This is a genomic window from Hymenobacter sp. B1770, assembly GCF_049896385.1.
In the GTDB taxonomy this organism is placed as follows: Bacteria; Bacteroidota; Bacteroidia; order Cytophagales; family Hymenobacteraceae; genus Hymenobacter.
On sequence record NZ_JAFCUF010000007.1, the window covers coordinates 114,219 to 227,153 of the forward strand.

At 58.4% G+C, this 112,935-nt stretch carries 100 protein-coding genes and 1 pseudogene (1 of these 101 cut by a window edge); 50 read left to right on the forward strand and 51 right to left on the reverse strand.

Annotation, left to right across the window (positions count from 1 at the left end; translation table 11 throughout):
• Positions 1 to 182: 182 nt before the first annotated feature.
• Positions 183 to 659: a hypothetical protein gene (locus ACP7AJ_RS15060; RefSeq protein ID WP_426061036.1), complete on the reverse strand. Its 477-nt coding sequence runs from the start codon at positions 657 to 659 to the stop codon at positions 183 to 185.
• A gap of 105 nt (positions 660 to 764) precedes the next feature.
• Between ACP7AJ_RS15060 and ACP7AJ_RS15065 the strand changes: the two genes are divergently transcribed.
• Positions 765 to 1,151 (forward strand): hypothetical protein, encoded by a 387-nt coding sequence (locus ACP7AJ_RS15065; protein ID WP_426061037.1) that lies wholly within the window; start codon positions 765 to 767, stop codon positions 1,149 to 1,151.
• 127 nt (positions 1,152 to 1,278) lie between these two features.
• On the opposite strand, the gene ACP7AJ_RS15070 is transcribed toward ACP7AJ_RS15065, so the two are convergent.
• The 5 genes from ACP7AJ_RS15070 to ACP7AJ_RS15090 all read right to left on the reverse strand — a co-directional run bounded on the left by ACP7AJ_RS15070 (position 1,279) and on the right by ACP7AJ_RS15090 (position 5,660).
• Positions 1,279 to 1,632, reverse strand: coding sequence for a hypothetical protein (locus tag ACP7AJ_RS15070; RefSeq protein WP_426061038.1), 354 nt, complete (start codon positions 1,630 to 1,632; stop codon positions 1,279 to 1,281).
• A gap of 75 nt (positions 1,633 to 1,707) precedes the next feature.
• Positions 1,708 to 2,709, reverse strand: a complete 1,002-nt coding sequence (gene uvsE / locus ACP7AJ_RS15075) for a UV DNA damage repair endonuclease UvsE (protein ID WP_426061039.1) — start codon at positions 2,707 to 2,709, stop codon at positions 1,708 to 1,710.
• A gap of 141 nt (positions 2,710 to 2,850) precedes the next feature.
• Positions 2,851 to 3,519 (reverse strand): carboxypeptidase-like regulatory domain-containing protein, encoded by a 669-nt coding sequence (locus ACP7AJ_RS15080; protein WP_426061040.1) that lies wholly within the window; start codon positions 3,517 to 3,519, stop codon positions 2,851 to 2,853.
• 136 nt (positions 3,520 to 3,655) lie between these two features.
• A complete protein-coding gene (locus tag ACP7AJ_RS15085) occupies positions 3,656 to 4,294 on the reverse strand; it encodes a hypothetical protein (RefSeq protein ID WP_426061041.1) in 639 nt (212 codons plus the stop codon).
• Positions 4,295 to 4,421: 127 nt separating this feature from the next.
• A complete protein-coding gene (locus ACP7AJ_RS15090; protein ID WP_426061042.1) occupies positions 4,422 to 5,660 on the reverse strand; it encodes a metallophosphoesterase in 1,239 nt (412 codons plus the stop codon).
• Between the two features lie 125 nt (positions 5,661 to 5,785).
• Between ACP7AJ_RS15090 and radC the strand changes: the two genes are divergently transcribed.
• Entirely contained in the window at positions 5,786 to 6,574 is a 789-nt protein-coding gene (radC, locus tag ACP7AJ_RS15095; RefSeq protein WP_426061043.1) for a RadC family protein, read from the forward strand.
• A gap of 207 nt (positions 6,575 to 6,781) precedes the next feature.
• Here radC and ACP7AJ_RS15100 read toward each other — a convergent pair whose 3' ends face one another.
• The 8 genes from ACP7AJ_RS15100 to ACP7AJ_RS15135 all read right to left on the reverse strand — a co-directional run bounded on the left by ACP7AJ_RS15100 (position 6,782) and on the right by ACP7AJ_RS15135 (position 22,013).
• Positions 6,782 to 7,186 (reverse strand): hypothetical protein, encoded by a 405-nt coding sequence (locus ACP7AJ_RS15100; RefSeq protein ID WP_426061044.1) that lies wholly within the window; start codon positions 7,184 to 7,186, stop codon positions 6,782 to 6,784.
• 735 nt (positions 7,187 to 7,921) lie between these two features.
• On the reverse strand, positions 7,922 to 10,960 hold the full coding sequence (locus ACP7AJ_RS15105; protein ID WP_426061045.1) for a PAS domain S-box protein: 3,039 nt from the start codon (positions 10,958 to 10,960) through the stop codon (positions 7,922 to 7,924).
• A gap of 450 nt (positions 10,961 to 11,410) precedes the next feature.
• Positions 11,411 to 14,533: an efflux RND transporter permease subunit gene (locus ACP7AJ_RS15110; protein ID WP_426061046.1), complete on the reverse strand. Its 3,123-nt coding sequence runs from the start codon at positions 14,531 to 14,533 to the stop codon at positions 11,411 to 11,413.
• 210 nt (positions 14,534 to 14,743) lie between these two features.
• Complete coding sequence (locus tag ACP7AJ_RS15115) at positions 14,744 to 15,874, reverse strand: efflux RND transporter periplasmic adaptor subunit (protein ID WP_426061047.1); 1,131 nt, start codon at positions 15,872 to 15,874, stop codon at positions 14,744 to 14,746.
• A 56-nt stretch (positions 15,875 to 15,930) separates the two neighbouring features.
• Positions 15,931 to 17,247: a TolC family protein gene (locus ACP7AJ_RS15120; protein WP_426061048.1), complete on the reverse strand. Its 1,317-nt coding sequence runs from the start codon at positions 17,245 to 17,247 to the stop codon at positions 15,931 to 15,933.
• Between the two features lie 81 nt (positions 17,248 to 17,328).
• The gene (locus ACP7AJ_RS15125) at positions 17,329 to 18,732 is read right to left on the reverse strand and encodes an ATP-binding protein (protein WP_426061049.1); all 1,404 of its coding nucleotides are present in this window, start codon (positions 18,730 to 18,732) and stop codon (positions 17,329 to 17,331) included.
• Positions 18,729 to 19,409 carry a response regulator transcription factor gene (locus ACP7AJ_RS15130; protein WP_426061050.1) on the reverse strand — a complete coding sequence of 227 codons (681 nt, stop codon included), beginning with the start codon at positions 19,407 to 19,409 and terminating at the stop codon, positions 18,729 to 18,731. Before ACP7AJ_RS15130 ends, ACP7AJ_RS15125 begins: the two co-directional genes overlap by 4 nt.
• Positions 19,410 to 19,550: 141 nt before the next feature.
• Entirely contained in the window at positions 19,551 to 22,013 is a 2,463-nt protein-coding gene (locus tag ACP7AJ_RS15135) for a M1 family aminopeptidase (RefSeq protein WP_426061051.1), read from the reverse strand.
• Positions 22,014 to 22,056: 43 nt separating this feature from the next.
• On the opposite strand from ACP7AJ_RS15135, the gene ACP7AJ_RS15140 reads away from it, so the two are divergent.
• The 10 genes from ACP7AJ_RS15140 (at position 22,057) to ACP7AJ_RS15185 (ending at position 35,311) form a co-directional block, all read left to right on the forward strand.
• Entirely contained in the window at positions 22,057 to 22,719 is a 663-nt protein-coding gene (locus ACP7AJ_RS15140) for a DUF1684 domain-containing protein (protein ID WP_426061052.1), read from the forward strand.
• A gap of 242 nt (positions 22,720 to 22,961) precedes the next feature.
• Positions 22,962 to 25,397 carry a phenylalanine--tRNA ligase subunit beta gene (gene pheT, locus ACP7AJ_RS15145; RefSeq protein WP_426061053.1) on the forward strand — a complete coding sequence of 812 codons (2,436 nt, stop codon included), beginning with the start codon at positions 22,962 to 22,964 and terminating at the stop codon, positions 25,395 to 25,397.
• 301 nt (positions 25,398 to 25,698) lie between these two features.
• Positions 25,699 to 28,692 (forward strand): M16 family metallopeptidase, encoded by a 2,994-nt coding sequence (locus tag ACP7AJ_RS15150; protein WP_426061054.1) that lies wholly within the window; start codon positions 25,699 to 25,701, stop codon positions 28,690 to 28,692.
• Positions 28,693 to 28,877: 185 nt separating this feature from the next.
• Entirely contained in the window at positions 28,878 to 29,174 is a 297-nt protein-coding gene (locus ACP7AJ_RS15155) for a hypothetical protein (RefSeq protein ID WP_227784420.1), read from the forward strand.
• Positions 29,175 to 29,212: 38 nt separating this feature from the next.
• A complete protein-coding gene (locus ACP7AJ_RS15160) occupies positions 29,213 to 29,506 on the forward strand; it encodes a cell division protein ZapA (protein WP_092675370.1) in 294 nt (97 codons plus the stop codon).
• Positions 29,507 to 29,637: 131 nt separating this feature from the next.
• A complete protein-coding gene (gene rny / locus ACP7AJ_RS15165) occupies positions 29,638 to 31,326 on the forward strand; it encodes a ribonuclease Y (protein WP_426061055.1) in 1,689 nt (562 codons plus the stop codon).
• A gap of 129 nt (positions 31,327 to 31,455) precedes the next feature.
• A complete protein-coding gene (locus ACP7AJ_RS15170) occupies positions 31,456 to 32,193 on the forward strand; it encodes a hypothetical protein (RefSeq protein WP_426061056.1) in 738 nt (245 codons plus the stop codon).
• Between the two features lie 79 nt (positions 32,194 to 32,272).
• Positions 32,273 to 33,247 (forward strand): N-acetylmuramoyl-L-alanine amidase, encoded by a 975-nt coding sequence (locus ACP7AJ_RS15175; RefSeq protein ID WP_426061057.1) that lies wholly within the window; start codon positions 32,273 to 32,275, stop codon positions 33,245 to 33,247.
• Between the two features lie 135 nt (positions 33,248 to 33,382).
• Positions 33,383 to 34,624 carry a pyridoxal phosphate-dependent aminotransferase gene (locus ACP7AJ_RS15180; protein ID WP_426061058.1) on the forward strand — a complete coding sequence of 414 codons (1,242 nt, stop codon included), beginning with the start codon at positions 33,383 to 33,385 and terminating at the stop codon, positions 34,622 to 34,624.
• Between the two features lie 12 nt (positions 34,625 to 34,636).
• Positions 34,637 to 35,311: a cytochrome b/b6 domain-containing protein gene (locus ACP7AJ_RS15185; RefSeq protein WP_426061059.1), complete on the forward strand. Its 675-nt coding sequence runs from the start codon at positions 34,637 to 34,639 to the stop codon at positions 35,309 to 35,311.
• Positions 35,312 to 35,550: 239 nt separating this feature from the next.
• On the opposite strand, the gene ACP7AJ_RS15190 is transcribed toward ACP7AJ_RS15185, so the two are convergent.
• Together ACP7AJ_RS15190 and ACP7AJ_RS15195 are read right to left on the reverse strand one after the other, a co-directional pair.
• Positions 35,551 to 37,905 carry a M1 family metallopeptidase gene (locus ACP7AJ_RS15190; RefSeq protein WP_426061060.1) on the reverse strand — a complete coding sequence of 785 codons (2,355 nt, stop codon included), beginning with the start codon at positions 37,903 to 37,905 and terminating at the stop codon, positions 35,551 to 35,553.
• 171 nt (positions 37,906 to 38,076) lie between these two features.
• Complete coding sequence (locus ACP7AJ_RS15195) at positions 38,077 to 38,673, reverse strand: HupE/UreJ family protein (RefSeq protein ID WP_426061061.1); 597 nt, start codon at positions 38,671 to 38,673, stop codon at positions 38,077 to 38,079.
• A gap of 218 nt (positions 38,674 to 38,891) precedes the next feature.
• On the opposite strand from ACP7AJ_RS15195, the gene ACP7AJ_RS15200 reads away from it, so the two are divergent.
• From ACP7AJ_RS15200 to ACP7AJ_RS15225, 6 genes are all read left to right on the forward strand, one after another.
• The gene (locus ACP7AJ_RS15200; protein ID WP_426061062.1) at positions 38,892 to 39,368 is read left to right on the forward strand and encodes a hypothetical protein; all 477 of its coding nucleotides are present in this window, start codon (positions 38,892 to 38,894) and stop codon (positions 39,366 to 39,368) included.
• Positions 39,369 to 39,532: 164 nt separating this feature from the next.
• Positions 39,533 to 40,102 carry a hypothetical protein gene (locus tag ACP7AJ_RS15205; RefSeq protein WP_426061063.1) on the forward strand — a complete coding sequence of 190 codons (570 nt, stop codon included), beginning with the start codon at positions 39,533 to 39,535 and terminating at the stop codon, positions 40,100 to 40,102.
• A 24-nt stretch (positions 40,103 to 40,126) separates the two neighbouring features.
• Positions 40,127 to 40,597: a hypothetical protein gene (locus tag ACP7AJ_RS15210; protein WP_426061064.1), complete on the forward strand. Its 471-nt coding sequence runs from the start codon at positions 40,127 to 40,129 to the stop codon at positions 40,595 to 40,597.
• Between the two features lie 339 nt (positions 40,598 to 40,936).
• Positions 40,937 to 41,395: a hypothetical protein gene (locus tag ACP7AJ_RS15215; RefSeq protein ID WP_426061065.1), complete on the forward strand. Its 459-nt coding sequence runs from the start codon at positions 40,937 to 40,939 to the stop codon at positions 41,393 to 41,395.
• Positions 41,396 to 41,644: 249 nt separating this feature from the next.
• Positions 41,645 to 42,124: a hypothetical protein gene (locus ACP7AJ_RS15220; RefSeq protein WP_426061066.1), complete on the forward strand. Its 480-nt coding sequence runs from the start codon at positions 41,645 to 41,647 to the stop codon at positions 42,122 to 42,124.
• 403 nt (positions 42,125 to 42,527) lie between these two features.
• Positions 42,528 to 42,830: a hypothetical protein gene (locus ACP7AJ_RS15225; RefSeq protein ID WP_426061067.1), complete on the forward strand. Its 303-nt coding sequence runs from the start codon at positions 42,528 to 42,530 to the stop codon at positions 42,828 to 42,830.
• 79 nt (positions 42,831 to 42,909) lie between these two features.
• On the opposite strand, the gene ACP7AJ_RS15230 is transcribed toward ACP7AJ_RS15225, so the two are convergent.
• The 4 genes from ACP7AJ_RS15230 to clpB form a co-directional block, all read right to left on the reverse strand.
• Complete coding sequence (locus ACP7AJ_RS15230) at positions 42,910 to 43,251, reverse strand: DUF5615 family PIN-like protein (RefSeq protein ID WP_426061068.1); 342 nt, start codon at positions 43,249 to 43,251, stop codon at positions 42,910 to 42,912.
• A 4-nt stretch (positions 43,252 to 43,255) separates the two neighbouring features.
• Positions 43,256 to 43,486: a DUF433 domain-containing protein gene (locus ACP7AJ_RS15235; RefSeq protein ID WP_426061069.1), complete on the reverse strand. Its 231-nt coding sequence runs from the start codon at positions 43,484 to 43,486 to the stop codon at positions 43,256 to 43,258.
• 134 nt (positions 43,487 to 43,620) lie between these two features.
• On the reverse strand, positions 43,621 to 44,505 hold the full coding sequence (locus ACP7AJ_RS15240) for a tetratricopeptide repeat protein (protein WP_426061070.1): 885 nt from the start codon (positions 44,503 to 44,505) through the stop codon (positions 43,621 to 43,623).
• Between the two features lie 95 nt (positions 44,506 to 44,600).
• Positions 44,601 to 47,210, reverse strand: coding sequence for an ATP-dependent chaperone ClpB (gene clpB / locus ACP7AJ_RS15245; protein WP_426061071.1), 2,610 nt, complete (start codon positions 47,208 to 47,210; stop codon positions 44,601 to 44,603).
• Positions 47,211 to 47,434: 224 nt separating this feature from the next.
• Between clpB and ACP7AJ_RS15250 the strand changes: the two genes are divergently transcribed.
• Complete coding sequence (locus tag ACP7AJ_RS15250; RefSeq protein ID WP_426061072.1) at positions 47,435 to 48,160, forward strand: hypothetical protein; 726 nt, start codon at positions 47,435 to 47,437, stop codon at positions 48,158 to 48,160.
• 736 nt (positions 48,161 to 48,896) lie between these two features.
• On the opposite strand, the gene ACP7AJ_RS15255 is transcribed toward ACP7AJ_RS15250, so the two are convergent.
• The 14 genes from ACP7AJ_RS15255 to ACP7AJ_RS15320 form a co-directional block, all read right to left on the reverse strand.
• On the reverse strand, positions 48,897 to 49,616 hold the full coding sequence (locus ACP7AJ_RS15255) for a DoxX family protein (protein WP_426061073.1): 720 nt from the start codon (positions 49,614 to 49,616) through the stop codon (positions 48,897 to 48,899).
• 328 nt (positions 49,617 to 49,944) lie between these two features.
• Positions 49,945 to 50,211, reverse strand: a complete 267-nt coding sequence (locus tag ACP7AJ_RS15260; protein ID WP_426061074.1) for a hypothetical protein — start codon at positions 50,209 to 50,211, stop codon at positions 49,945 to 49,947.
• Between the two features lie 432 nt (positions 50,212 to 50,643).
• On the reverse strand, positions 50,644 to 51,477 hold the full coding sequence (locus ACP7AJ_RS15265) for a hypothetical protein (RefSeq protein ID WP_426061075.1): 834 nt from the start codon (positions 51,475 to 51,477) through the stop codon (positions 50,644 to 50,646).
• A 717-nt stretch (positions 51,478 to 52,194) separates the two neighbouring features.
• Positions 52,195 to 52,920: an NADPH-dependent F420 reductase gene (locus ACP7AJ_RS15270; protein WP_426061076.1), complete on the reverse strand. Its 726-nt coding sequence runs from the start codon at positions 52,918 to 52,920 to the stop codon at positions 52,195 to 52,197.
• A 495-nt stretch (positions 52,921 to 53,415) separates the two neighbouring features.
• Positions 53,416 to 53,880, reverse strand: a complete 465-nt coding sequence (locus ACP7AJ_RS15275) for a RidA family protein (RefSeq protein ID WP_426061077.1) — start codon at positions 53,878 to 53,880, stop codon at positions 53,416 to 53,418.
• A 216-nt stretch (positions 53,881 to 54,096) separates the two neighbouring features.
• The gene (locus ACP7AJ_RS15280; RefSeq protein WP_426061078.1) at positions 54,097 to 54,909 is read right to left on the reverse strand and encodes a hypothetical protein; all 813 of its coding nucleotides are present in this window, start codon (positions 54,907 to 54,909) and stop codon (positions 54,097 to 54,099) included.
• A gap of 139 nt (positions 54,910 to 55,048) precedes the next feature.
• Positions 55,049 to 55,531 (reverse strand): DUF2268 domain-containing putative Zn-dependent protease, encoded by a 483-nt coding sequence (locus tag ACP7AJ_RS15285; RefSeq protein WP_426061079.1) that lies wholly within the window; start codon positions 55,529 to 55,531, stop codon positions 55,049 to 55,051.
• Entirely contained in the window at positions 55,528 to 56,079 is a 552-nt protein-coding gene (locus ACP7AJ_RS15290) for a hypothetical protein (protein ID WP_426061080.1), read from the reverse strand. Before ACP7AJ_RS15290 ends, ACP7AJ_RS15285 begins: the two co-directional genes overlap by 4 nt.
• Before the next feature lie 673 nt (positions 56,080 to 56,752).
• Positions 56,753 to 57,313, reverse strand: a complete 561-nt coding sequence (locus ACP7AJ_RS15295) for a hypothetical protein (RefSeq protein WP_426061081.1) — start codon at positions 57,311 to 57,313, stop codon at positions 56,753 to 56,755.
• 577 nt (positions 57,314 to 57,890) lie between these two features.
• Entirely contained in the window at positions 57,891 to 58,739 is an 849-nt protein-coding gene (locus ACP7AJ_RS15300) for a DUF4142 domain-containing protein (protein ID WP_426061082.1), read from the reverse strand.
• A gap of 360 nt (positions 58,740 to 59,099) precedes the next feature.
• On the reverse strand, positions 59,100 to 59,963 hold the full coding sequence (locus tag ACP7AJ_RS15305; RefSeq protein ID WP_426061083.1) for an SDR family NAD(P)-dependent oxidoreductase: 864 nt from the start codon (positions 59,961 to 59,963) through the stop codon (positions 59,100 to 59,102).
• A 45-nt stretch (positions 59,964 to 60,008) separates the two neighbouring features.
• A complete protein-coding gene (locus ACP7AJ_RS15310; RefSeq protein WP_426061084.1) occupies positions 60,009 to 61,010 on the reverse strand; it encodes a glycoside hydrolase family 43 protein in 1,002 nt (333 codons plus the stop codon).
• 86 nt (positions 61,011 to 61,096) lie between these two features.
• Positions 61,097 to 61,978, reverse strand: coding sequence for a phytanoyl-CoA dioxygenase family protein (locus ACP7AJ_RS15315; RefSeq protein ID WP_426061085.1), 882 nt, complete (start codon positions 61,976 to 61,978; stop codon positions 61,097 to 61,099).
• Between the two features lie 118 nt (positions 61,979 to 62,096).
• A complete protein-coding gene (locus ACP7AJ_RS15320) occupies positions 62,097 to 63,440 on the reverse strand; it encodes a DUF2254 domain-containing protein (RefSeq protein ID WP_426061086.1) in 1,344 nt (447 codons plus the stop codon).
• Between the two features lie 286 nt (positions 63,441 to 63,726).
• Between ACP7AJ_RS15320 and ACP7AJ_RS15325 the strand changes: the two genes are divergently transcribed.
• The 6 genes from ACP7AJ_RS15325 (at position 63,727) to ACP7AJ_RS15350 (ending at position 69,380) form a co-directional block, all read left to right on the forward strand.
• The gene (locus ACP7AJ_RS15325) at positions 63,727 to 64,221 is read left to right on the forward strand and encodes a hypothetical protein (RefSeq protein ID WP_426061087.1); all 495 of its coding nucleotides are present in this window, start codon (positions 63,727 to 63,729) and stop codon (positions 64,219 to 64,221) included.
• Positions 64,222 to 64,432: 211 nt separating this feature from the next.
• The gene (locus tag ACP7AJ_RS15330; protein WP_426061088.1) at positions 64,433 to 64,822 is read left to right on the forward strand and encodes a hypothetical protein; all 390 of its coding nucleotides are present in this window, start codon (positions 64,433 to 64,435) and stop codon (positions 64,820 to 64,822) included.
• Complete coding sequence (locus tag ACP7AJ_RS15335) at positions 64,819 to 65,049, forward strand: hypothetical protein (RefSeq protein ID WP_426061089.1); 231 nt, start codon at positions 64,819 to 64,821, stop codon at positions 65,047 to 65,049. The genes ACP7AJ_RS15330 and ACP7AJ_RS15335 overlap by 4 nt, the downstream gene beginning before the upstream one ends.
• A complete protein-coding gene (locus ACP7AJ_RS15340; RefSeq protein ID WP_426061090.1) occupies positions 65,030 to 65,542 on the forward strand; it encodes a DUF2243 domain-containing protein in 513 nt (170 codons plus the stop codon). Before ACP7AJ_RS15335 ends, ACP7AJ_RS15340 begins: the two co-directional genes overlap by 20 nt.
• A gap of 72 nt (positions 65,543 to 65,614) precedes the next feature.
• Positions 65,615 to 66,532, forward strand: coding sequence for a pirin family protein (locus ACP7AJ_RS15345; RefSeq protein ID WP_426061091.1), 918 nt, complete (start codon positions 65,615 to 65,617; stop codon positions 66,530 to 66,532).
• Between the two features lie 280 nt (positions 66,533 to 66,812).
• A complete protein-coding gene (locus ACP7AJ_RS15350) occupies positions 66,813 to 69,380 on the forward strand; it encodes an alpha-amylase family glycosyl hydrolase (protein WP_426061092.1) in 2,568 nt (855 codons plus the stop codon).
• A gap of 14 nt (positions 69,381 to 69,394) precedes the next feature.
• On the opposite strand, the gene ACP7AJ_RS15355 is transcribed toward ACP7AJ_RS15350, so the two are convergent.
• Complete coding sequence (locus tag ACP7AJ_RS15355) at positions 69,395 to 69,976, reverse strand: class I SAM-dependent methyltransferase (RefSeq protein ID WP_426061093.1); 582 nt, start codon at positions 69,974 to 69,976, stop codon at positions 69,395 to 69,397.
• 345 nt (positions 69,977 to 70,321) lie between these two features.
• Between ACP7AJ_RS15355 and gntA the strand changes: the two genes are divergently transcribed.
• The 3 genes from gntA (at position 70,322) to ACP7AJ_RS15370 (ending at position 72,542) form a co-directional block, all read left to right on the forward strand.
• A complete protein-coding gene (gene gntA, locus ACP7AJ_RS15360; protein ID WP_426061094.1) occupies positions 70,322 to 71,011 on the forward strand; it encodes a guanitoxin biosynthesis heme-dependent pre-guanitoxin N-hydroxylase GntA in 690 nt (229 codons plus the stop codon).
• The gene (locus tag ACP7AJ_RS15365; RefSeq protein ID WP_426061095.1) at positions 70,983 to 71,570 is read left to right on the forward strand and encodes a DUF1989 domain-containing protein; all 588 of its coding nucleotides are present in this window, start codon (positions 70,983 to 70,985) and stop codon (positions 71,568 to 71,570) included. Before gntA ends, ACP7AJ_RS15365 begins: the two co-directional genes overlap by 29 nt.
• Before the next feature lie 201 nt (positions 71,571 to 71,771).
• Positions 71,772 to 72,542: an oxygenase MpaB family protein gene (locus tag ACP7AJ_RS15370; RefSeq protein ID WP_426061096.1), complete on the forward strand. Its 771-nt coding sequence runs from the start codon at positions 71,772 to 71,774 to the stop codon at positions 72,540 to 72,542.
• Positions 72,543 to 72,574: 32 nt separating this feature from the next.
• Here ACP7AJ_RS15370 and ACP7AJ_RS15375 read toward each other — a convergent pair whose 3' ends face one another.
• Complete coding sequence (locus ACP7AJ_RS15375) at positions 72,575 to 73,519, reverse strand: carbonic anhydrase (RefSeq protein ID WP_426061097.1); 945 nt, start codon at positions 73,517 to 73,519, stop codon at positions 72,575 to 72,577.
• Positions 73,520 to 73,795: 276 nt separating this feature from the next.
• Here ACP7AJ_RS15375 and ACP7AJ_RS15380 point away from each other — a divergent pair, with 276 nt between their 5' ends.
• Positions 73,796 to 74,590, forward strand: a complete 795-nt coding sequence (locus ACP7AJ_RS15380; protein ID WP_426061098.1) for an ion transporter — start codon at positions 73,796 to 73,798, stop codon at positions 74,588 to 74,590.
• A gap of 187 nt (positions 74,591 to 74,777) precedes the next feature.
• On the opposite strand, the gene ACP7AJ_RS15385 is transcribed toward ACP7AJ_RS15380, so the two are convergent.
• Complete coding sequence (locus ACP7AJ_RS15385; RefSeq protein WP_426061099.1) at positions 74,778 to 76,901, reverse strand: prolyl oligopeptidase family serine peptidase; 2,124 nt, start codon at positions 76,899 to 76,901, stop codon at positions 74,778 to 74,780.
• A 271-nt stretch (positions 76,902 to 77,172) separates the two neighbouring features.
• Here ACP7AJ_RS15385 and ACP7AJ_RS15390 point away from each other — a divergent pair, with 271 nt between their 5' ends.
• Positions 77,173 to 78,657 carry a hypothetical protein gene (locus ACP7AJ_RS15390; protein WP_426061100.1) on the forward strand — a complete coding sequence of 495 codons (1,485 nt, stop codon included), beginning with the start codon at positions 77,173 to 77,175 and terminating at the stop codon, positions 78,655 to 78,657.
• A gap of 169 nt (positions 78,658 to 78,826) precedes the next feature.
• Here ACP7AJ_RS15390 and ACP7AJ_RS15395 read toward each other — a convergent pair whose 3' ends face one another.
• The gene (locus ACP7AJ_RS15395) at positions 78,827 to 79,228 is read right to left on the reverse strand and encodes an NUDIX hydrolase (protein WP_426061101.1); all 402 of its coding nucleotides are present in this window, start codon (positions 79,226 to 79,228) and stop codon (positions 78,827 to 78,829) included.
• A 149-nt stretch (positions 79,229 to 79,377) separates the two neighbouring features.
• On the opposite strand from ACP7AJ_RS15395, the gene ACP7AJ_RS15400 reads away from it, so the two are divergent.
• On the forward strand, positions 79,378 to 80,826 hold the full coding sequence (locus ACP7AJ_RS15400) for a hypothetical protein (RefSeq protein ID WP_426061102.1): 1,449 nt from the start codon (positions 79,378 to 79,380) through the stop codon (positions 80,824 to 80,826).
• A gap of 3 nt (positions 80,827 to 80,829) precedes the next feature.
• On the opposite strand, the gene ACP7AJ_RS15405 is transcribed toward ACP7AJ_RS15400, so the two are convergent.
• The 4 genes from ACP7AJ_RS15405 to ACP7AJ_RS15420 all read right to left on the reverse strand — a co-directional run bounded on the left by ACP7AJ_RS15405 (position 80,830) and on the right by ACP7AJ_RS15420 (position 87,751).
• Positions 80,830 to 82,176: a PQQ-dependent sugar dehydrogenase gene (locus tag ACP7AJ_RS15405; RefSeq protein ID WP_426061103.1), complete on the reverse strand. Its 1,347-nt coding sequence runs from the start codon at positions 82,174 to 82,176 to the stop codon at positions 80,830 to 80,832.
• A 210-nt stretch (positions 82,177 to 82,386) separates the two neighbouring features.
• Entirely contained in the window at positions 82,387 to 83,676 is a 1,290-nt protein-coding gene (locus ACP7AJ_RS15410) for a T9SS type A sorting domain-containing protein (protein ID WP_426061104.1), read from the reverse strand.
• Positions 83,677 to 83,882: 206 nt separating this feature from the next.
• Positions 83,883 to 85,178: a hypothetical protein gene (locus ACP7AJ_RS15415; RefSeq protein WP_426061105.1), complete on the reverse strand. Its 1,296-nt coding sequence runs from the start codon at positions 85,176 to 85,178 to the stop codon at positions 83,883 to 83,885.
• Between the two features lie 107 nt (positions 85,179 to 85,285).
• A complete protein-coding gene (locus ACP7AJ_RS15420; protein WP_426061106.1) occupies positions 85,286 to 87,751 on the reverse strand; it encodes a prolyl oligopeptidase family serine peptidase in 2,466 nt (821 codons plus the stop codon).
• Positions 87,752 to 88,170: 419 nt separating this feature from the next.
• Here ACP7AJ_RS15420 and ACP7AJ_RS15425 point away from each other — a divergent pair, with 419 nt between their 5' ends.
• From ACP7AJ_RS15425 to ACP7AJ_RS15445, 5 genes are read left to right on the forward strand one after another with little or no spacing between them, the layout of a single operon-like run.
• Positions 88,171 to 88,299 carry a hypothetical protein gene (locus ACP7AJ_RS15425; protein WP_426061107.1) on the forward strand — a complete coding sequence of 43 codons (129 nt, stop codon included), beginning with the start codon at positions 88,171 to 88,173 and terminating at the stop codon, positions 88,297 to 88,299.
• Positions 88,300 to 88,320: 21 nt separating this feature from the next.
• A complete protein-coding gene (locus ACP7AJ_RS15430) occupies positions 88,321 to 88,566 on the forward strand; it encodes a hypothetical protein (protein WP_426061108.1) in 246 nt (81 codons plus the stop codon).
• 12 nt (positions 88,567 to 88,578) lie between these two features.
• Entirely contained in the window at positions 88,579 to 88,761 is a 183-nt protein-coding gene (locus tag ACP7AJ_RS15435; protein WP_426061109.1) for a TolC family protein, read from the forward strand.
• A 59-nt stretch (positions 88,762 to 88,820) separates the two neighbouring features.
• Complete coding sequence (locus tag ACP7AJ_RS15440; RefSeq protein WP_426061110.1) at positions 88,821 to 89,090, forward strand: DUF72 domain-containing protein; 270 nt, start codon at positions 88,821 to 88,823, stop codon at positions 89,088 to 89,090.
• Between the two features lie 32 nt (positions 89,091 to 89,122).
• Positions 89,123 to 89,842: a DUF72 domain-containing protein gene (locus tag ACP7AJ_RS15445; protein ID WP_426061111.1), complete on the forward strand. Its 720-nt coding sequence runs from the start codon at positions 89,123 to 89,125 to the stop codon at positions 89,840 to 89,842.
• 165 nt (positions 89,843 to 90,007) lie between these two features.
• Here the strand turns inward: ACP7AJ_RS15445 and ACP7AJ_RS15450 are convergent, their stop codons facing one another.
• Together ACP7AJ_RS15450 and ACP7AJ_RS15455 are read right to left on the reverse strand one after the other, a co-directional pair.
• On the reverse strand, positions 90,008 to 91,594 hold the full coding sequence (locus ACP7AJ_RS15450) for an OmpA family protein (RefSeq protein ID WP_426061112.1): 1,587 nt from the start codon (positions 91,592 to 91,594) through the stop codon (positions 90,008 to 90,010).
• A gap of 186 nt (positions 91,595 to 91,780) precedes the next feature.
• Positions 91,781 to 92,497: a pirin family protein gene (locus ACP7AJ_RS15455; protein ID WP_426061113.1), complete on the reverse strand. Its 717-nt coding sequence runs from the start codon at positions 92,495 to 92,497 to the stop codon at positions 91,781 to 91,783.
• Positions 92,498 to 92,625: 128 nt separating this feature from the next.
• On the opposite strand from ACP7AJ_RS15455, the gene ACP7AJ_RS15460 reads away from it, so the two are divergent.
• Positions 92,626 to 92,976: a winged helix-turn-helix transcriptional regulator gene (locus ACP7AJ_RS15460; RefSeq protein WP_426061114.1), complete on the forward strand. Its 351-nt coding sequence runs from the start codon at positions 92,626 to 92,628 to the stop codon at positions 92,974 to 92,976.
• A gap of 232 nt (positions 92,977 to 93,208) precedes the next feature.
• Here ACP7AJ_RS15460 and nuoL read toward each other — a convergent pair whose 3' ends face one another.
• Both nuoL and nuoK read right to left on the reverse strand, forming a co-directional pair.
• Entirely contained in the window at positions 93,209 to 95,149 is a 1,941-nt protein-coding gene (nuoL, locus tag ACP7AJ_RS15465) for an NADH-quinone oxidoreductase subunit L (RefSeq protein ID WP_426061115.1), read from the reverse strand.
• A gap of 192 nt (positions 95,150 to 95,341) precedes the next feature.
• Positions 95,342 to 95,674, reverse strand: a complete 333-nt coding sequence (gene nuoK / locus ACP7AJ_RS15470) for an NADH-quinone oxidoreductase subunit NuoK (protein WP_188562078.1) — start codon at positions 95,672 to 95,674, stop codon at positions 95,342 to 95,344.
• A gap of 217 nt (positions 95,675 to 95,891) precedes the next feature.
• Here nuoK and ACP7AJ_RS15475 point away from each other — a divergent pair, with 217 nt between their 5' ends.
• Positions 95,892 to 96,494 carry an RNA polymerase sigma factor gene (locus ACP7AJ_RS15475; protein WP_426061116.1) on the forward strand — a complete coding sequence of 201 codons (603 nt, stop codon included), beginning with the start codon at positions 95,892 to 95,894 and terminating at the stop codon, positions 96,492 to 96,494.
• 91 nt (positions 96,495 to 96,585) lie between these two features.
• On the forward strand, positions 96,586 to 96,966 hold the full coding sequence (locus ACP7AJ_RS15480; protein WP_426061117.1) for a hypothetical protein: 381 nt from the start codon (positions 96,586 to 96,588) through the stop codon (positions 96,964 to 96,966).
• Positions 96,967 to 97,083: 117 nt separating this feature from the next.
• On the opposite strand, the pseudogene ACP7AJ_RS15485 reads toward ACP7AJ_RS15480, so the two are convergent.
• Positions 97,084 to 97,182 (reverse strand): annotated as a pseudogene (locus ACP7AJ_RS15485) (ABC transporter ATP-binding protein); the annotation flags it as partial.
• A gap of 235 nt (positions 97,183 to 97,417) precedes the next feature.
• Here ACP7AJ_RS15485 and ACP7AJ_RS15490 point away from each other — a divergent pair.
• The 3 genes from ACP7AJ_RS15490 to ACP7AJ_RS15500 all read left to right on the forward strand — a co-directional run bounded on the left by ACP7AJ_RS15490 (position 97,418) and on the right by ACP7AJ_RS15500 (position 102,120).
• Entirely contained in the window at positions 97,418 to 98,236 is an 819-nt protein-coding gene (locus tag ACP7AJ_RS15490; protein WP_426061118.1) for a 3'-5' exonuclease, read from the forward strand.
• Positions 98,237 to 98,626: 390 nt separating this feature from the next.
• A complete protein-coding gene (locus tag ACP7AJ_RS15495; protein WP_426061119.1) occupies positions 98,627 to 99,649 on the forward strand; it encodes a T9SS type A sorting domain-containing protein in 1,023 nt (340 codons plus the stop codon).
• 365 nt (positions 99,650 to 100,014) lie between these two features.
• Positions 100,015 to 102,120: a T9SS type A sorting domain-containing protein gene (locus tag ACP7AJ_RS15500; RefSeq protein ID WP_426061120.1), complete on the forward strand. Its 2,106-nt coding sequence runs from the start codon at positions 100,015 to 100,017 to the stop codon at positions 102,118 to 102,120.
• 95 nt (positions 102,121 to 102,215) lie between these two features.
• On the opposite strand, the gene ACP7AJ_RS15505 is transcribed toward ACP7AJ_RS15500, so the two are convergent.
• Positions 102,216 to 103,262 carry an NAD(P)-dependent alcohol dehydrogenase gene (locus tag ACP7AJ_RS15505; RefSeq protein WP_426061121.1) on the reverse strand — a complete coding sequence of 349 codons (1,047 nt, stop codon included), beginning with the start codon at positions 103,260 to 103,262 and terminating at the stop codon, positions 102,216 to 102,218.
• A 171-nt stretch (positions 103,263 to 103,433) separates the two neighbouring features.
• On the opposite strand from ACP7AJ_RS15505, the gene ACP7AJ_RS15510 reads away from it, so the two are divergent.
• On the forward strand, positions 103,434 to 103,739 hold the full coding sequence (locus ACP7AJ_RS15510; protein WP_426061122.1) for a DUF3817 domain-containing protein: 306 nt from the start codon (positions 103,434 to 103,436) through the stop codon (positions 103,737 to 103,739).
• Positions 103,740 to 103,758: 19 nt separating this feature from the next.
• Here ACP7AJ_RS15510 and ACP7AJ_RS15515 read toward each other — a convergent pair whose 3' ends face one another.
• Both ACP7AJ_RS15515 and ACP7AJ_RS15520 read right to left on the reverse strand, forming a co-directional pair.
• On the reverse strand, positions 103,759 to 104,472 hold the full coding sequence (locus ACP7AJ_RS15515; protein ID WP_426061123.1) for a DUF1990 family protein: 714 nt from the start codon (positions 104,470 to 104,472) through the stop codon (positions 103,759 to 103,761).
• Positions 104,450 to 105,031: a DUF1990 family protein gene (locus ACP7AJ_RS15520; RefSeq protein ID WP_426061124.1), complete on the reverse strand. Its 582-nt coding sequence runs from the start codon at positions 105,029 to 105,031 to the stop codon at positions 104,450 to 104,452. Before ACP7AJ_RS15520 ends, ACP7AJ_RS15515 begins: the two co-directional genes overlap by 23 nt.
• 156 nt (positions 105,032 to 105,187) lie before the next feature.
• Here ACP7AJ_RS15520 and nfi point away from each other — a divergent pair, with 156 nt between their 5' ends.
• Complete coding sequence (gene nfi / locus ACP7AJ_RS15525; protein ID WP_426061125.1) at positions 105,188 to 105,877, forward strand: deoxyribonuclease V; 690 nt, start codon at positions 105,188 to 105,190, stop codon at positions 105,875 to 105,877.
• A 112-nt stretch (positions 105,878 to 105,989) separates the two neighbouring features.
• Here the strand turns inward: nfi and ACP7AJ_RS15530 are convergent, their stop codons facing one another.
• Positions 105,990 to 106,895, reverse strand: coding sequence for a glutamate--tRNA ligase family protein (locus ACP7AJ_RS15530; RefSeq protein ID WP_426061126.1), 906 nt, complete (start codon positions 106,893 to 106,895; stop codon positions 105,990 to 105,992).
• Between the two features lie 166 nt (positions 106,896 to 107,061).
• On the opposite strand from ACP7AJ_RS15530, the gene ACP7AJ_RS15535 reads away from it, so the two are divergent.
• The 6 genes from ACP7AJ_RS15535 to ACP7AJ_RS15560 form a co-directional block, all read left to right on the forward strand.
• Positions 107,062 to 107,568 (forward strand): hypothetical protein, encoded by a 507-nt coding sequence (locus ACP7AJ_RS15535; RefSeq protein ID WP_426061127.1) that lies wholly within the window; start codon positions 107,062 to 107,064, stop codon positions 107,566 to 107,568.
• 3 nt (positions 107,569 to 107,571) lie between these two features.
• Positions 107,572 to 108,351: an LVIVD repeat-containing protein gene (locus ACP7AJ_RS15540; RefSeq protein WP_426061128.1), complete on the forward strand. Its 780-nt coding sequence runs from the start codon at positions 107,572 to 107,574 to the stop codon at positions 108,349 to 108,351.
• Between the two features lie 44 nt (positions 108,352 to 108,395).
• The gene (locus tag ACP7AJ_RS15545) at positions 108,396 to 109,040 is read left to right on the forward strand and encodes a hypothetical protein (RefSeq protein WP_426061129.1); all 645 of its coding nucleotides are present in this window, start codon (positions 108,396 to 108,398) and stop codon (positions 109,038 to 109,040) included.
• A gap of 219 nt (positions 109,041 to 109,259) precedes the next feature.
• Positions 109,260 to 110,726, forward strand: a complete 1,467-nt coding sequence (locus ACP7AJ_RS15550; RefSeq protein ID WP_426061130.1) for a complex I subunit 4 family protein — start codon at positions 109,260 to 109,262, stop codon at positions 110,724 to 110,726.
• A gap of 174 nt (positions 110,727 to 110,900) precedes the next feature.
• Positions 110,901 to 112,301: an NADH-quinone oxidoreductase subunit N gene (locus ACP7AJ_RS15555; RefSeq protein WP_426061131.1), complete on the forward strand. Its 1,401-nt coding sequence runs from the start codon at positions 110,901 to 110,903 to the stop codon at positions 112,299 to 112,301.
• 133 nt (positions 112,302 to 112,434) lie between these two features.
• A protein-coding gene (locus ACP7AJ_RS15560) for a M15 family metallopeptidase (protein ID WP_426061132.1) crosses the window boundary here: on the forward strand, positions 112,435 to 112,935 show its 5' portion. The gene runs 168 nt beyond the window's last position; the window shows 501 of its 669 coding nt (coding positions 1-501); it begins with the start codon at positions 112,435 to 112,437; its stop codon lies beyond the right edge, outside the window.

Consider the following 112,935-nt stretch of genomic DNA (forward strand, 5'->3'; position numbering starts at 1 on the left):
ACAATTGAAGTCAGCATCGTACAAGCAGCCGGTGTTGCCGCCTCGCTGGCAGCAAGCACCATCATCCATTCTATATACAGCCCACCCCTTCCTTTCCACATTTCTAACCAGCAGAACATGAAAACGACCAAAATCCTAATCGCCGCATTGTTGACCATGGGCCTGAGCACTGCTGCTTTCGCTCAAACCACTACTTCGGGCACCACCAGCGGTACTACCTCGGGGACGATGGGTACCACCAGCGGCACTACGTCGGGCACCATGGGTACTACCTCGGGTAGCACAAGCGGCACTATGGGCACCACCTCGGGCTCTACCAGCGGCACTATGGGCACCACTTCCGGTACCATGGGCACTACCAGCGGCACTACGGGAACTACCAGCGGTACCATGGGCACCACCTCGGGTACCACCAGCGGCACCACCTCCGGTACGATGGGTACTACTTCGGGCTCGATGGGCACCACTAGCGGCACTACGTCGGGCACGATGGGTACTACCAGCGGCACTACGTCGGGCACCAACAGCCGCTCCAGAAGCTCGGAAACCGGCACTATGCGGAGCAGCGGCAGCAACTCGCGCAGCAGCACCGCCCCCGGTCGCACCAAGACCAAAACGAAGAAGACCAACACCCGCAGCTCTTCGCGCAGCTCTTCCAACAACCAGTAACTTTTTGCGGCTCAGGGCCGTAAGCATTTCTAAGCCGGCTGTTTCTTTTGAAGCAGCCGGCTTTTTGGCTTTACACTTATTTACTACCGATTTTTATGAAAACGCACTTATTACTCGCGGCCCTGTTCCTGACCGCTTCGGCACAAGCCCAAACGGTGCCTTTCGACCCTTCGGCCCCGGTGCGCGGGGGCAGCCAGGGCCAGACGACCATTCCCCCCGTCAACCCGGCCCTCAACCAAAGCACCATTCAGGGCCCTTCCCAAGTGCAGCGCACCGCCACTAACCGCGATGCCCAACCCAGCCGCCAGGCCTCTGACCAGGGCGCTTACACGCCAGCTGCCACGCCGGAGCTGTCGCCCACAGCCCGGCCCGACATCCGCGAGCAACCCATCATCAAGGACAACCGCCCGCGGCAGTCCACCGAGGTAGTGCCAACCCGCTCGCGCCGGAGTAGCAGCAGCAACGGGCAGCAGCGCCCGTAGGGTGGTTTCTGTGGGAGCATTTGATGTTTCGCTTGCGCAGCCCCACCCACTAGAACGCACAGAAAAGCCCTGCCTAATACTTAGGCAGGGCTTTTCTGTATCTGATTAATTCAGAGCTCTTCGAAAACTACCGCTGTCCTTTTTCAGCGTGGGCTAGCAGGTCGCTGCCGTGGCGGCGCAACAAATCGGCCAGTTCGGTGAGGGGCTTTTTGGCATCATCAGATGCCTGCGCACTCGCCTGGGCGACCTGGTTGCCGAGTATGGTGAGGGAGTTGCCGATGTCGGTGGCGCCCAACGCCCCGCTGGTCAGGATGGATTGCAGGTTGCCGAGCTCGCGGCCGATGTCTTGCAGGCCAGGCTCGCCGCTTTGCATGAATTGCTGCTGCCAAGTCTCAACATTGTCGATGGCCGAGCCCAGGGGCAGGCTAGTGAGCCCGTTTCTGAGGGCGCTGACGGTGGCGTGAAGGTGGTCGAAAGGCATAGGAGGGGAAAGGAAATAATGTAGAAGATGATGGAATGAGCCGGGTCATTCAGCCTCGGCAGCTATTCAGGGCGCTTACAGTTCCTCGGGCTTGGCTGATACCTCTTTCTTAGCGCGCTTGGCTTTGGGAGGCACGTTGGGGTCGGGCGGCAGGGTGAGCGGCGGGGTAGGGATGTTAGGCGCGGGGGCGCTCAGGCCCAGCTCGCGCAGAATGGCCACGGCGCGCAGGGCGCTGGCTTCTTTGTTTTTAATTTCCAACATCAGGTCCATGTCCAGGCCGTGCAGGTTGGTGAGGAACTCACGGAAACGCTCGTCCACGAGGTCGTCGGTGTGCTTGCCTTTGCGCTCGCCCAGGGCTTGCGAGCTGTAGTCCATCATGGGCACGCCGTCGCGGGTAGGGTGCCAGGTGCCGGCAGCCAGGCGCAGGGCCTCGGCCATGGGCTCGCCGTGGTTGAGGCATTCGTGGTGGAAATTATCGAAGAGAATGGGCACGCCGGTGAGCTCGTGTAGCTGCAGACAGTCACGCAGCGGAAACAGCCGGTCGTCGTTTTCCACCACCACGCGGGCTTTCACGGCCTCGGGCAGCGTGGCGTGCACGGCCGCAAACCGGCTGATGGCCGTTTCGCGGTCGCCATACAGCCCACCCACGTGAATCTGCAGCTTGGCGGTGCCATCCAAGCCCATCAGGTCCAGCATCGAGCCCTGGTACACCAGCTCTTGAATGCTGCGCCGCACAATGTCCGGGGTGGGCGAGTTCAGCACCACAAACTGGTCGGGGTGAAAGCTGACGCGCAGGTCGTTGGCCTTGATGTAGTCGCCAATGCTTTTGAAGTCAGCCGCGAAATGCGTCTGCCAAGGAAAGGTGTTAATTTCGTGCGAGCCGAAGGGCACAATGCCCGAGCCCATCCGGAAAAAGAGCAGGCCCTGGGCCACGTTCCATTCCAGCATGCGGCGCAGGCAGGTGAGGTTGGCCGTCACGGCGGCCAGCAGCCGCTCCTCTGAGTAAGAGGCCAGCCGGAAGGTATTGGCGGCGCTGCAATCCATCGCCTCATTCACGCAGGGATACCCGATTTTCATACCCTGAGCTTACGCGAAAGAAGTGTTGGCAGTTATTCAAGGGCTGGTTTCTGCAGTTAGGGCGGCTTCTGTGTGGTGTGAAGGCTTATAGTGCAGCCTCACCAAGGCCGGGCGAGGGTGAAGCTCTCCGTATGATGCTACTTACCGTTCGTACCCCCGATTGTCTTTAAAAGCCTTGTTGTATTGCGCTTTGGCCTTTCTAGCCTTCTCAGCTTTTTGTTGGGCCTCAATTTCCGCCATCTTCTTTCGCTGCTTGCCCTCCCGCGAAAACTGCTCATAAATCAAGCTTACGGGGCTGGCAATGGTGGGCACCGGAGCCTTGGGCGCCGTGGAGTCTACGGCGAAGAGAGGCTTGGGCTTGGGGGGGCGCTTGGCCCCACTTACCACCGGCGGAGCGGGCCGCTTAATGTTGCGCAGCGCCCGGTTGATATCTGCCCGGTCGGCGCGGTCACTGGTCACCTGCACTTCGCCCAGGCGCACGCTGTCGCGCACCAGCTGGATGCGTACAATAAGCTGCGAGAGGCCTGTATTACTCAGCATCAGCCGCTGCGGCTTGAAGCCCAGCGCCCGAATAAGCACAGTGTCGGTGGGCAAGGCATCCACGGCAAAATCGCCGCTAGCACCGGTTACCACGCCGCGGCGCGTGCGTTGCACCTGCACCGTGGCACCGGGCATGGGCTGGCGCGTATCAGCGGCCGATACCGTGCCGCTCACCCGCACCTGATGCTGGGCCTGGGCTGTGCCCAACGTGCCCAACCACAGCAATGCCGCAGCCAGCAGCCACCGCCTTTTGCTCCCTTTACCGGTCATTCCTGTATTCAATACGCCTTGACTTATCACTACCGACTAACACAAATCAACAACAAAGTTGTGCACCAGGAAGACAAAAAAAGCCCGCACCGTTGCAGGCGCGGGCTCTAGAGGCTTGGCAGCAAGCCGCCGAACCTTACTTAATCTTGGTTTTTGAGCCGTCTTCGGTCTTCATTTTCAAGGTGCCGTCGTCGCCGTCAACCTTGGTTTTGTTGCCTTGGGCGTCCTTGATTTTGATGTCGCCGTCGGAGCTCATCTTGATTTTCTCGCCCTTGTTGGCCGACATCGAACCCGTGCCGCTCGCGCTGGCGTCCATGTCCGAGCTCATGTCGGCCGAAGACGACATGGCTGGCTCCGCGCGCTCCATTTCGTAGTAAGTGGGGCGGCTAGCTTCGTAGGCCTGGTACTGGCTAGGGCTAGTAAAGATGGTTTTTAGCTCTTCGTCGGTGGCCATGTTGGCCTCGCGCATGGACGAGGCCATGCCGGTGGTGTCGGTGGTGTAGCGGCTTTGCAGGTCGCCCATCTGGCGGTAGCGGTTCACGTACACGGTGCGGATTTTGGTTTTGGTGGCCTCGTCCGTAATTTTCATGTCGGCCACCATTTTGTCGGCAATGCGCTGCGCACGGGCTTCAATCTGGTCTTCCGACATGGAAGATGTTGTGGTCGTGGTCATGCCTTCGCCACCGGCAACGGTGGAGTCGGTGGTTTTTTCCTGCGAACAGGAAGCCAGCGAAAGGGCAGCAGCGCCCGCGAGAATCAAAAGGGAATTTTTCATGGCTTAAGAATTAAAGGGAAACAACCGGTATGGTTGAGTTGTTAAGCGTCCTTTACGGCGAGTTCGTTGCGGATGTTGCTTCAGCTATATATCCCTTGCCTCTTATTTCCCTCGGCCTCTTCTCTGGTTAAGCTCGCCGCAATTCAAAGAGGGTAATTTCCGGCAGGAAGCCTACCCGCCCCGGGTAGCCCAGATAGCCCAGGCCCGTGTTCACGTACAGCTTTTGGCGGCCCTGCTCATACAGACCGGCCCATTGCTTGTACACGTATTGCACGGGGCTCCATTTTAGGCCGGGCAGGTTCACGCCGAACTGCATGCCGTGGGTATGGCCGCTTAGCGTGAGGTCGATGTCGGGGTAATCCAGCACCTGGGCTTCCCAGTGGGAGGGGTCGTGCGAGAGCAGGATTTTGAAGGGCGCGTCGCCGCTGGCGGCGTGGGCCCGGGGCAGGTTGCCGTGCTTGGGAAAGTTGGCGTGACTGCTCCAGTTCTGCACGCCCAGCACGGCTATTTTGTCGGTGCCGCGCGTGATGGTGTGGCTGGTGTCGTTAAGCAGTGTCCAGCCCATGCTGGCGTGGTTGCGCTTGAGGCGTTCGAGGTTTTCGCGCTTGTGGTTGATGCTTTCCCACTGCACATAGTCGCCGTAGTCGTGGTTGCCAAGGCTGGAGAAGATGGGCAGCTCCGACTTAAGCTGCTGCAAGGCCGGAATGTGCGGCTCAACTTCGGTGGCGCGGTTGTTCACCAAGTCGCCAGTCATAAGAATAAGGTCAGCGCCCTGCTTGTTAATCATGGCCACCGCCCGCTGCAGCGGCTCAGTCGAGCTAAAGCTGCCGGTGTGCAAGTCGGAAATCTGCACCACCTTAAAGCCATCGAAGGCCGGCGGCAGGTTGGGAAAGCGCAGTGTGACGCGGCGTACCTGGTAGTCGGTGGCGCCCCTCACCATGCCCCAGAGCAGCGCCACAAACGGAATGGCGCCAATGCCCAGGGCCAGCTTGGCCAGAAACTCGCTGCGCGGAATGGCATCGCCCTCCATGCCTGCGGGCCGGGTAGCCGAGCTCACGGCCCAGCGCGCTAGGCGGGTTAGGTCTTCGAGCAGCAGCGGAACAAAGATGAGCAGCTTGCCGGCCAGCAGCAGCAGCGGCAGGCTCATGAGGTAGCTTTTCATCACCGTGTTGCCGGATTGGCGCGTGTTACCGGCCCAGAAAGCCAGGCCCCATACGCTCAGGGATATGACCCAGTAAGCCGCCGCAATGCCGCGCCGCGCCCCCGGCGACAAATGCTGCGACACGGTGCGCACCGCCTGATACCCATACCATTCGGCCAGCAGAATAGCGGCCAGAAACAACCAAAACACAATTGGATTTCGCATAATCAGAAAAAAAGCGGCCCGTGCCGCCGGTGTTTAACGCCAAAGGAGGCCGGGTGTTTAAACGCGGCCGGCCCGCTTTTGCTTTACATTTAGTTCACATTTCCCCTCTACCAACCCCGTGCCGCATGGAAGCCCCTGACAGCCTGACCGAACCCTTCGCGCTCCCGAATGCCACGTCTCCCCTACCGGGTACGCCCCTACCGGGCACGGCCCCACCCTACGCGCCGCCCGGCGCCCTGGGCATCAAGAGTTGGGCCGAGGAAGACCGGCCCCGCGAAAAGCTGATGGCCAAAGGCCGCGCCGCGCTGTCCGATGCTGAACTCATCGCCATCCTGCTGGGTTCCGGCACCACCAAGCTCACCGCCGTCGATGTGGCCAAGCTTATGCTCCAAGGCGTGGGCAACGACCTAAATGCGTTGGCCAGGGAAAGCGTGAAGCAGCTCTGCCGCCACCCTGGCATCGGCGAGGCCAAGGCCATTACGGTGGTGGCCGCCCTGGAGCTGGGCCGCCGCCGCAAGGAAGCCGACGCCGCCCCACGCACCACCATCACCTGTTCACGCGACATTTACAACCTGATACGTCCCCACCTGATGGACCTACCCCACGAGGAGTTCTGGGTGATTCTTCTCAACCGCGCCAACGTGGTGATGCGCAAAACCGCCATCAGCCGCGGCGGCGTGGCCGGCACCGTTGCCGACCCCAAAATGATTTTCAAAGAAGCCCTGGAGCAGCTGGCCAGCAGCATCATTCTAGTACACAACCACCCCAGCGGCAACCGCAACCCCAGCGCCGCCGATATCCAGCTCACCAAGAAGCTGAAGGAAGCCGGCCAGTTCCTGGACTTGCCGATACTTGACCACCTGATTTATTCCGACCAAGGCTATTACAGCTTCGCGGATGAGGGGATGCTATAGTGAGTGGCAAAACGACCGTGGGTGCAGCAGAATGTGGCCTATCCTTGAATGTGAAAAAGTCTCACAAACCGAATTGAGCCAAAGAGGCTATCCAACGGGCCTTTTACACGTGCTGAGTAGCTCGATAATGTCGTTCATTCCCGCGTTGCCAATTTAATTCTACAACAGCCACGACCCTTTGCGCAAACTCAACTCAATAAGATAAGCCTACCGGCCGCACCCCTGACCAGAATAGGCTTGGTCACTTTTCTGAAACTTATAGCCCACTTTCACCTGCTTCACCACCCATCCACCTTGCTTAACAACGAAGGTTAAGACACGGCGCTCCCCGTATACCTCGTCATCGAGCAGCCCCTCTTCCGTGATTGTGACGGTTCTTGACCCATTCACGTGACGGGTTTGCTGAAAGGTAAAGAGGTCGCCTCCTTCGTCGGATTCAGGTTCGAACAGGTGCTGTATAATTTGGCGCGGCGTCGCGGTCCAGGCTTGCCGTTGGCGCTGACCCCGCTCAATTTTCTGGTTGTACGGCGTGGGGTTTTCGTCGCGAAACCCAGCAGTTTCATCACCGCGCGCACACCCCGTGCCAGCTACTTGGAGAAATAGCAGCATCATGATAAAAGAACGGTTGACGAGCATGGAGTTTATGAGCCCACCTTCACGGCAGCGTATTAGCGTAGTCGACCAAGAAAGCCAAATCCCGGAGGTTGTCGTTGTAGTTCAGCCCGTTTTGCCGGGCGTATGCGCGTAGTGCGGCTGCGTGCCGGGAAAAATGGTGAAGCACGTCCCTGGGTTTGCGCAGCGCAACCGGCGGGCCAATGGATGTAGTCCAACGACGGGTTCAAGGTAAGAATTAAACCGTAGCGCGTTGCGGCGCGGGTGCCCTTGCAACGGCCGCGAGCCCCCATACCACTTGACTCAGCCCCTAAACGTTGCTTTCGCTGTTCGGGCCGTTTCGGTAAACCATCTAATTACGCGCCGCAATCCGTTACCCAGCCTACCCGCCGCATCGGCTGCACGTGCGGCACGCGGGGAAGAAAACATGCCCAGCAAAGGCGCCCGGTGCGCGCACCGCGAAGCTGGGGGCCGCCTACCGTTGGGCCACCGGTGGCGACGCCGCGCAGGCGCAGCACCAGAGACCAAGCACGCGGCCGTGTCCGGTAAAATCACACCGATAAGGGCACGTTAATCCTGCGTCCGAAGGATGCACGAAACCCATCTACAAGGCAGGTTTTCTCTACTTATCTCTAAATAAACCAGTTAATCAAACTAAATCTGGACTGGGGAAGAAGTGTGCAGGGCTGCAGGCGCACAGAGGGGCAGTTCAGGCAAACCAAGGGTTCGCTTTTGTTATCCCACTGGGGTCAGTAACTGCGCCTTAGCTAATTGGGTGTTTTTTGTTAGCAGCACCAGCTTTTCCTCCAGTTCGCGGGCTGCCAGGGCACATACGGTTTCAATTTTCGCGAACAGCGTATGGATGCGGGCTAAGTTTTCATCGCTGGCCCAATCGCCGGTATCCTTCAAAATAAGCATCACGGCCAAGGCCTGAATGGCCTTGGCAATGTCCTCGTATTGCGAGTCCATGCCCATGGTGGCAAAGGTGGGGATGATGGAATGCGTCGCCATTTTCAACGCAATCCAGTTCCGCTCGCCTATGCTAAGTTTCATGGTGTGCACGAGTTGCGGTATTTCCTGCAGGTACAAGCGAATCATTTCGGCCATGCGCGCCTCGCTTTTGGTGATGCGTTTCAGGTAGTCGAAGTTCACGCAGGTGAAAGCTGAGGGCTGCAAGTCTCCGGCCAACGCCCCGGCCTCGAGCGCGCCGCTGCTTGGATTTTTCAGAAACTTGATGATTTTACTGTAGAGCAGCTTGTCGTCGATGGGTTTGGAGATGTAGTCGTTCATGCCCACGGCCTTGCATTTTTCCACGTCCACGGTCGTCACATCGGCTGTCAGGGCAATGATAGGCACCTTCAGGTGGAGCTCGTTACGGATGTACTCCGTGGCCTCAAAGCCGTTCATGACCGGCATCTGTAGGTCCATCAGCACAATGTCGTACGGGGTTGTGCGCAGCATCTCGATGGCGATTTTGCCGTTGCCGGCCACCTCCATTTCAAAGCCGAAGTCCTCGAGCAGCGTTTTCATCAGCAGTTGGTTGAGGGCAATGTCTTCAACTACCAGCACCTTCACGTTTTTGAAACCCGTTTCGAGGTCGATGTGCAGGCCGAGGTCGGCGGCTGCTTTTTCGGTGGTTTTGGGGAAGCTCAAAATGAAGCTAAACGTGGAGCCTTTACCTACTGTGCTGCGCACGTTGACCGTGCCGCCCTGGGGCTCCACCAGATTTTTCACAATGGCCAGGCCCAGGCCCGTGCCCCCGTACAAGCGGCTGGTGCCGCTGGTAGCCTGCTGAAAATTGTCGAATACAGTGTCTAGCTTCGATTCCTCGATGCCGATGCCGGTGTCCGTCACGGCAAACTCCAGGATGACCTTCTCCTTGTCCTGCACCAGCAGGCGCACGCCCACAATGATGCTGCCCTCGCTCGTAAACTTCACGGCGTTGCTCACCAGGTTCAGAATAATCTGGTGCAGCCGCACGGGGTCGCCCATGAGCACCTCCGGAATACGGGTGTCGTAGTCCATCACCAGAGCCAGATTTTTCTCCTGAATTTTGGTTTCGAACAGGTGCACCATGGCCGTCACCGAGGCCGCGAGCTTAAAGGGCACCTGCTCGAAGGTCATCTTGCCGGCGTCTACCTTGGCCAGGTCCAGAATGTCGTTGATGAGCACAATCAGCGTGTCGCCGCTGAGCTTGATGGCCGTCAGGTATTCTTTCTGCTTGTCGCTGAGCTCGGTTTTCAGCACCACCTTCGTGAAACCAATGATGGCGTTCATGGGCGTGCGTATTTCGTGGCTCATGTTACTCAGAAACTGCTGCTTGGCCTTCACCGCGTCTTCGGCTTTGGCCTGGGCTTCTTCGGCCAGCACGGTGGCCAGCTCCGCGGCAATTTTGGCTTCGGTGAGCTCGGTGGCAATGCGCTTCTGGTCGGTTACGTCGCGCGCCACCACCACCACGCCCAGCACTTCGCCCTCGTCGTTTTTGTACACCGAGCCGTTGAACAGCACGTCGGTGAGCTTGCCGTCTTTGTGCCGCAGGGTGAGCGGCGAATCGGCCACGGTGCCCTTGGCAAAGACCTCCTGGTATACCTCGCGCGCCATCTGCGGGTCGGTGAAGTACACGAAGAAGTCGGAGCCGCTCAGCTGCGTGCGGTCCAGGCCGGTGATGTTCACGGTGGCCTGGTTCATGTCCGTGATTTTGCCTTCCGGGCTGATGGTCACCAGCGGGTCGCGGCTGGCTTCAATCAGGCCCCGGGCGTAGTTGGCAATGCGCAGCTCGGCGGCCCGCTTCACCTTCTCGTCGTTCTGAAACGCCAGCTCCTTGTTGGCCAACACCAGCTCGGCGGCCCGCTTCTCTTTCTCGTCGTTCTGAAACGCCAGCTCAATGTTGGCAATGCCAAGCTCGGCAGCTCGCTTTTCCTTTTCGTCGTTCTGGAAAGCCAGCTCGGTGTTGGCAATGCTCAGTTCTTCCGCCCGTTTCTCTTTTTCATTATTCTGAAAGGCCAGTTCTGCGTTGGCCACGCTCAGCTCCTGTGCGCGCTTCTCCTTTTCGTCGTTTTGAAAGGCCAGTTCGGTGTTCGCAATGCTTAGCTCAGCGGCCCGCTTTTCCTTTTCATCGTTTTGAAAGGCCAGCTCGGTATTGGCAACACTCAATTCCTGCGCGCGTTTTTCCTTTTCATCGTTCTGGAAAGCGAGTTCCTTGTTGGCCACGCTCAATTCCTGAGCCCGCTTCTCTTTCTCGTCGTTCTGAAACGCCAACTCTTCGTTGGCCACGCTCAACTCTTGGGCCCGCTTTTCTTTCTCGTCGTTCTGAAAAGCCAGCTCCTCGTTGGCAATGCTGAGCTCATCGGCCCGCTTGGCTTTTTCGTGGTGCTGGAAGGCCAACTCCTTGTTGGCAATGCCCAACTCCGTGGCCCACTTCTTCTCCGCGATTTCCCGGGCCACTATGACCGCGCCCAGCAGCTCGCCTTCGTCGCCCTTATACACCGAGCCGTCGAGTAGCACCTCCGTGAGCGTGCCGTTGGTGTGCCGCAGCGTGAAGGGCACGTTGCTCACGTCCCCGGTGGCCACCACGTCCCGGTATACTTCCCGCACCTGCTCCGGCTCCGTGAAGTAGCAGAAGAAGTCCGAGCCCATTAAGGTCTCGCGGTCGACGCCCGTCATTTTCACGGCCGCCTCATTGGTGTCGATGACGTGGCCTTGCAGACTCACGGTGACCAGCAAGTCCTGACTGGCTTCAATCAGGCGCCGGTATCTCTTTTCACTTTCCTTCATGGGGGCTGCCGTGACGACCGGCAATGCTTCAGATAATTAATAGAATTACTTCGCGAATGGCAACGCCAAGCATGCAGCCTGTCCATCCGCAAAAGACTGACAAAACTTATTTTAATACAAATAAATCAGACCATTGCATTCTATATATGACTGACTTACACGCAAGGTACGCTTTTTATACCCCAAAAAAGTTCTATCAAGAACTTAAACCCAGTTTCCCCACTTTTCGTTAAGGCCGAGTTTATTGCTATTCGGCTGGTTTCCGGCACCGTAGCTGGCTCCAAAATGATTTCAGAGAGCACTGGAGCGGCTGGCCAGAGGCCCCCAGCGTCGTCGATATCTACTCATCAAGAAGCTGAAGGAGGCGGGTCCTAATTTGCCCGTAGTCGACCACCTTATTTAATCCGACTGCTGACTGAGCGGAGCACACGATAAGAAGTAGCCCTGCACTTATGCGACCAGCTTCGCTTGAGCCTCCTGCTTGCGGCGGTAGCCTTGGTGGGTGCGCTCGAAGATGAGCGGGAAAATAAACAGCGTGAGGATGGTCGACGTCACCAAGCCACCAATCACCACAATGGCCAGTGGCTTCTGAGTCTGGGAGCCGATGCCGGTGCTGATGGCCGCTGGGAGCAGGCCGATAGCTGCCATCATGGCCGTCATCAGCACGGGGCGGATGCGGCTGGTGACGCCTTCGTAGATGGCTGCGTCCAAGGGCATCTTTTTCAAGAGGTTTTGCTTGAAAACGGTGATGAGAATCACGCCATCCTGAATACAGATACCAAACAAGGCAATGAAACCGATACCGGCCGAGATGCTGAAGTTAGTGCCCGTGAGCAGCAGGGCCGCAATGCCGCCGGTGATGGCAAAGGGCACGTTTAGCAGCACCAGTCCGGCATCCTTCATGGTGCCGAAGAGGACGAACAGGATAAAGAAAATCAGCAGCAGCGAGATGGGCACTACCTGCGCCAGACGGTCGGTGGCGCGCTGCTGGTTTTCGAAATCACCGGCCCAGGCTGTGGAGTAGCCCTTGGGCAGGGGCACCGCATCTGTCACCTTGCGTTGGGCTTCCTCGATGGTGCTGCCCATGTCGCGGCCCCGTACGGAAAACTTAATGGCGATGAAGCGCTCCGTGTTGTCGCGGAAGATGAGCGAGGGACCGGTGAGGGTGGTGAGGGTGGCAATTTCGCGCAGCGGAATCTTGGCCCCGTTCAGGGTGGGCACCATCAGGCGGGCAATTTCCTCCTCGCCTTTGCGGAACTCGGGCAGGTAGCGCACTCGGATGCTGAAGCGCCGCTCGCCGTCGTAAAACTGCGTGGCTTCCTTGCCGCCGATGGCCATTTCCACCACGGCGTTGGCATCGGCGGGGCTCACGCCGTAGCGGGCCATGCGCCGCTCGCTCAGGTCGATGCGTAGCTCGGGCTGGCCCACGGCGTGCACAATGCCCAGGTCGGCAATACCCTCCACGGTTTGCAGCTGCTTGAATACGGCATCGGCTTTCTGCTCCAGAAAGTTGAGGTCCTCGCCGTACACTTTCACGGCAATGGAGCCCTTCACGCCCGACACGGCCTCCTCCACGTTGTCTTGAATGGGCTGCGAGAAGTTGAAAATTACGCTCGGAAACACGTTCAGCTTCTGCTGCATGCTGTCGATGAGGGCTTGGCGGTACACCGGGTCTTTCATCTCGGGCGTGTGATGGGTATCCACGTGAAATTCCACGTTGTAGAAGCCCGTAGGGTCGGTGCCGTCGTTGGGGCGGCCCGTCTGGCTCATCATCTGCTTTACCTGCTTGAATGAGAGCAGCGACTCGCGCATCTGGTTGCTCATGGCCACCGACTTATCCAGCGAAATGCTCATGGGCAGCGAGGCCCGTACGTAGAGGGAGCCTTCGTCGAGCTGAGGCAAAAATTCAGTACCCAGCAGCTTAAACGCGCCGATGCCCACCACCAGCCACACGCCCGCCACCACCAAGCTCAGGGCCTTGCGGCGGTATATGCGCCGGAAGATGGACAGCGACCCGCGCGTGACGAAGTCCACGAAGTAGTTGTGCTTTTCGCGCACGTTCTTTTTCAGCATGATGCTGGCCAGCACCGGCACAAGCGTGAGCGTGAAGATGAGGGCACCGAGCAGGGCGAAGCCCAGCGTCCAGGCCAGGGGCGAGAACATCTTGCCCTCCACTTTCTCGAAGGAGAAGATGGGCAGCAAGGCCGTGATGATGATGAGCTTGGCCGTGAAGATGGTCTTGCCCATCTCGGTGCCCGTTTTGCGGATGAGGCCGAGCTTGGAGAGCTTGTTGAACTTCTCCATGCCCACCTTGTGGGCTTTGCTGTCGAGGGTCACGAAGAGGCCCTCCACCATCACCACGGCGCCATCCACAATAATACCGAAGTCGATGGCGCCCATGCTCAGCAGATTGGCGCTCATGCCCTTCAGCCGCAGGCAGATGAAGGCAAATAGCAAAGCCAGCGGAATCACCACCGATACAATGACCGTGGTGCGCCAGTCGGCCATGAACAGGAACACAACCACCGTTACCAGGAAAATGCCTTCGAGCAGGTTGTGCAGCACGGTGGTGGTGGCGTGTTCAATGAGCACCTCCCGGTCGTAGAAAAGCTTGATTTTGACGTCGCCGGGCAGGATTTTCTCGTTCAGCTCGGTGATTTTGGCTTTGATGAGGGTAATGACTTCGGAGGGGTTTTCGCCCTTGCGCATCACCACGATGCCTTCCACCACGTCGCTGTTGTGGTCGAGGCCCACCTGGCCCAGGCGGGGCAGGGCCGACTCGTGCACCTCGGCCACGTTGCGCACCAGCAGCGGCGTGCCGTTCACATTCTTAATGATGATGTCGTTGATGTCGTCGAGCTTGGTGAGCAGGCTGATGCCGCGCACCACGTAAGCAGCGCCGTTTTTCTCAATCACATCGCCGCCCACGTTGATGTTGGAGCGCGACACGGCTTCGTACACGTCCAGGGGCGTGATGTCGTAGGCCTCCAGGCGGCGCGGGTTGATGCTCAGCTCGTAGCTTTTCACTTCGCCGCCGAAGCTGTTCACGTCGGCCACGCCGGCCACGGCTTTCAGGCGGCGCTCAATCACCCAGTCCTGCAGGGTTTTGAGCTCGCGCACGTTGCGGGTTTTGCTTTCCAGCGTGTACCGGAAAATCTCGCCCGTGGGGCCATAGGGTGGCTGCACTTCCGGCTCAACGCCGTCGGGCAGGGCGGCGCCCGGCAGCAGGTTGTTGACCTGCACGCGGGCGTAGGCATCGTCCACTTCGTCGTCGAAAATCACCTTCACCACCGACAAACCAAAGAGCGTGGTGGAGCGGATGTTGTTCTTTTTCTGAGCCGGGTTGAGGGCCACCTCAATGGGCAGGGTGATGAACTTCTCAATCTCCTCGGCCGAACGGCCCGGCCACTGCGTGATGATGGTGACCTGCGTGTTGGTCACGTCCGGAAACGCGTCGATGGCGGTGTGCTTGTAGCTATACAGGCCCGCTATTATCACCAGCCCCGTGCAGAAAAACACGAAGTAGCGGTTGCGCAGCGAGAAGCCCAGGATGCCCTGAATGAACTTATGCATTAGTGAAGGGGTGAACAGGAGGCCGGAAAAGGCTGGCAGCCAGCTGCCCTCCCCTATCGGGGAAGGCGCTTGCGAGCCAGAGAATCCGGCAGAGCGGTAGCAATTAGTGCCAGGAGCCAGAAGCTGGGCCGCAATAGAACGCCGCGGGGCTCCCCTGCCAAAAGGAGCATCATCAGCTTCTGGCCCTGGACTTTAAGTTGGTAAATCAGATTATTGATTCAGTGCGTGATATAGCAGCATGGGGTCTTTGCTCACCACCCGCTCGCCGGCCTTCAGGCCCGTGCGGATGTAGGTGATGCCCCCGGCGCTGGCGCCCGGCGTCACGGGGCGGGTTTCGATGTGCTTGCGGTCGTGAAAGACCAGCACGAAGTTTTGGCTGCGCTCAAACACCAGCGCCGACGATGGCACGCTCACCATCACCGAATCGGAAAGGGAGGTCAGCATCACGTTGGCGAACATCTCAGGCTTGAGCTGATTGCCGGGGTTGGGCAGGCGAATGCGAATTTTCATCACCTTGCTTTCCGGGTCGAGGGCGCTGTAAGCGTTGGCCACTTTACCGCGATAGGTCTTACCGGGAAAGGCCAGCGTCGTCACCACGGCGTCCTGGGCGGGCTGCACGCGGGCAATGTCGTCCTCGAACACGTTCCCCACCACCCACACCGACTGCAGGTTGGAGATGGTGAACATCGCCTCATCGTTGTCGGGCCGAATGAGCGTGCGCGGGTTCACGGCTTTCTCCACCACGAAGCCGGCAGCGGGCGCTTTCACCTGGTAGCGGGCCGCGCCGCTGGCCGATTTGGTGCCGTAGATGTGGCCCACGGCCTGATTGCGTTGCACCTCGGCGCGGGCTTTGAGCACCTCTTGTTTGGCTTCTTCGTACTCGCGCTCCGAGGCCAGGCCGCCCTGGTACAGCTCGCGGGCACTGGTCAGGTTGCGCTGGGCAGTGGCCAGCGTGGCGCTGGCCGCCGTCGATTCGTTGCGGAAGCTGGCAATGTCGGAGCTTTCCAGCTCGGCCAGCACCTGCCCGGCCTGCACGTACTGGCCCAGGCTGGCGTTCACCTTGGTCACGATGCCGCTCACCAGCGGAAACACTTTGTTGACGTGCTCCTCGTCGTACGTCACTTTGCCCGTGAGCTTGAGTTCGTCGCGCACGCCCCGCTGGCGCACCGTATCCAGCTGGATGCGGCTGAGCAGGGAGTCCGTCAGCACGAAGGAAGGCTCGGGCACGGCCGCCTTGTCTTTGCTGCTATCGGTGCAGCTGGTCAGGCCGGTGCTGGCGGCCAGCAAGGCAATGCAGCTGATGGAGAACAGTGGCTGACGAATAAGGTCAAATAAGAACATAATGAGGGTGTTGGAAAAGAAATCTATTGAAGAGAGAGCCGGCCACAGGGCCAGCGCTACCAGGTAAATACCCGCCTGCCCAGCTGCTGATTAAGGTTTTCGAAGGAGTTGAGCTGGTCGGCGCGGGCCTCGTTGAGCTGCACCATGTTGTCTTTGTAAGACTCCAGAAAATCGAGGAACTCGAGCGTGCCGATGGCCTTTCGCTGGTAGCTAGTGAGCACCCCATCGAGCAGCTTATCGAAATCGGTGAAGTAGTCGGCGGGGAAGCTGGTGGCCAGGCGCTCGGCTTCGGCGGCTTTGGCGTAGGCCTCGGCCACTTCGGTTTCCACGGCCGTGGCCTGCTGGTTGAGGGCCTGTTCGCTGGCCTGAATCTGAGCTTGCGCCGAGCGGATGTTGCCCTGGTTTCGGTTGAACAACGGCAGCGGCATGCCCAGCGTGATGCCGGTGTAGTTCTTGCCCACCGCGCCGTTGAAGTCGTAGATGCCGCCCACCGTAAGGTCGGGCACGGCCAAAGCTTTTTGCACCCGCAGATTTTGCTGCTCCTGGCGGGTGGTGGTTTCGGCTGCGCGCAGGTCGGGGCGGCTGGCGCGGGCCACTTCCAGGGCCTGGGCCAGGGGCAGGGCCGATAAGCGAAGGCCAGTGGCCGGATTGGCGGGCAGCACAGGCAGCAGCACGCGGGGCGGGCGGTTGCCGAGCAACAAGTTCAGCGAAGCTTGTAGCTCGCTGATGTCGTTCACCAACTCCTTGCGCTCACTTTCCAGCGAGAATAGCGCAGCTTTCAGCCGCACTACTTCCTTGAGGGCCACGTTGCCCCGGTTGAGTTGGGCCTGGTAGATGGTGAGGGTGCGCTGCAGGGCCTCGCGCTGCTGCTGGTACACGCCCAGCGTCTGCTGGCGGTAGTAGAGCCGCACGAAGCTGGTGCGCAGCTCGTACTGCAGGGTACGCACCAGGTCGCTGAAGTTATGTCCTTCGATTTCGGTGCCCAGGCGCTGGTACTCCACATTTTTGCGGCGCTTGCCGCCCAGCAGCAGCAGTTGTTCATAGGTGACCACCCACTGCTTGCGCTCCTCGTTCGACTCAAAAAAGCGCTGGCGGTAGGGGTTGTAGGCGTTGCGCTCGACGTAGATTTCGGGGTTGTCGAACAAGCTTGCCTGCAGCTCCCGGGCCTGCGCCGCTGAGATGTTGAACTTCTGCGCCAGCAAGGCATAGTTGGTGCTTAGGAAGCGCTGCTCGGCCTCGGCCAGCGTCAGCCGGAGGGCGTCGGTCGGCAGCGGGCTGGACACGTGCGTGGCCAGGGTTGCCTGGGCACTAACCGGTTGCCCCAGAAGGAGGAAGCCAACGTAAACAATACTGAAAATCAGGTACTTTTGCATGAAGGACGGAGGTGTTCCGAATGTTCATACAAAGGTCTTAAAGCCCGGGAGGCAAGAAATTATAGCTGAATTAGAAGCTTATTAGATTCTGATTAGAGTGGGGATGGCGCCTGCCTCCTGCCCCTGCAATGGCAGCAGCACGCGCATGGTAGTTCCCTTACGCAGCTCCGACTCAATTTCCAGCGCGCCGCCGTGCAGCTCAATAATCTTCACGGCCAGCGACAGACCCACCCCAAAGCCGCTGAACGCGCGGGCATTTTCGGCGCGAAAAAAGGCCTGCCGGATGTGGGCCAGGTCTTCCTGGGCAATGCCGATGCCCTGGTCGATGACGCTCAGCAGCAGGCGGGAACCTTCGTAGCTGAGCGTGCACAGCACAGGCCGGCCATCCGAAAACTTGCAAGCGTTGCCGATGAGGTTGGTCAGCGCCAGGCGAAACAGGTTTTCGTCGCCCGGAATGGTTAGGTCTTCAGTGTTGTCGGGCAGCTGGCCAATTTGGATGGACACTTGCTGGCCGGGATGCGTCACCGATATTTCCTCGCAGGCGGCATACAGCACCTCATCGAGTCGGAGCAAGCTTCCCACCGGCAAGTCCAGCTCGTTGGCATCGAGCTGCGCCAGCTGGAGCAGGCGGTTCACAATGTCTTTGAGCTTCTGTGCCTCGGCTAGTGTCGAGCTCAGCGCTTCCTGGTACATGGCCAGTGGGCGGGGACGGTTCAGGGTGATGTCGAGCTCCCCAATCATGGCGGTGAGGGGCGTGCGTAGCTCGTGCGAGGCATTGGAGATGAAGCTTTGCTGCTGCTGAAAAGCAGCCTGTAGGCGTTGTATCATTAGGTTAAACGTCTCGGCCAGCTCGGTTAGCTCGTCGCGGCTCTTGCCCACGGGCACGCGCAGGTGCAGGTCCGACACGCCGATGCGGCGCGCGTGCTGCACAATGAGGCGCACGGGCTCGAAGGCGCTTTTGGCAAACAGCCAGCCCAGGCCGAAGCTCAGCCCCAGGCTCACCACCAGCACGGCGGCCATCACCAGGCGCAGATAAGCCAGCCGGTCCAGCCCCGTGACATTCACGGCCGACACCAAGATGCGGAAGTTGCCTTGGTTGTCGTGGTAAAAAATACCAACTGTTTGCCGTTCGCCTTCCGTTTGCACCACCTTGGATTCGTGCAACAGCTGAGTCAGCAGTCCGGCCGGAAAGCGGGAGCTGGGTTCCTGGAGGAAGCGCGGATTGCCCTGCTGGTCGTAGATGCCCAGGATTTCGCCGGGCAGCTCGTACATCAGGCGCTGGCGCACTTTTTCGGTTACGGCCCGGCTTTGCTCATCGGCCTCCAAGTACAAGGCTGCGGTCAGGTGAGCCCGTTCCGTCAGGCGCTGGGTAAACAGTTCGTGGGTGCTCTTTTTTTCCAGGTAGTAAATGGCGCTCAACCCGCAGGTCAGAAGCAGGGCTACGAGCAGGGTGAATTGCAGAGCTAGTCGCGTGCGGATGTTCATACCCCGGGTTCGTCGCGCAGCACGTAGCCCATGCCCACTACCGTCTGAATCAGCGCGGTAGCAAATGGTTTGTCAATCTTGGCGCGCAGATAGTTGATGTACACATCCACGACATTGGTGCCGGTATCGAAAGTGAGGCTCCAAACTTTTTCCGCAATGAATGGGCGCGCCAACACTTCATTTTTATGCAGCAACAGCAGCTGCAGCAAGGCAAACTCCCGGGCCGTAAGCGTAATAAGCTGGCCCGCTCGGCGCACCACTTTGGTATGCGTGTTCAGCTCCAAATCCGCGGCTACCAGCTCTACCGCGCTGCCGGGCGAGGCCCGCCGCGTGAGGGCCTGCACCCGCGCCAGCAGCTCCCTAAAAGCAAAGGGCTTGACGACGTAGTCGTCGGCCCCCAGCTGGAAAGCATCCACTTTGTTATCGGTCGTGCCCAGGGCCGTGAGCATGAGAATGGGCACGGTGGCATCGCGCCGGCGGATTTGCTCGCACAGTTCGTAGCCGTTCAGGTAGGGCAGGCCAATGTCCAGCAGAATAACATCGTACTTATTTTGCAGGGCTAGGTGCTGCCCCACCTTGCCATCGAAGGCTACCTCCACTTCGTAGCCTTCTTCTTCAAAACCCATTTTGAGAATCGCAACCACTTTCAACTCGTCCTCTACCAATAGCAGTTTCATAGGCATCTTTCACGTGAAATGCGTGCATTTGCCGGCCGCCCCGACACCTTGCACAATGGTCTTTAATATGTCCTACAAAGGTACTTGCCTCGCAAGGGGATGGAATTAGAAACCAATTAGATTAGGGGTGCCCACTCCTACTTACTTAGCCGCCTCAATCTCACCCACCGCCTGCTCCACCAGCGCCGCGACTTGCGCCCCATTGGGCCGCGTCGACTGGCGCTGCTGAATCTGGCGCAGCAAGCCGACAATCCGGCTGGCGTCTATGTAGGGCTTGTATTTCACGGTAAGGTCCTTGATGCGGCCGATGCCCTGGGCCAGCCCGGCCGGGTTGTCGAGGCGCCCGAGCATATCACCAAGGCCGGGCAGCATCTCAAACTGGCCGGTTGGCTCCGCGGCATCATACTTGGCCAGCATGGAGGGCCATTGGGCGGGGCCGCCCGCCTGGCCATAAACCGTCACCATGGCCACGGTCAGCGCGCCTTTATTATCGGCTTCGAAGGCCGTGGCTCGGGTCAGGGCCTGCTTCGGGTCGAGGGTCAGCAGAGCCTGGAGGGCGGCGCCCTGCACTTTGTAAGATTTACTTCCCAGCGCCCTGCTAAAGAGCGTGGCGTAGCGCTTGTCGCGCAGCGTGGCGAGGGCATTGATGGCCGCTGCCTGCACCTGCACCGACGAATCGGAGGCAGCCAGCTTCGCCAGCAGCGGGGCCGCTGCCTTTCGCAGTGCCGGAATTTTGAGGTCCATTACTTCCACCGCCATCTCCCGCAGGGCGGCTGATTTATCAGCCAGGCCGGCTACCAGAATTTTATGGGCTACGGGGTCGGCTGCGTTGGTTTGGGCGGCCCGGAGGGCTTCACGGCGGTCGAGGTAGCGCGGCGCGTGGCGGTACTGGTAGGCGAATTCGGCCAGAGGCTTTTGGTCTTCCTTCTGCCACACCAGCACTTTTTCAGCGTCCACGTTCACTAGGTCGGGCTTGGTGGCGGCCGGGAAATAGAGGGTATCTACGGCGTGGCGCAGGGTAGCGGGATAGCGCTGGGCGCGGCCCTTGCTATAAATATCCACCATAAGAGGGAGCACGAACGGAGCGCCCGCCTGGGTTTGGCGCACCACCACGGCCTGACGCTTGCGGGCGGCGTCCCACTGGTAGGTCATGGTCACCATGGGGTGGCCGGCGCGGTAGTACCACTGGTCGAAAAACCAGTTCAGGTCCTTGCTTGAGGCTTCTTCCAGAGCTAGCCGGAGTTGGTGCGGCTCGCCAGTGCCGAAGGCCTGCTGCTTAAGGTAACGCTGCAGGCCCCGGAAAAACACTTCTTCACCCAGGTAAGCCTGTAGCATGTGGAGGATGTTGCCGCCCTTTTGGTAGGTCACGGCGTCGAACATGTCCTCCTTGTCGGCATACTGAAAGCGCACGAGCGGCTTCAGGAAGTTTGCGGGGTTGCGGAAGTAGGTACGCAGGCTGATGTCGGCTTGCTGAGCCGCGGCATCGGGGCCGTACTCGTGCTCGGCCCACAGAATCTCGCTGTAGTTGGCAAACGACTCGTTCATGGTCAGCTGGCCCCAGCTTTCGGCCGTCACGTAGTCGCCAAACCAGTGGTGAAATAGCTCGTGGGCAATTTCCCGCTCCACGCCGGCGTACCGCCAGTCCAGCAGCTCGCGGGCCGAGCCCTGGGCCTGTTCGCCAAAGAGCGAAGCCGTGGTGTTTTCCATGGCGCCGGCCACAAACTCCCGGCACACCACTTGGCTATACTTATTAAAAGGATAATCAACCCCCAGGCGCTGCGAGAAGAACTCCAGCATGCGGGGCGTCTTGCCAAAAATCTGTCGGGCCTGGGCCGCGTACTGGGGCTCGAGGTAGTAGCTCACTTCCTTGCCCCGCCAAGTGTCTTTGGTGATATGGAAATCGCCCACAGCCATCATAAACAGGTAAGGCGCGTGGGGCTCGTCCATTTTCCAGGTGTCGGTGCGCAGGCCGGGGCCGGCGGGCTTCTGGCTTACCAGCGCGCCGTTGGAGAGCGTGACGTACTTGGCGGGCACGGTCATGCTAATCTCCTGGGTGGTTTTCTGGTTGGGCTGGTCGATGGTGGGAAACCAGACGGAGTTGGCATCGGTCTCGCCCTGCGTCCAGATTTGCACCGGTTTGCCGGCCACGGCGCTGTCGGGGTTAATGAAGTACAAGCCCTTGGCGTCGCGGATAGCGGCGCTGCCCTTGGCACCCAGCTCGTCGGGCTTGGCCGTGTATTCGAGGTAAACCGTATAGGCCTCGCCGGCCGGCACGTTGCGGCCCAGGCGTATGAGGAGCTGCCGCTGGTTGTAATCGTATTTTAGCGGCTGGAGCTTGTCGCCCTGCATCAGGGCCACGGTTTTAATGTCCATGCCTTTGGCATCGAGCCGCAGCGTATCAGTAGTATAGCCGTGGGGCTTGAGCGTGACCCATTCGCGGCCGTAGAGGTAGCGCTTGGCGTAATCAAAGCGCACGTCCAGCTTGGTGTGCACCAGCTTGTTGGTTTGCCGTGCAGTAGGGTGGTAGGTAGTTGGAGCAGGCTGTTGGGCGAATGCAGGCGTAAGACTGACTAGGGCAAGGGCGAGCAGAAAGAATTTGCGCATAAGGCGAACACGGAAGTACCGCAGGTAGTAGTTGAGGCCAAAGATGCTGCCTGATGTCCCCGGGGTTGCCTACCTTTTCAAAAAGAACTTCCGCATGATTAAGAAAATAGCAATAGCTGTCGCTGTAATAGGAATTATATTTTATTCCTTAAACGACACAAAACTTGACGCAAGCGCCTATGCTGCTCAAATAAATAAAGCCCGAAAAGCAAAAAACCAGTCTTTCCGTCAATCCGCCGAATCGCCCATTCCTGAGGCGCAAAAGGCTCAATTTGACAGCTTAAAATATTATCCGGCTGATTTATCATTTGTAATTAATGCGACCATTATTCGCAATGAAAAACCGGACACGATATCCATGCAAATGAGCGACAACCGGGCAGAGAAATATTTAAATTGGGGCAAGGCACAATTCACTTTTAATAAAACCTCGCATCAATTAGGTATTTATTTAAAAGCCACCGGCAAAGACTCTACCTTATTTATTCCTTTCACCGACCTCACCAACGGCCGCGAAACCTACGGCGGCGGCCGCTACCTCGACGCCCCGCTGCCAAAGCTTAACGTTGCGGAAATCAAGCTAGATTTCAATACCGCTTACAATCCGTTTTGCGCTTACAATAATGAATACAGCTGCCCCGTGCCCCCAGCCGACAACCGGCTGGAAGTAGCTATTCCGGCTGGTGAGAAATCGTTTCACGAGTAATTCATTCATTACTAAATGCCCTGTATATTGAGGCGTCTGTCCTGCTGAGGCACGAAGCGTTTTATCCTACCAGAACAAATCATTCTGTCCTGATAAGATGCTTCGTGCCTCAGCAGGACAGACGATTGATTGACCAGTCCCAACCCAACCCCACCTTCCTTTTCAGCTGGCTTGCCTCGGTTTGTACCTTTGTTGAGCTGCCCGGCCACCAGGCAGCCGCCAACTGACAACCGACACACCTCATGCGCATTTCCCTCGACTGGCTTAAAACCCTCATTTCTACCGACAAACCCGCCTCTGAAATTGGCGCCCTGCTCACTGGCTCGGGCCTGGAGGTGGAGAGCCTGGAAGAGCTGGAAAGCATTCCCGGCGGCCTGCGCGGCTTGGTGCTGGGCACCGTGCTCACCTGCGAGCGCCACCCCGATGCCGACAAGCTCAGCCTGACCACCGTGGACGTGGGCGACGACACTCCTCGCCAGATTGTGTGCGGCGCCCCCAACGTGGCCGCCGGCCAGCGCGTGGTGGTGGCCCTGGAAGGCGCCATGCTCTACCCCGCGCAGGGCGAGCCCTTCAAAATCAAGAAAAGCAAAATCCGCGGCGCGGCCTCCGAAGGCATGATTTGCGCCGAGGATGAAATCGGCCTGGGTACCTCCCACGCCGGCATCATGGTGCTGGAAACCGAGCTGCCCAACGGCACCCCCGCCGCCGAATACTTCGGCCTAGGGTCGGATACAGTGTATGAAATTGGCCTCACTCCCAACCGGGCCGATGCTGCCTCGCACTACGGCGTGGCCCGCGAGCTGCGCGCCCTCTTGCGCCAGCCCTGCCGCCTGCCCGATACCAGCGCTTTTCAAGCGCCTGCTTCGGCAGCCGTCAACGTTGGCGTAGTCATCGAAGACGAGGTGGCCTGCCCGCGCTACGCCGGCTTGCTCCTTGAAAACGTGCAGGTAGGTCCGTCGCCGGAGTGGCTGCAGCGCCGCCTGCGCAGCATTGGCCTCTCCCCTATCAACAACGTAGTCGACGTGACCAACTTCGTGCTGCATGAGCTGGGCCAGCCCCTCCACGCCTTCGACGCCGACCAGATTACCGGCGGCCAGATTCGCGTGAAGCGCGCTGAAGCCGGCGAGAAATTCGTGACGCTGGATGGCCTTGAGCGCAGCCTGAAAGCAGAAGACCTTGTGATTGCCGATGCCAATGGCACGCCCATGGCCTTGGCCGGGGTGTTCGGCGGCAAAACTTCGGGCGTGAGCGAAGCCACCACCCGCGTGTTCCTGGAAAGCGCCTACTTCGGCCCCGCCGCTGTGCGCCGCACCTCCCAAACTCATCAGCTAAAGACGGATGCCTCCTTCCGCTTCGAGCGCGGCACCGACCCTAACATGGTGCTGGTGGCTCTGCAGCGCGCCGCCTTGCTGCTGGAGGAAGTAGCCGGCGCCACTGTGGCCGCGCCCATCGTGGACGAGTACCCCGCCCCCGTGCAGCCCGCCACCGTGCGCCTGCGCCTGCCCCGCGTAGAGCGGCTGGTGGGCCAGTACATCGCACCCGAGCGCATCCGCCAGATTTTGACCGACTTGGACATTGAAATCACCGAGGAAAACCTCGACGAGGGCGACCAGGCCACGTGGCTGCTCACCGTGCCGCCGCATAAGGTCGACGTGACCCGCGAAGCTGACATTATCGAGGAGATTCTGCGGATTTACGGTTACAACAACGTGGCGCTGCGGCCACACAACTCGGCGTCGTTCCTGGCCAAGTTCCCGAACCCCGACCCCGAAGTAACCCGGATAAAAATTGCTTCGCTGCTCAGCGGGCAGGGCTTCTCGGAGATTCTGACCAACTCGCTCACCAATTCGCAGTACTTCGATAAAGAAGGCGAAGCCGATGCGGCGTTGGTGCGCATTCTCAACTACAATAGCGTTGACCTAAATGCCATGCGGCCCACGCTGCTGCATTCGGGCCTGGAAATCATTCGGCACAACATAAACCGCCGCCAGCGCGACTTGAAGCTGTATGAATTCGGCAAAGTGTATTCGCAGAGCGAAGGCGGCAAATACCAGGAGAAGAACAAGCTGGTCATCTACCTTACGGGCAATGCCGCTGGCGAAACCTGGCAGCACAAGTCCGAAAAAGCCGCTTACCACGACCTCGCGGGCGCAGTGCAGCAGGTGCTGACCGCGCTGGGCTTCGGCGGGGCGGCTTCGCAGCCAGTGCAGCATCCTTATTTGGCCGGTGGCCTTACGCTGCTGGTGCACAACCAGCCGGTAGCGCACCTCGGCGCCGTGTCAGCCTCGGTGCTCAAGCGCCTCGACGTGACCCAGCCCGTGTGGTACGCCGAGCTGGACTGGGATGCCTTGTCGAAGAAGTATAAGCCGACGCTGGTGGCCCGCGAGCTGCCCAAATTCCCGGAAGTGCGGCGCGACCTGAGCGTGGTGGTTGATTCCAGCGTGACCTTCGACCAGCTGCGTCAGATTGCGCAGCGCACCGAGAAAAAGCTGCTGCAAAGCATGAACGTGTTCGACGTGTACGCCGGCGAAAACCTGGGTGCGGGCAAGAAATCCTATTCGGTGAGCTTCACCCTGCAGGACTTCACTCAAACGCTCAGCGAGCAGGCCATCGACCAGGTAATGCAACGCCTCATCGCACAGTTTGAGAAGCAGGCCGGCGCCGTGATTCGGCGCTAGTAGCACGGAATTTATAACCCCAGGCGGGACGTTGTCTTTAGGTCAATGTCCCGCTTTTTATGGCGCACTGGTTGAGTCAGTAATAAATAGCAAGCACCGCTGTAATGCGGAACCCCCGGCGGCGATAAAAGAGTAGTCGCTGCGTTTTCGGGAGCTCGCACAGCATGCTCTTGAGCATGGAGAGCCTCTCTGAAACTGCCTGCTTACTGCCCAATCATATCGGGGTTGCTAAGTTGCGACTTGATTTACCTTGCTCTTTTCCCGTCCTCACCTTTTAGTACCCTTCCCTTTTTTCTCTCAAATGAAGCATTCTGCTTTCCCCCTTCTGTGCGCGGCGCTGCTGGCTACGGCCCCCGCCAATGCTCAGAAAAAAAACGCTGCCAAACCAGCTGCTAAGTCTGCCGCTGCTGCCGGCAAGGCCCTTATGACTACCCCCGGCGGCACCAAGCTGGTTGAAAAAGTAACCAAGCAGCCTGGCCAGCTCGCAATTCCCTACGAGAAGTATGTGCTGCCCAACGGCCTCACGCTCATTGTCACCGAAGACCATTCCGACCCGCTGGTGCACGTCGATGTGACGTACCACGTAGGTTCGGCTCGGGAGGAAATCGGCAAGTCGGGCTTTGCTCACTTCTTCGAGCACATGATGTTCCAGGGCTCCGACAACGTGGGCGACCAGATGCACTTCAAGCTGGTGACCGCCGCCGGTGGCACCCTGAACGGCACCACCAACCAGGACCGCACCAACTATTTCGAGACGCTGCCCAGCAACCAGCTCGAAACCGGCCTGTGGCTGGAAGCCGACCGCATGGGCTTCCTGCTCGACGCCGTGAGCCAGAAGAAGTTTGAAATCCAGCGCTCGACCGTGAAAAACGAGCGCGGCCAGAACTACGACAACCGCCCCTACGGCCTGGCCAGCGAGTACATCAGCAAAACGCTGTATCCCTACGGGCACCCCTACTCCTGGCTGACCATTGGCTACCTGGAAGACCTGGACCGCTCCAATGTAGACGACCTGAAAAACTTCTTCCTGCGCTGGTACGGCCCCAACAACGCCACCCTCACCGTGGGGGGCGACGTGAAGCCTGCCGAAGTGGTGAAGCTGGCCGAGAAGTACTTTGGCTCCATCAAGCGCGGCCCGGCCGTAACCAAGACCAAGCTGCCCGCCCCCGTACTCACCGCCGACCGCTACGTGAGCTACCAAGACAACGTGCGCTTCCCCATGCTGCAGGTGGTGTTCCCGACCGTGCCCCACGGCCACGCCGATGAGCTGCCCCTCGACGCCCTGGCCCAGATTCTGGGCAGCGGCAAAAACTCGCTGCTCTACAAGAACCTGGTAAAAAACCAGAAGGCTGTGCAGGCCCAGGCCTATCAGCAGAACTCGGAGCTCGGCGGCCAGCTGGCCTTTGTGGCCCTGCCCTTCCCCGGCAAAGGCCTGGATAGCCTCGAAACCATCGTGCGTGGCACCATGGCCGAGTTTGAAAAGCGCGGCGTGACCGACGAGGACCTGCAGCGCTTCAAGGCCCAGACCGAGGCCCAGCGTGTGAACAGCTTGGCTAGCGTGAGCGGCAAGGTGAGCCAACTGGCCGCCAACCAGACGTTCTTCGGCAACCCCAACTACATGGCCCAGGAAATCAAGGAGCTGAAGGCCCTGACCAAAGCCGACGTGCAACGTGCCTACGACAAGTACCTGCGCGGCAAGAAGGCCGTCATTCTGAGCGTGGTGCCCAAAACCGGCGGCGTGGCCCCGGCCAAACCCGACAACTACACCGTCGACAAGTCGGGCTACACGCCGGCTAAAGACGAGTACGCCGGCTTGAAGTACGTGAAAGCCACCGACAACTTTGACCGCAGCAAGCAGCCCGCCGCCGGTGCCAACCCGGTGGTGAAAGTGCCCGCGCTGTACCAGGAGACTCTGCCCAACGGCTTGAAAGTGGTGGGCACCCGCAACGCCGAAATTCCGGCCGTTACCATGCGCCTCACCATCCGCGGCGGCCACCGCCTGGAGCAGACGACGCCCGAGAAAGCCGGCATTGCCGAGCTTACGGCCAACATGCTCAACGAGGGCTCGGAGAAGTACACCGGCGAGCAGTTCAGCGCCGCCCTCGACAAGCTGGGTTCGCGCATCTCGGTGGGCGCCGACGACAACGAAACCGTGGTATACGTGCAGAGCCTCACCGCCAACCTGCCCGCCACCATGGCCCTACTGGAGCAGCGCCTGCTGCACCCGCGCTTCGATGCCCAGGACTTTGCCCGTCTTAAAAAGCAGCAGCTGGAGAAAATTGGCAACTTTGCTACCCAGCCCGCCGTCATTGCCGACCTGACTTATAACAAGCTCCTGTACGGCACCACCAATATTGCGGGTGTCGCCAACGCCGGTACCACCGCCTCGGTGACCAGCCTGACGCTGGACGACGTGAAGGACTTCTATAACAAGTACTACGCGCCCAACGTGAGCTACCTGGTAGTGGTGGGCGACGTGGACCAGAAAGTACTAACCCCGCAGCTGGGCTTCCTGAAAAGCTGGGAGAAGAAGGACGTGACCATTCCGGCCGACGTGGCCGGCGTGCAGCCCGACAAAACCACGCTCTATTTCGTAAACAAGCCGGGTGCTGCGCAGTCGGAAATCCGGGTGGGCTACCTCACCGACCTGAAGTACGACGCCACCGGCCCGTACTACCGTGCTTACTTGGCCAACTACCTGCTTGGTGGCGCCTTCAACTCGCGCATCAACCTGAACCTGCGCGAAAACAAGGGCTACACCTACGGCGCCCGCTCGGGTTACGCTGGCACCCAGTACGCCGGTCCGTTCACGGCCCAGGCCGGCGTGCGCGCCGACGCCACGGCCGCTTCGGTGAAGGAGTTCATGAGCGAAATCACCAACTACGGCAATGGCATTTCGGACGAGGAGCTTGCCTTCCTACAGTCGTCAGTGGGCCAGGTTGATGCTTTGCGTTACGAAACCAACCAGCAGAAAGCTGGCTTTCTAGCCCGCTTGGTGGAGTACAATCTGGAGCCCAGCTACGTGCAGCAGCAGAGCGACATTCTGAAGAAACTGACCAAGGAAGATGTGCAGGCGTCGGCGAAGAAGTACCTGCCCGCCGACAAGCTGTTCATTGTGGTGGTGGGCGACAACAAGCAGCTGCCCGCACTGCAGGAGCTTGGCTACCCCGTAGTGGAGTTGGACCTCGAAGGCAAGCCCGTAGCCGCCGCTGCGCCGGCCACTGAGCCGGCCGACGAAAAAATCAAAATCAAGGACGGCAAGGGCAAGACGAAAGTCAAGACCAAAAAAGGGTAGTCCGCGGACGAGCTTAACCAAAGTTTGATGATAAGTAGCACGTTGGGTTTCCTGACGTGCTTACTTTTTGCACCGACCGAACAAACCAAATTCAAAGTTGCCTGAGTAGTAAGTTGCAAGCGGGTTCCTGATAAAGCGTAGCTTTCGGGGACCCGCTTTATCTTCACGCAAAAATTATCCTGACCGTGGCCTCTTCTCAACAGCTTGCGCAACTCGACCGCCTGGAGCGGCAGATTACCACCTTAGTGGCTGCCTATCAGCAATTGCGTGAAGAGCTGGCCGACGCCAATACCACCGTGCAGCAGCTACGGGCCGATGTGCGCGAGCGCGACCGGCAGTTGAAGGAGCGACAAAACCAGGAAAATATTGTTAAACTTGTACACACCATAGCTGGGGAACCCACCCACGCCAACGAATTAAAACTACGCCTCAACGAATACATCCGCGAACTGGACAAGTGTCTTGCCTATTTGAGAGACTAACCCACTGACCCTCACCCCACCGCCGTAACTTCCGCTTTATGAGCGAACTAGCCATCAAAATTCGAATTGCTGACCGGGACTATCCCATGCGCGTTGACGTGCAGGATGAGGAACGGCTGCGCCTGGCCGGGCGGCTGCTGGGCGACAAGCTGCGCGAGTTTCGGGAAGGCTACGGCATTCAGGACAAGCAGGACTTGCTCGCCATGATTGCGCTGGCCACTATGGCCGACCAATTGAAGGTGAGCAAGGAAAAGGACGGCACCGATGCGGCGCTGACCGAGCGGCTGGCTCGTTTCGACGAGCTGCTATCAGGCGTGGTGCTGTCGCGGTAATACCCGCGCGCAGCACCGCACACTCGTTGGCCCGGCAGGGGCGGCGCGGCAATCGGCCGCTACCGCTTTAGCCCGGGCAGAACTGTTTCTTCCAGTTATGGTTTTTTACCCATCCCAAAAACCATACTGATATGTCCTCCATAATAATTTACTGTTTGCTGACCGCGGTGGTCGCCCTTGTGGCGGGCTTCGTGATTGGCAAGCAACTGGCCGGCAAAGCCCGGCTAGACCACGAGGGCGAGGCCACGGCCCGCGCCCAACAAATCCTCCTCGATGCGGAGGAAAAAGGCAACCGCCTTCGCGACGAGAAAATAAAGCAGGCCGATGAGCGGCTGGAGCAGTCCAAGAACAAGTTCAAGAACCTCCGCAACGAATTCGACATCGAGAGCCGCCGCCTCAAGCTGGCCCTCGAGCAAGAGCTGACCGAACGCCGCCAAGGCGTGTTGGAGCAAGAGCAAAGCATCAAGCTTCTCACCGAAACCACCCAACGCCAGCTCGAGCAGCTGCAGCGCAAAGAGCAGGAGCTGGACAAGACCCGCGAGAAAATTCAGGCCGACACCCAGCAGCTTCGCGACAAGCTGGAAAGCCAGGCCGAAAAGCGCCTCGCCGCCCACGAAGAAGCCATGGCCACCCTGCATGCCAAGGAGCGGGAAGCCGACGAGCAGCTGCACAACGTGCAGCGCCAGCTTGAGACCATAGCAAACTTAACCGCTGCCGAGGCCCGCGAGCAGCTGGTAGAATCCCTCAAAAACGAAGCCCAGATTCAGGCCAGCTCCTATGTGAAGGACACCGTGGCCCAGGCCAAGCTCACGGCCACCAAGGATGCCAAGAAGATTGTGCTGGAAACCATTCAGCGCACCGCTTCGGAGCACGCCATCGAGAACTGCGTGTCGATTTTCAACATTGAAAGCGACGACGTGAAGGGCAAAATCATTGGCCGTGAGGGCCGCAACATCCGGGCGCTGGAAGCTGCCACGGGCGTGGAAATCATTGTTGACGACACCCCCGAGGCCATCATTATCTCGGGCTTCGACCCGGTGCGCCGCGAAATTGCCCGCCTTTCCCTGCACTTGCTGGTGAAGGACGGCCGCATTCACCCGGCCCGCGTGGAGGAAATTGTGGCCAAGACCCGCAAGAACATTGAGGAGGAAATCGTCGAAATCGGCGAGAAAACCATCATCGACCTCGGCATTCACGGCCTGCACCCCGAACTGATTAAGATGGTGGGCCGCATGCGCTTCCGCTCGTCTTACGGCCAAAACCTGCTGCAGCACTCCCGCGAAGTAGCCAACCTCTGCGCCACCATGGCCGCCGAAATGGGCCTCGACGTGAAGAAAGCCAAGCGCGCCGGCCTGCTCCATGACATCGGCAAGGTGAGCAGCGAGGAGCCCGAGCTGCCCCACGCCATCCTGGGCATGGAGATGGCCAAGAAGTGGAAAGAGCATCCCGACGTGGTGAATGCCATCGGTGCCCACCACGATGAAATTGAAATGACGGCCATGATTTCACCGCTCGTGCAGGCCTGCGACGCCATTTCGGGCTCGCGCCCCGGCGCCCGCCGCGAGATGATGGAAAGCTACATCAAGCGCCTCAAGCAGCTGGAAGAAACCGCCAACGGCTTCAAGGGCGTGAACCAGTGCTTTGCCATCCAGGCCGGCCGCGAGCTGCGCGTGATGGTGGACGCCGAGAACGTGACCGACGAGCGAGCCGCCGAGCTAAGCTTCGAAATCTCGCAGAAGATTGAGAAGGAAATGCAGTACCCCGGCCAGATTAAAATCACGGTGATTCGCGAAATGCGCGCCGTGGCCTATGCCAAGTAGCATGAGGCACCTGCTTGATTTTGTGCGTTATACTAGCTAATTAAAGAGCCCCCACAGCTTTCGCTGTGGGGGCTCTTTAATTTTGAAAACTGAATTGCTGCCTGCTTTCAAGCACTTTCGTCCAGCACTATGGCTTCTCGCTTACTCCCCATTGCCTGCCTGGGTAGCCTGAGCGGTTGCGCAGTATACTCCCCCACTGTGCCTAGTACCCCATTGGTGCAGAAGGGCCAAGTAGAGCTGGCAGCTTCAATGCGGACATTGCTGTCGCTGGACGGCAGCGTGGCCTATTCCCCAATTAATTGTTTCTTAATCAGCGGCGAAGGGGCCATTAGGCAAACCGGAGGCAACAAAGTCGTAAATGGCATGAAGACGGGATTTACCGATACGCATCGGCAGGTCAGCTCGGGCGTCGGCGCCTACCAGGAATTCGGCGCTAACCGCTCGCTTTACGCCGCGGCGGTGGGCGGAGTAGGGGTGGCGGCAGCGAATGTGCACTACGGCCTGCTGGGCAGCTTGTCGGAATACACGGCCAACTACACTCGGTACTACGGGCAGCTGTATATGGCTCAGCGAGGCCAACTTATTAGTGGAGGAGCTTCACTACGCGCCACTTGGCTAAGCTTTAATTCCCTTTTATTTGACCACACTCCGATTGCGCCCGTAGCCCGTTTGTATTTCGAGCCCAGCTTTTTCCTGCGGGCTGGCAAAGGGGCGTTGCAAACCCAACTCACGGTCGGCATTTCGGTGCCCGCTCGCACTGGTTCTAATTACGACGCTAAGTACCTCTCGGCCCGGTCGTCCTTGGTCAGTCTGGGGTTGGTGTTCCAGCCCGCGCTGCTAAAAAAACGTGGCGACGCTGCGCAGTAGCGGGCCGTCACTGATACAATGCAGTTATGAGCAGGGGGTAGAAGTCGTAAATTTATTCATCAAGAAAAGTCCGAATTCCTTGCGCTACCTGAATTACACCAGTGTGCTGGCTTTGAGTGGTATCCTCGCCGCCTGCGCCGTCCATAACCCCTACGCCGTTACCAACCGCTCCTACAAGCAACAGGTGAAGGCCTACGCCAAATCCCTACGCGCCACGCCTGTGCCCACACCCGGGGCCGATAGCCTTTTAATGGGCCAATATTGGGTGGGCACCACTAACTTCAACCTGCGCAAGCCCAACATGGTGATTATCCACCACACGGCGCAGGACTCCACGGCCCAAACCCTTAAGACATTTACGGTGACCCGCACCCAGGTGAGTGCCCACTACGTTATTGGGCGCGACGGCCGGGTGTTTCACATGCTCAACGACTACCTGCGGGCCTGGCACGGCGGCGCTGCCAAATGGGAAAACGACACCGACATCAACTCCTCCTCCATTGGCATCGAACTGGACAACAACGGCACTGAGCCCTTTGCCGAACCGCAGCTGGCCAGCCTGCTCAAAGTGCTGGCCGGCCTCAAAAAGACCTACAACATCCCCACGGCCAACTTCATTGGCCATTCCGACATAGCCCCCAGCCGCAAAAGCGACCCCAGCGCGTTGTTTCCCTGGAAGCGGCTGGCCGATGGTGGCTTTGGCCTGTGGTACGACGCGGGCCCCCTCCCCGCCCCTCCCGGATACGAGCCCATCCCGGCCCGGCCCGACAGTACCGTCGCCTTGGCCGTGCGGCCTGCACTGCCCCTCGGCACGGCCCCGCGCCCCCTCCTGCCCGACACCGCCGCCCTGGATGCTCACCTCGCCCACCTCAACAGTGTGCAACCGCCGGCGTTCAACCCCCAGGAGGCCCTGCGCATCATCGGCTACGATACGCGGGATATGCCGGCGGCTATCAAAGCCTTCAAGCGCCATTTTGTTCAGCAACAGGTGAACGGCCCGCTGAGCGACGCTGACCTTCGGATTCTGTATAATCTCTACAAGAAGTACCTCTAAGCAAAATTCAGGCGTTATCTTCCACAAATTATAACCAAGCTTTATTAGTATTGATTCGCGGCGCTGCCTGCTCCGAGCCGGATGCAAGGAACGGCACGCCGTGGGCAAGCAGTCGCATCAACTCTGTTTTTCTGTATGTTAGAAGTATCGCAGCGGGGCCAGGCCATGCCGGTCTCGCCGTTTCGCAAGCTGGCCCCCTACGCCGAAGCTGCCCTGTTGCAGGGCAAAATCGTGTACCCGCTCAACATCGGGCAGCCCGACATTGAGACGCCAGCGGCGGCAGTAGCGGCCATGCGCAACGCCGATTTGCGCGTGCTGGGCTATAGTCACGGCGCTGGCACCGAAAGCTACCGCCGCAAGCTGTCCGCTTACTACCAGCGGGCAGGCATGCCGGTGGCGTTTGAGAATATTATGGTGACCACGGGCGGCAGCGAAGCCATTCTGTTTGCGTTGCTCACCTGCCTCAACCCCGGCGACGAAGTCATTATTCAGGAGCCCTTTTACGGCACCTACACCGCCTTTGCCATTGCGGCGGGCGTCACCATAGTGCCCGTCACGGCGCACATTGAAAACGGCTTTGCCCTGCCGCCACTGGCCGATTTTGAGCGCGTGATTACGGAGCGCACCCGGGCCATCCTCATTTGCAACCCCAGCAACCCTACCGGCTACGTGTATAGCCGCGCCGAGCTGGAAAGCATTCTCGACCTGTGCAAGGCTCACAGCCTGTACCTGTTGTCGGACGAGGCTTACCGGGAGTTTTGCTACGATGCCCCTTACGTGAGCGCCCTCAACCTGACCGATTCCGAGGAGCATGTGGTGGTAGTCGATACCATTTCGAAGCGCTACAGTGCCTGCGGGGCCCGCGTCGGCGCCTTGGTAACGCTGAATAAAGACGTGTACATAGCAGCCTTCCGCTTTGCCCAGATGCGGGTGAGTCCGCCCGGCCTGGGCATGCTGCTGGCCGAAGCTGCCACCGACCTGCCCGACTCCTACTTCGACGAAAGCAAAGCCGAGTACCAGGCCCGCCGCGACCTGACCGTGGCGCGGCTGCAGGCCATGCCCGGCGTGGTATGCCCCCGCCCCGGCGGCGCGTTTTACGTGTTGGCCCACCTGCCCGTCGACGATACCGAAGAATTTGGGCGCTGGCTGCTGGAAAGCTTTTCCTATGAAAACCAAACCCTGATGCTCTCCCCCGCTAACGGCTTCTACCAGACGCCCGGCCTGGGGCGGCAGGAAGTGCGCCTGGCCTACGTAATCAACCGCACCCACTTGGCCGCAGCCCTCACCTGCCTCGAACACGCTCTACTGGCTTACCCCGGCCGCACGGCGCCGCTTCCGGCTACAGCCGCCAATGTGGTTCCCGCCCTTACCGTTTGATTCCTTTTGCTGATGAACCTGACCTCGACCCTGGTCCCCGTTGCCCAAGCCCCCATCAACGACTACACCGCGCCCGTACGCATCTGGCACTGGGGCAACGCCCTGCTGGTCAGCGGACAACTCCTAACCATTCTTTTTCAGCGGGTAATTGTGAACACCCGCTCGGCAGTGCCTGAGTTTCAGGAAACCATGGCCAAGGAAAACATCACCCTGAGCGTGAAGCAGGCCCGCTCGCTCACGCACATACTAAGTGAGCGCATCTGGGAGTGGCACATCTACCTGGGCCTGGCGTTGGCAGCATTCTGGTTGTTTCGCGTGGTGCTGGAGCTGCGCGGGCCTTCGGAAATGCGGTTTTCAAGCCGCTTAATGGCAGCTGCCCGCCGCTACCGCCTGGCTGCCCCGGCCGACAAGGGCGATGCCGGCGTGGCGCTTTATGCCCGCAGCACCTACGCGCTGTTCTATGCCTTCCTGACCATCATGGTCATCACCGGCCTCATCCTCACTTATCACAACGAGGTTGCTTTTTTCGACCAAATCGAACACACCGCCGAGGAGATTCACAACGTCACCATGTACCTGATTATCGCCTTTTTTGTGGTGCACGTGGTGGGCGTGGTCTGGAGCGAGGTTGTAAAGAAATCGGGGCTCACGTCGAGGATGATAGGCGGCGAAACCCACAAAGATTAAGCTGTTATGTAACAGCCTATTGGAACGGTGTAGAGACGCGACACTTCGCGTCTCAGCGTTGAACGGTGCACGAACGATGATGAGCTTTTAACATCGTGTAAGCAGTTTGCTCATGGCGCGTACGCCGAGACGCGAAGTGTCGCGTCTCTACACCATTCTCGTACATCCTTGGCTACGGATTATCAAGCATAAAAAAAGCGGCTCAATTGAGCCGCTTTTTTTATGCTTGATTAGGCCAATTACTGTCCTCCGCCACCCACAGGCTTCTGTTCCTGCTTGGGAGCAGGGCTGGCCGACTGGACCTGCTGCATGGGGTTAGGCGGGGTTTGCAGCTGCTGCTGAAAGAGCTCGAAGCGTGAGGCGGCGGCTTGGCGCGGGAAGGCGTTGTTGCTCTGGTCGGTGTCGGCCGTTTGCTGGAAGGGGTCGAGCACGAAGGAGACGACGGGCTGCTTGGTGACGATAATCTTGGTGACCTTCTCGTTGTTCTTGCGCCAGATTTCGGCCGGGATGGTCTGCACTTCGGTCGACTTGTCGGCGTAAGTCAGCTGCACCACCACGGGCATGACCAGCCCGCCGACGTTGCGCAGGCTCAGCTCGTAGAAGTGCTGCTGCTGGCCCAGGCGCTGGCGCTGCTCGGGGCTGAGGCTGCCCAGGTAGGCCGTGTAGCGCTGCTGGTCGGCGGGGGTGATGGCCAGCGGGTTGTACTGGTTGTAGAAGTCCTTGAGCTCGGGCTTCTCGTCGACCAGGGTGCTTTTGAGGTCGGTGGCGTTGCGCTGGGCCGAGATGGACGGGGCCGCAGCCGCCTGCAGCTGCTGCTGGCGGGCCTTTTCCACGGCCGGGTCGCCGGAGCTCGGGGTGTAGTACTTCACCGACTCGAGGGCCAGGTCGGAGCGGTCGGTGGTGTAGAACCAGCCGCGCCAGAACCAGTCCAGGTCCACGGCCGAGGCGTCTTCCATCGTGCGGAAGAAGTCGGCGGGCGTGGGGTGCTTGTAGGCCCAGCGCCGGGCGTAGGTCTTAAAGGCGTGGTCGAAGAGCTCGCGCCCCATCACCGTCTCGCGCAGAATGTTTAGGGCCGTGGCCGGCTTGGCGTAGGCGTTGGGCCCAAACTGCAATACCGACTCCGAGTTGGTCATAATCGGCGTTTGCAGGCTTTTATCGGTGCGCATATACGACACGATGTTGGCCGGCTCGCCGCGCAAAGACGGGTAGTTGCGCTCCCACTCCTGCTCGGTGAGGTACTGCACGAAGGTGTTTAGGCCCTCGTCCATCCACGACCACTGCCGCTCGTCGGAGTTGATAATCATGGGGAAGAAGTTGTGCCCCACTTCGTGGATAATCACCGAAATCATCCCGTATTTCCGCTGCGCGGTGTAGGTACCGTCCTTCTCGGGGCGGCCGCCGTTGAAGCATATCATGGGGTACTCCATGCCGCCCACCGGGCCGTGCACCGAGATGGCGACGGGGTATTCATAAGGAATGGTGAACTTCGAATACGTTTTGATGGTGTGGGCCACCACCTCGGTCGAGTACTGGCCCCAGAGCGGGTTGCCCTCCTTGGGGTAGTACGACATGCACAGCACGGGCTTGCCGTTCTGTTTGATTTGCATGGCGTCCCAGATGAACTTGCGCGAAGAAGCCCAGGCGAAGTCGCGCACGTTCTTGGCCGCGTAGGTCCACGTCTTGGTGCCCGTGGCCCGCTTGCCTTCGGCCTGCACGGCCTCGGCCTGGCTGACGATGAGCACCGGCTTCTTGGCCGTTTTGGCCTGCTCCAGGCGCTTCTGCTGGGCCGGGGTCAACACCTGAGCGGCATTTTGCAGCGTGCCGGTGGCGCCTACCACGTGGTCGGCCGGGGCGGTGATGCTCACCTTGTAGTCGCCAAAGGGCAGGGTAAACTCGCCGTTGCCCAGAAACTGCTTGTGCTGCCAGCCTTGGTTGTCGGAGTACACGGCCATCCGCGGGTAGAACTGCGCGATTTCGTAGAGGTAGTTCTTATCCTCGGGGAAGTACTCGTAGCCGCTGCGCTCGCTGATTTTCAGCTGGTCGTTGATGTTGTAGTGCCACTTCACGTTGAAGGCGAAGGACTGACCGGGCCGCAGGGGCGTGGGCAGGTCCACGCGCATCATAGTGTGGTTGATTACCGTCTTGAGGGTCTTGCCATCTTTGCCCGTTACGCTTTCGATTTTGAAACCACCGTCAAAGTCAGAAAGCATACCTTCCAGCGCCTGAAAGGTCATTTTGTCCTGCAGCTGACTAACCTGGGTGGAAGTAGTTATCGAATTTTTGTCCAGAATGTTCTGGTCGAGCTGCACCCAGAGGTAGGGCAGCACGTCGGGCGAGAGGTTGGTATAGGTAATGGTTTCGCGGCCGCTGATGGCCTGCTTGGCATCGTCGAGCGTGACCTTGATGTCGTAGTCGGCCCGCTGCTGCCAGTAGTCTTTGCCGGGCGCGCCGCTGGCCGTGCGATACGAGTTGGGGCTGGGCAACAGCGTTTCGAGCTGTGCAAATTTGTCGGTGCCCGAGTTGGTGGTTTGGGCAGTGGCGGGCAGCTGGCCGGCCAAAGCCAGTACCAAGCCGGCAAATAGAAAACGACGCATGAAGAAAAAGTAATTTAGAATAGCCTTAGCCAAGAAGGTCTGCGAAGATACAACAGAGGTTGCGCTGGCCGGCAAATAGTTACCTGCCCGGCGCTTGCTACTACTGCCTGGGTATCCGGAAGGTGCCAGCCCCACCCGCGCTGAACAAGCGCGCCGCATAAAAATTCAAAATCAGGGCCACAGCTGCTGCATCAGCAGTAAAGTGGCAATGCCCAACGCTGCGCCGCTGGTGGTAAGCAGCCAGTCGCGGCGTGCCACGCCCAAGCCGCGCAGCAGCACTGCGCCCACCAGCAGAATAACGCCCACAATCAATACCTGCCCTACTTCTACGCCCACGTTGAAAGCCAGCAGCTCGAGCACGGGCCGGCTGTTGGCGCCCAGCAATGACTGCAGGTAATTGGAAAAGCCCAGGCCGTGAATCAGGCCAAAGCCCAGAGCCAGGGCATTGGAGGAGGTAACCAGCACCACGGGGGCCCGCGGCTTGAGCACGCGGCTGGCCCCGCGCATGTTGAGCAGGGCCGTGACCATGATGGTAATCGGAATCAGCGCTTCGATGAGCGTTGGGCTGATGGCCACTATGCCCAGTGTGGCCAAGGCCAGCGTGAGCGAATGCCCCACCGTGAAACTCGTGACCAAGGCCAGCACCCGGCGCCAGTCGGCCAGCACGTAGGGCGCGCACAGCGCCAGCAGAAACGTGAGGTGGTCGGCGGCCCGCGGCGTGCAGATGTGCAAGAAGCCCAGCTGCAGATAGGTTTGAAAAACGGACATCAGAAGCGCAGTCTATAAAGCAGGTCGATAAGGCGAAGGTCGGTGTTTTACCGAAAATGCTGGCTGCCCCTCAAGCACAGTTGGCTCCGGCAGTTTCCAGCGTTGCCCAGAATGCTGCCTACCAAACATATGATAACGCTCTCAGGGCTGGGTGCCCGGCGTTGAGCATGATGCAGTAATTAATTTGGCCGGGGCTCACTAATGAAAAATAAAGAAACTTGATTATCTTAGTTAAGGAACAGAAAGACTGCACACATACCCTCCAGCCAATGCTACTCCGGACGTCGATTTCACTATTACTGCTGTACATTATTGGCTGCTGGCTGCCAGTTGCTGCCCAGAGCCGTGCAAGCTATTCCAAGGCCGATACGGTGCGGGCTATGCGGGACTTGTTTGAGGAGCGCAGGGGCAGCGCCAGTACCCTGACAACAATAGGCGGCATTACTACTGGCCTTGGTGCGGGTGCAATGCTGCTAGGGTTCATGGCCTCCGACAACCTTGGCGGGGCAATATTACTCGTGAACGCAATTGGGTTGGCGGCTGTAGGCGTGCCCATGTTGGTGGTGGGAAAAAGCCGGCAAAAAGAGGTTATGCCTGAGCAGGAAGAAGCTGTTATCGGTGCGTATGAGCAAGGCAATCCCTTGCCGCGGGAGCTTAGCCGACGGTTGAGGCGCCGGCATTTTGCAGTGCCTTAACCTCCTCCCCACCGGCGTGCCCCACGGCTGTGACTGAGGCTACGGGAGTAAAGAACCTTTTCAAGGCTGCAAAGCCAGGGAGCGCGAAGTATATCTTTTCAATTAAGGGATTTTTCAGCGCAGCTTGTATTGGTCGCAATACAAGCTCAAACTGCTGTATACCCATGAAACACGCCTCTCAAAGCTATAATCCAGGGACATTAGCTGCCTACGGCCGCGTTTTGTTACCTCTTTTTGACAATCGTATTTCGCTTTATCAATTTTTCACCAAGAATGATATCATGCATTTAAAAGCACTACAGTTTCTTATGCTATTGGCAACGACAGCGGCAGGCCAAAATGCAGCGGCGCCTGAGCATGGCGCTAACTCAGCAGCAATAGCAACCCGACAGCTTACCCCCGCCGACACCGTTCGTGCTTTGCATGAGCTGTTTAAAAGCCGCCGCACCCGCGGCGCTCTGTTGTTGGGAGGTACAGGGGCAGTGGTATTGGCCGGCAATATTGTTTTGCACAATGACCCCGGCTTTCCTTCCTCCGACAAAACGAATGACGCCGTTGTTGCCAGCAGCATAGCACTCTTATACGCGGCTCCACTTTGGGTTGTGGGAACCAGCCAATTAATGCGCTTCAGCAAAAAAAAGGAAGCAGCAATTATTAATGGTTTCACGACTAAGCACACGCTTCCAAACAAAATTCAGCGCCGTTTGAAACCGAGCCTATTTGCCGCTCACTAATGCCTCACTTCATGCCCTAAGCCCATGAAAATCTTTTACTTACTGACTCTGCTTCTGCTGCTGCTGGTGCAGTCAGCTTCCGGCCAAGTAGCCGCACCTGTTTCCAGTACTACCGACACAAGCTTGGTTGCAGCCAAGCGGCTTACTGCGGCAGATACCATACGCGCAATCCATCGCTTATTTAAGCAGCGCCGGACAGTGGGGTCCGTTTTGGTGGTGTCGGCAGGAACACTGGTTGCCATAGGCCTCAGTGACGTTGTGGAGAGTGGTGGCAATGCGGCCTTTTTTACTGGTGCCTCCGCCTATGCATTTGTTACGGTACTGGCTGCCATTTATACCGCCCCCTTGTACATACCCGGACTGATTATACGAGGGCAGTACAGCAAGAAAAAGGAAGCTGTATTAATTGCTGATTATAATTTAAAAAGAACCATCCCCAATAAATACCTAAGAAAATTAAAACCTCACTTTTTTGAAAAGCCAAGCGTCAAATAGCCCAGTTGGCACGGCCCTATTTGGTGCATTTTGCGAGAAAAAAAGCCCCATCAGCAACTGCTAGCAGCATCTGTCATTGGACCAACCATTTCCCCACTTGCCCCCGCCGTTGTGGTGGACGCAACAGAAGTAGCGTGTGGTCTAAAGGCTATAAGTTTTAAACGAATCTTTTCTGGAACAGCACGCTACAGCTGAGATAGATTCTGAAGGGAGCTTACACCCCAAATAGTATACTTGGCAAACTATGCTATCGGGCCGTTAAAACGCTCTAATATCATTTGATGGCAAGCCTTCGGTAAGCAAATTTCGCTGCACCGATTCTTAACTGAGAATAGCGCTATGAAACTTATACTACTACCGTTTCTCATGCTGCTTACTGTAGCAGCCACTGCCCAAACTTTGCCAACCGATGCAGGTGTTAGTGCTCCAATAGTAAGTCCGAATTCATTTACTGCCGAAGACACTCTTCGGGCTATTCATAATCTATTTAGGTCACGCCGAATTGGGGGCGGAATAATGGGCCCGCCTGCTATTGCTGCCGACCTTATAGCTACCCAAGTAGACATAGATGCACAAAGGAAGAGGGACAATTTTTTTAAGCCCAGCTATGGATTTACATTGACGGTTTATACCATCCTCACAGGCCCCTTTATAGCAGTAGGCATGCATAAGCTGATTTATTTCAGCAATGCCCGCGAAACAAAGGTCATGAACGAATTCAAACGGAGCCATAAACTGCCCCGCAAAGTCAAGAAAGAGCTTAAGCCCAGGTTTTTCAATCAGCCCAAGAACAAGTAAACCGTGCACCATTTGGTATTAATTGGAAAGCGCGCTGTAGGCCGCCGCTGGCGTGAGTTTAGCGCAGCGTAATTCGCGCCAACCTTGAGATGGGTGGCACGGCAGCTGCTTTCCCCAATGCAGCAGATATACTGCTTCCTCGCTACAGCGGGCCACAGGTTACGCTTCTCAACGCCCTCGCCAAATCAAGAGACCTTTCTGCACATTATTGCGAAATTTTTTATATTTATTAAGAATTTCTGCATTCCAATGAAGCGTTTACTCTCACTGCTGAGCCTCATGGTGGCCGTGCCCTTGGCTGGCCATAGCCAAGGCGTGCAGCCGGGAGTTTATGTAAACCGGGTTTTCACCCACTCAGACACCGTACAGGCATTGCACGACATGTACCGCAATGGCCGGCGCTGGGGTCGGGTTCTTACGGCACTGGCCCCCGTAGCAGCAGGCTTTGCTGCTTACTCTTATCCCAAAACGGACTTAGGAATAAGCCCTTGGGGCAACCAACCCAGCGGACCGAATGGCCACGCCACTGCCTACATGATAGCCATACCCGCTACTCTTACATTCTCGCTTGTTGGCGTGCTTTCCTGGAATGGCAATTCGAAAAAAATCGAGCAGGAAACCATTCGGCATTACGAGATGCGCTTGCCCCTATCACAACGAATCCAGCGACGACTCCATCGCCAACTTGAAAGCACCTTGCTTACAGCCACTCCCCAAACCGGTAGTTAATTGAAACCTCGCTGGCAAATAGCCAGCGAGGCATAATCCGAGCGAGGCGTTGTCTTGCATTGGCACGACCTGCACCGGGGCGAATGAGCGGCGCAGTGGCCAATTAATACCGTGCAGCAGCGGAAGCACTGCCTTCAGGTCACGATTGGCAACGAATTAAGCAGCGCTAAACTTGCGCTAGATTGGGGCTTTGAACTCGTAATAAATGCCATAATAGTAGCTTGCAGGGATTTCTCATTCTCTTCTATCCCAAATGCTAGTGCACAAACCTCTTCTTATCCTCTCACTAATGCTCGGCACAAGTACTTATGCTTCTGCGCAGGCTGCCAGTCCACAGGTCGCGACTGTTCCCGCAATAAGTCCTACTACCCGCATCCTTACGTCGGCTGACACAACGCAAGCCGTGCGCCGCTTGTTTGAAAAGCGTCGCACCGGCGGCTGGATTTGGACCGGCATTGGTGGGGCGTTTGCCCTTCGAATTATTAGCGTTGCAGCAACTAGCAATTCTGATGCGGCTAGCGGCACACCCGCAGGAACTGCCGTCGGCGTTGCTGTTTTGGGTGGCATTCCTGCTGCAATCGGCGTGGGTAAACTCGTTCGATTCAGTGCAGAGCGCGAACTCGAAACCGTAGCAGCTTACGAGAAAACTAGAAAGTTACCCAATTACATTCAGCGCAGACTTAGGCAAAAATATTTTAGCAGCTAGTTGAGTAATCGACCTGTTGGCGCGTAAATAAGCCCCGCCGCCGTGGCTGCCGCGGCGGGAGTCGTACAAGTTTCTACGCTTACGGCAACCGTAGCTGCAAAAAGCCAAATTCCGTTTGTTCGCCCAAGAATAACTTAATTTGTGGCAGCCGCGACAGCAGAAACTCGGCCAGCTTCGCCACAGGCACTTGCGCATTCTGCACGGCTACCACACGAGGCGGAAAGCCTTCGGCCAGCACCAGCCGCAGGAAATCCTCGTCTTTGGTAAGCACATCGTAGCCGTGCTGCCTGGCGTAACGCCAGATACTGGTGTCGGGGCTGCTATCTAGTTGGATGTCCCGAACGTGCAGTACGGCCGCAAAATGCGGGCGCAGGTATGCAGTCAGGCGCCAGGAAATATTTTCGTCGAGCAGCAAGCGCATGCCCCTAAGCGGCTAGCAGCACCACGCTTTCCTTATAAGCCGCATAGAGCAGACAGGCGCGAATCTGCGCCGGGCCAATCGCCGGAAAGTCCTCCTGAATGTCGGCCGCGCTCATGTCATTGGCCAGCATCTCAAGCACTTCGGCCACGGTCGTGCGCGTGCCCTTTACCACCGGCTTACCAAAGCGCACCTGCGGGTTCAGTTCAATGTAGGCGGTGATAGCAGCGGTGTCCATAAGCGGCGAGGGTAACTGAGTTACCAAAAATACGCAGGACTTGGGTAGATGGTATATAACTGTCTACTACTCGCCCCGCCGTCGTGGCTGCCGCGGCGGGAGTGGCGGAGGTTTCTGCGAGTCCTAATGCCATATCAGTTTTTTAAACGAACATAAAAACTTCGGCGCCGAATATAATCTTTCATAAACTCCGCGGTCGGTTGCTGACTTTGGGCAATGAATAGCTTCTTGTAATAATGAGGCAAATTTTTCGGAGGATAGTTTTTACTGATGGGCACATTGTATGTTAAGCCGAGAAGTGTAAAAACAGCTTTCCATTCATCGTCATTATTGCTAACCACTAATTTGTTAACTGCGTTATTGAGCTCTGCAGCAAATCTTTTTTTATCAACCAACTTCAAAAGTGCGTCTTCTGACTCACTGAAGAATTCTTCTAGTTCGTCGGCGTAAATCAATTCCAGAATAATCTGTTGAACGGCTTCTTCTTTCCTATTGAGCTTCAACAGTACATCTGTTTTCCAAGCCAGTAAGTATGCTTCTTTTTGGCTAATATTGGTATCGCTGCCTTCGAATCCCCAATAGGGATACTCGCTTTCCGCTTTGTTAAGCCAACTTAACACCTCATTATAATTACCCTCTTTTTGGTATAACCCCGCGAGGGCAATAGCTGCCTTATGCTTGTAATTAGTGTGAGGCTCCATCAACGACCCTGTTTCTGCATCATCGCGCAGGTTAGAAGCCAACACCTTGCGATAACCTGCCTTCGCCTTTGCGTAGTCCTTTATCTCCGAGTACAAATTGGGAATGTTAAACAGGGCATCGCCGTAGATGTCGTAGTGCAAGCCAATTTTCCGGTCAACTATGCGTGACCAAATAGCCAGCGTCGAATCAATCTGTCCCTTTTCATAATAAGCGCGGCCTTGATTGAATAGCTGAATGCCCGTGGTGTCGGACGGTGCTTGAGCCAAACAACCTAATGAGCTGATCGTCAGAAAAATTGTCAGTAAAGGTTTTAGCATATCCTATGGCTCATCGTAACTAGCTTAAAGCTAAAGCAAAAAAGCCCCGCCAGCACGACGCTGACGGAGCTTTCTATTACAACTCAATTCAACAATTACACCGTGGGCATTTCCACGTTCTCGAATTTAACTTCGCCGTCTTCCAGCACCGCCTCCACTACCGCGTCTTTCGTCACGCGGCCGGAGAGAATGTCTTTCGACAGCTCATTGAGAATCACACGCTGCAGCACACGCTTCAGCGGACGAGCACCAAACTGCGGGTCGAAGCCCTGGTGGCCCAGGTGGTCGAGCACTTCGTCGGTGGCTTCGAGGCGGATGCCAGCTTCTTCCAGGCGGTGCTGGATTTGCTTGAACTGGATATCGACGATGCGGCGGATTTCCTTGCGCTTGAGCGGCTGGAACATCACGATTTCGTCGATACGGTTCAGGAACTCGGGGCGCATGTGCTGCCGCAGGCGCTCCACCACTTCCTCGCGGGTGCGGTCCACCACTTCGTCGTGGTTGTACTCATTCAGCTCTTTGAAATTCTTCTGAATGATGTCGGCCCCGGTGTTGGAAGTCATGATGATGATGGTGTTCTTGAAGTTCGCCACCCGGCCTTTGTTGTCGGTGAGGCGGCCATCGTCGAGCACTTGCAGCAGGATGTTGAACACGTCGACGTGTGCTTTCTCGATTTCGTCGAGCAGCACCACCGAGTAGGGTTTGCGGCGCACGGCCTCCGTGAGCTGGCCGCCTTCGTCGTAGCCCACGTAGCCGGGAGGCGCACCGATGAGGCGCGACACGGCGTGGCGCTCCTGGTACTCGCTCATGTCGATGCGGACCATCGAGTTCTCGTCGTTGAACAGGTACTCGGCCAGGGCCTTGGCCAGCTCGGTTTTACCCACGCCGGTGGTGCCCAGGAAGATAAACGAGCCGATGGGCCGCTTGGGGTCCTGCAGGCCGGCGCGGGAGCGGCGCACGGCATCGGAGATGGCGCCGATGGCTTCGGACTGGCCGGCCACGCGCTTGCCCAGCTCCTGCTCCAGGTTCAGCAGCTTCTCGCGGTCTGACTGCAGCATTTTGCTCACCGGGATGCCGGTCCACTTGGCCACCACCTCGGCAATGCTTTCGCTGGTCACCTCTTCCTGCAGCATGGTGCCACCGTCTTTGTTCTCGCTGGCTTGCTGCTGCAGCTCTTTCAGCTTGGCTTCGGCTTCCTGAATCTTGCCGTAGCGCAGCTCCGCTACCCGGGCATAATCGCCCTGGCGCTCGGCTTGCTCGGCCTCCAACTTGAACTGCTCGATGGCTTCTTTCTGCGTCTGGATGCCGGTGAGGATGCCTTTTTCGCTTTCCCAGCGGGCTTTAAGGCTGTCGCGCTTGTCGTTGAGCTCGGCTAGGTCCTTGCTGAGCACGGCCTCGCGGTCGTGGTTGTTTTCGCGGCGGATGGCTTCGCGCTCAATTTCGAGCTGCATGATGCGGCGCTGGATTTCGTCGAGCTCCACGGGCATGGAGTTCAGCTCGATGCGGAGCTTGGCGGCCGACTCGTCCATGAGGTCGATGGCCTTGTCGGGCAGGAACCGGTCGGTGATGTAGCGGGCGCTCAGCTCCACGGCCGCAATCACGGCGTCGTCGGTGATGCGCACGCCGTGGTGCAGCTCGTACTTCTCCTTGATGCCGCGCATGATGCTGATGGCGTCTTCCACATTGGGCTCGTCCACCATCACGGCCTGGAAGCGGCGCTCCAGGGCCTTGTCTTTCTCGATGTACTTTTGGTATTCCTTGAGCGTGGTGGCGCCGATGGCGTGCAGCTCGCCGCGCGCCAGGGCGGGCTTGAGCAGGTTGGCGGCGTCCATGGCGCCTTCGCCCCCGCCGCCGGCCCCGATGAGGGTGTGCATCTCGTCGATGAAGAGCACAATCTGGCCCTCGGAGTCGGTCACTTCTTTGATGACGGCCTTGAGGCGCTCCTCAAACTCGCCCTTGTACTTGGCTCCTGCTACCAGCAGGCCCATGTCAAGGCTCATGATGGTTTTGTCGCGCAGGTTTTCGGGCACGTCGCCGGCCACGATGCGCTGGGCCAGGCCCTCCACGATGGCGGTTTTGCCCACGCCGGGCTCGCCGAGCAGCACGGGGTTGTTTTTGGTGCGGCGCGAGAGGATTTGCAGCACGCGTCGGATTTCTTCGTCGCGGCCAATCACGGGGTCCATCTTGCCGGCGCGCACCTGCTCGTTGAGGTTGCGGGCGTAGCGGTTCAGGCTCTGGTACTGGTCCTCGGCGCTCGGGCTCGTGACTTTGCGGCCCCCGCGCAGCTCCTTGATGGCGGCTTTCAGGTCCTTGTCGTTAAAGCCGGTGTCTTTGAGCAGGGTGGCCACGCTGTCTTTGCCGCCGAGGATGCCGAGCAGCAGGTGTTCCACAGATACGAATTCGTCGCCCATGTCCTTCATGGCGGCGTTGGCGCGCTGCACAGCGGCGGCGGCCTCGTTGGCGAAGTAGGGCGAGCCGCCGCTTACCTTGGGGTAAGCGGCCACGATGGCGTCGAGGCGGGGGTTGAGGATGTTAAGGTTCGCCCCGAGCTTGCTGGCGAGAAACGAGAAGACGCTCTCCTCGCTCTGGAAGAGGCCCTTCAGCAGGTGGCCCGTTTCGACGGCCTGCTGCTGGTTGCCCCCGGCGATTTCAGTGGCCTTCTGCACGGCCTCCTGCGCCTTGATGGTGAAGTTTTTAAAGTCCATTGTCGTAGTCTCTTAGTAGGTGCTTCAGTGTAGGAAGTTCTACGAGGTGACTAGCAAACGGGGTGCAAGAAGAGTTTTTCGGACTTTTTGGCGGGTAAATACGATTCTAGACTGAAACCGCCTGACTGAATTTCAGTTTTGAAAGCGTGCTCTCATTACCAAATGCTTTGTTAATTGAAACAAAGTGTACTTTCGGATATTGAAACCCTTTAGATTACTAGGGAATGCAGGAGAAAATAGGTAAGTCGTTGTTCTCCTCCGTTTCTGCTGACCTAACAAGCGTCACAAAAGATGTTGCCGAGGCAGCGCTTGATTCTATCACGAAAGGGGAACTCTTAAAGAATGTACCAATCCTAAATACAGTCCACTCCCTTGTAAAGGCAGGGTTTGATATTAGAGAGCATCTATTCATAAATAAGGTGCTGAAATTCTTGTTCGAGCTGAAAGACATCCCTTTGGATAAAAGACAAAATTTCGTACAGCAATTAGAAGAAGGTGAATTTCAGAAGGATGCAGGCGAAAAGGTTATCGCTATTTTAGATAAGCTAGATGATTCTGACAAGGCATCATATGTCGGCAAATTATTCAGAGCAACTATCAATGGAAAACTCAATTTTGACGACTTCTTGAGGCTTTCATACATTATCAACAATGCTTTTTTAGAGGATTTGAGGTTACTCAAAAGTAGCTTCCATGCTGATGGGCATGTTGCGACATATTATTTGTCAGAAATTAACGTAAGCAAATTATATAGAGTTGGATTAGCATCTGCGGCAATTATTCCCGATAGTGCTTCTATCGCCAGAAGAGAAAGGCACGGTGAAACAAATAAGCCCATCGATTATAAAACAGAATACAAATTAAATAACGATGCTTATATAATCACCAGAGAACTATTTGATGTTGCTTGGATTGAAAAAACCTATAATATCTACAACCAAAACAACTAAGCACTCAACACGGAAACAATCCAGGCACTATAATTCATATGGTATGAATCGGGCGGCATCGTTTTTTATTTTTTTTGATAGGCCTATTTGCATTTCCACACCAATCATTTGCGCAGGGCTCATTGACGGACCTTGATGCGAAAAACGGATTTCGGAAAGTAAAATTTGGAGCTTTGCTATCTTCTTTTCAAGATATGGTATCAACAGATGCTAATCCCAATGAAAAGAGTGATTGGAAAAACTAAGAAATGCGCTCAGATAATAAATTCCTAGGCGACATCCCTCTCGACTATATTTCATATCAGTTTTTAAAGGTTTCTTAATCAGAGTTAGTCTCCAATCAAAAGGGCACTTCAATGAAATTTTTGAAACTATTACTCAGGCATATGGGGGAAACAACAAAATTGAAAATTCTACTTATAATAATTTTGAAAACATCAGCTATTATTGGGAAGACTCTAAAGTAACGGCCAGGTTACTTAAGGGGCCGGAGTATATGAGTTTGGATTTCCGCACAAATACAAACACAGATTATTTCGACAAGATTGATAGCCAAGTTAAAATGCAGAAGCGTCTTAAGGGATTATAACTTTTGAAGCTCCTGTTTCCCTCAGCGGCGGGGGCAGCGGGCGGGGCGGTGGGGAGGTCGCGGTATTTAAGCACCCGCGTTACAGTCTCGCATTAGTGTCAGTGAACCAGACTTTAAGCAGGCGCGCACTGGTGCTTTCCACCAAGACTACTGGATATCATCAGGAGCCTTGTCGTAGCGGTCCAGGGCTTGGTTGAGCGGCTGGCCCTTTTTGTGGATACAGTCGCAGAATTCGTAGCCGGCTTGGGTTCGGCGGCTGCCGGCAAACTGCGACTGGCAATCGGCCAGAGTGTTACGGGGCGTCACCTCGTAACCGGTGGTTACTACGAGCACTACCAGGGCCACCGTTACGGCCGCTCCGGCAAAGAAGGCCGTGGGAAATTTGTTGCTAATGCTGGCTTGCGCAGGCAACACAGTGGCACCGGGTTGGTGAAAGGGCAATATGAATTTCAGCCGGTCGTAGTTCCAGAACAGCAGATACAAATTGGCGAGCACCATCAGCGGCGACGTCAACAGCGAGCCTTCGAAGCGCACCGCCAGGGACAAGATGCAAATGTTTAAGATGATGGGGAAATATAGGAGGGCTCCCAGCACGGCGGTGCGAGGTATCAGCAAGAGAATAGCCGCTAGCACCTGAGCAATGCCGATGTAGGTGTAGTAGTAGCCGGTATGAAACAGGGCTTCCAGGTAGTTGCCCATGGGGTGGTTGTTGGACAGCACCGTAAACCGTTCGCCCATGATTTTCATCGCCCCTGACGGGATAAAGCCCGCCGCCAGCGCTACCCGATTGAACACCGCGAAATACCGCATCCACCGGTTGTGCTTAGCCTGGGCATGCAGGCGGTCGAGGGCAGTGGCAAGGCTCATGGGTTTGCAGAAATAGGAAGTTGGGAAAAGGCCTTGAACCCCGAACTGCGGCGGGCGTGTAGCTCGTGCCTGCTATGAGGTGAAGAATGACCACAAACTGGCGCGAGCTTGTAGCTCGTGCCATATGAAGCGGCGATTGCAACTCCGCTGAAGCACCGCAGCAATTTACGGCAGCACAACCTGCCGCTTCCCAAGCACCGGGAGGCACGGCCTCCCTCCCATCTCCAGCACGAGTTACGCTGCGCTAAACTCGCGTCATTTCAAATGAAGCTCCCGTGTCCCAAGCGGTGGGCGCAGCGGGCGGGGCGGTGGGTTAGACACAGCTTGTTTACTTAGGCGGTGGCAGCACCACATTCGCCATCGCCTTGAGGTCTAAGTCCGGGACAAAGCCATCACACACGGTGAGTATGCTAAACAGATACCGCTTCAACTCCGCGGGGTCTGGCTGCTCGTGGCGCAGCGCTGCCTGCACGAGGTGCAGGGACAAATCGGCCAGCACTAGCTGCTTGCGCGTTGTGCGGTCGCTTGTCGCAACGGCTGCAGTCTCCGTCAGGGCGTGAGCTTGCCTTACGAGGTCTAGAATAGCGTCGTGCATACTCAATTAGTAGGTAAGAGTAAAGAGCGCGACGCCGTGCGTTGCCGCCGCAATGTGGCAAAGCTAGCCCCTGCTTGAAGATGCTAAGATGTCGTGGTTCTTATGTACCCCGGCTGTTACGCGCTTATTGCTCGTGCTGCGTTAAAACAGCGCTTGGGCAATAGCACAGAAGCTTCAGTTGCACTCAGCGGCTGCCGTAGCGGGCGACGCGTCGGTGGTTAGAGTGGCGCTCGCGTGTTCGCACGACTTCACTGGTTCCCCTGGTAATTTCTGACAAGGCAGCCCGGGCGATACCCCGACCAATGAAAAGCCCCAGCCCGCTGCAAGTGCAGTGAACTGGGGCTTTTCATTGGTCGAGGGATTTGGAGCAGAATGTTTTACTTACTCAGGCAGTAGCCTCTATTCCTGAGACGGGAGATTTTTACACCTCCCTTATTGAGCAGCTGGGCGATACACTAAGTTGTCGAATGAAATACGGTATTGCTTGGGGCTCTTCTCGTAGCTAATGGTGTAGCTGGTGGGGTAATAACCGGCCCGCTCAACGAATTGTGGCTGGCGGATGGGTATGGTCTCGCTACCCAAGGACTGCAGGTAGGCCAGCGTGAACATGGGCTCCAGGAAGATGATGTGCCCTTGGTAGCTACCGTAAATAAAGGTTCGGGTAAATACTCCGCCGTTAAATTCCGGTGCCGTCACGTCTATGGAATGTGCGCCCATGCCGGGAACCAGCCCCGGCCCCATTTGGTACCCTCTCGGCAGATAGCCCGGGGCCGGAAACACGTCAAAAACCGGCATGTTATTCACCACCGGGGCCATAAAGGGAATGCTGGCCTTCATGGCTTCGGATATCAGGTAGAAATGCAGGTCGAAGTGTGGCAGCGTGTAGATGCCATTCGGCTCGTGCCCCTGCGGGTTCCACTCAAAATCAATGTGGTCGAAGGGCGGCACCGCCACCTGCCGAGGCAGCTGGAAGGTGTAATGAGTGTGTTCACTTCCTTGATTCATTACCGATTTAGCCGACACCTCTACGCCCATTGCAATGGGTGTTCCGGCAGCGTTCACCGTTACCCACGCTCTTCCCACTCCCTGGCCCAGCGGCACAGCGGGGCCGTAGAATGTTTTTTCGGATTTGGCTAAGCTTTCGGTGCTAGTGCTAAGGTCTGGTTTTACCTCATCCTGCTTGGTACAAGCAGAAACAAAAAAGGTGGCGCTTACCAGTAACAGGCTTCGCGCAATTAGGCTAGTGAAAAAATGTAGATGTTTCATGTCCTTGGGGTTATGCAACTACAGGTGAAGTATTCTATTTACTTGTCGCCGTGGGCTTTTTAAGCGCAAGCCTGTCGTGGCTGGCTTGGCAGAACTACCCACCAGCCTCCGATGTACTTTCGTCGGGAGTTATGCATGGCGTTGCCTATGCCCACGAAGGGCAGATAAATCCTTAGTCTTGAAAAGACTCGGGCAGCTTATGGCCCTTCAAGGGCCAACGACACGCATTTGGTGCTGCAGCGGTACCGACACCACAGAAATGAACACTACCCCTAGCAAGGGGGCAGTTGGGAGGGCCAGGTAACAAGCACGGCCACCCTGCCTAGGACAGTAGCCGCCCATGTTTGTTGATTAAGTATAAATTTAACTTATTTTAACCCAATAGCAATAGCTTACGTCAAATTTTTTCCTACTGCTTATATTCACCCGGTTGTACTGCGCGGACTAGCTTGCTGAAGCTTTGTTTCGCTAAGCGGCGCCATCTTGAACCGGTGGGGAGCAGACACGCGGCTCAACTCAGAAGCTCTATTTTTTTCCAAGCGGTGCCCGCAGCCGACGGCTTGGCAGTGAGCAGGGCAACACCCAAGGCAGTCATAGTACTTGGCACTTCTCCTTACAGGCCCAAAACAAAGAGCCCCAGCAACTGCCGGGGCTCTTTGTTTTGGGCCTAAGGCAACCGGCAAGCAGCTGGGCGGCCAAAGCTGGTTACTGCTTCGGCTACTTCAGCTTGATGCCTTGCGCCTCCATTTGCTTTTCAGCCTCGGCTTGGTTGGCCATGTATTGGGCGTGCTGCTCGGGCGTGCGCTGGGTGCCCAGGCTGGCCAGGTTCTGCTGCAGCTCGGCGGCGGGCATATCGGCGCCGTACGAGGGAGTGCCCGGCTGCTGCCGCCACGACTCGTGCAGGCTGCCGGCGTCCACGGCGTCGAAGCCCAGCTCATCGACCAGGGCAATCACCTTTTGCTTGGCGGCGGCATCGTCGCCGGCCACCGGCAGCGAGATGCGGCCGGGCGTGCCGGCAGGCTGCCCCTTTTGCTCGAGGTGATGGGCGTAGATGTTGTTGAACACCTTCACCACCGGCCGGCCCAGGTGCTGCTGCACCCATTCGCTCTCGGTCAGGTCGCCGCTTTCCAGCTCTGGCATTTGGCCATCGCGCAGATAGGGGTAGTAGTTGCTGGTGTCAATGATGGGCACATCGGCAGGCACGCCCTCGAACAGGTCTTTGGGCAGGTCGGGGATGTTTTTCAGCGGAATGGTCACCACAATAATTTCGCCGTGGCGGGCAGCTTCGCGGGGCGTGACGGGGGTAGCGCCGGTTTTCTGGGCCACGTCCGTCAGCGTTTCGGGGCCGCGGGAGTTGGCAATGTAAACCGAGTGGCCGAGGCTGGTGAGCCGCACGGCGAGGGCGCTGCCGATGTGGCCGGCTCCAATGATTCCTATGTTCATAGCAGTAGGTTAAGGGGTGCTTTGTGGGCCGCTATTTTGTAAAGCGGCATATTCTAAGACTCCCTCCACAGCCGGATTGTTTCGCTAGTGTAATTTAAGCAGCATACGAAATAGCCGCTCAGGAGTGGCCCAGGCCAGACGCACTGAAGAAGGACGTGGTGGGGCGGGTGCAGAAGCCTCTCTATTCAATAGAGAACAGCGCATGGCCTCCGGCCTTGAAAAGAAAAAGCACAGTGGCAATGGCCGCAGCACCTGAGCTGAAAACGAGACCGGCCTCACTGCGCTATATCCGGCAGAGCTTATCTACTATAGCTTTTCAGTTTTTGGTTATTATAATTTCTCGGATACATAATTTCGTCATGGCCGATATACCGGCTGGCTGTGGAAGTATAGATGGGAGTATTTACACCCTGTTACTGAATTGTCTTTTGCTGGTTAAGGACACGGTGTTTTTTTACTGTTCATTTCTACGAATTTTGCACCTGGTTGCCTTCGTTACGCCTCTACCTCTACTGTTACCTCTATTTCTACGGCTATGTTTCCCGGTAATGAGCCCATGCCTACGGCAGACCGCACATGCATTCCTTTCTGACCGAAGACCTCTACCATTAAATCAGAGAAGCCGTTTATAACCGTCGGGTGCTGCGTAAAATTTTCTGTAGCATTGACCATGCCCAGCACCCTGACAATCTGCTTTACCCTGCTCAGGTCACCTAGTGCCTGCTTCAGGGTTGCCAGCACGCAAATGCCGGCGTTGCGGGCCGCCTGGTACCCCTGCTCTGCCGTAAGGTCGGCCCCAACCTTGCCGATGTCAACGGCTGATGGAGCTCCGCAAAAACTGTGTCCGGACAAGAAAAGCAAGTTGCCGGTCTGGTAATGGGTAACATAATTAGCCACGGGTTGCACCGGCTTTGGTAGCTCGATGCCAAGTTGTAACAGCTTATCTTCTGGGTTGGTCATGGCCAGTTAGTTTTGTAAGCAGGACTTGTCTGCATCTCCAAAAGAATAGAATACGTGTAATTTATAAACCGGCTATATATTTTCCCACCCTAGGGCGTGAGGACAGTTAGCGCAGCTAATAGAGTGCGGCGGCCAAATGCCAAAAAACCCGCATGATGGTCGAATCCAACATGACCCAGTCCAAATCCGGTTCCTGCAACAACTTAGTAGGCTACATCATAATTGAATACTGTCCTTCTGCTGGCCCTGCTGCGGCAGCCCCAGCAAGTACAGTTTCTTGGCCTTGCCAGCAATTTGTCCTTTCTCCCATTTGTAGTCATCGGTTTCGAGCCCAGCCAGCAGCTGGTCCAGGTCATCCAATGTGTAGGTGCGGGCATTGGACACGGCTCCGTCCCAGGCAAAGCATAGCGGAATGACCGGCAGCAGGTACGTAAACACCAGCTGCTTCCAGGTGAGGGGCCGGGCGAAGGGCGTGAGGAAGAACACCATCAGAAATATCATGGGCAGCGACACCCACCACAGCGCAATAGGCAGGCCATTGTCGCTCATTTCATAGATGCAGATGGCCTGCCGGCTGTCGCGGGCATGCTGCAGAATGCGGCGCGCGGTGGCCGGGTTCATGTGATGGAAACTGCCCACCATGGTGCGCACCCCGGCTAATTCGGCCGGCACCTGCAGCGCGTCCACCGGCTCCAGCCGATACGTCAGCGCTGGATTGGGGCCGCTGTTCACTTCGGCCGCCACTTCGCGGTTTGGGTACAGGTCCGTAAGCGTCAAGCGCAGCTGCTCGCCGCCAGGCTGGGCCTGCAGCGCCCGAAACACTTCCCGCATGGGGCCGCCCCCGCCCGAGCACAGGTCCACGATGGTGTGCTGGCCCGTATGCCGCAAGGCCTTGGTAAGCAAAGCCGCAATATCAGCGGGGGTGTCCAGCAGGTGGTGCATCACCACCATCAGCCGGGTCAGGCAGGCACGCAACCAGTGCGGAAACCACGGATAATCTTCCAGTTCAAACAGCTGTATCCGCTTCATAGTACTCGCGGTGCTCTTTGCGTCCAGCGTTGGAGTGGCAGCACCTACCGGCAAGTAAAGACAATTGCCGGGCTTCAGCTACAGCGTGGGGACTGGCTCGGGAGTACCTCTCCCCTATTATGTCGGAAAAAGCAGAAGTCTATTTGCCTGTGGGCTGCGCTTCCAGCTCTTTCAGTGCCTGTTCTATTTCGGGCAGCAGCCGGGTTAGCGGTGCATGGGCCAGCTCCTGCAGCGAATGACGCTTTGCCAGCTTTTCGGCCACCCGGTAGCCGATGTAGTAGCCGGAGCGGGCGGGCGTTTCGGCCTTTTCGTCCATGCCGCCCATGAAGTAGCGGTTATAATCTTCCTTGTTCTCCGAATTGAGCACGGCACGCAGGACGCCCGCGTAGCGTGCAAGCTCGGCCTGGGTGCGGTCGGGCGTGTTGCGGGGCAGGCCAAAGAGGTTTATTCCAGCAGCTTTGGGGTTGAGGGCGTGGGACACGTAGGTGGCCAGGCCTTCGCGCCAGAGCGCCGCGGCTATGGTTTCGCCCTCCCCAAAAAACTGGCTGTGGTAGATGTGAAACAGCTCGTGGTGGAAGAAAGGCTCGGGGTCGGCTTCCTCACCGTAGACGAAGGCAATCATGTCGAGCCCAAATAGCAGCGCTTCCTTGCCCTGCACGGTGCGGGTGCCCCATCAAACGCGCCCAGCGAGTACATGAAATAGATACGACCGTTGTAGTTCAGGTCCGGAAACGTCTTGCGGAAATTCTTCTCGTAGCGCGGCAGGTCCTTGCCGATTTGCCGGCTTATACGCAGCACCAGGTCCATTTTAGGCTGCACCATAGCCTGAATGGCGGGGTAGCGCCCGGGCAGCGTGGCGGCAAAGGTCTGGTCGGGTGGGCCGCCCAACACATCCCGGTTGTACACCTCCGGGTGCGGGTCCGACACCATCTTTTGGAAAAGCTTCACTTGCGTGGCCTGGTCCTTGTCGCGGGCCTGGGCCCAGAACTTACGGAAATCCGGCATCAGGTCGATGACGGTATAGCCGGGCTTGGGCTTCAAGGGCCGTGCTGTGGCCACCGTGGGCACTGGCAATGAGGCGGGAGAGGCAGGCGCCTCGGGTAGCTGCTGCAGCCAACTCAGTGAGGTAAAAGCGGTACTGAAGGCTACAGTGTAAAAGAACGAGTGCATAGCTCAGAAGTGATGTCGCAAAAACATTTCATCGGTCGCATTGATGAAATACCTCACTAAGTCCATTCTGCTCTTGTCCGCTTACCTTATTTTTCGAGGTTGAGCGGGGATGGGCACTTTGTCGGCAGCGGGGCTTGCAGAGCGACGGAATCTACGGTTAAACGCCGCGGTATCCTTGATGACTGACCGGAGAGGCACGTAGTTCGAGCGGGGGCGGCTGGTGCCCTTCACTGGACGGGGCGGGGCCGTGGGGGTGGTTTTCGGTTTGGGCGCCGGCGTGGTTTGCGCCTGAGCAGACTGCACTGACACCAGTAGCGCTAGGGGAAGCAGGTAAGCGAGGGCATTTTTCATCAGGCGAGGAAAGGTGGTTGCTTACGTACACAGCCTATAAACAGGAGTTGCACGAAGGTGCTGCCGGGAGTTCGAATCAACCTTGCGCCGCTGGCTCACAAGACGCTAAGGCTAATTGACCAAGTTTAAGGCGTGTTGCCAGACGCGCTCTGCAGTCAATCAAACCGTACTCAAGTTAGCTTTAAATCGGCGCAAAGTCGTAGGTCATGCCCGTCGCTGCATATAGAGTTGTCCCTTGTCGCGCAGCGTTAAGCCGCGATAAGACACTCTGCTACTGAGGCGCTGTGAGGCACTGCTTTCCTCCAAGAATTGGCACGAACTGCTACGCCAGCTGTCGGCCCGAATTTGAGTTTGTAGCACTGGCCCGGCGGAAAAGCAATGCCGACCCAACCCACAGCAAAGCGAAGACTGTATTCAGCAGAATTACTTGCACCATTCCTAAATTAACCTCTGGCCTCCAAATGGCTGCCGCAATAAAAGGAACCAGAAATTGGGCGAGCGCCGTCGCAAACATTGCGTTGGCCATGCCACGCGGCCGGAAGCGCGCAACGAGGGCCCCAATGAACCCGACGGCGAGCACACCACCATACAGGAGGTTGGCGGGGTTGTCCTCGCTCCCAATGAACCCCACAGCCAGGTTTCCCCAGATGAGCATAAGCCCGGCTGCCACAGCAATGCCCACAGCCAACCGATAGGGGGTGCTATTCCCCATTCGCGCAATCAAGACATACGTAAGGCCCGCACCGAACAGCAGGACGCCGGCAAAAATGAAATCGCCCACGGTCCAGGCCATTTCAGCAGTGAACTGCTTTGCTACGAGCGGAATGAGCAACAAAAGCGCCGTAGCCAGCGCAACTCGGGTAATGCTTTGGGCGAGTGTCATAATAGTAGGGCTTTAAGTTAAAATGTGAGACGTAACTAGGAGCACAGGGCGAAAAGCGCTACACCCAGGGCTCATATCCACTTGGGGTGGGCACTTAGCTCAGGGTAAGACAGTTGAGAATGAAACAAAGCAAGCAAAAGAACTTTGCATTACAAAGTATTCATACGAAATTATTATAGCTTGGGGTGATAAGTCTAAGAAAAAGTCCTTTCCCAGTGAGTTAGTGGCAGTTCTTCAGCCAGAAATAATGGAGCCATAGCAGCATAAGCCGCGAGACAGAGCCGAACCCAGGGCTAGGAACAAGGTGGCAGGGCACTGTCACGACCCATTTCCACCGCAAAGACGACCTGTTGGAACGCAAAATTGTGACCCATGCCAACGGGTAGCAGTGACCGGAACCGCTACAACGCGCCTTCTACTGAACAATAGCAAGCCTTGCTTCAGCAAACAAGCTACCTCAGCGCGTGGCTGCTGCCAAAACAAAGCCCCACTCAGTTGCCAGGGCAACAGAATGGGGCTTTGTTGGAATGAGTACTGCAGTGGCCTTAGCTCCTGGAATCAAGGCCCAGCAACTTTACTAATCAACCTTCTTCTCGAGGTTGTCGGCCATGGTATGGTGAGAGCGCAGCATGGGCAGGGTTTTGGTGGCGAAAGCCTGCACCGTGGGCTTCTCGGCAGCCTTGCTCTTTACTTCGAACATGGCAATGTCCAGCTTATGGGCAGCCTCCATCATATCCATGTAAGCTTCATCAAAGCCTTTACCGGACTTGTTCATCAGGCGGTCGGCCAGGGCCTGGTGCACGGGCATCATGATTTGGGGCAACGTCACGCCCAGCGGCATAGCCACGGCTTTGAGCTCCTGGGTGGCCGTGGTGTGGTGGCCCACCATCATCTGCGCGAATTTGCGCACTTCGGGGTTGGTGGCTTTTTGGGAAGCCATTTGACCTGCTTTAATCTCCAGCAGGTTGCTGCTGGCGGCGTTCATCAGGAAGACAGGGTCTTGCATGGTGGCAAAGGTGGCCATAAACGCTGTGGGGTCGGCCGCGGCATCTGTGCCTGAAGTGGCTGTACCGCTGGTGGCTCCCGAGGCCCCCATACCCGCTGAACCGCCGGTGCTGCCACCAGCTGTGCCGCTAGTGCTGCCACCGGCCATGCCACTGGTGCTGCCACCAGCTGTGCCGCTAGTGCTGCCACCGGCCATGCCACTGGTGCTGCCACCGGCCGTGCCACTGGTGCTACCCATGCCGGCGCCACCGGCAGCACCACTGGTGCTGGTTCCAGTAGCCGTGCCACTCGCTGAGGAGTAACTACCCGCATCGGTGCTGCCGCCGGTGGTGCCGGCTGTGCCGCTGCCAGTGTTGGTGCTGCTACAGGCCGTGCCCAATGCCATGGCTCCGGCCATCAGGAAATAAGGAAATACTTTCATAGTTTTTATAGTGTTAGGGGTTAAAACCAAGCGAGTTGTATACGGCAAGCCTGCAGCCGGGTAGATATTTTTGGGCTTTTTACCGTGATAAATTTTTCGCACAACCACTTACAGATGAGCTATTTCAGAGAGTTTTCTCAGTGATAACCAGGCATAATTATACAGTAGGCACAGCAGCCACAAAACCTACGTGAAATGGGAGCAGAAAAGGGACAGAAATGACTTCGCGCGTGGCCCAGGTCAAGCCAAAGCCCAGGTAATTGGTCAACGCCTGGAGCGAAAAACAGGCAGGCATGCCATATCCGCCGGGCGCTCGCCCGGGGCAATTACTGTTTTCTTACGCAACCTGAAGCAGAGCCGTCAGGGCTTGGAAGGCAGCAGCCCGATGCCCCGGCCCAGCAGCCAATCGAGGAGGCGAGCCGGGATGAGCCGGGGCACAATCCAGCTGCGAACCATGTCGGGGGCAATGGAATAGCGCAGGCGCGGGCGCGGCGTTTCCATAATCTTAACCAAGCGCCCGGCTACGTATTCGGGCGTGAGGCCTTTGGCGCGGGTGCGGTTCACGAAGCCTACAAAGCGCTGGGCGGGCCCGTGGTAGGGCGTGTCACGGTAGGGCTCCAAGTCGATGCCCTTGTCCCAGATGGGAGTTTTGGTTACGCCCAACCCAATGAGCACCACCTTCACGCCGAAAAGCTGTAGCTCGCGGCGCCAGGTGGCCGAGAGGCCTTCCAGGGCAAACTTGCTGCCCACGTAGGCACCCATAAATGGCGACGCCACTTGCCCGCTCACCGAGCCAATGTTGATGACGCGGCCAGCTGTGCCCCGAAAACCGGGCCGCGCCCCCAGCAGCGGCAGAAAGGCCTGCGTGACTTGCACCAGCCCCAGCACGTTGACCTCAAAGTGTTGCCGCACCACCTCGATGGACTGATACAGCAGCGGGCCGCCCAAAGCAATGCTGGCGTTGTTGATGAGGCCCCGCAGGGGCTCGCCGCCCAACTGGCGCTCTACGGCTGCCGCGGCCTCGGCAATTGCGGCAGCATCGGTCACGTCGAAGAGCAGGGGCACGAAGTTGTTGCCTAGCTCGGATTGCAGACGGGCGGCATCGGCGGGGGTGCGCACACTGCCGAAGACACGGTAGCCGCGACCAAGAAAAGCCTGGGCTGCGGCCAGGCCCAGACCACTTGATACACCCGTAATGACCACCGAAGGAAGAGAACTATGCATGGATGTAAAGTAGAGGTGTGGCGGCTCCAGCGCACTTACTAGTAGCTACATGGGCTCGCCAAAATCTGGGGAGCCATCGGCGTCCCAGGTGAAGGGCTTGGCCCGAATCTGACGGGCCCAACCGGCTTGGCTGCGGCGCGCGGCGTGGTACACAATGTAGTCCTGTCCTTCTATTTCGACGAAAGAAGCGTGACCAGGGCCGAAAATAGTATCGGTTTTCTTGAACACCGGTTGGGGCTCTTTGCGCCAGGAAGCGGGGTTGAGCGCGTCGCCGCCGAGGTAAGTGAGCTGGCCCAGGCAGTAGTCGTCGGTCCAGCTGCCGCTGGCCGAGTAGATGATGAAGACACGTCCTTTGCGCACCAGGGCCTGCGGGCCCTCGTTCACGTGGGGGTAGCCGTGCTTTTCCCACTCATATTCGGGCCGGGAAATGCAGACTCGGTCCGAGGCAATGGTGGTCGGATTGCGCATGCGGGCGATGTAGATGTTCTGGCTGGTGTTGGCCACCCCCTCCCACCCCGACCAAATGAAGTACAGCTCGCCATTATCAAGGCGCAGCACGGAGCCGTCGATGGCCCATCGGTCGGTCGGAACATGGAGCAGGCCCTGGAACTCGTAGTGCCCTTGGGCCTGGCCTGAGATTCCCTCCAGCACAAACATTCGCTCGGCGCCTAGCCTGGCGTTGTAAAGCGCAAAGTAGATGTACCACTTTCCATCAATCAGCTGCAGTTCGGGCGCCCATATTTCCACGAATTCAGGTGTGGAATCATTTTCCGATGGCCATACTTGCACGAGCTCTGCGCTGGCCATTTCCGATAGCTTAGCGAATTTGCCAACCAGAATTTTCTGCTTGAAACGGTCGACGGTGCAGTAGTACAGCTGGCCTTCGTGGGCTATAACCCAGGGGTCTTCCCCATCGGGCACCAGCACGTGGGTTTGGTTGCCGCTGGGCGGCAGGGCCCGGGCCGCTGCCGTCAGCTCGTTGATTTCGGCCACCGTCATCGGCGAGAGCTTTGCCTCCTGGTAGATGTGGTCGTCGGGGGTATGCATAAAACAAAGGGAAACTCGAGATAGGGACGCGACTCCTGGCTACGCTGACCTGCAGTTTGCGTCGCTACCTCGTTCTGAAAAGCTTCTTACGCCTCGCCCATCATCAGGCCCTCGATGGTGTGGCCCTGCATAATGGGCTCCAGCTTATCCACCAACCGGCAAGTGAGGTGCTCCTTCAGGCTTTCGGGTAGGGTAGCGTAGAACGCCCGGGTGATTTGCAGGTCGTGGCGCTCGGCGTTGTTGGCGCTGGGGGCATCTACGCCCAGCACCAGCGCAGGGCGCGATTTAGCAGAGTTGTTGGCCGTGCCGCGGTGAATGGTGAGGGCCGAGCGGGCCGAGATGTCGCCCATCTGGGGCAGTTTGCGCTGGGCGCGCTGCTCGTAGCGGGGGCTGTTGCTTTTGGGGGGAAACATGTCGTGCTCGAAGTCGATGGGCAGGTCCCACTGCGTGCCGGGCGCAATTTCGAAGGGCCCCATGTCCTCGGTCACGTCCACAGTAGTGAGGTTGAAGGCCAGGGAGTTGAGGCGACGACCCACAATGGTATCGGCCGGGGCGGGAAAGTCGCGGTGCCAGGGCTGGTTCATGGCGCCGGGGTTGGGCACGTCGAAGCCAATTTCCACGATTTTGTAGTCGGGGCCGAGCACGGCTTCACACACGGACCTTACCCAGGGGTGGGTGGCCAGGTCGACGAAACCGCGAATGTCCTCGGGGTGAATTTCGACGTAGTGGCGCTTGGGCCCGCGGCCCAGGGCCCCACCGGGGCGCTGCAGGGCTTCGGCGTAGAGGTGGGCAATGTCTTCGCCCAGCTGCTGCACCCATTCGCGACTAAAAGCGCCTTTCAGGCCGATAATGCCATCGCCGTAGAGCCCGCCCATGATGGGGGCAATTTCGTAGGTGGGCTGGGTGCGGGTGTTTGCTGCTGCTGTTTCCATGGGGTGCGGTAGTTGGCGGGTTTGCATACGGGGCATGGGTGCTGGGAGCCGCTGTGGCACACAACACCTTCTGGCTAACGCAGGCGGGGGGCTTTTGGTGGCATTAGCTGGTGATGCGTGCACCGGAGTTCTGCACCATTGGGGACGCTTCTTTTCAGGATGCTGCTTGGGGCTGCTCGAGCAGGGGCCAGAGCTTAGCTAGTTGCTCGCGCACTTGGTTTCGCTCGTACTCGGTGTCGAGCTTGCGCTCGGCGGTGTCCGCAATCAGCTCGCTTTGCTGGTGCAGCACCCGGCGCCGGGCCGGCGAGGGAGTGCGCCGGGCCACCATGTGCAAGGTGCTGAGCAGGCGCAGCAGCACAGCCACATTGGCGGAGCCGCTGATGCGAATTTGGTCGAAGGCCGTGCTCACGTAGCTGGCATAAGAGGGTCGGTCGGATAGCAGGAGCACCCGATTTTCTGGTTCTTCGGAGCGCAACCGGGTTCCTAAGTCCCGGCAGCCGAGGTAGGCCAGCAGGTCACCCAAGTGGTCAATGCAGACAATAGCTGTACTCGTGTCGTTTACCCCGGGCGAGAGAGCCTTAAGGGCAATGTCCACAATTTGGCGGAGGCCAAAGCCCGCATCCTGCTCAATGGTGCGCTGGCTACCAATAACATAGGCCCGGTGCAGCTGCTGGTCGACCTTGGCAGGCAACGCGGCCTCCCTGTCCTCGGGAGCCACCGATACCAGCGGCGAACCCTCGGCCACGTAGCTGCCCGGAGCCAGTTCCATACGCACTACGCAGTGCCACTCGCGGGCTACGCGCAGCAGCAGCTGGTCATCGACGCTCTGCAGGTAGCCGGAAACCAGTGCCGGCACCGTGTGCCAGGTCCGCTCATCGGCGCGCTCATCCAGCTGCTGGACTTCGGAATCGTCGGCGGCCTGGCCAGTTTCGGTGGGAAAGAGCTGGCCCATGGCCTCCTTGGTATCGTGCATGATGTGCTGCACAATGTTGGAAGCATCGATGGATGAGGCAATGTGGTGGATAAAGTAAATGAGCACCCCGATGCTGAGCAGCGCCAGCACCAGTGCGAAGGCAATGGCCAGCGACGGCAGAAACTCTTCCTTGCCGGTGCCGCGAATGGTGCGCAACACCACCAGGCAATAGGCAAAAATGCCCACAAATGACCCCAGCACCACTTGGTTGCCCCGGTCGCGCATGTAAGTCCAGATAACCCGGGGCGAATACTGGCTCGACACCTGGGCCAGCGTGGTGAGGGTAAGGGTAAAAATAAGCGCCGCTACGGTAATCATTGATGTAGCCAGTGCGGCCAGCATGCTGCGAGCAGCCTCGGCCCCAGCTCCGAAAAGCAGCGGGTAATCGCGCTCCCACTCTTTGGTCACACTAGGGTCAATATGCACCAGCCCGTAGGCCAGGCCCAGGAAAACGAGTACCATGAGCACCGGCAGAAACCACAGGCTGGCGTTCAGGTTTAGCCACAATCGCTTGAATCGATTCATTCCCCCTGCTACTCCGCAACCGGCAAAGGGGTTATGGCCGAGCTAGCCCGGGAGCCACTTTTTTGGCGGGCAGGCAGGCCCTATTTATTCAATGAAAATACTCGGTTTGCGGCGCGGAAAAGACGCGGCGGAGCCAATATTTAGCGTGGCACTGGGTTGCACAATTTGCGAACTAAGAAGAGTCTTGTTTCTGAAGTTGCAATTAGTAGTCGCAACTTTACCACCGGTAACGAAGTAAACCCTCAGCCAATATTGCCTGTGTACCTATTAGGGGGTTAGTCCATTTATGACAAACACTGTTGATGAAAACAACGCCTCCCTGCAACGTGAGATTGGCGAATTTACCGATGCGCTTGAGCAGCAGGGGGTGCACGCCGCCCTGCAATACCTGAATAGTCGCACCCCGCACCGCTACACTGGTATATTCCGCTTCGACGACGATATACTGCGCAACGAGGTGTTGTTTGACCGCTACGAGCTCACCCTGACCAAGGGGGCCGATGCGCCCCTGGAGGCTACTTACTGCTCATTAGTAGGCCAGCAGCAAGCTCCGCTGGAAATCAACGACGCCACCACCGATGCCCGCGTAAAGGGAATTATCAATACCCCTGTAGTATCATACTGCGGCGTGCTCATTCGCGACGACAATGGCAGGGCTTTCGGCTCGCTGTGCCATTATGATATGCAGCGCTGCCAGGAGCGCATCACCGACTTACCCTTGCTGGAAGTCGCGTCCAAGCTGCTCTATCAGCATCTGAGCAACCCAGCCCAGCGCCAGTGAGACTGCCTTCCGGGGCAGGAAAGGCATAGCGAAACACCTCTTGCGGCCATGCCGCACACGAGGAGCCGCACTGCTGGGGCTGCTGCAAGCCATGGCGCATAATGGGTTATGCCTTTCGGCTCGTGAATCAGTCTAGCCGGTGCAGCGCTTAGCTGAACCATAACAACTCGGGGGCTCAGGCGTACTTCATGGACAACTCCGCTGTCCCGCCATGACCTTAGCCCGTCGGTCCACAGACCTGATTTCGCCCCGCGCCCACGCCAGATTTGACCTTTTTGTGTTTCCCGTCATGCTGGGGCTTGCAGCCTGGGCCGCTCGGCGAAGCAAGCGCGCGGCCGCACTCATTCTGGCCAATGCCCTAGGCGAGGGCACTACGGCGTCGCTCACCAAGTATGACGCAGAAACCGGTCTGTTTCCGTTCCTGAGCTTTCGCTCGCACGTGCGCATTGGGCAGGTGGGCGGGCCGATTTTTCTGGCCCTGAGCTGCTTTGTGCCGGGTGTCCCCCAGCCAGAGCGCGGCGTCCTGATTTTTCTCGGCGTACTGCCCATCGTCCTGAACGGGCTGAGTGACATTTCCGGCCAGCGCTCCACCGCCGCATGAAGCGCCTCGCCTTACTGCTGCCCCTGCTGCTTGCGTGTGCCATAGCCGCAGCCTGCCCCGTGTGCCGGCCCAAGGTGGAAGCCGGTATTTATAATGCCGACTATGCGCCCCATTTGCTGCTGGTGTTGCTGCCCGTGGCCGTGGTGCTGGGCCTGGGCCTGGCCCTATTCTACTGGGATAAATTTTCTACTCGCTTCACCCGCTCCCATGCAACACCCCTCCCCTAGCGCCCCGCTGCACCGCAGCCCACTCATTGCCGCCGGCATCCTGCTCGGCGCGGGCCTCGGCGGCTTTGTCGATGGCATTGTACTGCACCAGATTTTGCAATGGCACAACATGCTCTCGGCCCAGCTGCCGCCCGATACGCTGGTGCGCTCCAAAGTGAATATGTACTGGGATGGCCTCTTTCATGCGGCCGTCTGGATAATGACGGCCGTGGGCCTGCGCCTGCTGTGGAGCGCCACCGGCCGGTCCGACGTGCCGCGCTCCGGGCGCACGCTGTGGGGCGGGCTGCTGCTGGGCTGGGGCTTGTTTAATGTGATTGAGGGCATCATCGACCATCAAATTCTGGGGCTGCACCACGTTCGGGAATACTCGCCCAACCAGCTGGCCTGGGACCTGGGGTTTTTGGGCTTTGGGGCGGCGTTGCTGCTGAGCGGCTGGGCGCTGGTGCGGGCCGGCCGTGCCGATGCGCACAGCGGAAGGGCCGCTGGCGCATAGCGCGGCCATACTTTATTTTCAGGGCGAAACCGATGGTCCGGCACAGTCCTTTTCCTTGCCAATCCTCGCCCCATGCTCGACCTTGTCATTGAAGCCCGCCAAGCTGCCCTTAGCCCCGGGTTCGACGTTCGCCGGATACTGCCCTTCCGCCTGCGGCGCATGCTGGGGCCCTTTATCTTCATGGACCACGCCGGGCCCGTGACCGTGGCGCCCGCGCAGCTGCAGAGCCTCGACGTGCTGCCCCACCCGCACATCGGCCTCAGCACGGTGAGCTACTTGTTTGGCGGGCAGGTAACGCACCGCGACAGCCTGGGCGTGGAGCAAATCATTCGGCCCGGCGAGGTGAACTGGATGACGGCCGGCAGCGGCATTGCCCACTCCGAACGCTTCGAGGACCCCGCCACGCTCAGCGGCGGCGCCCTGGAGATGATTCAGACTTGGGTGGCCCTGCCCGAAAAAGACGAGGAAGCCGCGCCCGCCTTCGCCAACTACCAGTCCGAGGAGCTGCCCATTTTCACCGACACCGGCGTGTGGATGCGCCTGATTGCCGGCGATGCCTTCGGCCTGCGCAACGATGTAAAAACGCACTCGCCCCTGTTCTATCTGCACGTGGTGCTGCAGGCCGGCGCCCGCTTCGGCCTGCCCCGCGGCTACCCCGAGCGCGGCGCCTACGTAGCCAAAGGCAGCGTGGAGGTGAACGGCCACGCATACTCGGCGGGCCAGCTGCTCGTGTTCACGGCCGGCCTCGACCCCGTGCTGGTGGCCCGCGAGCCCAGCACGCTCATGCTGCTGGGCGGCGAGCCCCTGGGCGAGCGGTTTATTTGGTGGAATTTTGTGTCGTCGCGCCGCGAGCGCATCGACCAGGCCAAGGCCGACTGGCAGGCGGGCCGCATTGCCTTGCCGCCGAACGATAACGCCGAGTTTGTGCCCCTGCCGCCGGATAAATCGCGGCCCGCAGGGTCGTCGCCGGCGCCGCAGGCGCTTTCCTAGCATTTGTAGACATCAAGCAAAAAAGGCGGTCATGCAGAGCGGAGCGAAGCATCTTTACTGCGTGACTAACTCAACGGCTGCAACGAAGCGGGCAAGATGCTTCGCTGCGCTCTGCATGACCGTTCAGTTCCGCATAACTGTATAGTGAAGATGACAACCACCCTCTTGCCTTCTGTTCACACATCTTAGGGTGGTCGAACACTGCGCTGGAAGCTGCTGGGGTATCTTTATAAAAGCAACGGCCCACTGCGCCTTTCCCACCCAGCGCCGGTATTCCCTGATGAAACACCTCTTCCTTCTTGTATTCCTCGCGCTGGCCACAGCCGCGCAAGCTGTCCCCCTCACCTTCCGCGTCGACATGACCGGCCAGACCGTGGCAGCTACCGGCGTGCACGTAGCCGGCAATTTCCAGGCGGCAGCCGGCTTTCCCGCCAACTGGAACCCTGCCACTACGCCCCTCACCGACCCCGACGGTGACAAAATCTACGAAGCCACGGTGAACGTGCCGGCTGGCGTATACCTCTACAAATTTGTGAACGGCAACAGCTGGGCCGGGGCCGAACAGCCCGGCGCCGACTGCGGCGTGACCGACGGCGGCGGCAACGTAAACCGCCAGCTTAGCCTCGGAGCCACTGCGCTGCGCCTGCCCAGCGTGGCCTTCAGCGGCTGCAACACCCAAGTGCGCATCGCTGTGAAAATGCAGGGCCAAACCGGAGCTGCCACCGGCGTGCACGTGGTAGGCAATTTCCATGCCCTGGCCGGCTACGGCACCAACTGGGACCCCACTGCCATTCGGCTGCGCGACGATGACAACGACGGCACCTACGAGGTGCAGCTGTCGCTGCCCGCGCCCGGCCGCTTCCAGTACCGCTTCGTGAACGGCAACGCCCTGACGGGGGCCGAAACCATACCCGCCGCCTGCGGCACCGACGACGGCACCGGCACCCTTACCCGCGTGCTCGACGCCACTGCTGCCGTAAATGCACCGGCTACCGCGTGCTTTGCCTCGTGCCAGAGCTGCAGCGTTTCGACCACCAACTTCAGCACGTATTGGTGGAACGACGCCGTGTTTTACGAGGTATTTGTGCGCAGCTTTTACGATAGCAACGGCGACGGCCGCGGCGACTTTGCCGGCCTCACGGCCAAGCTCGACTACCTGAACGACGGCAACCCGGCCACCACCACCGACCTCGGCGTGACCGGGCTGTGGCTGATGCCGATGATGGAGTCGCCGAGCTACCACGGCTACGACGTGACCAACTACAAAGCCACCGAGCCCGACTACGGCACCATGGCTGAGTTTGAAGCGTTTCTGGCAGCGGCCCACGCCCGGGGCATCAAGGTGATTATCGACCTGGTACTGAACCATACTTCCAGCCAGCACCCCTGGTTTACGCAGGCCGCCAGCAGCCCTACAAGTCCTTACCGCGACTGGTTTCTGTGGTCGGCCACGCGGCCCGGTTACCTGGGGCCCTGGGGCCAGCAGGTGTGGCACCTGCGCAACGGCAGCTACTACTACGGCATCTTCTGGGATGGCATGCCTGACCTGAACTGGCGCAACCCGCAGGTGAAAGCCGCCATGTGGGATGCCTCCCGCTTTTGGCTGGCCAAGGGCGTGGACGGCTACCGGCTCGACGCCATCAAGTACATGGTGGAGGACGGCACCACCCTTGAGGACGCGCCGGAAACCTTCCGCATTCTGGAAGAATTCCACGACTCGGTAAGGGCCGTCAACCCGAATGCATTCACCGTGGGCGAAGCCTGGACGACTACCCCCAAGGTGCGCCCCTACGTGGTGAACGACCGGCTCGACGTGTGCTTTGAATTCGATCTGGCCACGGCCATTATCAACAGCATCAACACGGGCAACCCCGCGGCCCTGCGCACCCAGCTCAACCTGGTCGACGCAACTTACCCCAAGCTGCAGTACGCCACCTTCCTCACCAACCACGACCAGAACCGCGTGATGGGCGAGTTCGGCGGCAACCAGGCCCTGATGAAGCAGGCCGCGGCCATGTACCTCACCATGCCCGGCGTGCCCTTCCTCTACTACGGCGAGGAAGTGGGCATGCTGGGCGCGGGCGTGGACGAAGACAAGCGCAAGCCCATGCAGTGGACCGCCGGCACCAACGCGGGCTTCAGCACGGGCACACCGTGGCGGGGCATCAACTCCAACTTCGGGCAGTTCAACGTGGCCACCCAGCAGGCCGACCCGGCTTCGCTGCTCAACCACTACAAGAAGCTCATTAGCCTGCGCAATTCGCAGGAGGTGCTGCGCAAGGGCTATTTGCTGCCGGTGTCGGCGTCGGCTACCAGCCTCTTTGGCTACGCCCGGGTATACCAGCAGGAGGCTGTGGTAGTGGTGTCCAACTTCGGCAACGCGGCCGTGAGCACGGCGTCGGTTTCGCTGGCGGTGTCGTCGTTGCCGGCAGGTACTTACCAGGTCACCGAGCTGTATTCGGGCCAGGCCGCTGGCACGGTCACACTGAACAGCCAGGGCAGTTTCAGCAACTGGAGCGTGGCCCTGCCCGCGCTGGCAGCCCGCGAAACTTGGATGCTGCGTCTTACGCTTGCTCAGCCCACAGCCACTGCGCCGGCCAAAGCCGCTTTTGCACCGCAGCTCTATCCAAACCCGGCCACCACCCAGGTGCGCCTGGAAATTTCCGGTCCGGCCTTGGCCAAAGTCCGCCTGACGGTGTACGACCTCCAAGGCCGGACGCTCAGCACGTTGACCGCTACGGGCAGCGCCCACACGCTCGATACCAGCCACTGGGCCAATGGCACCTACTTCGTAAAAGTAGAGGCTGCCGCGGGCGTTACCACCCAGCGGCTGGTGGTGCTGCACTAGCGCCGCCAGCGCTTTTATTTCTTCTCGTTCGCGGCTTGGTCTTTGGGCGCGTACACCAGCACGTGGGCGGGCGGCAGGTTGCGTAGCACGTGCACCTTGTGCACCAGGGAGAAGAACCGTTCGAAAAGCTTGGTATTCTGCAGCGAATACTGGAACAAAATCAGCTTGCCCTTGGGCAGCAGCACCTTGCGCGTGTGGTCTAAAATGCGCCAGTCGAGGCGCAGCGGCATGGACGAGAAAGGTAGGCCGCACACCACGTAGTCGGCGGGAGGCGCGTCCAGCGCCTTGAGGTACTGCTCGGTTTTATCGGCCGAGCCCAGTACCACGTGCACGTTAGGCTGGCTGGAGTACCGCTCTTTCAGGAGCTTGCAAAAATGCTCGTTCACTTCCACCAGCAACACCACGGTTTCGGCCCGTCGGAGCTGAATGATGGCATCGGTAAATACGCCCGTACCTGGCCCGTATTCCACGATGCAGTTGGCGCTGGAAAAATTGATGGGTGCCACCACTTGGTCGGTTAGCTCCTGCGAGCTGGGCACCAGCGACCCCACGGTGGACGGGTCACGGAAAAACTCTTTGACGAAGGATGGTAGCATATGCTAAAGGTAGCAGGGCCGAATGTGGCGTGCCCCGTAACCATGTAATTGTACGGCAGGCATCGGCACAAGTGAACACGGACGGTAGTGCTTACCCATTTTTTCTAATTAAAGCCCGGCCTTGCTCACGCTCTTCAAGCACTGTAGGCCCGCTACTGCGACATTAAAAAAACTCGGCCGTAACCTACAGGTTTTTGCTCTGATATTTAAGGCGATACGCCCCATAAAATGCTAATTTGTTTAAGTTTTATTGCATTATTCTTTAACAAAAATTTGTTCTCAACCGTAAGCAAAGCTCAGATTTACAATTATTCATCAGCAATAAGCGGCTGAGATATTATTTATATGGTTGATTTAAAAGCACATCCGGAAGCAGAGGAATACTTCGCGTTCATTAGCAACAAAGATTTTCCCTGCGTGGCTGCCAAGACGGCCCTCACCTGGCAGCAGATTGATTGCCTAGTAGTTGACCATTTGGCCTGCCCTAAAGACGACGCGGCCATTCTGGATTTCATTTATGGCTTTGTAGATAAGTACCGGCAAGCCGAAAAGCTTTACCACAGTGCAGCCATTATTTTTCGTGGCCCGACTCAGCCCAACGAGGTGTTGTTCGAAGAATTGTTCTGGCAGCGGCTGCAGTCGCTGGCCAATCTCGACGCCCGCCAGTTTGGCCACGACCCGCGCGTGGTGGCTGACCCTAGCTCGCCGGAATTCAGCTTTAGCCTGAAAGAGGAAGCCTTTTTTGTGGTGGGCTTGCACTCAGGCAGCGGCCGGGCGGCCCGGCAGTTCAAGTACCCCACGCTGGTGTTCAACCCGCATGCACAGTTTGAGCAGATTCGGGCCAACAACCGCTACAACAACCTGCGCGACACCATTCGCACCCGCGATGTGGCTTACTCGGGCTCGGTGAACCCCATGCTGCAAAACTTCGGCGAAGCGTCCGAGGTCTATCAATACACCGGCAAAGCCTACGACAACGTTTGGCAGTGCCCTTTCCTTAGCCCCCATGCCCAACCAAGTAATTCCGCCGCGTAGCGGCACCGCCTTCGTGCTGCGCCAGGGCCAACGCCTGAAAGTGACCGACCCGCAGGGCGAGCAAGTGTCGGACTTTGTGTGCTTCAACCTGCATGACACGGCCGAGTACTTGTCCTCGGGCCGCACCATTGACTATGCCGAGACCATCTTCCTTACCACCGGCCACCCCTTCTACTCCAACCGCAGCAATGTGATGTTTGAGATGGTGGAGGACACCGTGGGCCGACACGACTTCCTGCTCACGCCTTGCAGTGCCGACACGTTTCGCATCATCTACGGGCACGAGCAGCCCCACCGCGGCTGCTTTGGCAACCTAAGCGAGGCCCTGACCCCGCATGGCATCACGCCCGACCAGATTCCGATTTGCTTTAACATCTTCATGCACGTGACCGTGGACGGCGAAACGGGCAAGGTGGGCGTGCTGCCCCCCAAGAGCCGCCCCGGCGATTACGTGGTGCTGGAAGCCAAAATGGACCTGATTGTGGGCATGACGGCCTGCTCGGCCGAGATGTCGAATAACTATTCGTTCAAGCCTATTGCTTACGAGGTGCTAGCATAAGGGCCTGTATAAGGTTAAAAAAGGACGTCATGCTGAGCGCAGCCGAAGCATCTCGCGTGTGGTAGTAAACCCAATCGATTGGATTACTGCTGCACGCGAGATGCTTCGGCTGCGCTCAGCATGACGTCCTTTTTAGTGGTAGGTACAGCGTCATTTCAGCTTAAACCGGAGCTTTTTGCCGGCCCTTGCAGTTCTTGCAGCATGGAATATTTTGTGAAGCAGGGGTCCGTCGTGCGCGCCATCTGGGGCAAGGCCGATACCGTGCTGTTCATCTTTGCGGGCGCGGCAGCCGAGTTCGCCCTCAACAAGGCTGTGGATTGGCTTTATTTCACCGGGCGCCTGCCCGCCGACCCGCTGGCCCGCCTCTTCTCCACGGTAGAATACGCCCGCAGAATTGTGTATTCCGGGCAAGCCGAAGCGGAGCAAGCTATCGACACGATTGCCGCTATCCATGGGGCAGTAGAAGCCCAGCGCGGCATGGCTATTCCGGACTGGGCTTACCGCGACGTCCTATTCCTGCTCATCGACTACTCAATTCGCTCTTTCGAGGTGCTGGAGCGCCCCTTAACGCTGGCTGAGAAACAGGAAATATTCGACGTTTTTGCCCGCGTGGGCCGGCGCATGGGCATGGTGAACCTGCCCCACACCTACGCCGAGTGGCTGCCGATACGCCAGCAGCACCTGGCGGCCGACCTGGAACACAGCCGCTTCACCGCCGACTTGTACCAGCAGTACCGCAAGCACCTGGGCCCGTTTCGCTATTGGCTGCTGCGCCACGCCCAGCGCCTGGTGGTACCGGTGCATGTGCGCAACCTACTGCACCTGGGCTCGGGGTCCTGGGTGCGGCCGGTGCTGCCGCTTTATCGCCTCACGCAGCAGTTGCCGCCCGGCCGCTGGGCCAAAGCAGCCTTGCTCCCGCCTGACTACAAAGCCCATATTCTGGCCCTGGACCAGGAGCCAGCCCTCCGGTAGCTCCTGTTTCCGGGTGTTGCTACTGCACTGCTCTAGTTTACAGAAGCAGTTGATTTATCGTGGCCGTCTTCGTAAAAGTCCACAGCGCCGCTGCTGATGTCATAGTAGGCACCAACCACTATGATTTTGCCGGTGCGAATGGCTTCTGCCACCACGGGGTTTTTCTTAAGCTGCTCTTTTTGGTAGAGCACATTGGCCACTACTGCTTCACGCTTCTTCGCTTTGGGGTCGCGGATATTGGGCATATTGGTCAGCGAAGGTTCAACCAAGTTGAGCAGGTAGCGCACATTGGCCGGCTCCTGCTCCTTATCGGCCGCGGGCAGCATGGCGGCTTTAACGGCACCACACCCCTCGTGGCCCATCACCACCACAATATGAGATTTAAGGTGCTTTACTCCGTACTCGATGCTGCCTGCAGTGCCCGGGTCGACGGCATTGCCGGCTATGCGAATCACAAACATGTCGCCCAACCCTTGGTCGTACACCAGCTCGATGGGCACGCGGCTATCGGAGCAGCCAAGCACCACGGCGAACGGTGATTGCGACAGAATCTGGGCCCGGCGCTCGTTGGCCGCCCCCCCCGGATGCTTGGCCTGCCCACTGAAAAAACGAGCATTGCCGGTTTTCAACGCCTCTAAAGCCTTTTCTGGCGTGGTAGCAACGGGGTCTTTTAGCGCCGCAATCTCCTCCATGGTCGCGCCCTGACGGATGGCCTTGGCCAAGGCGGGGTCCATCCGGCTCAGCTCTGCTTCGAACTGGTTATCAGTTGCCTTGCCAGAGCCGGCTGATGCTCCGTTTTGTCCGGCCTGGCCGGGCTGCGAAGTTTTAGTCGTTGTCTGGTTTTGCACCGCCTCGCCAGCTTGCTTTTCCGACGACTGACTGCATGAGGCCAACACCAGCAGGCCGCCAAGAAGCAGAGCTCCAGAAGAGGCTGTCAATCGGACAGCCGCATTTTTCGAGGAAGTGATTAAGCTCATAGCAAGTCTGTAAGGGATTAATAGAAGATTTTCCTCAGTTTACCCGTATTCCAATTATTATGTTATCAATCAGTTTCCAAACCTACTGCTGGCTTGTTGGCTTCCCTTGCTGATAGTGTGGCCATGCTGCTGGCATTAGCCTTACTTTAAAGCAGCAATCTGTTTACGAAGAACAAGAAGATGCTCTTACTTGCTGCCTCTTGGATTTCAAACCTATAACCCAACACCTTAGCACTTAATAGCGGGGTTTACCAGCACGACCACTCATATCAGCCTATGCCTACTCCCGACCCCGAAGAAGAACAATTGCAAAACGAACGCCACGAGTTGCTGCACCAACTCACAGAGTGGCTGGAAACGCCTATGCTGGTGCTTGGCTTTGCCTGGCTCCTGCTCCTGGGCATAGAGCTTATCTGGGAGCTCACGCCGGCCCTGGAAACGCTGGGCACCACTATCTGGGTGATTTTTATTCTGGATTTTCTGCTCAAGTTCATTCTAGCTCCGCAGAAGCTGTCGTTTCTGAAGTCCAACGTCATCACCCTGATTTCGCTGGTGGTGCCAGCTTTGCGGCTGTTTCGGCTGGCGCGGGTATTTCGGGCGGCGCGGGCCGTGCGCGGACTGCGCCTAGTGAAGGTGGTGGGCTCCCTAAACCGGGGCATGAAGGCCTTAACCAACAGCTTCGGGCGGCGCGGGGTGCGCTATGTTCTGGCCCTCACAGGTGTGGTGTTGTTGCTAGGTGCGGCCGGCATGTACGCCTTCGAGAAAGACGTCCCTAACGGCCTGCATACCTACCCCGAGGCGTTGTGGTGGACGGCCATGCTCCTCACTAGCATGGGCAGCTCCTACTGGCCCGAAACCAGCGAAGGCCGCGTCTTATGCTTCATTCTGGCGCTCTACGGTTTTGCTGTATTTGGCTACTTCACCGCCACGCTGGCCTCGTTTTTCATGGGCCGCGACGCCGACGACCCGGAGGCAGAAGTAGCCGGAGCGGCGGCCGTAGCGGCGCTGCACGAAGAAGTGCGGCAATTGCGGGCCGATTTAAGGAAAGGGAAGGAAACGGGAGATTTATAATGGCGGAGACTCACCCCACCGGGTACGTCCCCTCTCTCAAAAAGAGGGGGCCATGGCACAAGAACAATCAGTACTTAAAAAGCAAAAGCCTCATTGCTATTCAGCAATGAGGCTTTTGTAATCCTTATTTTGTCAGGCTAACCCTTCTGTTGGGAGAGGAGCCGTGCCCGGCAGGAGCCGGGAGAAGTTAGTTGTTCTGATACGGCGTCACGCCCATGTTCTGGAACATGAACGCCCACTTGTCGGTCTGCTCGCTGATGACCTGGGCTGTGGAGCGACCCGCGCCGTGGCCTGCCTTGGTCTCCACGCGGATGAGCACCGGGGCCGAACCCTTCTGGGTTTCCTGCAGCTTGGAAGCAAACTTGAAGGAGTGGGCGGGCACCACCCGGTCGTCGTGGTCGGCGGTGGTGACCATGGTGGCGGGGTAGCTGGCAGGCTTCAGAGCGTGGTAGGGCGAGTACTTGTAGAGGTACTCGAACATCTCCTTGCTGTCCTGGGCCGTGCCGTAGTCGTAGGCCCAGCCGGCGCCGGCCGTGAACTGGTTGTAGCGCAGCATGTCCATCACGCCTACGGCGGGAAAAGCCACTTTAACCATGTCGGGACGCTGCGCCATCACGGCGCCCACCAGCAGGCCGCCGTTGGAGCCGCCTGCAATGGCCAGGTAGTCTTTCGAAGTGTAGTTGTTCTTCACGAGGTACTCGCCGGCGGCGATGAAGTCATCGAACACGTTCTGCTTCTGCAGCTTGGTGCCGGCGTTGTGCCACTTCTCGCCGTACTCGCCGCCGCCGCGCAGGTTGGCCACGGCGTAGATGCCGCCGTTTTCGAGCAGCACAATGTTGGAGGTGCTAAACGAGGGCGTTACGCTGCTGTTGAAGCCGCCGTAGGCGTAGAGCAGCGTGGGGTTTTTGCCCGTGAGAGCCAAGCCTTTTTTGTGGGTGATAATCATGGGCACACGGGTGCCGTCCTTGGAGGTATAGAACACCTGCTTCGACTCAAACTTGGTGGGGTCAAACTGCACACCGGCCTTCTTCCACACCGTCGATTTGCCGGTGGCAATGTCGTACTTGAAGATGGTGGGCGGATAGATGTAGGAGGTGAAGGTGTAGTAGGTTTCCTTTTCGCCTTTTTTGGTGCTGAAGCCGCCGGCCGTGCCCACTGAGGGCAGGGTGATGCTCCGCTCCTTCTTGCCGTTCATGTCGTACTGCTCGATGAGCGAGGTGGCGTCTTTGAGGTAGTTGGCGAAGATTTTGCCGCCGCCGGTGGTGGCGTTGAGCACGTTTTTGCCTTCGGGAATGAGGTCTTTCCAGTTGGCGGGCTTGGGGTTGGCCGCGTCCACGGTCACCACACGGTTGTTGGGCGCGTTCAGGTTGGTTTCGATGTAGAGCTTGCTGCCCACGTTGTCGAGCACGCCCACATTGTTTTTCTCATTGTCTACCACCTGCACGATGGAGCTACCGGGCTTGCTGAGGTCCTGGATGTAGAGCTCGTTGCCGGTGGTGGTGTTGCGGGCCGATATGACCAGGAAACGCTCGTCTTCGGTGAGGTAGGCGCCCACGTAGCGGCGGGGCGTTTTCTCGCCGCCAAACACCAGCTGGTCGGCGCTTTGCGGGGTACCCAGCTTGTGGTACATCAGCCGGTGAATCTGGGTTTTGCCAGCTAGCTGGCTACCCGACTTGGGCTTGTCGTAGGAACTATAGTAGAAGCCGTCGTTGCCTTTCCAGGCCGTGCCCGAGAACTTAACGTCTTTCAGCGTATCGCCCACAATGGACTTGTCCGAAGCACGCATCACAATCACTTTCCGCCAGTCGGAGCCGCCTTCCGAAATCGAGTAGGCGGCCAGGCTGCCGTCTTTGGTGAAACTCAGGCCTGCCAGCGAGGTGGTGCCGTCTTTGGAAAACGCGTTGGGGTCAAGAAATACCTCCGGGGCTCCGTTGCCCAGTTGGCGGTACAGCACCGACTGGCTTTGCAAACCGGTGTTTTTGGTGAAGTAGGTGTACTTGCCTTCTTTGTAAGGAGCGCCAAATTTCTCGTAGTTCCACAGCGTTTCGAGGCGCTTGCGGATGGCATCGCGGTACGGAATCTGGCTCAGGTAGTTCTGGGTCACCTTGTTCTGCTCCTGCACCCAGCCTTTGGTATCGGCGGCCTGGTCGTTTTCGAGCCAGCGGTACGGGTCGGCCACTTTGGTGCCGAAGTAGGTGGTCACGGTGTCCACCTTTTTCGTCTGCGGGTACGGGAGCGTTTTAATGGGGGCCTGGGCGTAGGCGTGCGAAGCTAGCAGCACGGCAGCCAGCGAGGCATAACGACTTCTCATAGGTTGGGATTTGGAGGGAGTGAAATAAGCATAAGCAACTGGCAAGCGGCAACCCAACTATTGGCGTGGTGGTTCCGCTCCGTTTCGGAGCGGTAAGGTACAGCCTCGTTAGCAAGTTGCCCGCCGCGGCCCAAGGTCGCGAACCGTACCCGACGGTTGCGCCAATCTCTTCCCAAATCCCAGCCAAGGTTCAAGGCTAGACCTAGACACCGTAATTTGGCGTAGTTAATCTATCCTGGACCTTCTTCTTTCCTACCCAAGTCCTTCTTCTGTGCTGAAGCGCCATTGGCATTACCTGCTGCTCCTGTTCCTGCTGTTTGACCTGGGCTACTCCTTTTGGCACTACCTGCAGTTTCCGCTTGATGGCGATTTGGCTACCGTGGTGTGGCCCCACGAGTCCTTTCTTCGGGTGCTGCACGACCCTTTTGGTCTGGGCGTGTTGCTCGACCATGACGTGTACCCGGCCCCCAACCGGTTCTTTGCCCACTACTTCATGTTTGGGTACTTCCGGCATGTGCCGCTGCTGCTGCAGAAACTGTCCCTGAGCCCCGTTGACAGCGTGTACATGGCCTGCGGCCTGCTAAAAATAGCCGTACACGCCCTGATGGTGTACGTATTGGCCGTGGCCGTCAGCAACCGCTACCATGTGCTGAATTCCGGCTTCCTGCTGGCCGCCGCACTCGTGGCTTCCTTTCTGCAAACATCAGGTTTCAACAACCTAATGGGGGTCATCGACTGGTCTATTACCTACACCTGGGCCTATGCGCTGCCGCTGGGGCTGCTGCTGCTGTTTTTCCTGCCGTTTGTGCGCTCGGTGCTGCACGACGTACCCCTGCAGGTGTCGGGGGTTGGCGTGCTGGGGCTGGTTGGCCTGGCAGTGGTGCTGGCATTCAACGGCCCCGTGGTGCCGGCTACTGCGCTGCTCATATGCCCCACGGCACTGCTGCTATGCTGGCACCGCCGCTTTGCCGCCCGCCCGGCTACTGAGCCGGTGGGGCAGCGCGCCTGGCGGGCACTGGGAGAGCTGCCACCGGTGCTGCTGCTCGCCTTTGGGCTTCTCAGCCTCCTGAGCTTGTACTCGCTATATATCGGCCGGAGCAACTCGGAGAACCTGTGGGTAGCCATGCCCCTGGCCGAACGCTATGCCCGACTGGCACAAGGCGTGCTATTTCAACTCACCGGCGAAGTTCAGTTAACGGACAAGTACGGCTATTCGCTGCTGCTGGGCATGTTGCTGGTCAATGCCGTTATCCTAAGCCAGTGCCTGCCTACGCCCCAGGCGGCCCGGGTGCAGGCGGTGCTCAAGTGGCTGGGTTTGTTTGCGGTGGTGTACCTGCTGCTGCTGCCCCTGGGCGGGTACCGCTCCTACCGCGAATACATAGTGCGGCGCGACAGCATTCTGCCCATCACGCTCGGCATGATGGGCGCCTACGCCTTCTCGGCTTACTACCTGCTTACCCATTTGTCCCCGGCTACCCGGTGGGCCTACGCAACGCTGGTAGTGGCCAGCCTGGCCGTGTTCACATTTACAGACCAGTACCAGGAAAGCCAATCCAATGCCTGCGAACGGAGCCTGTTTGCTCAGCTTGCGGCGTCGCCCGAGCCCATTGTGCGCCTGCCCGCCACCTGCACCCTGATGGACTGGCAGCCGCTGACCGACTACCGCAAGTCCGAGCTCAACGCCGGACTGCTGCATTACTGGGGCATCGTTAAAACCCCCAAGCGCTACTATCAGCAGCAAGAGCCTATTCCATAAGGCAGCCATGCTGAGCTTGCCGAGGCATCCCGCTCGCTTCGTCTACAAGTCGTCTGTCATGCTGAGCTTGCGAAGCATCTTCTCACGCCACAGCAATTCGTTTGCGGGGATAAGATGCTTCGCAAGCTCAGCATGACCGTTCTCTTTTTAGCCTATCGGCGAGAGAGCCTTAATCCACCAGCAAGCCCTGCTCCTTTAGCCAATCGAAGATAATCTGGTCCACAGCCGATACCTCGGGGCGGTGGCGGTATGTCAGCCAGACTACCTCCTCGATTTCAGCGGCGGGCTGCAAGCGACCGGTGTAGTGGGCCGAATAGCAGGTCATCTGCACCAGCACACCGTCGGGGTGGCCGTGGGCCGGCGCCGTGAAGGTGCCCATGTGCACGAGGCTGCCCGGGTCGAGGTCCACAGTCAGCTCTTCTTTGATTTCGCGCAGCAGCGTTTGCTGGTCGGTTTCGCCGGCTTCGCGCTTGCCGCCGGGAATGTAGTAGCGGTTTTTGCCGCGGCTGCGGGTGCTCAGCAACTGGCCTTCATGCAGGTGCAGCCAAGCAATTTTATCAATCAGAGCCATAGAAGGGTAAATTTAAACATATGAGGCTTAGCGGGGAGGTCAGGAGCCGGCGAAGTACGTGGCGCGGGTCCGGGCTGCAGGTGTAGTTTAGTCTTCCCAACCGAGAGTTCTCCACCATCGGCCTTGCCTCCCTCTTTCCCTGTTCTTTCGTGTTGAAGCGCCATTGGCATTACCTGCTGCTCCTGTTCCTGCTGTTTGACCTGGGCTATTCCTTTTGGCAGTATCTGCAGTTTCCGCTTGATGGAGACCTCGCCTTGATAGTGGCACCCAGCGAGGCGTACAGCCAGGTGCTTGAAGACCCTTTGGGACTGCGCGTATTGCTAAACAACGAAGTGTATACCGCACCGAACCGGTTTTTTGCCCACTTCTTTCTTTTTCAATACTTCCATCGGGTGCCGCTCTGGCTGCAGCAACTCCTGCGCCCGCTCGACAGCGTTTACGCAGCGGCAGCGGTGCTGAAGCTGGCCGTGCACGCCCTGTTGGTGTACGTGCTGGCCGTGGCCATCGGCAATACCCGCAATGTGCTGAGCAAACCGTTTTTAGTGCCTGCCGTGCTCATAACGCCATTGTTTCAGGCATCGGGGTTCAATGGGCAAATGGGAGTGATAGACTACTCTATCACTTTTGTGGGGTTTTATGCGCTGCCAATCAGCTTGCTGCTGCTGTTTTTTCTGCCGTTTGTGCGGGAGGCCTTACATGGAACTCCCCCGAGGCTGTCATACCTGGGCTATGCAGGGCTGCTGGGGTTGGCAGTGGTGCTCGCGCTCAATGGCCCGCTGATACCGGCCGTTGCGCTCATCCTCTGCCCTGCGGCACTACTGCTGGGCTGGTACCGCCGCTGGGTGGCACTGCCAGCCACGAAGCCCTGGCTAAAACGGGCAGCGGCAGCCCTCGGCGACCTGCCAAAAGGTAAGCTGCTGCTGTTTCTGTTCTTCAGCACCTTGAGTTTGTACTCGCTCTACATCGGGCGCAACAATGCGGAAAATGTCGGCCTCACCGTATCACTCGCCGAGCGGTATGCGCGGCTGCCTCTGGGCGTCTACTACCTGCTCACCAGTAAGCTCGGCTTCCCCCTATTGGTGTTCGCGCTGCTGGCCAATGCCTGGCTCATCAAGCGCAGGGTTGAAGCGCCGCTGGGCACAAAGGCCCTGCAGGCCCTGAAATGGCTGGGCCTTTTCGCAGTCATTTACACCGTGCTGCTTCCCCTGGGCGGCTACCGGCCGTACCGCGAATACATCATTCGCAACGACACTATCCTGCCCGTTCTCATTGGCCTAATAGGTTGTTTTGCCCTGTCGGGCTACTGCCTGCTGCTGCACCTGCCCCCTGTTGCCCGCCGGCGCTATGCAGCAGCCTTGGTAGCAATTGCGGCTTTTTTTACCATCGCCGACAAGCCCCGCTCCCGCGACTTCAATACTTGCCAGCGGCAGCAGCTCGCCCTCCTGGCCGCAGCGCCGGAGCCCATCGTCCGCCTTTCCGCCGATTGCCCCGTGTTGAACTGGCGACCTTCGGCAGACTACCACGATTCGGAAGTTCCGAGCAGCCTGCTAGCCCACTGGGGTGTCACGAGCACCAAAAAGCTTTATTACCAACAGTAAAACTTACTTAGCCGCCACGGCACTTACCCGCCAGATGCGGTCGGCCGCATCGTCGGTCACCAGCAGCGAGCCATCGGGCATGGTGGTTACCCCCACGGGCCGGCCGTAAGCATCTTTCGAGTCGCCGCCCACCAAAAAACCGGTGAGGAAGTCTTCGGGCGGGCCGGAAGGCTGACCATTTTGGAAGGGCACAAACACCACCTTGTAGCCCGAAAAAGACGAGCGGTTCCAAGAGCCGTGCTGGCCGATGAAGGCGCCGCTGTGGTACTTGGCCGGAAACGCTTCTTTGTCATAAAAAGCCAGGCCCAGCGAGGCGGTGTGGGCGCCAAGGGGCACTTCTGGCACCAGCGTTTTCTTCACCAGCTCGGGCTGCTCGCCCTTGCGGCGGGGGTCTTCGTTGGGGCCGAAATAAGCGTAGGGCCAGCCGTAAAACCCGCCTTGCTTCACGCTGGTTAGGTAATCGGGCACCAATTCGTCGCCCAGCTCGTCGCGCTCGTTCACGGCCGTCCACAGCGTGTTGGTGCCGGGGGCCCAGTCCATGCCCACGGGGTTGCGCAGGCCGCTGGCAAAGATTTTTTCGCCGCTGCCGTCGGGGTTAATCTCCAGAATGTTGGCCCGGCGCACTTCGTGTTCAGCACCGTTTTCCTGCACATTGCTGCCCGAACCAACGGAGACATAGATTTTCGAGCCATCGGCATTCGCCAGCAGGTTGCGGGTCCAGTGGTTGTTATAGCCGCCGGCGGGCAGGTCAAGAATTTTCTGGCCCTGGCCCGTGATTTTGGTAGCGCCGGGCTGGTAAGGGAAGCGCAGCACGCCGTCGGTGTTGGCCACGTAGAAGTAGTTGCCCAGCACCAGCATGCCGAAGGGCTGGTTGAGATTGGCCAGAAAGGTGGCGCGCAGGTCGGGCGTGCCGTCGTTGTTGGTGTCGCGAAACAGCGTAATCCGGTTGGCGCTCTCGGCCCGCAGCGAGCGGGACTTGTCGAGCTTGAGGGCGGCAATCACCGCGCGGGTGGGCTTGCCGTTGGGCACGGTGCTCGACTCGGCCACCAGCACGTCGCCGTTGGGGGCCACGTACATCCAACGCGGGCTTTGCAGCTTGTCGGCGTATTGGGCCACCGTGAAACCGGCCGGGGCGGTGGGGGTCTTCCCGGCGGGCCAAGCTTCAATATTCACCCGCTTCGAAACCGACTTGGTGGCGTAAGGCGCCGGCAGCTTCACCTCATCGGCGGGGGTCTCCACCGTTTGGGGCGGGTTGGCGGCGGCAGCTTCCTGCTTTTCTTGTTTGCTGGGGCCACCACAGGCGGCCAGCAGGCCTAAAGCAGCAGTGAGCACGAAGGGTTTTGTAGACATTGGAACGGATTGTAGTAAAGCAAAGCGCAGCAACGGCACCGGTGCGCCCCTGTTTTACTGCAACATCCAACATTTGTTGCGGCCGAATACAGCTCCCCGGCCTTCTGCCACTGGCACACACCGTCGCCGCGGCAAGCCTGCCAAGCAAGAAAGCCCGCCGGAACTCCGGCGGGCTTTCTGCATTAAATGATTGGGTGAGCGGCGATGCCCCTACTCTACCACCAGCTTTTGCGAGTAGGAGCCGCTTTCGCTTCGCACCACATACATGTACAGGCCGGGCTTCAGGTGGGTGTTGGTGTAGGGCACGGAAAAGGTGCCGGCCGCTTGCTGGGGCACGTTCAGCACATCGGCCACTTTGGTGCCTGCTATGGTGTAGAGGGTGATGTGTACGCTGCCGGCCTTGGCGAGCGAATACTCGAAGGTGGTGGCGCCGCGCATGGGGTTTGGGAAGGCCCGATGAGTTGCCGAGCTTCTGGCTTTGGCGGCGGAGAGCAGCACGCCCACGCGCCCTACCCCGGCGCCGACCAGCACGGCGGCGGGCACATCGGCCGCGGGCGTGAGCACGGCAGCGTAGGCATACGGCACGGCCAGCGTGCAGGCCCCAAGCGCGTACGTGTCGCCCGAGTACTGAAACACGCTGTTGTTATTTAAGCTGTTGCCGGAGATATCACCATAGCCCACCACGCTGCTGTAGGCGCTAACGTAAGGGTTCTTGGTGTTGTCGAAATAGTTGTTTTCAATCTTGACGCAGGCCCCAACCCGCGAGTTGATGGCCGTGGAGGCAATGTCTTTGTAGTAGTTGTTGAACACGTGCGACTGGCCGCCACGCGACAGGGGCAGCCGCGAGTTTATATTCTCGAAGCGGTTATGGTGGTAGGTGATTTTGCGGTTATAGGTGTCGGTTTCGGTGTAGCCGCTCAGGCTGGCTTTCCAAGCATCGTGCAGGTAGTTCCAAGAGAAGGTGAGGTACTCGGTATCGTCCTTCGCGTCGAGCAGGCCGTCGTAGAAATCCTGGTGCACACCCTGAAACTGGTTGTATAGCTCGCAGTGGTCGACCCAGATGTGGTCGGCTGGCCCTTCGATGCCGATGCAATCCTTGGGCCCCAGCGCGACGTGGTGAATCTTCAGGTTTTGAATAATGACGTTGCTGGCGCGGCGTACGTAGAGGCCAATGCCGTTGAACTCCCCGCTCGTGCCCACCCCAATAATGGAGATGTTGTTGCGGTCCTTGATTTCAATCTTATCGTAGGTCGAGGGCGTGTTGGCCGGGGTAATGGTGCCGTTCACATAAATGATGAGCGGCGCGCTTACGGTTTTGGCGCGGATGGCATTCATTAGCTCGGTGCCGGTACTGACCGTGACGGACGTGCCGCCCGCGCCGCCGGTAGTGCCGCTAGTCATGTTGGCGTAGCCATACAAACCGAAAGGGGCTGTTTGGGCGAAAGCCGGGGTTCCACTGATACAGGCAGCCAGTGCTGCAACGAGTAAGCGCGTTTTCATGGTAGAGGAATTGCGATGAATGCCCACCCGCCAGAGCCTATGCAAGAGGCCGCGACTAGTAAAAGCCTCCGAAGTAGCTTATTATCTACCGTAATAGATAGTAAAACCTCTATTATATCCGCGCAAACGTTGCCGGGAACGTTGCCAAAAAAAGTACCCCAATGGCCAGTCGGCCATTGGGGCAGTCAGAAGCTGCTGCTTTATCCCTAAAATTCGAGGCCGGTGGTTACGCTCCAGGTACGGTACGGCATTTCACCGTAGCCCACCATGCTGTGCCGGTGGTAGCCAAACCCGTAGTTGACTTCCATCAAGGGCGCCAGCCGTGAGGCCAGGGCCAGGCGCATCCCCACCCGGGCGGCACCGCCAATCGTGAGTTGAACTTGGTTAGCATTCGTCGTTTCCATGTACACGTCCTGCCGGTAAATGGGTGCCGACCCCGCAGGCTCGGCCACGCGGGTGAGCTTGACGTAGCGCAACTCCAACTCAGTATACTGAGTGCTGCCGGGTACTACGCCCAGCGCAGCATACGGCTGCCACAAGCCATGGCCCAGAGTGTAATACATCATTATTGGCAGCTGCACCACTTGCAACTTTACGTTCGAGCTAAGGTCCAACGGCTCGCCGGCATTGGTGGTGCCCAGGTAGGCGGGCTCTATGTAGGTGGCCGTGCTCCGGTGCGTAGAATACATAACGCCCAGCCCCATCGACCACGCGCTGGTAGGCTGCCCAATGCGCGCTTCGCCTCCCCATATGGTCCCGCTCCCGCTCACGGCTTGCCGCCGCTCAAACTGCGCAGATTGAGTATAGTATAGCAAGCTGCTTTGCAGGCCGCCGCGCACGCTTAGGTGCACCCGTAGCGGGCTGCGCGATTCCTGCAGGCGCTGGTCGCGGAAGAAAGCGGCGGCATGACACGTGGAATTGTAGCGCAACAGCAACTCGGCCAAGGCGTTTTCCGAATAAACGGCTTGCGCCGCCTCCTGCGCCACAGTGGGGCAGTCTTTAAGCAAAGCCCCAAGCGCAGCGCCGTAGCTTATGCGGCGCAGTGCCACCAGAGGGCTACTGCCCACGCGGGCAAAATATTGCGTTTCGCTTTGGACCGAAGCGTTAGGAGCAAGGCGCTGGCTGGCCGGTTTGTGGTTGTAGCGGTACAGGCTGGCTGGCCCCGCCACCAGCTCTTGCACAAAGATGGTAGCGGAGTCGGGGTAGCCGGCATCACCGCCGCCCCAAGGAATCGTGCGTCGCACAAAGCGGCGGTCATCGTTTAGGCCAAAGGCGCGCACATCGGCCACTCCCATGCGCTGTTTGGCCCCTTGCTCGGTGGTGGCAAAGCGAATGCCGTAGTCCGTCACAAAACGCGGAACATCGAGCCAGCCACGGAGAGTATCCCCCTTACTGTCAACAACAAATCCGGCACTGGCCCGCACGTCGGCCTGCGCATAAGCGCGTTCCGGGACTGCAACGAGCACTAACAGCGCAACTAGTAGCGTAACAAGTTTATTCATTTAAGTATGGGAGTAGAATAATGCAGAAAAGAAATATTCTACAAAGAAAGCCTGCCGCAGCTCCAAAGAGGAGCTGCGACAGGCTTTCTGGCAAAAGATAATTTGGTTTAGTTGGCCGGCTGGGGAGTGGGCGCCTTCACGTACTTTTCCAACCAGGCATTCGTTTCCCACAGCACGTGGAGCATGTTTTCGCGGGCCACGTAGCCATGGGCTTCGGCGGGCAGCACCACGTAGCGGGCGGTAGCGCCCTGGCCTTTCAGTGCGGCGTAGTAGCGCTCGCTCTGAATGGGATAGGTGCCGGTGTTGTTGTCGGCCTCACCGTGAATGAGCAGAATGGGGGTCTTGATTTTGTCGGCGTAGTTGAACGGCGACATAGCATTGTACACCTCCGAGGCCTGCCAGTAGTTGCGCTCTTCACCCTGGAAGCCGTAGGGCGTAAGGGTGCGGTTGTAAGCGCCGCTACGCGCTATACCAGCTTTGAACAAGTTGGAGTGTGTGAGCAGGTTGGCAGTCATGAAGGCGCCGTAGCTGTGGCCCATCACGCCAACGCGAGCCGGGTCAACCACGCCCATGCGAGCGCCTTCGTCGATGGCTGCTTTGGCGCTGCTCACCAGTTGCTCGATGTAGGTATCGTTGGGGTCTTTGCTGCCCTCGCCCACAATCGGAACGCTGACGTTTTCCAGCACGGCGTAGCCCTGCGTGACCCAGAAAACTGGCGAGCCCCCACCCAGACGGGTAAAGGTGTAGGGGGAACCGCTCACCTGCCCAGCCGTGCTTTTATCCTTGAACTCCAAGGGGTAAGCTGACATGAGTGTGGGCAGCGGGCCGTCGCCTTTCTTGTAGTTGGGTGGAAGGTAGAGGTTGGCGGTCAGTTCCACGCCGTCGGCACGTTTGTACTTCAGCACCTGCTTGGGGAAGCTGCCGCCAAATGCTGCGTAGGGGTTAGCGAATTTGGTAACGGCCGTGAATTTGTCCTTCTTGGTGGCGTCGCGCAGGTAGTAATTCGGCGACTGGGTGAGCGACTCGCGACGGGTAAGCAACTGGCGGTTTTTGCCGCTGGCGTTGATAATGGCCACGGGCACCTCGTAAACGGGCGCCTGCGACCGCCACCAGCGCGTGGTTTTCTTGCTGATTAAGTCCAGCTCGTCAACAAAAGGCCGGTCGCCTTCGGGCGAAGCCCCGGTACCCAACAGGTAGATGCTCTGGCTGGCGGGCCCGCCCGTGAGCAGCACCGATTTGCCCTGGGCGTTGCGGTGCAGGTAGGGCGTGCCGGGGTCTTTGTATTTGTCTTCCAAAGAGCCGTCAAACAGCACGGTGAGTGGTGCGCCGGGCTTGCTGGGGTTCAGCTGCCAAGTGGTCTGGTGGCGGTCGGCCCAACGGTAACCTTCCACGAGGGCCAGTTGGCTGTTGCCCCAGCTCAGGCCGCCAAAGCGTAAGGGCAGCGCTGCCATTTCATGAGGTTCGCCGCTAAACGGCGCTTCGATGGTGAATAACTTGTCGCGGATGTCGGCTTTCGTTTTGGGATTGCCGCCGTCCTGGGCCTCAACGTAGTATATGGTGGCTGGCACGTCGGCGCGCCACGCGTGGCCACGCGGGCCAGTGGCCGCGGCGTCGTTTCCGATGGGCACGGCATCGGCCAGGGGCAGGTTGGCCACAGTTTTCACTGCGGCGCCGCTGGCCAAGTCCAACACGTCGATGCGCTGCGGAAAGCGGCTGATGGGCAGCGTGTAGGCATACGGGCGGTGGCGGGTGCGCACCAGCACGTATTTGCCATCGGGCGAGGGCGAAGCAGTTTGAATCACGCCGGGCTGACCCAGGGGTTGGGCGACGCCATCGGCCAGACTCACCTTCACCAGCTGTGAGGTGGCGTAGTAGTCAAACTGCCGCTCATCGGCAGGGTTTTTCAGCAAATCCTGATAAGTGGGAGCGGCGGTTTTTTTGCCCCCGCCGCTTTCCTGCACGGCCGGGCCGGTGGGCGCGGCATCGGCGGCAGGAGCGGCACCCCGGCCCGCTGGCACGGTGCAGGCCAAGATGGTTTTGCTGTCTGAAACCCAATCGAAGGAGTTGCCAAAGGCGTCGTTGAGGGGCGTGGCCAGCAGGCGGCGAGCGGTGGCGCCGGCCACATCGGCTACCCACAGCTCCACGCGGCCGTCGGTGCCGGAGCCGGGCGTGGTGAGCGCGAAGGCCATGGTTTTATTATCCGGCGACCAGCTCACGCTGCTGATGCGGGCTTGGGCAGGTAGGCCCTTCACGTCGATTTCGGCGCCGTTGGGCAGGGTTTTCAGCTTAATGCCCACGGCGTAGCTCACGCGGCTCTGGCCGTTGGTGCGGGGGTTGAAGCGCAGGCCGGCCAGACGCAGCTCGGGCTGGGCCAGTTCGGCCACCGTCGGGAAGTCCTGCACTTGCAGCAGCGCCATGGTCCGGCCGTCCGACGACAAGCTGACGCGCGACGTGGGCGGTGCCAGCAGCAGGTCCTGCAAGGCCTTGGGTGGGGTTTGGTATTTGAATTCCTGGGCCTGCGCCCCGGCGACGGTGGCCAGCAGCAGGGTGGCGGAAAGAAGTAGTTTTTTCATACGTAAAAATGAAAAGCGAAACCGGCGCGGCAAGCTGCCGAGTCCGAAAGGTAATGTGGGCAAGGACTGCCGGGGGTACAACTTTTAGGCGCGGCTTGTAGGCTGCGCCCGCCAACAGATGGGCGGCGGTAGCCGAAGTTGCATCCGAACACGATTTTGGCATCGCAGAACCTTCCCTACCTGGATACTGCCGGAAGAAAAATCGACGCAACCTTGAGACTCAAGCTAGGGTAAGAGGTAGCCCTCGGGAAGTTGAATAGGGCACCGTGTAGTTTATGAGAAAAATGCGCACAGGCTTTTTAGTAGGACTACACTGGGCAATAATATTGGCATGGCTGGGAAGTACGCCGCAAGCGCTGGCGCAGCCTACTGCCTTAGGCGCCCCGCCTCAGGCAGCCCCGCTTAGCTTGCCGGAGTGCGTGCGCTATGCCCTTCAAAACCAGCCGCTGGTACGCCAGGCCCGGCTCGATGAGCAAGTGAACGAGGCTGATGTTCGGATTGGGCTGTCCGGCTGGCTGCCCCAGGTAGGCTTCCCCGGCAATGCCTAACGGGCTTTTCAACTGCCCTTCGTGGTCCTGCCCAACGCTGAGGGCGGCCTGTCGCCGCGGCAGGCAGGCCTCATCAATACTTCGACATTCACACTGAGCGGCACCCAGGTTATCTACAATCAGGACGTGTGGCTGGCTCGCCGGCAGGCAGGCCCCTCAAGAGAGTTTGCCCGGCAAAACACCGCCCTGGTCCGCACCAACCTGATGGCCAACGTGAGCCGCACCTTCTACGATGTGCTGTTGGCCCAGCAGCAGGTGCGCGTGTAAGAATCGGACCTCGTGCGCCTGCGGGGCCTAAAGGACGCCCGCGCCCGCTACGAGGCGGACATAAACGACAAGATTGATTTCAAGCAGGCCGAAATCTCGCTTAACACCTCGCGGGCAGCCCGCAAGCAGGCCCAGGAAAGCGTGAAAGCCAGTACCGCCCGCCTCAAAGAGCTTGTGGGCCTGCCCGGGGCCTAGCGTGGCCTAGTTCTATGCCACCGTGGCCGAGGGCCTGCGCGACAAGCTGGGCCCCGTGCTTGTTCCAGCTCCCGCCCAAAGCTGCTTACACCGAAGAGCTGATGGAGCGGCTCCTCAACAGCCTCGACCCCAATTTCAACAACGTGGCCGAATTTCGCCACCCCAGCTGGTGGGACGGGCAGGTGCAGCGTACCCTGGCCCGCATCGCCGCCGAAGTGCAAACGGCCAAGAATGTGAAGGAAGTGTACCTGCACTTCAACAACGGCATAGCTGCCGTGGGCGTGGAAAATGCCCGCCAAATGCAGCAGTTGCTCCAAGCTCAACCTTAACAACCCAGCCGGCTATGCCGTTTGCCGACGGTATGACACAATTCCACATCGGCTGCTCGGGCTACCACTACCGCCACTGGCGCGGCACATTCTACCCCGAGAAAATGCCCATGCGGCTGTGGTTCGACTACTACAGCCAGCACTTCCAGACCTTGGAGCTGAACGTGACCTTCTACCGGTTTCCGCAGCTGTCGTTCCTGGAAAACTGGTACGCCCAGAGTCCGCCCGATTTTCAGTTTGCGGTGAAAGCCCCCAAGCTCATCACCCACTACAAGCAGTTCCACAACGTGCAGCAGCTGCTGGGCGACTTCTACGACACCACCGCCCGCGGCCTACTCGAAAAACTAGGCCCCATCCTTTTCCAGCTGCCGCCCCGCACGGCCTACGAGCCTGACCGCCTGGCCCGCATCCTGGACTGCCTCGACCCGTCGTTTCGCAACGTGCTCGAGTTCCGCCACCCCAGCTGGTGGCAGCCGGAAGTGTACGAAGAGCTGGCCCGCCGCAACGTCATCTTCTGCGGCCAGAGCCACCCCGAGCTGCCCGATGCCGTGGTGGCCACCGCGCCCGAGCTCTACTACCGCTTCCACGGCGTGCCCGACCTCTACCGCTCGCCCTACGACGAAGATTTCCTGCGGCGCATCACCGCTGGAATCCAAGCGCAGCCCGGCGTCGAGCAAGCGTATGTTTACTTCAACAACGACATCGACGCCTCCGCTATCGGCAACGCCCGGCAGATGCTGGCCATGGTGTAAACATTGGGCCATAGCCGGGGTAAGGTTCCCCATCAGATGCTGTGCTCTGCATGACCTCTGAACTGCTTGATGTAAGAACAAGTCTCCATTTTCTCAATCGGCCATAAAAAAGGCCCGCTCTCATCGAGCGGGCCTTTTCTCACTTAGCGCTTGCTGCGGTACAGCTTACTTACGCTTCACGGGAGCCTTACGGGCCGGAGCCTTTTTGGCAGGAGCTTTCTTCACCGAAGGAACCGTACCGGTCTTCTTCAGCTCGGCGATGGTGGGCGCGGGGCCATACTTCGTCTCGGCGGGGTTGGGGTCGCCGGTCAGGAAGGGGTCAAAGTCTACGCGGCGGTTGAGCGCCTGACCAGCCTTGGTTGCATTAGTCGTAACGGGCTTGGTTTCGCCATAGCCACGCGACTGAATGCGCTCGGCCGTGAGGCCTTGCTCAAGCATGTAGGCACGGGCAGCAGCAGCGCGGTCATAAGACAGGGCGAGGTTGTAAGCGTCAGCACCTACGTTGTCGGTGTGGCCGGCAATGCTCAAGCTGTAGTCAGGATACTCGTTCATGATTTTCACCAGTTCCTGCAGCTTGGGGTACGAGCTAGGCAGCAAGCGAGCCTTGTTGAACTCGAAGTTGATGTACTTCGTGGCCTCGTTGAGTACCTTCTTGGCTTCGGCCTTAATCTCGGGGCAGCCACGGTTTGAAGCCGGACCGGCACGGTCAGGGCAACGGTCCTGGAAGTCGGGTACACCGTCACCGTCGCGGTCAAGCGGGCAACCGGTAGCGTCTACAGCTACACCGGCAGGGGTGTTAGGGCACTTGTCAGCAGCATCGGTTACGCCGTCGTTGTCAGCATCGGGGCAGCCTTGCAGCTCGGCCTTGCCAGGGGTGTCGGGGCACTTGTCGTCGCCATCGCGCACACCATCACCATCACGGTCAGGGCAGCCTTCCAGGGCCGCGAGGCCTTTCTCGTCGGGGCACTTGTCCTGGTAATCGGGCACGCCGTCGCCGTCTTTATCGAGGGGGCAGCCATTGGGGTCCACGGCCACGCCGGCGGGCGTGCCGGGGCACTTGTCTTTTTTATCGGATACGCCATCGCCGTCCTCGTCCTGCATTTTGCCAAAGGCGAAGGTGAGGCCTGCGGTGTGCTGCAGGAACCGGTCATCAATCCGGTTATCGTCGCGCACCCGGTCGCCGTCGATGTTAGCACCGAACGGAATGTGCTGACCGGTCTGGATGAAAAGACCTATCCCGTCGCTGAGGCGGAAGTTGATACCAGCGGCGCCGAACAAGTCGAAGTGCGTGGCATTCTCGTCGGTCCTCTGGTTACGATACGTGGCATCCCGGCTAAAGTAAGCCAAACCCGGCGCGATGGTCAGGTAAGGCTGAATGAAGGCGTCTTCCTTGAAAGCCCAACCGTTGTTCAACTTTAGCTTGAAAGCCAAGTTGCCGTGCACCACATTAGTTTGGAACATGCTGGCGGTAGGAAACCGCTCATGGGCGCCTTTGAGCTCCGCATAGCCCAACTGCAGGCCCAAGTCAAGGCCGGAAGTGAGGTAACGATTGAAGGAAATGCCAGGGCCACCGTTGGACTTGCTCCAGTCCCAGAAATGGGAACCGTAGTTGCCTTTGTATTGGTAAGCACTGCCCGATAGGCTGATGGCCGTCTTTCTATCGGCGGATTGGGCCTGGATTTCTGGGGCAGCCATGCCGAGCATGACTGCACCCAGCGCAAGGCCGCGCAGGAGTTGAGGTTTTAGGTGCATAGGTTTAAGAATAGAGACGTGAGTCAACCGCCGCTTTTCCGCGGACAGCTGATGTGCCGTTATACCCTATTTACCTAAAAAAGTTGCTATTTCTATTCGATGCACACCTAATTCACCAATCTAAATCCCTTGATAGCTAATAATTAGGGTTGCTCAATGGTTAAGTAGTAGCGAACTCTTGCAAACTTAGCCCAGCATGGGCACTTCCATAAGCAATAAGCGAGCGGTGCTGTCGGCCTTAATGGTAAGTGCCTCCACTTCCCACAGTCCGAAACCATCGCGGCGGTGCAGTGCTTGCCCATTGATGGTAACGTCGCCCTCTAGCACGAAGGCGTAGACGCCATTGCCGGCCTGCTTCAGCGTATAGTCCAAGCTCACACCAGCATCCAAATCGGTGAGATGAAACCAGGCGTCCTGGTGTATCCACACGCCTTCGTCGTCGGGCGAGGGCGAGAGCACCTGCTGCAGCTTATTGTGCCGGTCTTCGGCCCGGAAGCTTTGCTGGGCGTAGCGCGGGGCCACGTTGCGCTTGTTTGGGAACACCCAAATCTGCAGGAACTTCACCTCCTGGTCGGGGTTGTGGTTTTTCTCGCTGTGGGCCAGGCCCGTGCCAGCGCTCATCACCTGCACGTCGCCCTCGCGGATGACAGCCTGCCGGCCCGTGGTGTCCTGATGCTCCAGGTCGCCCGACAGCGGAATGGAGATGATTTCCATGTTGTCGTGCGGGTGTTTGCCGAAGCCCATGCCACCGGCCACGGTGTCGTCGTTGAGCACGCGCAACATCCCGAAATGCATGCGGGCAGGGTCGTGGTAGCCTGCAAAACTGAACGTATGGTAAGAATTGAGCCAGCCGTGGTTGGCGTGCCCGCGGGTATTGGCGCGGTGCAATACAGATTGAGACATAGGGCGTGCTGTGTTTAGTTACGAGTACAAAACAAAGGTCAACCCAATAGTATACTTTTGCAAGTAGTTACACGCATGTATACTACGAACGCATGTGTAACCTTCGCTCATACTCAAGCTTATAATTTATGCCTACCTCGAAAGAAAAACCTGTGCTGGACTGCCCCTTCCGCGAAACGCTGGACGTATTGGAAGGTAAGTGGAAATTTGCCATCATCCACAGCCTGCTGCACCACGGCACCCTGCGCTTTAAACACCTGGAGCGCGACGTGGCTGGCATCACAGCCCGCATGCTTATCAAGGAACTGAAGCTGCTGGAATCGCACGGCATCGTGACGCGCCGTCCCTACCCGACTGTGCCTCCTACGGTGGAATATTCCCTCACCGAATGCGGCCGCTCCCTGGCCCCGGTTATCGAGGCCATTCAGGCCTGGGGCGTACAAAACCGGGCGGCGCTGGCGGTAAGAGGTTCTGAATAATAGATAAGTCTTGCCTAGCGGCACCTCCCCTGCGAAACTTCACCCCTGCCGGCCCCTCTCCAAAAGTGAAGGGAGCCACGGCACAAGAAACGTGTAGCTTTTCAAACAGAAAGCCCCGCTGCTGTCCGCAACGGGGCTTTTGGTTTCGTCAGGCTTACATTCTTTTTTGGAGAGGAGCCGAGAATGAGGTTCCCCGAGGCATGACGTTACTCCTTAAAAAAACGCCTAAACGCTAAAACCGCCCAAAATTGAGCGCTAGTATCAGTACAATGCCGATTACCATCAGAATCAAATACGTTTCCACAGCGCCCGTTTGCACGTAGCGCAGCAGCTGGCCGCCACCATTCACCGCCCGGCCAAACACGCCGACCACGGGGTTGATAACACCGTTTTCCACGAATTTGTACAGGCCAGTGGATAGCGCCATAGTGGGCTTCGTGAACAGCGTGTTATACAGCTCGTCGATGTAGTACTTATGGTATACCAAGCTCTCGGGGCCCGAGCGCTGGGCATCGTCTTCGACTGGACGCTGGGCACGGGCCACGTAAAACACATAAGCCAGAGCAATGCCCAGCACGCCCGCCGCAACGGATAGTCCAATCAGTATCAGTTCAGTGCTGTGGTCCAATTCGTGCGCGAAAGCGGCGGGCACCAAACGCTGCGAGTACGTGAAAATTGGGGCCAAGTACTCGGCTAGGAAATGGCGGCCCGTGAACATAGGCGCGCCCATGAAACCACCAACCGCCGCCAGCAAGGCCAGCACTATCAGCGGAAACGTCATGCTGGGCGGCGACTCGTGGAGGTGCTTACGTTGCTCCTCGGTACCGCGGAATTCGCCGAAGAAAGCCAGGAACAGCAAGCGGAACATATAGAAGGCCGTGAGGAAGGCCGTGAGCAGGCCCATACCCCACAGCACCTTGCTGTGCTGGAAAGCGTGCTCCAGAATTTCATCTTTCGAGAAGAAGCCCGAAAACGGAGGAATGCCCGAAATGGCCAAGCAGCCGATGAGGAAAGTGAGGAAGGTGATGGGCAGCGCCTTGCGCAGGCCGCCCATGCGGCGCAGGTCCTGCTCGTTGCTCATGGCATGAATCACGGAGCCAGCCCCGAGGAACATAAGCGCCTTGAAAAATGCGTGGGTGAGCACGTGAAACAGCGAAGTGCTGTAGCCCATCACGCCCAAGGCCAGGAACATGTAGCCCAGTTGCGAAACCGTGGAGTAGGCTAGCACCTTCTTGATATCGTTCTGCGCCAAGCCAATGGTGGCGGCAAACAAGGCCGTGGCCGCGCCCACAATGGCCACTACCTGCAGCGTATCGGGCGCCAGCGTGAACAGGACGTTAGCCCGCAGCACCATGTAAATACCGGCCGTTACCATGGTAGCGGCGTGGATAAGGGCCGAAACGGGCGTGGGGCCAGCCATGGCGTCGGGCAGCCACGTGTAGAGCGGCAGCTGGGCCGACTTGCCCATGGCGCCCACAAACAGCAGCAAGGTGATGGCCGTGATAACCCCCGTGCCGATTTGCATGGTGCTGGCCTTCTGGAACACTTCGGCGTACTGCACCGAGTCGAACGTCAGGTAAATCAGGAAGATGCCGAGCAGGAAGCCTAGGTCACCGATGCGGTTGATAATGAAGGCCTTTTTGGCTGCGTTGTTGTAGGCCGTGTTCTTGTTCCAGAAGCCGATGAGCAGGTAGGAGCACAAGCCCACGCCTTCCCAGCCAATGAACAGGATAACGAAGTTGGCGCCCATCACCAGCAGCAGCATGCTGAAGATGAAGAGGTTCAGAAAGCTGAAGAACTTACCCACGTTCTCGTCGTGGTGCATGTAGCCGATGCTGTAGACGTGAATGAGAAAGCCCACACCCGTCACGAGCAGCAGCATTATCAGGCTGAGCTGGTCAATCTGATATTGAAAAGGGATTTGCAGCGAGCCCACCGAAATCCAGTCGAAGAGCTGCACCGTGTACTGGTACTCGAAGTTGAGAAACAGCATCACCGAAATCAGGAACGAGCCCAACACGGTGGCACTGCCAATGAGGCCGGCCACGGTGCCGGAGAGCTTCCGGTTCAGCAGGCCGTTCAGCAAAAAGCCCAGGAAGGGCAGCAGCGGAATCAGGACGTAGAGAAACGTGGAATAAGGGGCGTTGGCGCCAGGGAGAACAGTTTCTTGCATTGTACTTAGGGCAATTTGTCATTGCGAGTGGAGCGCAGCGAAACGCGGCAATCCTTCCTCGTAATACTCAGTCACTTTCGAGTTGTGACGCACTTAATAAAGACTTGTCTTTTCCAAACTTGTCACATTTTGTAGGCATTCGCTGAGAACAGGACGGATTGCTTCGATCTGCTCGCAATGACAGAGCCTACGCTACCACTTCAACCTACTGAGCAGGTTGACGTCGGTGGTCTGGAAGTTGCGGTAAATCATGACGATGATGCCCAGGCCCACCGAGACTTCGGCGGCGGCCACGGCCATGATGAAAAACACGAAAATCTGGCCGTTGGGGTCAGCCCGGTAGGCCGAGAACGCCGTGAGCAGGATGTTCACCGCATTGAGCATCAGCTCGACGCACATGAAAATAATGATGGCATTGCGCCGCACCAGCACCCCCGTCACGCCGATGGCAAACAGCGCCGAGGCAAAAAAGACGTAGTACTGCAGCGGAACGGTGCGGATTACTTCAGGAATAGTTTGGTCCATGCGAAAAGGGCCGGCGAAAGAACAGTGCAGCCGGCCGGCAAAGGTATCCTTGAAAAAGGAAAAAGCAGGTCCTTTTTCATGTAGCGTGGACTCTGCGAGTCCGCGCGTGCGCCGTGCGGGTGTCGTTCACGCGCGGACTCGCAGAGTCCACACTACACCCGTGCCGCATTTAAAGTAATTTCGAGCCACCGGCGTCTGCTTGGTCAGAATGGAAACCATGGCTCTTTCGCTCCCCTCTCCCCTTGCTCCGATGACGGCTACGCAGCAAGACCGCCAGATTGCCGATGCCGTGCGGCAGCAGCGGCCCCGGCTGCTGCAGTTTATCCGTCGGCGCATTCCCGACGAAGCCGAAGCCGAAGACCTCCTGCAGGACGTCTTCGCCGAGCTTGTGGAAAGCTACCGCATGCTCAAGCCCGTGGAGCAGGCCGCGGCCTGGCTGTTCCGGGTGGCCCGCAACCGCATCACCGACTTGTACCGCCGCAAGCGCCCCGTGAGTTTGGAAGAAGCCTTTGGTGCGGCCGAAGCGTCGGACGACGGTGAAGGCCTGCTATTGGCCGACTTGCTCCCGGCCCCTAACGACTCGCCCGAAAACCGCCTGTTGCGCGAAACCCTCATGGATGCCCTCACCGAAGCACTGGCTGAACTGCCCGCTGCCCAGCGCCAAGTGTTTGTGTGGCACGAACTAGAAGACAAAACCTTCCGCGAAATGGAGGAAGAAACCGGCGTGCCGCTCAAAACCCTTATTTCGCGCAAACACTACGCCGTGCTGCACCTACGCAAACGGCTGCAGAAACTGTACACCGAATTATTCACGGACTAGATAGTGGAGTGGTGAGCACACGAATAGCATCATCCATATTCATCGCATAGCTAGCAGCTCACTATTTCACCATCTCGCAATTTCACCCATCATGGACCGTAAATTCTGGCTGCTCCGCGGCCTCCGTTTTTTCCTCTTCGCGGCCTTGTTCATCACGGCTGCCGTTTTCATCACCCAGTACCTGTGGAACTGGCTAGTGCCCGAAATTTTCAATGGACCGTCCATCACGGCCGTCCAAACCCTGGGCTTGTTGGTGCTGAGCCGCATTTTATTTGGCGGTTTCCGGGGCGGACAGCCCGGCGACTGGGCCCGGCGCCGCAAGGCCTGGCAGCAGCGCATGGCCGGCCGCATGGAAAACCTCAGCGACGAGGAGCGCGAGAAATTCCGGCAGCAGATGCAGCAGCGCTGCGGCATGGGCTTCATGCGCCGCCCCGAGCCCACAGCAGCTTCCGAAGCAAAGCAGCCGGCCTAACGCTTTTTCTTTATGAGCAATCATTCGGATTGCCGACCAATTCCTTTAGCCGCGCGGCCTCTCCCACAGAGGGCGCGCGTTTTGCTTCCATAGAAATCACACAATCACTCCGCGCCAGCTAGCAGAATCAGCATCTTGCAGCGTGGCAATGGTACGCATCAGCGAGCTTTTGCCGGCACCGTTGCATCCCAGCAGCTCAAATATGCCCGTGGGCAGCACCTACCGGCAAGAGGTACTCCGCCAGCTGAACCTGCGCTGTAGCGGAAGGCAGACTGCCAGGCCAGCCCCGCTGGCACCTGGTGGTAATCAGCAACTCAATCTGCTCCTTCTGTATACCGTGGTTTAGCGAATGGGTGTGCGGGTGAACAGCGTGGTTTTGAATTGCCCTTAAATTTTGCGCGGTTGCCCGCCCGGGCCCTACCTTCATACTCGACTATAGCCCGCCGCTGCCATGCACATTCTCCGCCACGTTGACCTTACCAAAGTCTTTTTTGTTGATATCGAGACGGTGCCGTGCCATAGCTGCCACGATGAGCTGCCCGCCCCCCACCAGTCGCTTTGGGAGAAGTTCAGCACCAAACGCCACGCCAAAGAGGTAGCCGACGGCAAAACCCACCCCGAGCTTTATGAAAAAGCCGGCCTCTACGCCGAGTTCGGCAAAGTTGTGTGCATTTCAGTGGGCTACTTCCGGTATTTCAACGACGATTCGCTGGAGTTTCGGGTCAAATCCTTTGCCGACGACGACGAGTGCGAGGTGCTGGGCGGCTTCGGCCGGTTTCTGGAGCGCTACCCGCCAGCTAGCCTCGAGCGGTACCCCAAGCTCTCTTCGGCCAGCAAGGACGGTCACTACCTCTGCGCCCACAATGGGCGCGAATTCGACTACGGCTACCTGGGCCGTCGCATGCTCATTTGCGGCCAAGCCATTCCGCCCATGCTCGACATTGCCGGCCACAAGCCCTGGGACCTGCCTCATCTGCTCGACACCATGGACCTCTGGAAATTCGGCGATAACAAGGGCCACATTTCCCTGCCCCTGCTGGCCGGCGTCTTCGGCATTCCCAGCCCCAAAGACGACATCGATGGTTCGCAGGTTGGTCATACCTACTGGACCGAAAAAAACCTCAAACGCATCGTCACCTACTGCGAGAAGGACGTCATCACCACCGCCCGCGTGTTCCTGCACTACAACGGCCAAAAGGCCCTGTGGCCCGAGGTACAAGTTACCCACACCCCTTGGCCCGCCGTCCCAACCATGCGCGTGATGGCATAGCATAGCACTTATACTTTCTTCTTTTAAGGGCAGCCCATCGGCTGCCTTTTTCTTTTTGCACGCCGCTCAAACTCTATTCACGAGTAAAAATCAAACCGTATTAATACCATTTAAAGTCAAAAGCAATCATTGTGAATATTATATATTATACAAAAACACTAAAATCGGTTCTCTTCCTTAACTTCAATTAAATTTCAACACAAAAGCAATTTTTAGGCTCTTAAAGGTTGTATTTTAAATTTGAGTCCTATATTTGTCATAATGAAAGAGAGCAGCAATCTAGGTTAAGTAAAAATTAAATCTCTTTCGCCACCATTATAATAGTTATAAAAACACATCACCCTCCATTACCCAATTATCTTATAGCTCAATTTCTACCCTTCAATTATTATGCGTCTGCACATTATATCCACCCTGCTGTGGCTGGCGGCGGGGTTATCCTTTGGCAAGGCTCAAGCTCAGGTTGTGGCGCCCAGTCGGGGCGGTGAGGTCAGCATTCTTGACGTCACGGCCACAACCATAGAGCTGGAGTTTGGTACCAGTGGCACAGGGCAGGGCCGGGTAGTAGCCATGGCGGCTACGCCCGGCGGCATGCCCGTGCCACTGGTAGCTGCCAACGGGCAGTTCTATGCCGGCCATGCGCACTACGGCCAGGGCAGTACGTTGGGGTCGGGGCACGTGGTGTACAATGGCACGGGCCACACTGCAACGGTAACGGGCCTGCGGCCGGGCACTTATTACTACATCACCAACGCCGAGTATAACTCGGACGGCACCAGCATTGCTTACCACACACGCGGCACCAGTGTCTCGGTTGCCACTCGCAGCGCCCCAGTAGTTCCCTTACCCGTCGAACTGACTCATTTCAGTGGCTCAGTGGATGAGCGAAGTCTGGCTACCCTGCGCTGGACCACGGCCACCGAGCGTAACTCGAATTACTTCGGAATTGAGCGCTCTCCCGACGGGGTTACTTTTTCGGAGGTGGGGCAGATGCCAGCGGCTGGCTTCACCACCCAACCACATGCATACCAGTGGCCCGACCCGCAGCGGTTGAGGCAGCGCACCTACTACCGCCTGCGGCAGGTAGACCGCGACGGTACAGTGAAGTATAGCCCGGTTGTGCCTCTGGAGCCCGCCCCCCGGCTGGCCCGCGCGCTCGAAGTCTACCCCAACCCCAGTGCCGGCCAACTCATCAATCTGTTGGCCCAGTCATACGATGGCGAAGAAATTCGCCTGCGCATCACCGATACCTTGGGCCGGGTACTCGTGGCCCAGGCCCTGACGCTCCCCGATGCCCGCTACCTCGCTCCTCTCCCTCTACCCGCCGGCACCGCTCCCGGCAGCTACATCCTTACCCTGACCAGCACCACTACCCTTACCCCTATCCAAAAACGATTTATTGTTTCTGAATAATTATTGTGTTTGACTACCTGCCCCGAGTGGTGGCCTGCTGCAACAGGCCGCCACTCGGGGCAAATTATTTAGTACTGGCTTTGCGTAGCCCTTCCTTACCGAAGGGCTTTTTTGTGCACCTTGTTGAGGGGTGCTGCCTTGTGCTTGTGGCGGCATGCGGGGCTGGCTTACCAATGTGAGCGACTAGCCTGCAGAAGAGGCTAATTCCCGGTGATACACTTGAAGAGATGTTAATATAGCAACATGAGCACCAATCTATTAAACCAATAATTTGTTAAACTGAACGGCACCTTTCCATCGTTGCTCTCGTACTAAATTAAAAGTTTTCGATTCTCCTGATTTATTCAATTAAGCTATGAGAAGCCATGAAAAAACTTATAAACAATGTCCGCAATAACTTCTACTCATTAAGCAAAGCACTTACCCTCCCTAAGCAGCAACTTCTGATGGGGCTTGTGCTGCTAGTGCTCACTGCGCTGGCTAATCCGGCCACTGCCACGGAGTTCACGAGGGATTATGTCATCCTCAACGGTACCCGTTACTATACCAACAGCAACGGCGGAGGTAGCGAGCCGTCCTTCTTGGGCATCCGTGACCTTGGTAGTTTCGACCGCGCCACCGGCTCCTTGCTTTTGGGTGCCGAAGCCAACACGAACGAAACCGGCAACGACGACGTGCAGTCGGTTCAACTGTTTTATCGGGTATACCTGCAGGGCACACCTCGCCCTTCCCCTGAAACGTTTACCTCGCTGGCTCTGAACTTAGCCGGGACTGGCAGCGGCCCCAATGCCCGCGATAAGCAGTGGGTAAATACCACCAGCAACCCCAATTTGCTAGCCAACACCAGCGGCCCGGGAACCTACGTACTAGAGGTATTTTTCCAGGGGCTTTACTCTTTCAGGAGAGCGGGCGGGGGCACAGCCCTCATTTTTGACAATAACGCGGGAGGAAACTACACGGTAACCTTTACCGTGACGGGCAGAGTGCCTGTGCAGTGGACCGGCGCCCAAAGCGACGATTGGTTTGACCCACTGAACTGGAACCCTAACATTGTGCCCACCCGGACCACGGACGCTACTATTGCTTTCTTCCAAAATGGCCGGTACCCCACCATTCGTGGCGGCGTAGCGCAGGTACGCACCCTCTCTATTCTGGGCGATAACGGCGCCCTGGGCGCCCGCAATTTCCTGGCTGGAGGAGCATTGGAGGTATATGGCGATTTTAAGGACCCCCACGGCGGGTTTGGGCAATCGGGCGGGTTATTCATCCTGGCCGGCGAAACCCAAACCTTCGACGGGGGTGTCTTCCTTGATTTTGTGGTGCAAGGTGGCGGCACCAAAATCCTGACCAACCGCATGGACATCCTAAGTTCCCTCACTTTCTCGGGGCTAGGAGGCATCGTCTCGACCCGCACTGACAACTCGATTGTATACAACATCGACCTAGCACCCAATGCGCAAGTCATCGGCGAGTCCGAAACCAGCCATGTGCTAGGCATTTTGCGAGCACAACGGTTTGTCAACACCGGTGTGCTCAACAACTTCGGAAACATTGGGGTAAGCCTCATCACCAATGGGGCAATAGCGCCGGGCATCACGCTGGCCACGCGCATCACAGGCTATGTTTTCAACGGAGTGCCACCGAGCAAAAGCGTAAAGCGCGGCTTTACCTTTGTGAGCGAACACCCCGAAGACCAGAACTTCACTCTTAGCTTCCGTTACCTCGATGCGGAAGTAAACGGCATTACTGAAGACGACCTGTTGCTGTTCCGCTCCCTCACCGGCAGTGTCCCCTTCACCAATTTGCAGCGCTCCACGCTCGACGTGGTCAATAACGTACTGACGCGCGTCAACATCCCCGGCACGCTGGCGGCCATTTTCACCCTTGGCGACCAGCTGGCTCCGCTGCCAGTGGGCCTCACCAGCTTCACAGCAGTGGCCAGCGGAACTGATGCCGTGCTAAACTGGACTACGGCGCAGGAAATCAATAACAAAGGATTTGAAGTGCAGGCATCTGACGATGGAGTCGCCTTCCGGAAGCTAGGCTTCGTGGCCGCCAGAACGCCCAACAGCAGCACTGCCCGCAACTACCAGTACCGCGACGCGGCGGGCGTGAACGCAGGAACGCGCTACTACCGACTGCGCCAGCTCGACCTTGACGATAAGGAAAGCTTCTTTGGCCCGCGGGCCGTCACTTTTGGAGCAGCTGCTACCGCTGCGGTGCAGGGCTACCCCAACCCGTTTACCTCTGAAATCAATCTGACACTGCAAGCTCCGGTTGCCGGGCAGGCCACGGTGAGCGTGCTCGACAACACGGGCCGCCAGGTGCGCACCTGGCAGCCAACCCTGGGCCCCGATGCTACTACCAGCATGAGCCTCCCCGACTTGCAGTCCCTTTCCCGGGGCCTCTACGTGGTGCAGGTGCGGTATAGCAACGGACAAGTGCAACGCCTGAAACTGGTGAAGGAGTAAGCTCAGAACCTGTGGCTTACCAAAACGTCCGGCCTTCCCGAATGGGAAAGCCGGCCGTTTTGGTACGACGCCTTGGGCCGCCGCTGGCACGGGACTTAGTTCAGCGTGGCCAAATCGATGACGAAGCGGTACTTCACGTCGCCTTTCAGCATGCGCTCGTAAGCTTCGTTGATGTCCTTGATGTCAATCATTTCAATGTCGGACATGATGTTGTGCTCGGCACAGAAATCCAGCATTTCCTGGGTTTCGGCAATGCCGCCGATGAGGGAGCCAGCTATGCGGCGGCGCTTGCCGATGAGGGCAAAAGCGTGCAGTTCGGGCGCTTCGGGCGGCACCCCCAGCAGAATCATGGTGCCATCACGGCGCAGCAGGCTCACGTACTGGCTCAGGTCGAGCGGGGCTGATACGGTGTTGATGATGAAGTCGAAGTAGTTCGAAACGCTTTTCAGCTGGTCTTTCTCCTTGGTCACCACAAACTTGTGGGCGCCCAACTCTTTGGCGTCGGCTTCTTTGTTGGGCGAGGTGCTGAGTACCGTGACTTCGGCGCCCATGGCAGCGGCCAGCTTCACGGCCATGTGGCCGAGGCCGCCGAGACCCATCACGCCCACGCGGTGGCCGGGGCCCACCTTCCACTGCCGCAGGGGCGAGTAGGTGGTAATGCCAGCGCAGAGCAGCGGGGCCACACGGGCCGGGTCGAGCTTGTCAGACACCTTGAGGGTGTACTGCTCATCGACCACAATTTGGTTGGAATAGCCGCCGTAGGTGGGCTTGCCGGTGCCTTTTTCCCGGCCGCCGTAGGTGCCCACCATGCCCTCTTCGCAGTATTGCTCCAGGCCTTCCTGGCAGCTGGGGCAGGTGCGGCAGGAGTCGACCATGCAGCCCACGCCAGCCAAATCGCCCACTTTGAAGTTTTTCACGTGGTCCCCCACTTTGGTGATGCGGCCCACAATTTCGTGGCCTGGCACCATTGGAAACACGGAACCGCCCCACTCGTCGCGTACCTGGTGCAAGTCAGAGTGGCACACACCACAAAATTGGATATCGATGAGCACGTCGTGCGGGCCGACTTCGCGGCGCTCAAAATCAAACGGAGCAAGCGGAACACTGGCAGCTGGGGCTGCATAGGCTTTGGTAGGAAGCATTGAAATAAATATGAGTGTTGAATTATGAGTTATGAGTTGGCACAGCCGCTGCGTTGCGGCCTTATGCTCGGGGCGTAGAAACGGGCTAACCAAAGCAGCGGGCGAAGGTTTCGGCTAAAGGGCTGAAAAGTGTGGGGTAGCTTTGCGGTTTCAACCTTGCATTTTGCTGCCATGCCCCCCGCTCCCGGTCATCTGTTACTTACGTCGTTGGGCCGCTTGCGGCTGATTGGTTTTCTGGAAGGAGTGTCGTTGCTGGTGTTGCTGGGCATCGCCATGCCGCTGAAGTACTTGGCAGGCCAGCCCACCGCGGTGCGCTACGTGGGCATGGCGCACGGCCTGCTGTTTGTGCTGTATGTGGTGCTGGTGCTTCAGGTAGGGATTGCGCGCTCGTGGTCGTTTGGGAAGATTGTGCTGGCGCTGCTGGCGTCGCTATTTCCCTTCGGTACCTTTTGGGCCGACCGACGTCTATTTCACTAAACCAGCGGTTGCATTAGCCTTAACTAGCTACTCCGGCCGCTGCTACGGGAACAGACGGTGCGGGGGTTCCTTCGGCCAAGGCAGCCGCCACCATTTCCCGCATCCGCTTCAATGATTCGCGGGCAAACTTGCGTTGGAGCATACGCCCAAACAGCTTGAAGCCCACCCAGTAAAACGGGTTCCGAATCTGGCCGGACTGCGACACGGCGTGGATGCGAAACTGCACCGCACCGGTCTGAAGGTTTTTGTGAATGGTGAAGTCAATCTGGCCGCGCTCGAAGTGGCCTTCCAGGGTGCGGTAGCCGTAGCCCCACACCCACTCGGGCCCATGGGGAGTATCGCGGGCAACCTCGTCGGTCACGCCGCTCACCCGCACGCCGAAGTAGAATTTAAAGAACAGAAACTGCGCCCGCAGCACCATGATACGCTTTTCGAGCGGTCCGTCGGGAGAGAAAATCCCGGTGATGAGGTCGGGCGGCGGAAAGGCGTAGCGCTGCAGCACGTCCTGGGCTGCCGCAAACGAGCCAGCCGCGGCGGGGGGGCCTGGCGCTTCGGCGGGCAGGTCAGTTTCGTAGTCGTCGATGCGCCAGCCGGTGGCGGTGGTGTACTCGTTTTGGCGTGTGAAGTCGTAGTTGACTTCAGTATTGGCGTAGGAGTCGAGGCGGGCGCGGTGCTGCTCCCACAACGGAGGGCGGGCGCTGGCTGCCGGGCTACGCATGGCGCTCGAAGTCATGGGAGCCGGCTTCGGTTTGAGTCAGGGTTTCTACCGTGACGTCGGAAAGGGCCTGGCCGCCGCTGGCCGCCGCCACGCGCCGACAAAACTCTACCCAGGTGGCTTCCTGCACCCGTTTGCCTACACCAAGGGTGCTGTAGGCAAACGCCACCAACCCGTCGCGGGAGCGGGCCCGCGAGCGGATTTCAAACCGCAGCGTATCGGGAGACTCGTCCAGGTAGTGGGCTTCGAAACAAATGCGGCCGGCTTCGGGGTGGCCTTCCAGGGTAATGAACTCAAAGAGCGTATCAGCGACTTCGGTCACCCGCACGCAGCCGTTCCAGGGGCCGAGGATGGAAATTTCAAACTCTTCGCCCACGCGCAAGCCCGTTTCTTCCCCTTCTTTCTTCTTGAAATCGGCCAGTAGCTCGGGCGCAAAGCGAGGTACATCGGCCTGCACTGCAGCCATGAGCTGCGTGGGCGTGAGGCGCGGCCGGGCCACGTCGATGAAGTAGCGGCGCTCAAGCCACGGGCCCGAGCCGGTGGCAGCCGGCTGCTCAGAATGGTTGGGATTGGCCACGGTCAGGGGTAAGAAAGTGAATTATGCGTGATGGATTAGAAGCAAGTACCACTTTCACGTATACGCCATTCGCTTTGGCTGGGTGGTAGTGGCTGCGCACCCTCCCCTCCCATTTCCGCACTCATACCTTAATAACTCACCCTTCACTCCTCCCAAATGGCCTATTACCGCCCGCCCGGCCCTCCACCCGACCCAGTTCTGGTACAGTCGCTCACGCAGCAGCAGCAGGAAATGCGCCTGCGGGTGCGGGCCGAGCCGTTGGCGCAGGAGCCGCGCCTTATTGCCGGCTGCGACTCCTCTTTCCCTACGCCAGACACCATCCTCTCGGTGTTTGTGGTCTTGAAATTTCCCTCGATGGAAGTAGTTGAGAAGGTATACAACTACGGAGTGGTCGACATGCCTTACGTGCCCGGCTTCCTCTCCTTCCGCGAAGCACCGAACGTCATCCACGCCTTCGCCAAGCTTGAAAACAAGCCCGACGTCATCATGGTCGACGGCCACGGCATTGCGCACCCGCGCCGTATGGGCATTGCCGCGCACCTCGGCGTGCTGCTCGACATGCCCACTTTCGGCGTAGCCAAGCAAAAGCTGACGGGCACGTTTACTGAACCAGCAATTGAGCGCGGCAATCTTTCACCCCTTACCGATGCCAAAACCGGTGAGTTGATTGGCGAAGTCATTCGCAGCAAAGACAAAGTGCTGCCTCTGTTCGTGAGCCCCGGCCACCGCTGCGACCAGGCCACGGCCACGCGGCTCACGCTGGCTTGCCTGCGCGGCTACAAACTTCCAGAGCCTACGCGCCTAGCCGACCATTGGGCCGAGCAGTTTAAGAAAGAGGTGCGGTAGCCGGAACAAGTGCACCGTCTGTCATGCTGAGGCACTTCTGTCATGCTGAGCCTGCGAAGCATCTTATCGCCGCTGAACGTACCGTTAGGGCGTGATAAGATGCTTCGCAGGCTCAGCATGACAGCCGATTTGTGGAAAGCATGCTTTCCAACTCTTCCAACGAGCCCACAGTACCGGGTGGTAGCCCCCAAAGGCTTGCTATTGCTTCATAAACAGCCCGAGGGCCAGCGGTTCCACCCAACACGCCCGCATCTAAAGGGAGCTGTTGCGACTTTGATAGCTTTTGCCCATCCGCGTTGGTCAGCAAGGGGTGATGCAGGAACTGAACGCGCGAGGTATTGAAAATTGCGGTTTCTGACAACTGCCCGGCCAGCCAGAGTTGCGCAGCCGTGCTTGGCAGCAAGTCCAGCCCCCGCACAATGAGCGAGGTACCGAGCCGCAGGTCATCTACTACCGATGCTACTTGGTAAGCGACCACGCCGTCTTTTTTTCGTATGACAAAGTCAGGCATCAGCGCACCGAGCGGTACCGTGGTTTCGCCCTGCCAGACATCGGGCACGGGCACCGTGGTACCAGCGGGTACGTGGATGCGCCAAGCCGCGCCCGGTGTTTCAAGAGATGCTGGTGCATCGGCTCCGGTGGTGCGCGAGCGGGTGCTGGCCTGCACCTGCCCAGGCCGCTGCAGCGGAGCCGACAGGGTCAGGCGACGCAGTACGGCGTTGTATTCGGGTAGGTGCAGCAGCTGCGAATAGTGACGCAGGAAATCGTCGGGACCGTTGGGGCCATGGTCATAATCAATGCCCAGCCAGTCGATGACCCGAAAAATATTATCTAGGTAGGCCGCGCGCAGTCGGGCTCGGTCTAGGTCGTCGATGCGGAGGTGCAAGATGCCGCCAGCTTGGCGGGTGAGAAGCCAAGTCAACACGAAGTTCACGGCATTGCCCAGGTGCAGGTAGCCGCTGGGCGTGGGTGCTAGGCGGGAAATAACGGGTGGCGAAGGGGTTGCGGGCAGCAGCATCAGCAAGATTGGAGGCGCAAGTATAAGCGGCCCGCCCGCAGAGAATTTACAAGCGAGTTAAAAGTCTTATATAATCATACAAACCCTCGTATCTTAGGCACCACTCGCGGCTATCGGCTGGCTACGTTGCAGTTAAACAGCAAGGTTCTTTACCCTACCACTCACTATGCGTCTCTTCTACTTGCCCGTACTGAGCCTGTTGCTCGGAAGCTGCGTTGATGTCAATCAGCCGCCAACCGATCCGGCCCCCAGCTACCGCCCCATTCTGATGTCGCGCCAGCAGCTGGAAGCTTCGGTGGCAGGGCAGGCGCCGCGACCACTGCAGGTGCCGGGCAAAATTTTTGTAAGCAACCGCTACCTGTTCGTCAACGAGCAGTACCAAGGCATTCACATTTACGACAATGCCGACCCGGCCAAACCTACGGAAGTGCAGTTTCTGCGCATTCCTGGCAATGTAGATCTAGCCGTTCGGGGCTCCCTGCTCTATGCCGACAACGGCCCCGACCTGGTAGTGGTCGACATCAGCGACCCGACGCAGCCGCGCGAAGTGGGTCGTACCCGCGACGCCCTGCCCGAGCTCTCGGCGCCGGTCCGCTTCTTCTCTATGCCCGCCGAATACCAACCCGCTAACCTCCCCGCCAACTCCGTGATTGTGGGTTGGGAAAAACGCTAAGCCATGAAAAACCTCTTTCTTTTGCGGTTGAGCACGTTGCTGAGCCTGGTGGTTACCCTGAGCAGCAACAGCTGCGGCAGCTCTTCTGATGCGTCGTTCAACTCGGCGGGTGGCGATGGGCAAGCTGGCTCCATGGCCCGCTTCGCCATTATGGGCAACACTCTGTACGCCGTAGACCATTTCAACCTGCGCACTTTCGACCTGAGCACGCCCCGCACGCCGGCGGCTGGGCCCGTGGTGCCAGTGGGCACCGACATAGAAACCATATTCCCACGAGCGCCCTACCTGTTCATCGGCAGCCAGCGGGGCATGTTTATATACGATACCAACAGCAGCACGCCGCGGCTGGTGGGCTCGTATGAACACGCCGTGAGCTGCGACCCCGTAGTGGTGGCCGACCGCTACGCCTACGTGACGTTGCGCAACGACGGCGGGTGCGCCCGCGGCGTCAATCAGCTCGACGTAGTGGACCTAGTTACCATGAGTCGGCCGTTGCTGGTCAAATCTTACCCGATGTCCCAGCCCTATGGCTTGGGCGTGGACAGTTCCCTGGTATTTGTGTGCGACCGGGGCATCAAAGTATTCGACGCCCGTAACACGCCCAACCTGGTACAGCTGCAGGCCTTCAATATTGCCGCAACGGATGTCATCGCCCGGCGGGGCGTTCTGCTCGTTACTGGCGCCGACGGGCTTTACCAATACCGCTACTCGGCCCCCACGGCCACGGGGGCTGGTAGCCTGCAGCAGCTAAGCCGCATCCCCGTTGTTCCGCTCAAGAAATGACAACACGCCTTCCCAAGCTGATAATTGGTCTGTTAACTGCGGCCATGCTACTGTTGAATTCCGGCCCGGCCCGAGCCCAGATAGCACCTGACTCGGCCCGGCTGGTTGGAAAGTTGGCGTTGGTGAAGCTGTTCTCCAGCACGTACGAGGCCGAGGTTGAATACCGCCATGGCCAGCGTTTCAGCTTTTCGCTGCTGCCACGGCTGGTTTCGGGCAAGCCGAACGACTATTCAGCCAACTCTACCATTACGATAACAACCTCCAACGACCAGATTCGGGGCTACGGTCTGGGCTTTGGCTCGCGGTTTTACATTCCCAACACCGGCACCGAGGGCACCAGGCTGGCGGGCCTGTACATCGGCTTGAAAGCCGAATACCAGCACCTGCGCCTGAGCTACCAAAAGGAAGTCTGGGGCGAGGACCCGGCGCCCGACGGCCTGCTCTACTATACTTTCCGCAACCGTAAGTTCACCGAAACCATCAATCGCTACGGTGGGGCCGCCACGCTGGGCTACCAGTGCCAGATATTTCTGCCGCGCCTACGCCTCGATGCGTCCGCCAGCCTCAACAACCTTTACAGCCGCTCCAGCGCCGGCCAAGCCAGTCGCTACCGCTCGTTCCAAGCCGATTATGCCTACTCCGGCGCGCTCTGGACCATGGGCCTGAGTGTGGGCTATGTGCTAAAGTAAGCGGGGCTACCAGTTCCGGACGGACAGCCGGCGCGGCCGCTCTTTTGCCCCGCCACCGCCCCGTGGCGGCCGGCTCCTGCACGCTGGCAGCTGAGCCGAAATGCAGCCGGGCAGCAGAACTTCCAACTATACTGCGGAGCCTTACCACTCAGTGCGTAAGTTTGCGGTCAATTTGCGGGTCGGTTCTCCTGGCCCGCAACGCGTCCAACTCGCTCGTTCATGCTGACTGCTGTACTGCTTTTCCTCCCGCTGGCTGCCGCTTTGCTGCTGCTTTTTATCAAGGGAGCCGCCGCCCGTGCCCTGGCCCTGGGCGCTACACTCCTCGAATTTGGTCTTGCGGTATATGCCGCTTTCGCCTTCAAAACCAGCGGCACGGCCGGGTTCAACCTCAATTACGCCTGGATTCCTTCGGCCGGCATCAACTTCCACCTCGGAATTGACGGGCTGAGCCTACTGTTGGTGCTGCTCACCACGTTTTTGGTGCCGCTCATTCTACTGGCCGCCTTCAAGCACAACTACGACAATCCCTCGACCTTCTACGCCCTAGTGCTGTTCATGCAGACGGGCCTATTGGGCGTGTTCATGGCACTCGATGCCTTCCTGTTCTACTTCTTCTGGGAAGTTGCCCTCATCCCCATTTATTTCCTGGCGGGCGCCTGGGGCGGCGAGCGCCGCGTGGCGGTCACGCTCAAGTTTTTCCTCTACACAGTGGTGGGCTCGCTCTTTATGCTAGCCGGCTTCGTGTACCTCTACTTGCAAACCGGCCCCGCGGCCGGCAGCCTGGCCTCCCACTCTTCGGAGCTGTCAGCCTTCTATAGCCTCAAGCTGAGCGCAGCCGAGCAGTCGTGGCTGTTCTGGCTGATTTTCGCGGCCTTCGCCGTGAAGATGCCCATCTTCCCCTTCCATACCTGGCAGCCCGACACCTACACCGAGTCGCCGGCGCCGGCCACCATGCTGCTCTCAGGCATCATGCTGAAAATGGGCATTTACGGCACCATGCGCTGGTTGCTGCCCATCGTGCCGCTGGGCGTGAGCCAATGGGGAAAATTGGTTATCATCCTGTCCATCATCGGCATTATCTACGGAGCCATCATTGCCATTCGGCAGCGCGACATGAAGCGCCTCATTGCTTATTCGTCGCTGTCGCACGTGGGCCTGATGGCGGCAGGCGTGTTCTCACTCACCCAAATTGGCCTGCAGGGCGTCGTTATCCAGATGCTCGCCCACGGCGTGAACGTGGTGGGCATGTTCTTCGTGGCCGACGCAATTGAGCGCCGCACCGGCACCCGCTACATCCCCGACCTGGGAGGCCTCACCCGCCGCACGCCTGTGCTGTCGGTGTGCTTTCTGGTAATGCTGCTCAGCACCGTGGCCCTGCCGCTCACGGGCGGTTTTGTGGGCGAATTCCTGCTCTTGGCTGGCGTGTATCAGTACAATGCCTGGGCAGGCGCCATTGCTGGCCTCACCATCATTTTCTCGGCAGTGTACTTGCTGCGCATGTTCCAGCGCGTAATGCTCGGCCCCGACTCCGCTTTCTCCGAAACCATCACCGACCTCACTGGCGGCGAACTGCTGATACTGGTGCCGCTCATCGTGCTGGTGTTCTGGCTGGGCCTGTTCCCGGGTTCTTTCCTGCACCTCTCCGAGCCAGCTGTTATCAACATTCTGGGGCTGGTAGCCCGATAGTCTTTAGTAGTAGGATGACGGGGCCCACCTGGCATCCCAAATGCAGCGAAGCGGAGTGAAGGACCTAATCACGCTAGCGCAAATTTGAGTAACAACCCAACGAAGCGACCTTGCTGAGGTCCTTCGCAAGCTCAGGATGACAAACCTTAATGTCGCTCTGCCTTACGTAAGCCCATGATTTCCATCATTCTCCTCTCCGTCTTCGGCATCCTCAACCTGTTTCTGGGCTTCCTGCGCTCAAACAAGGTGCTGTTGCCCGGCGCCATGCTGTTGCTGCTGGCCGTGTTTGGGGCCAACCTGGCCGACTGGAACGTGGTTCACGCCCCGTATTTCAACAACATGCTGGTGGTCGACAATTACACGGTAGCCTTCACCGGCATCGTGTTGCTGACCACCATTGTGCTGCTGCCCTTCTCGCGCAGCTACGTAGTATCTGGCGAAACCAATCTGGCCGAATACTACGCCCTGCTGCTGTTCTCGCTGGTTGGCGCCGTGATGATGGTTGGCTACGACCACCTCATCATGCTCTTTGTGGGCATCGAAATCCTGAGCATTTGCATGTACGTGCTAGCGGGCTCTAACAAGCGCGATTCACGGTCCAACGAAGCGGCGCTCAAGTACTTCCTGATGGGGGCCTTTGCCACGGGCATCCTGCTGTTTGGCATTGCCCTGCTCTACGGGGCCACGGGCACGTTCGTGCTCTCGCAATTGGCAACGGCCATCGCTGCGCCTGCTAATGCTAGCCTGCAGCCCATGCTCTACATCGGCATCCTGATGATGATTATCGGCATTGGCTTTAAAGTGTCGGCCGCGCCCTTCCACTTCTGGACGCCCGACGTGTACGAAGGCACGCCTACATTCTTTACTGCCTTTATGAGCACCGTGGTGAAAACGGCTGGTTTTGCCGCTTTCCTCAAGCTCCTGGCGGTGGCTTTGCCCGCCGCCCAAGGCTTCTGGATGCCCACCATTCAGGCCATGTGCGCCCTCACCCTGCTGCTGGGCAACGTGGGCGCCGCCGCCCAAACCAGCACCAAGCGCATGCTGGCTTACTCCAGCGTGAGCCACGCCGGCTACCTGCTCATCGGCTTGGTGGCCAGCCGCGGCAACCTGACCGGCGATGCCGCCAGCGGTATCTTCTTCTACTCCCTGGCCTACTCAATTGCTACCATCGCAGCCTTTGGCGTGCTGAAACTAGTGGCCGACCACCGCCAGCGCGACGACTACGCCGGCCTCAACGGGTTGGGCAAAACTAACCCCTTGCTGGCCTTCACCATGACGGTAGCCATGCTCTCGCTGGCCGGCATCCCGCTCACGGGAGGCTTTTTCGGCAAGTTTTTCCTGCTAGCCGCGGCCGCCGACCAAGGCTACATTGGCCTCGTGGTGTTTGCTGTAGTAATGAGCATGGTGGGCCTCTACTATTACCTGCGCCCCATCATTGCCATGTATTTGCAGCCTGTGCCCGAGGGCGCTACGGCCGTGCCGGTTGATGGCACCCAAACTGCCACGCTGGCCTTGCTTGTGGTGCTCACCATTGTGTTGGGCATTGCCCCAGGTTTCCTCAGCGGCATCCTGTAGCATTCATTTCTGGGTAACAAAAAAGCCTCCGCAATGGAGGCTTTTTTGTTACCCAGTGGCGGTGCTGACTGCGGTGCTGGAAGTCAGGCTTGAACTTTGGCGGTTATATTGAAGAAACTTTTGCCTTCGTTGAATGAGCCAATCCGACCAGAAACATCCTGCTTTTCGAAAGCTGTGGGCCATTTGTGCTGTAGTATTAATCAGCTGTGCCACCACCAAGCCCCCCCACGAAACCGGTAATTTCAAGGCTTCGGACTTGGTAGAATTGCAGCGCCTCGACCCGACCATCCAACTGGATATTCGGTACGCAACCAGCAGCAACTTCATGCATCGGCCTCTGTATCCTGAGGCTCGGGCCTTCTTGCAGCGCCCGGCGGCCGAAGCCTTAGCCAAAGTAAACCAGGAGCTAAGGCCCTTAGGTTACAAGCTTTTGGTTTTTGATGGCTACCGCCCTTGGCGCATCACCAAACAAATGTGGGACAGCACCCCAAGAGCCAACAAGAAGTTTGTGGCCAACCCCAAAACAGGTTCCCGCCACAACCGCGGCTGCGCCGTCGATTTGAGCTTGTGCGAGCTCAGTTCCGGCAAGGAAGTAGCCATGCCCGGCGAATACGATGAGATGAGCCCCCGCTCG

Excerpts from the sequence above, each read along its gene's own strand:
- ACP7AJ_RS15065 (WP_426061037.1), top strand. The coding sequence starts at position 765 with ATGAAAACGCACTTATTACTCGCGGCCCTGTTCCTGACCGCTTCGGCA.
- ACP7AJ_RS15070 (WP_426061038.1), bottom strand. The coding sequence starts at position 1,632 with ATGCCTTTCGACCACCTTCACGCCACCGTCAGCGCCCTCAGAAACGGG.
- uvsE (WP_426061039.1), bottom strand. The coding sequence starts at position 2,709 with ATGAAAATCGGGTATCCCTGCGTGAATGAGGCGATGGATTGCAGCGCC.
- ACP7AJ_RS15080 (WP_426061040.1), bottom strand. The coding sequence starts at position 3,519 with ATGACCGGTAAAGGGAGCAAAAGGCGGTGGCTGCTGGCTGCGGCATTG.
- ACP7AJ_RS15085 (WP_426061041.1), bottom strand. The coding sequence starts at position 4,294 with ATGAAAAATTCCCTTTTGATTCTCGCGGGCGCTGCTGCCCTTTCGCTG.
- ACP7AJ_RS15090 (WP_426061042.1), bottom strand. The coding sequence starts at position 5,660 with ATGCGAAATCCAATTGTGTTTTGGTTGTTTCTGGCCGCTATTCTGCTG.
- radC (WP_426061043.1), top strand. The coding sequence starts at position 5,786 with ATGGAAGCCCCTGACAGCCTGACCGAACCCTTCGCGCTCCCGAATGCC.
- ACP7AJ_RS15100 (WP_426061044.1), bottom strand. The coding sequence starts at position 7,186 with ATGATGCTGCTATTTCTCCAAGTAGCTGGCACGGGGTGTGCGCGCGGT.
- ACP7AJ_RS15105 (WP_426061045.1), bottom strand. The coding sequence starts at position 10,960 with ATGAAGGAAAGTGAAAAGAGATACCGGCGCCTGATTGAAGCCAGTCAG.
- ACP7AJ_RS15110 (WP_426061046.1), bottom strand. The coding sequence starts at position 14,533 with ATGCATAAGTTCATTCAGGGCATCCTGGGCTTCTCGCTGCGCAACCGC.
- ACP7AJ_RS15115 (WP_426061047.1), bottom strand. The coding sequence starts at position 15,874 with ATGTTCTTATTTGACCTTATTCGTCAGCCACTGTTCTCCATCAGCTGC.
- ACP7AJ_RS15120 (WP_426061048.1), bottom strand. The coding sequence starts at position 17,247 with ATGCAAAAGTACCTGATTTTCAGTATTGTTTACGTTGGCTTCCTCCTT.
- ACP7AJ_RS15125 (WP_426061049.1), bottom strand. The coding sequence starts at position 18,732 with ATGAACATCCGCACGCGACTAGCTCTGCAATTCACCCTGCTCGTAGCC.
- ACP7AJ_RS15130 (WP_426061050.1), bottom strand. The coding sequence starts at position 19,409 with ATGAAACTGCTATTGGTAGAGGACGAGTTGAAAGTGGTTGCGATTCTC.
- ACP7AJ_RS15135 (WP_426061051.1), bottom strand. The coding sequence starts at position 22,013 with ATGCGCAAATTCTTTCTGCTCGCCCTTGCCCTAGTCAGTCTTACGCCT.
- ACP7AJ_RS15140 (WP_426061052.1), top strand. The coding sequence starts at position 22,057 with ATGCTGCCTGATGTCCCCGGGGTTGCCTACCTTTTCAAAAAGAACTTC.
- pheT (WP_426061053.1), top strand. The coding sequence starts at position 22,962 with ATGCGCATTTCCCTCGACTGGCTTAAAACCCTCATTTCTACCGACAAA.
- ACP7AJ_RS15150 (WP_426061054.1), top strand. The coding sequence starts at position 25,699 with ATGAAGCATTCTGCTTTCCCCCTTCTGTGCGCGGCGCTGCTGGCTACG.
- ACP7AJ_RS15160 (WP_092675370.1), top strand. The coding sequence starts at position 29,213 with ATGAGCGAACTAGCCATCAAAATTCGAATTGCTGACCGGGACTATCCC.
- rny (WP_426061055.1), top strand. The coding sequence starts at position 29,638 with ATGTCCTCCATAATAATTTACTGTTTGCTGACCGCGGTGGTCGCCCTT.
- ACP7AJ_RS15170 (WP_426061056.1), top strand. The coding sequence starts at position 31,456 with ATGGCTTCTCGCTTACTCCCCATTGCCTGCCTGGGTAGCCTGAGCGGT.
- ACP7AJ_RS15180 (WP_426061058.1), top strand. The coding sequence starts at position 33,383 with ATGTTAGAAGTATCGCAGCGGGGCCAGGCCATGCCGGTCTCGCCGTTT.
- ACP7AJ_RS15185 (WP_426061059.1), top strand. The coding sequence starts at position 34,637 with ATGAACCTGACCTCGACCCTGGTCCCCGTTGCCCAAGCCCCCATCAAC.
- ACP7AJ_RS15190 (WP_426061060.1), bottom strand. The coding sequence starts at position 37,905 with ATGCGTCGTTTTCTATTTGCCGGCTTGGTACTGGCTTTGGCCGGCCAG.
- ACP7AJ_RS15195 (WP_426061061.1), bottom strand. The coding sequence starts at position 38,673 with ATGTCCGTTTTTCAAACCTATCTGCAGCTGGGCTTCTTGCACATCTGC.
- ACP7AJ_RS15205 (WP_426061063.1), top strand. The coding sequence starts at position 39,533 with ATGAAACACGCCTCTCAAAGCTATAATCCAGGGACATTAGCTGCCTAC.
- ACP7AJ_RS15210 (WP_426061064.1), top strand. The coding sequence starts at position 40,127 with ATGAAAATCTTTTACTTACTGACTCTGCTTCTGCTGCTGCTGGTGCAG.
- ACP7AJ_RS15215 (WP_426061065.1), top strand. The coding sequence starts at position 40,937 with ATGAAACTTATACTACTACCGTTTCTCATGCTGCTTACTGTAGCAGCC.
- ACP7AJ_RS15220 (WP_426061066.1), top strand. The coding sequence starts at position 41,645 with ATGAAGCGTTTACTCTCACTGCTGAGCCTCATGGTGGCCGTGCCCTTG.
- ACP7AJ_RS15230 (WP_426061068.1), bottom strand. The coding sequence starts at position 43,251 with ATGCGCTTGCTGCTCGACGAAAATATTTCCTGGCGCCTGACTGCATAC.
- ACP7AJ_RS15235 (WP_426061069.1), bottom strand. The coding sequence starts at position 43,486 with ATGGACACCGCTGCTATCACCGCCTACATTGAACTGAACCCGCAGGTG.
- ACP7AJ_RS15240 (WP_426061070.1), bottom strand. The coding sequence starts at position 44,505 with ATGCTAAAACCTTTACTGACAATTTTTCTGACGATCAGCTCATTAGGT.
- clpB (WP_426061071.1), bottom strand. The coding sequence starts at position 47,210 with ATGGACTTTAAAAACTTCACCATCAAGGCGCAGGAGGCCGTGCAGAAG.
- ACP7AJ_RS15250 (WP_426061072.1), top strand. The coding sequence starts at position 47,435 with ATGCAGGAGAAAATAGGTAAGTCGTTGTTCTCCTCCGTTTCTGCTGAC.
- ACP7AJ_RS15255 (WP_426061073.1), bottom strand. The coding sequence starts at position 49,616 with ATGAGCCTTGCCACTGCCCTCGACCGCCTGCATGCCCAGGCTAAGCAC.
- ACP7AJ_RS15260 (WP_426061074.1), bottom strand. The coding sequence starts at position 50,211 with ATGCACGACGCTATTCTAGACCTCGTAAGGCAAGCTCACGCCCTGACG.
- ACP7AJ_RS15265 (WP_426061075.1), bottom strand. The coding sequence starts at position 51,477 with ATGAAACATCTACATTTTTTCACTAGCCTAATTGCGCGAAGCCTGTTA.
- ACP7AJ_RS15270 (WP_426061076.1), bottom strand. The coding sequence starts at position 52,920 with ATGAACATAGGAATCATTGGAGCCGGCCACATCGGCAGCGCCCTCGCC.
- ACP7AJ_RS15275 (WP_426061077.1), bottom strand. The coding sequence starts at position 53,880 with ATGACCAACCCAGAAGATAAGCTGTTACAACTTGGCATCGAGCTACCA.
- ACP7AJ_RS15280 (WP_426061078.1), bottom strand. The coding sequence starts at position 54,909 with ATGAAGCGGATACAGCTGTTTGAACTGGAAGATTATCCGTGGTTTCCG.
- ACP7AJ_RS15285 (WP_426061079.1), bottom strand. The coding sequence starts at position 55,531 with ATGATTGCCTTCGTCTACGGTGAGGAAGCCGACCCCGAGCCTTTCTTC.
- ACP7AJ_RS15290 (WP_426061080.1), bottom strand. The coding sequence starts at position 56,079 with ATGCACTCGTTCTTTTACACTGTAGCCTTCAGTACCGCTTTTACCTCA.
- ACP7AJ_RS15295 (WP_426061081.1), bottom strand. The coding sequence starts at position 57,313 with ATGACACTCGCCCAAAGCATTACCCGAGTTGCGCTGGCTACGGCGCTT.
- ACP7AJ_RS15300 (WP_426061082.1), bottom strand. The coding sequence starts at position 58,739 with ATGAAAGTATTTCCTTATTTCCTGATGGCCGGAGCCATGGCATTGGGC.
- ACP7AJ_RS15305 (WP_426061083.1), bottom strand. The coding sequence starts at position 59,963 with ATGCATAGTTCTCTTCCTTCGGTGGTCATTACGGGTGTATCAAGTGGT.
- ACP7AJ_RS15310 (WP_426061084.1), bottom strand. The coding sequence starts at position 61,010 with ATGCATACCCCCGACGACCACATCTACCAGGAGGCAAAGCTCTCGCCG.
- ACP7AJ_RS15315 (WP_426061085.1), bottom strand. The coding sequence starts at position 61,978 with ATGCCCCGTATGCAAACCCGCCAACTACCGCACCCCATGGAAACAGCA.
- ACP7AJ_RS15320 (WP_426061086.1), bottom strand. The coding sequence starts at position 63,440 with ATGAATCGATTCAAGCGATTGTGGCTAAACCTGAACGCCAGCCTGTGG.
- ACP7AJ_RS15325 (WP_426061087.1), top strand. The coding sequence starts at position 63,727 with ATGACAAACACTGTTGATGAAAACAACGCCTCCCTGCAACGTGAGATT.
- ACP7AJ_RS15330 (WP_426061088.1), top strand. The coding sequence starts at position 64,433 with ATGACCTTAGCCCGTCGGTCCACAGACCTGATTTCGCCCCGCGCCCAC.
- ACP7AJ_RS15335 (WP_426061089.1), top strand. The coding sequence starts at position 64,819 with ATGAAGCGCCTCGCCTTACTGCTGCCCCTGCTGCTTGCGTGTGCCATA.
- ACP7AJ_RS15340 (WP_426061090.1), top strand. The coding sequence starts at position 65,030 with ATGCAACACCCCTCCCCTAGCGCCCCGCTGCACCGCAGCCCACTCATT.
- ACP7AJ_RS15345 (WP_426061091.1), top strand. The coding sequence starts at position 65,615 with ATGCTCGACCTTGTCATTGAAGCCCGCCAAGCTGCCCTTAGCCCCGGG.
- ACP7AJ_RS15350 (WP_426061092.1), top strand. The coding sequence starts at position 66,813 with ATGAAACACCTCTTCCTTCTTGTATTCCTCGCGCTGGCCACAGCCGCG.
- ACP7AJ_RS15355 (WP_426061093.1), bottom strand. The coding sequence starts at position 69,976 with ATGCTACCATCCTTCGTCAAAGAGTTTTTCCGTGACCCGTCCACCGTG.
- gntA (WP_426061094.1), top strand. The coding sequence starts at position 70,322 with ATGGTTGATTTAAAAGCACATCCGGAAGCAGAGGAATACTTCGCGTTC.
- ACP7AJ_RS15365 (WP_426061095.1), top strand. The coding sequence starts at position 70,983 with ATGCCCAACCAAGTAATTCCGCCGCGTAGCGGCACCGCCTTCGTGCTG.
- ACP7AJ_RS15370 (WP_426061096.1), top strand. The coding sequence starts at position 71,772 with ATGGAATATTTTGTGAAGCAGGGGTCCGTCGTGCGCGCCATCTGGGGC.
- ACP7AJ_RS15375 (WP_426061097.1), bottom strand. The coding sequence starts at position 73,519 with ATGAGCTTAATCACTTCCTCGAAAAATGCGGCTGTCCGATTGACAGCC.
- ACP7AJ_RS15380 (WP_426061098.1), top strand. The coding sequence starts at position 73,796 with ATGCCTACTCCCGACCCCGAAGAAGAACAATTGCAAAACGAACGCCAC.
- ACP7AJ_RS15385 (WP_426061099.1), bottom strand. The coding sequence starts at position 76,901 with ATGAGAAGTCGTTATGCCTCGCTGGCTGCCGTGCTGCTAGCTTCGCAC.
- ACP7AJ_RS15395 (WP_426061101.1), bottom strand. The coding sequence starts at position 79,228 with ATGGCTCTGATTGATAAAATTGCTTGGCTGCACCTGCATGAAGGCCAG.
- ACP7AJ_RS15405 (WP_426061103.1), bottom strand. The coding sequence starts at position 82,176 with ATGTCTACAAAACCCTTCGTGCTCACTGCTGCTTTAGGCCTGCTGGCC.
- ACP7AJ_RS15410 (WP_426061104.1), bottom strand. The coding sequence starts at position 83,676 with ATGAAAACGCGCTTACTCGTTGCAGCACTGGCTGCCTGTATCAGTGGA.
- ACP7AJ_RS15415 (WP_426061105.1), bottom strand. The coding sequence starts at position 85,178 with ATGAATAAACTTGTTACGCTACTAGTTGCGCTGTTAGTGCTCGTTGCA.
- ACP7AJ_RS15420 (WP_426061106.1), bottom strand. The coding sequence starts at position 87,751 with ATGAAAAAACTACTTCTTTCCGCCACCCTGCTGCTGGCCACCGTCGCC.
- ACP7AJ_RS15445 (WP_426061111.1), top strand. The coding sequence starts at position 89,123 with ATGACACAATTCCACATCGGCTGCTCGGGCTACCACTACCGCCACTGG.
- ACP7AJ_RS15450 (WP_426061112.1), bottom strand. The coding sequence starts at position 91,594 with ATGCACCTAAAACCTCAACTCCTGCGCGGCCTTGCGCTGGGTGCAGTC.
- ACP7AJ_RS15455 (WP_426061113.1), bottom strand. The coding sequence starts at position 92,497 with ATGTCTCAATCTGTATTGCACCGCGCCAATACCCGCGGGCACGCCAAC.
- ACP7AJ_RS15460 (WP_426061114.1), top strand. The coding sequence starts at position 92,626 with ATGCCTACCTCGAAAGAAAAACCTGTGCTGGACTGCCCCTTCCGCGAA.
- nuoL (WP_426061115.1), bottom strand. The coding sequence starts at position 95,149 with ATGCAAGAAACTGTTCTCCCTGGCGCCAACGCCCCTTATTCCACGTTT.
- nuoK (WP_188562078.1), bottom strand. The coding sequence starts at position 95,674 with ATGGACCAAACTATTCCTGAAGTAATCCGCACCGTTCCGCTGCAGTAC.
- ACP7AJ_RS15475 (WP_426061116.1), top strand. The coding sequence starts at position 95,892 with ATGGCTCTTTCGCTCCCCTCTCCCCTTGCTCCGATGACGGCTACGCAG.
- ACP7AJ_RS15480 (WP_426061117.1), top strand. The coding sequence starts at position 96,586 with ATGGACCGTAAATTCTGGCTGCTCCGCGGCCTCCGTTTTTTCCTCTTC.
- ACP7AJ_RS15490 (WP_426061118.1), top strand. The coding sequence starts at position 97,418 with ATGCACATTCTCCGCCACGTTGACCTTACCAAAGTCTTTTTTGTTGAT.
- ACP7AJ_RS15495 (WP_426061119.1), top strand. The coding sequence starts at position 98,627 with ATGCGTCTGCACATTATATCCACCCTGCTGTGGCTGGCGGCGGGGTTA.
- ACP7AJ_RS15500 (WP_426061120.1), top strand. The coding sequence starts at position 100,015 with ATGAAAAAACTTATAAACAATGTCCGCAATAACTTCTACTCATTAAGC.
- ACP7AJ_RS15505 (WP_426061121.1), bottom strand. The coding sequence starts at position 103,262 with ATGCTTCCTACCAAAGCCTATGCAGCCCCAGCTGCCAGTGTTCCGCTT.
- ACP7AJ_RS15510 (WP_426061122.1), top strand. The coding sequence starts at position 103,434 with ATGCCCCCCGCTCCCGGTCATCTGTTACTTACGTCGTTGGGCCGCTTG.
- ACP7AJ_RS15515 (WP_426061123.1), bottom strand. The coding sequence starts at position 104,472 with ATGACTTCGAGCGCCATGCGTAGCCCGGCAGCCAGCGCCCGCCCTCCG.
- nfi (WP_426061125.1), top strand. The coding sequence starts at position 105,188 with ATGGCCTATTACCGCCCGCCCGGCCCTCCACCCGACCCAGTTCTGGTA.
- ACP7AJ_RS15530 (WP_426061126.1), bottom strand. The coding sequence starts at position 106,895 with ATGCTGCTGCCCGCAACCCCTTCGCCACCCGTTATTTCCCGCCTAGCA.
- ACP7AJ_RS15535 (WP_426061127.1), top strand. The coding sequence starts at position 107,062 with ATGCGTCTCTTCTACTTGCCCGTACTGAGCCTGTTGCTCGGAAGCTGC.
- ACP7AJ_RS15540 (WP_426061128.1), top strand. The coding sequence starts at position 107,572 with ATGAAAAACCTCTTTCTTTTGCGGTTGAGCACGTTGCTGAGCCTGGTG.
- ACP7AJ_RS15545 (WP_426061129.1), top strand. The coding sequence starts at position 108,396 with ATGCTACTGTTGAATTCCGGCCCGGCCCGAGCCCAGATAGCACCTGAC.
- ACP7AJ_RS15550 (WP_426061130.1), top strand. The coding sequence starts at position 109,260 with ATGCTGACTGCTGTACTGCTTTTCCTCCCGCTGGCTGCCGCTTTGCTG.
- ACP7AJ_RS15555 (WP_426061131.1), top strand. The coding sequence starts at position 110,901 with ATGATTTCCATCATTCTCCTCTCCGTCTTCGGCATCCTCAACCTGTTT.